At 66.2% G+C, this 112,768-nt stretch carries 106 protein-coding genes (1 of these 106 cut by a window edge); 61 read left to right on the forward strand and 45 right to left on the reverse strand.

The window, feature by feature from the left end; genetic code table 11:
- The 3 genes from QX132_RS26330 to hemA all read left to right on the forward strand — a co-directional run.
- A partial coding sequence (locus tag QX132_RS26330; RefSeq protein ID WP_410052891.1) for a hypothetical protein occupies positions 1–2,208 on the forward strand: 2,208 nt, incomplete at its 5' end.
- Between the two features lie 50 nt (positions 2,209–2,258).
- The gene (locus QX132_RS26335; protein ID WP_316163241.1) at positions 2,259–5,474 is read left to right on the forward strand and encodes a hypothetical protein; all 3,216 of its coding nucleotides are present in this window, start codon (positions 2,259–2,261) and stop codon (positions 5,472–5,474) included.
- 32 nt (positions 5,475–5,506) lie between these two features.
- Positions 5,507–6,772 (forward strand): 5-aminolevulinate synthase, encoded by a 1,266-nt coding sequence (hemA, locus tag QX132_RS26340; RefSeq protein WP_410052896.1) that lies wholly within the window; start codon positions 5,507–5,509, stop codon positions 6,770–6,772.
- Between the two features lie 71 nt (positions 6,773–6,843).
- Here the strand turns inward: hemA and QX132_RS26345 are convergent, their stop codons facing one another.
- Positions 6,844–7,128, reverse strand: coding sequence for a hypothetical protein (locus QX132_RS26345; protein ID WP_315784616.1), 285 nt, complete (start codon positions 7,126–7,128; stop codon positions 6,844–6,846).
- Positions 7,129–7,329: 201 nt separating this feature from the next.
- Here QX132_RS26345 and QX132_RS26350 point away from each other — a divergent pair, with 201 nt between their 5' ends.
- Positions 7,330–9,186 (forward strand): tetratricopeptide repeat protein, encoded by a 1,857-nt coding sequence (locus QX132_RS26350; protein ID WP_315784613.1) that lies wholly within the window; start codon positions 7,330–7,332, stop codon positions 9,184–9,186.
- A 12-nt stretch (positions 9,187–9,198) separates the two neighbouring features.
- On the opposite strand, the gene QX132_RS26355 is transcribed toward QX132_RS26350, so the two are convergent.
- The 3 genes from QX132_RS26355 to QX132_RS26365 are packed head-to-tail and all read right to left on the reverse strand — an operon-like array spanning position 9,199 to position 12,388.
- Positions 9,199–10,233: a class II aldolase/adducin family protein gene (locus QX132_RS26355; protein WP_315784611.1), complete on the reverse strand. Its 1,035-nt coding sequence runs from the start codon at positions 10,231–10,233 to the stop codon at positions 9,199–9,201.
- A gap of 14 nt (positions 10,234–10,247) precedes the next feature.
- On the reverse strand, positions 10,248–11,117 hold the full coding sequence (locus QX132_RS26360; RefSeq protein WP_315784609.1) for a TIGR01459 family HAD-type hydrolase: 870 nt from the start codon (positions 11,115–11,117) through the stop codon (positions 10,248–10,250).
- Positions 11,114–12,388 carry an FGGY-family carbohydrate kinase gene (locus tag QX132_RS26365; protein ID WP_315784607.1) on the reverse strand — a complete coding sequence of 425 codons (1,275 nt, stop codon included), beginning with the start codon at positions 12,386–12,388 and terminating at the stop codon, positions 11,114–11,116. The genes QX132_RS26360 and QX132_RS26365 overlap by 4 nt, the downstream gene beginning before the upstream one ends.
- Positions 12,389–12,568: 180 nt before the next feature.
- Between QX132_RS26365 and QX132_RS26370 the strand changes: the two genes are divergently transcribed.
- The 11 genes from QX132_RS26370 (at position 12,569) to QX132_RS26420 (ending at position 26,862) form a co-directional block, all read left to right on the forward strand.
- Complete coding sequence (locus tag QX132_RS26370) at positions 12,569–13,558, forward strand: sugar-binding transcriptional regulator (RefSeq protein ID WP_315784636.1); 990 nt, start codon at positions 12,569–12,571, stop codon at positions 13,556–13,558.
- Between the two features lie 38 nt (positions 13,559–13,596).
- Positions 13,597–15,036 carry an extracellular solute-binding protein gene (locus tag QX132_RS26375; protein ID WP_315741296.1) on the forward strand — a complete coding sequence of 480 codons (1,440 nt, stop codon included), beginning with the start codon at positions 13,597–13,599 and terminating at the stop codon, positions 15,034–15,036.
- A 99-nt stretch (positions 15,037–15,135) separates the two neighbouring features.
- Entirely contained in the window at positions 15,136–16,068 is a 933-nt protein-coding gene (locus QX132_RS26380; RefSeq protein WP_409999125.1) for a carbohydrate ABC transporter permease, read from the forward strand.
- 12 nt (positions 16,069–16,080) lie between these two features.
- Positions 16,081–16,938 (forward strand): carbohydrate ABC transporter permease, encoded by an 858-nt coding sequence (locus QX132_RS26385; RefSeq protein WP_315741294.1) that lies wholly within the window; start codon positions 16,081–16,083, stop codon positions 16,936–16,938.
- Positions 16,939–16,944: 6 nt separating this feature from the next.
- A complete protein-coding gene (locus QX132_RS26390; RefSeq protein ID WP_316163243.1) occupies positions 16,945–18,048 on the forward strand; it encodes an ABC transporter ATP-binding protein in 1,104 nt (367 codons plus the stop codon).
- A 15-nt stretch (positions 18,049–18,063) separates the two neighbouring features.
- Positions 18,064–19,173: an ABC transporter ATP-binding protein gene (locus tag QX132_RS26395; RefSeq protein WP_316163312.1), complete on the forward strand. Its 1,110-nt coding sequence runs from the start codon at positions 18,064–18,066 to the stop codon at positions 19,171–19,173.
- A gap of 2 nt (positions 19,174–19,175) precedes the next feature.
- A complete protein-coding gene (locus tag QX132_RS26400; protein ID WP_315775269.1) occupies positions 19,176–20,756 on the forward strand; it encodes an FGGY-family carbohydrate kinase in 1,581 nt (526 codons plus the stop codon).
- On the forward strand, positions 20,749–21,789 hold the full coding sequence (locus QX132_RS26405; protein WP_316163244.1) for a 2-hydroxyacid dehydrogenase: 1,041 nt from the start codon (positions 20,749–20,751) through the stop codon (positions 21,787–21,789). Before QX132_RS26400 ends, QX132_RS26405 begins: the two co-directional genes overlap by 8 nt.
- Before the next feature lie 18 nt (positions 21,790–21,807).
- Positions 21,808–22,554 carry a class II aldolase/adducin family protein gene (locus tag QX132_RS26410; RefSeq protein ID WP_316163245.1) on the forward strand — a complete coding sequence of 249 codons (747 nt, stop codon included), beginning with the start codon at positions 21,808–21,810 and terminating at the stop codon, positions 22,552–22,554.
- Entirely contained in the window at positions 22,551–24,059 is a 1,509-nt protein-coding gene (locus QX132_RS26415) for a glycerol-3-phosphate dehydrogenase (RefSeq protein ID WP_316163246.1), read from the forward strand. The genes QX132_RS26410 and QX132_RS26415 overlap by 4 nt, the downstream gene beginning before the upstream one ends.
- Before the next feature lie 310 nt (positions 24,060–24,369).
- The gene (locus QX132_RS26420) at positions 24,370–26,862 is read left to right on the forward strand and encodes an ATP-binding protein (protein ID WP_316163247.1); all 2,493 of its coding nucleotides are present in this window, start codon (positions 24,370–24,372) and stop codon (positions 26,860–26,862) included.
- A 748-nt stretch (positions 26,863–27,610) separates the two neighbouring features.
- On the opposite strand, the gene QX132_RS26425 is transcribed toward QX132_RS26420, so the two are convergent.
- The 3 genes from QX132_RS26425 to QX132_RS26435 form a co-directional block, all read right to left on the reverse strand.
- Positions 27,611–28,192: a DNA-binding protein gene (locus QX132_RS26425; RefSeq protein WP_316163248.1), complete on the reverse strand. Its 582-nt coding sequence runs from the start codon at positions 28,190–28,192 to the stop codon at positions 27,611–27,613.
- Between the two features lies 1 nt (position 28,193).
- On the reverse strand, positions 28,194–28,550 hold the full coding sequence (locus QX132_RS26430) for a hypothetical protein (RefSeq protein WP_315740353.1): 357 nt from the start codon (positions 28,548–28,550) through the stop codon (positions 28,194–28,196).
- 86 nt (positions 28,551–28,636) lie between these two features.
- Positions 28,637–29,302, reverse strand: coding sequence for an XRE family transcriptional regulator (locus QX132_RS26435; RefSeq protein ID WP_315740352.1), 666 nt, complete (start codon positions 29,300–29,302; stop codon positions 28,637–28,639).
- Between the two features lie 205 nt (positions 29,303–29,507).
- Between QX132_RS26435 and QX132_RS26440 the strand changes: the two genes are divergently transcribed.
- The 4 genes from QX132_RS26440 to QX132_RS26455 all read left to right on the forward strand — a co-directional run bounded on the left by QX132_RS26440 (position 29,508) and on the right by QX132_RS26455 (position 33,248).
- Complete coding sequence (locus QX132_RS26440) at positions 29,508–31,004, forward strand: amidase (RefSeq protein ID WP_316163249.1); 1,497 nt, start codon at positions 29,508–29,510, stop codon at positions 31,002–31,004.
- A gap of 40 nt (positions 31,005–31,044) precedes the next feature.
- On the forward strand, positions 31,045–31,395 hold the full coding sequence (locus tag QX132_RS26445) for a RidA family protein (RefSeq protein WP_315740350.1): 351 nt from the start codon (positions 31,045–31,047) through the stop codon (positions 31,393–31,395).
- A gap of 16 nt (positions 31,396–31,411) precedes the next feature.
- Positions 31,412–32,650, forward strand: a complete 1,239-nt coding sequence (locus tag QX132_RS26450) for an FAD-binding oxidoreductase (RefSeq protein ID WP_315740349.1) — start codon at positions 31,412–31,414, stop codon at positions 32,648–32,650.
- A 223-nt stretch (positions 32,651–32,873) separates the two neighbouring features.
- Positions 32,874–33,248, forward strand: a complete 375-nt coding sequence (locus QX132_RS26455; RefSeq protein WP_315740348.1) for a hypothetical protein — start codon at positions 32,874–32,876, stop codon at positions 33,246–33,248.
- Positions 33,249–33,364: 116 nt separating this feature from the next.
- Here the strand turns inward: QX132_RS26455 and QX132_RS26460 are convergent, their stop codons facing one another.
- Positions 33,365–34,558 carry a polysaccharide deacetylase family protein gene (locus tag QX132_RS26460; RefSeq protein ID WP_316163250.1) on the reverse strand — a complete coding sequence of 398 codons (1,194 nt, stop codon included), beginning with the start codon at positions 34,556–34,558 and terminating at the stop codon, positions 33,365–33,367.
- Between the two features lie 240 nt (positions 34,559–34,798).
- The gene (locus QX132_RS26465; protein WP_316163251.1) at positions 34,799–35,635 is read right to left on the reverse strand and encodes a polysaccharide deacetylase family protein; all 837 of its coding nucleotides are present in this window, start codon (positions 35,633–35,635) and stop codon (positions 34,799–34,801) included.
- Between the two features lie 110 nt (positions 35,636–35,745).
- Between QX132_RS26465 and mgtE the strand changes: the two genes are divergently transcribed.
- The 8 genes from mgtE (at position 35,746) to QX132_RS26505 (ending at position 42,445) form a co-directional block, all read left to right on the forward strand.
- Entirely contained in the window at positions 35,746–37,164 is a 1,419-nt protein-coding gene (gene mgtE, locus QX132_RS26470; protein ID WP_315740345.1) for a magnesium transporter, read from the forward strand.
- An 81-nt stretch (positions 37,165–37,245) separates the two neighbouring features.
- On the forward strand, positions 37,246–37,521 hold the full coding sequence (locus QX132_RS26475) for a helix-turn-helix domain-containing protein (protein ID WP_315740344.1): 276 nt from the start codon (positions 37,246–37,248) through the stop codon (positions 37,519–37,521).
- 76 nt (positions 37,522–37,597) lie between these two features.
- Complete coding sequence (locus tag QX132_RS26480; protein WP_315740343.1) at positions 37,598–38,416, forward strand: aldo/keto reductase; 819 nt, start codon at positions 37,598–37,600, stop codon at positions 38,414–38,416.
- 161 nt (positions 38,417–38,577) lie between these two features.
- Positions 38,578–39,450 (forward strand): hypothetical protein, encoded by an 873-nt coding sequence (locus QX132_RS26485; RefSeq protein ID WP_315740342.1) that lies wholly within the window; start codon positions 38,578–38,580, stop codon positions 39,448–39,450.
- Between the two features lie 143 nt (positions 39,451–39,593).
- Entirely contained in the window at positions 39,594–40,253 is a 660-nt protein-coding gene (locus QX132_RS26490) for a glutathione S-transferase family protein (RefSeq protein ID WP_316163252.1), read from the forward strand.
- 239 nt (positions 40,254–40,492) lie between these two features.
- Positions 40,493–40,684, forward strand: a complete 192-nt coding sequence (locus tag QX132_RS26495) for a hypothetical protein (protein WP_315740340.1) — start codon at positions 40,493–40,495, stop codon at positions 40,682–40,684.
- 298 nt (positions 40,685–40,982) lie between these two features.
- Positions 40,983–41,981, forward strand: coding sequence for a hypothetical protein (locus tag QX132_RS26500; RefSeq protein ID WP_315775253.1), 999 nt, complete (start codon positions 40,983–40,985; stop codon positions 41,979–41,981).
- Between the two features lie 23 nt (positions 41,982–42,004).
- Positions 42,005–42,445 carry a DUF1489 domain-containing protein gene (locus tag QX132_RS26505; RefSeq protein ID WP_315740338.1) on the forward strand — a complete coding sequence of 147 codons (441 nt, stop codon included), beginning with the start codon at positions 42,005–42,007 and terminating at the stop codon, positions 42,443–42,445.
- A 171-nt stretch (positions 42,446–42,616) separates the two neighbouring features.
- On the opposite strand, the gene panC is transcribed toward QX132_RS26505, so the two are convergent.
- Entirely contained in the window at positions 42,617–43,468 is an 852-nt protein-coding gene (gene panC, locus QX132_RS26510) for a pantoate--beta-alanine ligase (RefSeq protein ID WP_316163253.1), read from the reverse strand.
- A gap of 262 nt (positions 43,469–43,730) precedes the next feature.
- Between panC and QX132_RS26515 the strand changes: the two genes are divergently transcribed.
- The 4 genes from QX132_RS26515 (at position 43,731) to QX132_RS26530 (ending at position 47,684) form a co-directional block, all read left to right on the forward strand.
- The gene (locus QX132_RS26515) at positions 43,731–44,654 is read left to right on the forward strand and encodes a division plane positioning ATPase MipZ (protein WP_315740336.1); all 924 of its coding nucleotides are present in this window, start codon (positions 43,731–43,733) and stop codon (positions 44,652–44,654) included.
- Positions 44,655–45,057: 403 nt separating this feature from the next.
- Positions 45,058–45,945: an alpha/beta fold hydrolase gene (locus QX132_RS26520; protein ID WP_315740335.1), complete on the forward strand. Its 888-nt coding sequence runs from the start codon at positions 45,058–45,060 to the stop codon at positions 45,943–45,945.
- A gap of 153 nt (positions 45,946–46,098) precedes the next feature.
- Positions 46,099–46,857, forward strand: a complete 759-nt coding sequence (locus tag QX132_RS26525) for a VWA domain-containing protein (protein WP_410052893.1) — start codon at positions 46,099–46,101, stop codon at positions 46,855–46,857.
- A gap of 110 nt (positions 46,858–46,967) precedes the next feature.
- Positions 46,968–47,684 (forward strand): DnaJ domain-containing protein, encoded by a 717-nt coding sequence (locus QX132_RS26530; protein WP_315754567.1) that lies wholly within the window; start codon positions 46,968–46,970, stop codon positions 47,682–47,684.
- Between the two features lie 235 nt (positions 47,685–47,919).
- Here the strand turns inward: QX132_RS26530 and QX132_RS26535 are convergent, their stop codons facing one another.
- Complete coding sequence (locus tag QX132_RS26535; RefSeq protein WP_316163255.1) at positions 47,920–49,668, reverse strand: D-alanyl-D-alanine carboxypeptidase; 1,749 nt, start codon at positions 49,666–49,668, stop codon at positions 47,920–47,922.
- 429 nt (positions 49,669–50,097) lie between these two features.
- Between QX132_RS26535 and QX132_RS26540 the strand changes: the two genes are divergently transcribed.
- Complete coding sequence (locus QX132_RS26540; protein WP_315718372.1) at positions 50,098–50,439, forward strand: phasin family protein; 342 nt, start codon at positions 50,098–50,100, stop codon at positions 50,437–50,439.
- A 92-nt stretch (positions 50,440–50,531) separates the two neighbouring features.
- Here the strand turns inward: QX132_RS26540 and QX132_RS26545 are convergent, their stop codons facing one another.
- On the reverse strand, positions 50,532–52,307 hold the full coding sequence (locus QX132_RS26545) for a pilus assembly protein (RefSeq protein WP_315812844.1): 1,776 nt from the start codon (positions 52,305–52,307) through the stop codon (positions 50,532–50,534).
- A gap of 503 nt (positions 52,308–52,810) precedes the next feature.
- On the opposite strand from QX132_RS26545, the gene clpS reads away from it, so the two are divergent.
- Entirely contained in the window at positions 52,811–53,143 is a 333-nt protein-coding gene (gene clpS, locus QX132_RS26550; protein WP_006611275.1) for an ATP-dependent Clp protease adapter ClpS, read from the forward strand.
- A 417-nt stretch (positions 53,144–53,560) separates the two neighbouring features.
- On the forward strand, positions 53,561–55,948 hold the full coding sequence (clpA, locus tag QX132_RS26555; RefSeq protein WP_315740331.1) for an ATP-dependent Clp protease ATP-binding subunit ClpA: 2,388 nt from the start codon (positions 53,561–53,563) through the stop codon (positions 55,946–55,948).
- Between the two features lie 86 nt (positions 55,949–56,034).
- On the opposite strand, the gene QX132_RS26560 is transcribed toward clpA, so the two are convergent.
- The 5 genes from QX132_RS26560 to bla form a co-directional block, all read right to left on the reverse strand.
- Positions 56,035–56,781, reverse strand: a complete 747-nt coding sequence (locus QX132_RS26560) for a sulfite exporter TauE/SafE family protein (RefSeq protein WP_316163313.1) — start codon at positions 56,779–56,781, stop codon at positions 56,035–56,037.
- 20 nt (positions 56,782–56,801) lie between these two features.
- Positions 56,802–58,232 carry an MFS transporter gene (locus QX132_RS26565; protein ID WP_316163256.1) on the reverse strand — a complete coding sequence of 477 codons (1,431 nt, stop codon included), beginning with the start codon at positions 58,230–58,232 and terminating at the stop codon, positions 56,802–56,804.
- A 96-nt stretch (positions 58,233–58,328) separates the two neighbouring features.
- The gene (locus QX132_RS26570; RefSeq protein WP_316163257.1) at positions 58,329–58,667 is read right to left on the reverse strand and encodes a cytochrome c; all 339 of its coding nucleotides are present in this window, start codon (positions 58,665–58,667) and stop codon (positions 58,329–58,331) included.
- Positions 58,668–58,696: 29 nt separating this feature from the next.
- Complete coding sequence (locus QX132_RS26575; protein ID WP_315718376.1) at positions 58,697–58,858, reverse strand: hypothetical protein; 162 nt, start codon at positions 58,856–58,858, stop codon at positions 58,697–58,699.
- A gap of 141 nt (positions 58,859–58,999) precedes the next feature.
- Entirely contained in the window at positions 59,000–59,860 is an 861-nt protein-coding gene (bla, locus tag QX132_RS26580) for a class A beta-lactamase (RefSeq protein ID WP_410052897.1), read from the reverse strand.
- A 133-nt stretch (positions 59,861–59,993) separates the two neighbouring features.
- Here bla and QX132_RS26585 point away from each other — a divergent pair, with 133 nt between their 5' ends.
- Positions 59,994–60,878, forward strand: coding sequence for a LysR family transcriptional regulator (locus QX132_RS26585; RefSeq protein ID WP_315775246.1), 885 nt, complete (start codon positions 59,994–59,996; stop codon positions 60,876–60,878).
- Between the two features lie 77 nt (positions 60,879–60,955).
- On the opposite strand, the gene QX132_RS26590 is transcribed toward QX132_RS26585, so the two are convergent.
- Positions 60,956–61,912, reverse strand: coding sequence for a helix-turn-helix domain-containing protein (locus tag QX132_RS26590; protein WP_316163259.1), 957 nt, complete (start codon positions 61,910–61,912; stop codon positions 60,956–60,958).
- 194 nt (positions 61,913–62,106) lie between these two features.
- Here QX132_RS26590 and QX132_RS26595 point away from each other — a divergent pair, with 194 nt between their 5' ends.
- Positions 62,107–63,123, forward strand: a complete 1,017-nt coding sequence (locus QX132_RS26595) for a carbon-nitrogen hydrolase family protein (RefSeq protein WP_316163260.1) — start codon at positions 62,107–62,109, stop codon at positions 63,121–63,123.
- Positions 63,124–63,138: 15 nt separating this feature from the next.
- Here the strand turns inward: QX132_RS26595 and QX132_RS26600 are convergent, their stop codons facing one another.
- Both QX132_RS26600 and QX132_RS26605 read right to left on the reverse strand, forming a co-directional pair.
- Positions 63,139–63,600 (reverse strand): PEGA domain-containing protein, encoded by a 462-nt coding sequence (locus QX132_RS26600; RefSeq protein WP_315740324.1) that lies wholly within the window; start codon positions 63,598–63,600, stop codon positions 63,139–63,141.
- Between the two features lie 114 nt (positions 63,601–63,714).
- Positions 63,715–64,650, reverse strand: coding sequence for a glycine reductase (locus QX132_RS26605; RefSeq protein WP_316163261.1), 936 nt, complete (start codon positions 64,648–64,650; stop codon positions 63,715–63,717).
- A 142-nt stretch (positions 64,651–64,792) separates the two neighbouring features.
- On the opposite strand from QX132_RS26605, the gene QX132_RS26610 reads away from it, so the two are divergent.
- The 8 genes from QX132_RS26610 (at position 64,793) to nadC (ending at position 72,012) form a co-directional block, all read left to right on the forward strand.
- On the forward strand, positions 64,793–65,809 hold the full coding sequence (locus tag QX132_RS26610; RefSeq protein WP_410052894.1) for a transglycosylase SLT domain-containing protein: 1,017 nt from the start codon (positions 64,793–64,795) through the stop codon (positions 65,807–65,809).
- Between the two features lie 129 nt (positions 65,810–65,938).
- Entirely contained in the window at positions 65,939–66,685 is a 747-nt protein-coding gene (locus QX132_RS26615) for an AzlC family ABC transporter permease (RefSeq protein ID WP_315784549.1), read from the forward strand.
- Positions 66,682–67,026, forward strand: coding sequence for an AzlD domain-containing protein (locus QX132_RS26620; protein ID WP_315740320.1), 345 nt, complete (start codon positions 66,682–66,684; stop codon positions 67,024–67,026). Before QX132_RS26615 ends, QX132_RS26620 begins: the two co-directional genes overlap by 4 nt.
- Before the next feature lie 78 nt (positions 67,027–67,104).
- Entirely contained in the window at positions 67,105–67,587 is a 483-nt protein-coding gene (gene tsaA, locus QX132_RS26625) for a tRNA (N6-threonylcarbamoyladenosine(37)-N6)-methyltransferase TrmO (RefSeq protein ID WP_316163263.1), read from the forward strand.
- A 15-nt stretch (positions 67,588–67,602) separates the two neighbouring features.
- Entirely contained in the window at positions 67,603–68,562 is a 960-nt protein-coding gene (locus QX132_RS26630) for an NrtR DNA-binding winged helix domain-containing protein (RefSeq protein ID WP_315812834.1), read from the forward strand.
- A gap of 68 nt (positions 68,563–68,630) precedes the next feature.
- A complete protein-coding gene (nadA, locus tag QX132_RS26635) occupies positions 68,631–69,617 on the forward strand; it encodes a quinolinate synthase NadA (protein WP_316163264.1) in 987 nt (328 codons plus the stop codon).
- Positions 69,614–71,167 carry an L-aspartate oxidase gene (locus QX132_RS26640; RefSeq protein WP_316163265.1) on the forward strand — a complete coding sequence of 518 codons (1,554 nt, stop codon included), beginning with the start codon at positions 69,614–69,616 and terminating at the stop codon, positions 71,165–71,167. The genes nadA and QX132_RS26640 overlap by 4 nt, the downstream gene beginning before the upstream one ends.
- Positions 71,164–72,012, forward strand: coding sequence for a carboxylating nicotinate-nucleotide diphosphorylase (gene nadC / locus QX132_RS26645; RefSeq protein ID WP_316163266.1), 849 nt, complete (start codon positions 71,164–71,166; stop codon positions 72,010–72,012). Before QX132_RS26640 ends, nadC begins: the two co-directional genes overlap by 4 nt.
- Here the strand turns inward: nadC and QX132_RS26650 are convergent, their stop codons facing one another.
- The 4 genes from QX132_RS26650 to QX132_RS26665 all read right to left on the reverse strand — a co-directional run bounded on the left by QX132_RS26650 (position 72,013) and on the right by QX132_RS26665 (position 75,121).
- On the reverse strand, positions 72,013–72,438 hold the full coding sequence (locus QX132_RS26650) for an HIT family protein (RefSeq protein WP_315775233.1): 426 nt from the start codon (positions 72,436–72,438) through the stop codon (positions 72,013–72,015).
- Positions 72,439–72,498: 60 nt separating this feature from the next.
- Positions 72,499–73,707, reverse strand: coding sequence for a GNAT family N-acetyltransferase (locus QX132_RS26655; protein WP_316163267.1), 1,209 nt, complete (start codon positions 73,705–73,707; stop codon positions 72,499–72,501).
- Between the two features lie 118 nt (positions 73,708–73,825).
- Positions 73,826–74,578, reverse strand: coding sequence for a glycerophosphodiester phosphodiesterase (locus QX132_RS26660; RefSeq protein WP_315797993.1), 753 nt, complete (start codon positions 74,576–74,578; stop codon positions 73,826–73,828).
- 75 nt (positions 74,579–74,653) lie between these two features.
- The gene (locus tag QX132_RS26665; protein ID WP_315740311.1) at positions 74,654–75,121 is read right to left on the reverse strand and encodes a RidA family protein; all 468 of its coding nucleotides are present in this window, start codon (positions 75,119–75,121) and stop codon (positions 74,654–74,656) included.
- 205 nt (positions 75,122–75,326) lie between these two features.
- On the opposite strand from QX132_RS26665, the gene QX132_RS26670 reads away from it, so the two are divergent.
- Positions 75,327–76,184: a cell envelope integrity EipB family protein gene (locus QX132_RS26670; RefSeq protein ID WP_315740310.1), complete on the forward strand. Its 858-nt coding sequence runs from the start codon at positions 75,327–75,329 to the stop codon at positions 76,182–76,184.
- A gap of 8 nt (positions 76,185–76,192) precedes the next feature.
- Here the strand turns inward: QX132_RS26670 and QX132_RS26675 are convergent, their stop codons facing one another.
- Together QX132_RS26675 and QX132_RS26680 are read right to left on the reverse strand one after the other, a co-directional pair.
- A complete protein-coding gene (locus QX132_RS26675) occupies positions 76,193–77,500 on the reverse strand; it encodes a DNA polymerase IV (protein ID WP_316163268.1) in 1,308 nt (435 codons plus the stop codon).
- Positions 77,497–77,796: a DUF3572 domain-containing protein gene (locus QX132_RS26680; protein ID WP_315740308.1), complete on the reverse strand. Its 300-nt coding sequence runs from the start codon at positions 77,794–77,796 to the stop codon at positions 77,497–77,499. Before QX132_RS26680 ends, QX132_RS26675 begins: the two co-directional genes overlap by 4 nt.
- Positions 77,797–78,013: 217 nt before the next feature.
- Here QX132_RS26680 and QX132_RS26685 point away from each other — a divergent pair, with 217 nt between their 5' ends.
- From QX132_RS26685 to QX132_RS26715, 7 genes are all read left to right on the forward strand, one after another.
- Positions 78,014–78,379 carry a response regulator gene (locus QX132_RS26685; protein ID WP_008964019.1) on the forward strand — a complete coding sequence of 122 codons (366 nt, stop codon included), beginning with the start codon at positions 78,014–78,016 and terminating at the stop codon, positions 78,377–78,379.
- 12 nt (positions 78,380–78,391) lie between these two features.
- Positions 78,392–79,813, forward strand: a complete 1,422-nt coding sequence (locus QX132_RS26690) for a PleD family two-component system response regulator (RefSeq protein WP_316163269.1) — start codon at positions 78,392–78,394, stop codon at positions 79,811–79,813.
- Between the two features lie 1,238 nt (positions 79,814–81,051).
- Positions 81,052–81,483, forward strand: coding sequence for a hypothetical protein (locus QX132_RS26695; RefSeq protein ID WP_316163270.1), 432 nt, complete (start codon positions 81,052–81,054; stop codon positions 81,481–81,483).
- Positions 81,484–81,844: 361 nt separating this feature from the next.
- The gene (locus QX132_RS26700; RefSeq protein ID WP_315759657.1) at positions 81,845–82,255 is read left to right on the forward strand and encodes a DUF1127 domain-containing protein; all 411 of its coding nucleotides are present in this window, start codon (positions 81,845–81,847) and stop codon (positions 82,253–82,255) included.
- A gap of 467 nt (positions 82,256–82,722) precedes the next feature.
- On the forward strand, positions 82,723–83,133 hold the full coding sequence (locus tag QX132_RS26705; RefSeq protein WP_316163271.1) for a DUF1127 domain-containing protein: 411 nt from the start codon (positions 82,723–82,725) through the stop codon (positions 83,131–83,133).
- 262 nt (positions 83,134–83,395) lie between these two features.
- Positions 83,396–84,094 (forward strand): aspartate/glutamate racemase family protein, encoded by a 699-nt coding sequence (locus QX132_RS26710; RefSeq protein ID WP_315812826.1) that lies wholly within the window; start codon positions 83,396–83,398, stop codon positions 84,092–84,094.
- Positions 84,095–84,196: 102 nt separating this feature from the next.
- Positions 84,197–84,421, forward strand: a complete 225-nt coding sequence (locus QX132_RS26715) for a hypothetical protein (RefSeq protein ID WP_315812825.1) — start codon at positions 84,197–84,199, stop codon at positions 84,419–84,421.
- Between the two features lie 110 nt (positions 84,422–84,531).
- On the opposite strand, the gene QX132_RS26720 is transcribed toward QX132_RS26715, so the two are convergent.
- From QX132_RS26720 to QX132_RS26730, 3 genes are all read right to left on the reverse strand, one after another.
- Positions 84,532–85,884 (reverse strand): globin-coupled sensor protein, encoded by a 1,353-nt coding sequence (locus QX132_RS26720; protein ID WP_315773121.1) that lies wholly within the window; start codon positions 85,882–85,884, stop codon positions 84,532–84,534.
- Positions 85,885–86,116: 232 nt separating this feature from the next.
- Complete coding sequence (rpmG, locus tag QX132_RS26725) at positions 86,117–86,284, reverse strand: 50S ribosomal protein L33 (protein WP_015666342.1); 168 nt, start codon at positions 86,282–86,284, stop codon at positions 86,117–86,119.
- Positions 86,285–86,404: 120 nt separating this feature from the next.
- Positions 86,405–87,730, reverse strand: coding sequence for an LLM class flavin-dependent oxidoreductase (locus QX132_RS26730; protein WP_315775221.1), 1,326 nt, complete (start codon positions 87,728–87,730; stop codon positions 86,405–86,407).
- A 390-nt stretch (positions 87,731–88,120) separates the two neighbouring features.
- Between QX132_RS26730 and QX132_RS26735 the strand changes: the two genes are divergently transcribed.
- A complete protein-coding gene (locus QX132_RS26735) occupies positions 88,121–88,501 on the forward strand; it encodes a RidA family protein (protein ID WP_316163272.1) in 381 nt (126 codons plus the stop codon).
- A 31-nt stretch (positions 88,502–88,532) separates the two neighbouring features.
- On the opposite strand, the gene QX132_RS26740 is transcribed toward QX132_RS26735, so the two are convergent.
- The 4 genes from QX132_RS26740 to topA are packed head-to-tail and all read right to left on the reverse strand — an operon-like array spanning position 88,533 to position 94,906.
- Entirely contained in the window at positions 88,533–89,291 is a 759-nt protein-coding gene (locus tag QX132_RS26740; RefSeq protein ID WP_316163273.1) for an NUDIX domain-containing protein, read from the reverse strand.
- 41 nt (positions 89,292–89,332) lie between these two features.
- Positions 89,333–89,776, reverse strand: coding sequence for a DUF983 domain-containing protein (locus tag QX132_RS26745; protein ID WP_315740298.1), 444 nt, complete (start codon positions 89,774–89,776; stop codon positions 89,333–89,335).
- Positions 89,773–92,148, reverse strand: a complete 2,376-nt coding sequence (rnr, locus tag QX132_RS26750) for a ribonuclease R (protein WP_316163274.1) — start codon at positions 92,146–92,148, stop codon at positions 89,773–89,775. Before rnr ends, QX132_RS26745 begins: the two co-directional genes overlap by 4 nt.
- A gap of 4 nt (positions 92,149–92,152) precedes the next feature.
- On the reverse strand, positions 92,153–94,906 hold the full coding sequence (topA, locus tag QX132_RS26755) for a type I DNA topoisomerase (RefSeq protein WP_315812823.1): 2,754 nt from the start codon (positions 94,904–94,906) through the stop codon (positions 92,153–92,155).
- A gap of 225 nt (positions 94,907–95,131) precedes the next feature.
- Between topA and QX132_RS26760 the strand changes: the two genes are divergently transcribed.
- Positions 95,132–95,341 carry a hypothetical protein gene (locus QX132_RS26760; RefSeq protein WP_315740362.1) on the forward strand — a complete coding sequence of 70 codons (210 nt, stop codon included), beginning with the start codon at positions 95,132–95,134 and terminating at the stop codon, positions 95,339–95,341.
- Between the two features lie 13 nt (positions 95,342–95,354).
- Here the strand turns inward: QX132_RS26760 and QX132_RS26765 are convergent, their stop codons facing one another.
- Positions 95,355–95,798, reverse strand: coding sequence for a helix-turn-helix domain-containing protein (locus QX132_RS26765; protein WP_316163275.1), 444 nt, complete (start codon positions 95,796–95,798; stop codon positions 95,355–95,357).
- A gap of 144 nt (positions 95,799–95,942) precedes the next feature.
- On the opposite strand from QX132_RS26765, the gene QX132_RS26770 reads away from it, so the two are divergent.
- A complete protein-coding gene (locus tag QX132_RS26770; protein ID WP_315775218.1) occupies positions 95,943–96,716 on the forward strand; it encodes a glucose 1-dehydrogenase in 774 nt (257 codons plus the stop codon).
- A 75-nt stretch (positions 96,717–96,791) separates the two neighbouring features.
- On the opposite strand, the gene QX132_RS26775 is transcribed toward QX132_RS26770, so the two are convergent.
- On the reverse strand, positions 96,792–97,403 hold the full coding sequence (locus tag QX132_RS26775) for an FMN-dependent NADH-azoreductase (protein ID WP_316163276.1): 612 nt from the start codon (positions 97,401–97,403) through the stop codon (positions 96,792–96,794).
- A 98-nt stretch (positions 97,404–97,501) separates the two neighbouring features.
- Between QX132_RS26775 and QX132_RS26780 the strand changes: the two genes are divergently transcribed.
- Positions 97,502–97,900, forward strand: coding sequence for a helix-turn-helix domain-containing protein (locus tag QX132_RS26780; RefSeq protein ID WP_316163277.1), 399 nt, complete (start codon positions 97,502–97,504; stop codon positions 97,898–97,900).
- A 3-nt stretch (positions 97,901–97,903) separates the two neighbouring features.
- On the opposite strand, the gene dprA is transcribed toward QX132_RS26780, so the two are convergent.
- From dprA to QX132_RS26805, 5 genes are all read right to left on the reverse strand, one after another.
- A complete protein-coding gene (gene dprA, locus QX132_RS26785) occupies positions 97,904–99,022 on the reverse strand; it encodes a DNA-processing protein DprA (protein WP_315812820.1) in 1,119 nt (372 codons plus the stop codon).
- A 62-nt stretch (positions 99,023–99,084) separates the two neighbouring features.
- Positions 99,085–100,431, reverse strand: coding sequence for a patatin-like phospholipase family protein (locus QX132_RS26790; RefSeq protein WP_315812819.1), 1,347 nt, complete (start codon positions 100,429–100,431; stop codon positions 99,085–99,087).
- A 136-nt stretch (positions 100,432–100,567) separates the two neighbouring features.
- Complete coding sequence (gene plsY / locus QX132_RS26795; protein WP_316163278.1) at positions 100,568–101,164, reverse strand: glycerol-3-phosphate 1-O-acyltransferase PlsY; 597 nt, start codon at positions 101,162–101,164, stop codon at positions 100,568–100,570.
- Positions 101,165–101,194: 30 nt separating this feature from the next.
- A complete protein-coding gene (locus QX132_RS26800; protein WP_316163279.1) occupies positions 101,195–102,496 on the reverse strand; it encodes a dihydroorotase in 1,302 nt (433 codons plus the stop codon).
- Between the two features lie 23 nt (positions 102,497–102,519).
- Complete coding sequence (locus QX132_RS26805; protein WP_315740287.1) at positions 102,520–103,473, reverse strand: aspartate carbamoyltransferase catalytic subunit; 954 nt, start codon at positions 103,471–103,473, stop codon at positions 102,520–102,522.
- Positions 103,474–103,624: 151 nt separating this feature from the next.
- On the opposite strand from QX132_RS26805, the gene QX132_RS26810 reads away from it, so the two are divergent.
- From QX132_RS26810 to QX132_RS26820, 3 genes are read left to right on the forward strand one after another with little or no spacing between them, the layout of a single operon-like run.
- A complete protein-coding gene (locus tag QX132_RS26810) occupies positions 103,625–104,350 on the forward strand; it encodes a M15 family metallopeptidase (RefSeq protein WP_316163314.1) in 726 nt (241 codons plus the stop codon).
- Positions 104,351–104,373: 23 nt separating this feature from the next.
- Positions 104,374–106,017: an acyl-CoA dehydrogenase family protein gene (locus tag QX132_RS26815; protein WP_316163280.1), complete on the forward strand. Its 1,644-nt coding sequence runs from the start codon at positions 104,374–104,376 to the stop codon at positions 106,015–106,017.
- On the forward strand, positions 106,014–106,820 hold the full coding sequence (locus tag QX132_RS26820) for a CPBP family intramembrane glutamic endopeptidase (protein WP_315784495.1): 807 nt from the start codon (positions 106,014–106,016) through the stop codon (positions 106,818–106,820). Before QX132_RS26815 ends, QX132_RS26820 begins: the two co-directional genes overlap by 4 nt.
- Before the next feature lie 9 nt (positions 106,821–106,829).
- On the opposite strand, the gene QX132_RS26825 is transcribed toward QX132_RS26820, so the two are convergent.
- The 3 genes from QX132_RS26825 to QX132_RS26835 all read right to left on the reverse strand — a co-directional run bounded on the left by QX132_RS26825 (position 106,830) and on the right by QX132_RS26835 (position 109,233).
- Entirely contained in the window at positions 106,830–107,753 is a 924-nt protein-coding gene (locus tag QX132_RS26825) for an AEC family transporter (protein ID WP_316163281.1), read from the reverse strand.
- Between the two features lie 4 nt (positions 107,754–107,757).
- Entirely contained in the window at positions 107,758–108,243 is a 486-nt protein-coding gene (gene ruvX / locus QX132_RS26830) for a Holliday junction resolvase RuvX (RefSeq protein ID WP_316163282.1), read from the reverse strand.
- Between the two features lie 147 nt (positions 108,244–108,390).
- The gene (locus QX132_RS26835; RefSeq protein ID WP_315798007.1) at positions 108,391–109,233 is read right to left on the reverse strand and encodes an oxidoreductase; all 843 of its coding nucleotides are present in this window, start codon (positions 109,231–109,233) and stop codon (positions 108,391–108,393) included.
- A gap of 49 nt (positions 109,234–109,282) precedes the next feature.
- Between QX132_RS26835 and QX132_RS26840 the strand changes: the two genes are divergently transcribed.
- Positions 109,283–109,882, forward strand: coding sequence for a TetR/AcrR family transcriptional regulator (locus QX132_RS26840; protein WP_315784489.1), 600 nt, complete (start codon positions 109,283–109,285; stop codon positions 109,880–109,882).
- A 174-nt stretch (positions 109,883–110,056) separates the two neighbouring features.
- Here QX132_RS26840 and QX132_RS26845 read toward each other — a convergent pair whose 3' ends face one another.
- Together QX132_RS26845 and QX132_RS26850 are read right to left on the reverse strand one after the other, a co-directional pair.
- The gene (locus QX132_RS26845; RefSeq protein ID WP_315740280.1) at positions 110,057–111,004 is read right to left on the reverse strand and encodes a cyclase family protein; all 948 of its coding nucleotides are present in this window, start codon (positions 111,002–111,004) and stop codon (positions 110,057–110,059) included.
- A gap of 228 nt (positions 111,005–111,232) precedes the next feature.
- Positions 111,233–112,123 carry a LysR family transcriptional regulator gene (locus tag QX132_RS26850; protein WP_316163283.1) on the reverse strand — a complete coding sequence of 297 codons (891 nt, stop codon included), beginning with the start codon at positions 112,121–112,123 and terminating at the stop codon, positions 111,233–111,235.
- 104 nt (positions 112,124–112,227) lie between these two features.
- On the opposite strand from QX132_RS26850, the gene QX132_RS26855 reads away from it, so the two are divergent.
- Positions 112,228–112,768 carry the 5' portion of a nitronate monooxygenase gene (locus QX132_RS26855; protein ID WP_315740278.1) on the forward strand. The gene runs 446 nt beyond the window's last position, so the window shows 541 of its 987 coding nt (coding positions 1–541); it begins with the start codon at positions 112,228–112,230; its stop codon lies off the right edge, out of view.

Consider the following 112,768-nt stretch of genomic DNA (forward strand, 5'->3'; position numbering starts at 1 on the left):
GCGGTATCGACCGCGCGCTGCGACAGCTGTCACAACGGCAGCTACACCGGCCAGGGCACCAAGGGGGCCATGGGCACGGCGTCGTATCCGAACCACGTTGCGACAGGCGGCGCCGACTGCGTCAGCTGCCACGCCAAGGCAGCCTCGGGCGGCTTCACCAGCTGGGGCGGCGCGGCGTTCACCCACTCCGCGGCCAACACCAATTGCTCCGCCTGTCACAATGGCTCGAGCGCGAAGGGTTTGACCACGCCGCCGCACATTCCGGTGACCGGCGTCCAGTGCTCGAACTGCCACACCAACACCGCGGCGAGCTTCGCCACCTACACGATGAGCCATACCGCCGTGCATGCGACGCGCTGCGACAGCTGTCACAATGGCGCCTATCGCAGCCAGGGCCGCAGAGGCGCGCAGGGGCCGGATCACAGTGCCAAGTCACAGGATTGCGGCTGCTGCCACGTGCGCGCTGCCGCCAACTTCTCGACCTGGGACGACGACCCGCAGAAGCCGGCCGCGGGTTGCTCGACCACGGCCAGGTCGGTGGTCCCCGCTCAGGCGCCCGTCGCCAAGGCGGTGACGCCAGCCACGACCGCCAACCGGACGATGACGGCGGCCACGACTCCCGAGTCCGCATCGGGCACGAGCGCAGCGCCGGCCACGGCTGCGGCCGGCGCGGCTGCGAAGCCTGCCGCACCATCCAGTTCGACGCTCTTGTTCAGCAGCAAGCCGCTGGCGAATACAGCTGCGACGTCGGCGGCCGCGACGACCGATCCTCGAGCAGGGGCCCCGGCCGGTGCGCCTGCCGCCTCCAAACCCGACGGCGCGGCGAAAGCTGGTGACGCGGCGTCGGTGTCGCAGCCGCTGAGCACTCTCCCGCGGATGACATCCGCCCCTTCAGCGCCTGTGCCGAACGATCCGCGCAGCAAGCTCCTGCCTTCGATCGGTGCCGCCAATCCTGATGCAATGGAGTCGCAGAACGCAGGTCGGGTTCCATCGCTGCTGCCGACGGTCAATCCGAGGGCAGGGCTTGCCGGCTCGAGCGCCACGGAGGCCGGCTCGAGATTCAACCACATGACGGCGCAGGGACCGTGCGCATCCTGCCACAACGGCATGAGTGCGCCTGGCAAGCCGTCGAAGCACATTGCGACTGCGGCGCCGTGCGAGACCTGCCACAAGAGCACGACGACGTTCAGCGGAGCCCGCTTCAGCCACACCGGGACGACAGCGGCCTGCGCGAGCTGTCACAACGGCATGGCCGCGACCGGCAAGCCGCAGAAGCACGTCGCGACCAATGCGCCGTGCGAGACCTGCCACAAGAGCACGACGACGTTCAGCGGAGCCCGCTTCAGCCACACCGGGACGACGGCGGCCTGCGCGAGCTGCCACAACGGCATGGCCGCGACCGGCAAGCCGCAGAAGCACGTCGCGACCAATGCGCCGTGCGAGACCTGCCACAAGAGCACGACGACATTCGGTGGAGCCCGCTTCAGTCACACCGGCACGATGGCGGCCTGCGCGAGCTGCCACAACGGCATGGCCGCAACCGGCAAGCCGCAGAAGCACGTTGCGACCAATGCGCCGTGCGAGACCTGCCACAAGAGCACGACGACATTCAGCGGAGCCCGTTTCAGCCACACCGGGACGATGGCGGCCTGCGCGACCTGCCACAACGGATCATCAGCCGGCGGCAAGCCGCCGCGCCACGTGGTCACCAGCGCGCCATGCGAAAGCTGCCACAAGAACACCGTGTCGTTCTCGGGCGCACGGATGGATCACACCAGCCTCACTGCGCCGTGCGCCAGCTGTCACAATGGCTCCAATGCCACCGGCAAGTCGCCGAAGCACTTCGTGACCAACGTCCCCTGCGAGAGCTGCCATCGGACGGCCAGCTGGAGTTCGGTCAACTACCGGCACATGTCGGCAAGCTATCCGAACCATAGCGCCGCCATTGGCTGCACCGCCTGCCACAGCGGCAATTCGCAAGCCGTCGTGTTCAAGTTCGCGGCCTACAAGCCCGACTGCGCCGCCTGTCACGCGGGTGATTTCCGGCCGCAGCAGCATGCCAAGCTCGTGAAGCCGGCGCCGATGGACTACACCGTCGCCGAGCTCAAGGACTGCACCGGCGCGTGTCACATCTATGCTGACAAGTCGCAGACCGCCATCATCACCCGTCGCCAGCGGCAGCACCGGGTCAATGGAGGCGGCTGGTGATGAGCTGCCGCTTCAGTCAAGCAGCAGCAGCGAGGTCGACCCGATGGGCGATGACTCTGCTGTCCGGCCTGCTCGCAATCCTGCTCGATGGAGCCTTCGGCGTCGCACCGGCCCAGCCCGTCATCGATCAGTTCGTCGCCAGCGCAAACGCCACGACGATCGGCAACTGCAGCCTGCTGCGCGTCAACTTTCATGCTCGCGTGCGCTACACTGGGCATTTTCCGCTGGATAAGGGCAGCCAGCTCAGCGTCTCGCTACAATTGGTCGATCGGGACGCCGTCATCACGCGGCGTCTGGTCAGACGAGAGGGCGTGCGGGTCGACAATGCCCAGAGCTCCGGCATCCAGGACGTCTATTTGACGCTCGATCAGAACAGAGGACCGATCCTCGTCGCTCAGTTTGCTGGCGAGTTCACCTATCAGATCGTGCAATCCGGCAGCTTCGAGCAGGTCACGATCGTGATTGCCCGGAAGGGCCCGGTGTCGGCGTGCAAGGTGAAGGCCCTGGTGCCGAGCGTAGCCGCTCCGGATGCGCCGAAACCGGTTGCGATCCCCGGTGCGGCGGCGTCGGTCCGCAACGACAATCGCACGATGCAGCCGGCGTCCGCGGCGGACATCCGGTTTGCGGAGGCCTCGATGGACGAGGCGCGCGCATCGATCAAGAAAGGCAATTTCAACGCCGCGATCGACCTTCTGAAGAAGGTGCTGAAACTCCCTGAGACCGGCTCGAGCGCAGAGGCGCAGGAGCTGCTCGGCGTCGCGCGCCAGAAGGCCGGGCAGACCGCTGCAGCCCAGGCCGAATTCGAGGACTATCTGCGCCGTTATCCGAACGGCGAGGGCGCTGAGCGGGTGAGGCAGCGGCTCGCTGCGCTTCTGACCGCAACCAGCAGCGCGCCGGCGCGGCCGCGCGACATGTCTCCGGTCAACTCCGATGGCGGAGACATGGGGGCAGGGATGCCAACCAAGTCGGTAGGGCCGAACGGCGATACGCGCTGGTCGATGTCGGGCAGCCTCTCGACCACCTTCATCACCAATGACAGCACCAGTGCCGTCAAGGACAGGGCCATCGCGCCGAACCCGAATGCAGATCCCGATGCCCACCGGGTGCACCAGAACACGCTGCTGACCAATTTCGACTTCCTGGGCACCGCGGACAACGATCGCATCAGGACCAAGTTCAAGCTGGCGTTCACCCACGAGCGCCAATTCGATACGGGCAATGACAAGTATGGCGTCTCGACCGCGCAAGTCGATTACACGCTGAAGGAAGCCGACGTGACCTTGCGCGTCGGACGGCAATCCCGCAACACCGGCGGCGTGATCGGCCGTTTCGACGGCGCGGTGCTGAGTTGGCAGAAGAGCCCCGGGCTGCGCTTGAACGTGCTCGCGGGCTCGCCGAACTGGAGCCGTTTCGACGCACCGTTCAAGGATGGCAAGACGCTCTATGGCGCAAGCATCGATTTCGGCAAGATTCTCGGCGGGCTCGAGACCACCGTCTACCTGATCACGCAATACGACCGCAACATCGTCGACCGCCAGGCCATCGGCGCGGAATTCCGCTATTTCGACACCAACAAGTCGCTGCTCGGCCTGATCGACTACGACACGCATTTCCGCGCGCTCAATGCCGCCGTGTTCTCGGGAACGTATACGTTCGAGGACAAGTCGGTCATCAACGCCTCGTTCGATTACCGAAGAGTTCCATTTCTCTCGACCTGGAATGCGTTGCAGGGGCAGCCGTTCCTCACGCTCTACGACATGATGAAGTTCAATACCGCAGGCGAGATCAGGCAGCTCGCGATCGACCGCACGCCGACATTCCAGTCGGCGATGGTCAGCTATTCGCGGCCCCTGAACGAGACCTGGCAGGTCGCCGCCGATGCCACGGTGACCAATCTGACCGGCACGCTGCCGTCCGGCGGCGTCGACGGCACGCCGGCGAGCGGTCTCGAATATTATCTGTCGGCTCAGTTGACCGGGAACAGCATCATCAAGCCGGGCGATCTGTTCATGGGCGCGCTACGCTACGCGAGCCTGGCGGACTCGAAGTTCTATGTGCTGGATCTTGCCTCGCGCTACCCGATCACGCCCGATCTCGCCATCAGCCCGCGGCTGCGGATGGGCTATAGGTCCGGCACCCGGACCGACTTGAAGGAGTACACGATCCTGCCGTCGCTGCTGGTCAGCTATCTCTGGTCGAAGGAGATCAGCTTGGAAACAGAGATTGGCTACCGGTTCGTCGACAGCACGCTGGCCAACGTCAAGACGACGACAAAGGACCTGTTCGCGACGGTCACGTTGCGGCGCGATTTCAACGCCGACGGTGTCACGAAGTGCAACGCCTCGATCGTCAGCTGCGCCTGGGCCAGGCCTGCAGCGTTGCAAGGCGGCCAAGGCGCGGGCTCGGGCGATATGCCGCTGCGGTCGCGCGCGTCGATCCTGCCGTCCTATATGCTGGAGACCGGAGTGCGCTACTGGTTCAGCTCGGGGCAGAATCGCTACCGCTATTTCGCCGATCAGGCAGCGACGCTTCAGGTCTCCCGGCTGGCTTATGGCGGCATGACCGGGCACAGCGGCGAGATGTTCTTCAGGGTTGATGCGCTCGACGGCCCGTTCACCAACATGTTTCTGAAGGGCTATTTCGGGGCGGGCAAGATCAGCTCGGGCACTCTCGTCGATGAGGACTTTGCTCCTTTCGTCAATCCGTCATCCAAGACCGTCAGCAGCGTGGGCGGGCGGCTGCAATACGCAAATCTCGATGTCGGTTTCAATCTGCTGGAGACGGAGCGTTTCCGGCTTGGTGCCTTCGTCGGCTATCAATATTGGACAGAAACGGTCGACGCGCGGGGCTGCACCCAGGTGGGTGGCAATCCGACGATCTGCAGTCCGGCTCTTGGGGCAGGCGTCAAGGTGGTGACCGAGCAGGATCGCTGGCATAGCGGACGGGCCGGTGTCTCACTCGACACGCGGCTGTCTGACCGGCTGAGCTGGCAGGCGGAGGCCGCTTATGTCTGGACTTCGCAGAATGCGATCGACACGCACTATTTCACGTTCGGGCGCGATCCTGCCTCAGGACAAGGATCCGGATTCCAGGCCGAGACCGTGCTGAACTACCAGTTGACCGACAATTTCCGCATCGGCATCGGCGGACGCTGGTGGCATCTCAGCACCAATGCGGTCGATTCCTTCAATCAGGTCCTGAGATATACGACGGAGCGCTATGGCGTCTTCCTGCAGGGCTCCTACCAGTTCAATCGGGCAAAATAGTCGGCAGGAGTCGTCCAATCATGAACTACCAGATGCGGCCGTTGAGCCTCCTCCCTGAATATGACGCGATGTTCCGCGGTGCGTTGGATCGACTGCATCAGGAACGGCGCTATCGTGTCTTTGCGGATCTTGAACGCCAGGCGGGGCGCTATCCCTATGCGATCTGGCATTCGGGGGAGGGCAAGCGTGAGGTCGTGATCTGGTGCTCCAACGACTATCTGGGCATGAGCCAGCACCCGAAGGTCGTGGGAGCCATGATCGATGCCGCATCGCGTATGGGCACAGGGGCCGGCGGCACCCGCAACATCGCGGGGACGAACCATCCGCTCGTCGCGCTCGAGCAGGAGCTGGCCGATCTCCACGGTAAGGAGGCCGCGCTGGTGTTTACCTCCGGCTACGTTTCCAACGAGGCGGGGATATCGACGATCGCCAAGCTGTTGCCTGGGTGTTTGCTGCTTTCCGACGCGTTGAACCACAACTCCATGATCGAGGGTGTTCGCAAGGCCGGCGCTGAGAAGCAGATCTGGCAGCACAATGATCCTGAGCATCTCGAACGGCTGCTGCGGGCGGCAGATCCCGAAAGGCCAAAGCTCATCGTGTGCGAGAGCCTCTACTCGATGGACGGGGATATCGCGCCTCTGCATCGAATTTGCGACTTGGCCGAGCGCTACGGCGCACTGACCTATGTCGACGAGGTGCACGCGGTCGGGATGTATGGCCCGCGCGGCGGCGGCATAGCTGAGCGCGACGGGGTCATGGAAAGGATCGACATTGTTGAGGGCACGCTGGCAAAGGCCTATGGCTGTCTCGGCGGCTATCTTGCGGCTGGGGCGAACCTGATCGATGCGGTGCGTTCCTACGCCCCCGGTTTCATCTTCACGACGGCATTGCCGCCTCCGGTCTGCGCAGCCGCGACCGCTGCAATCCGGCATCTGAAAGCCTCGACAGCGGAGCGCGTCCGGCATCAGGATCGTGCAGCGCGGCTGAAGTCCGTCCTGACGGCAGCAGACCTGCCGGTGATGCCGAGCGAGAGCCATATCGTGCCGGTGCATGTCGGCGATCCCGAGAAGTGCAGGGCGGCTTCGGAGCTGCTGATGTCGGAGCATGGCATCTACATCCAGCCGATCAATTACCCCACTGTCCCGCGAGGAATGGAACGCCTGCGTCTTACACCTACGCCCTATCACGACGACGCGCTCATGGACCAACTGGTCCATGCGATGATGAAGGTGTGGGACAAACTCCATCTCTGTTACCGCCGGGAGAGCGGCTTCACACGTGGGCATGAAGCGCCATAGCGCTGCCGGCGGAAGATTGGATCAGAAATCGGCACGTCCGGCCGGTGTGCGGAAAGGCGGTCGTGCTTCAACTACTGAACGAACGCAGGTGTTCTCCCGCTCCGAGCGCACCATCCAGCCTCTCCTCCTTTCCAGTCTGTTTCCGGTTGTTTGCGGATGGCCGTGTCCGGCGACGAGTCCGAGCTGTCCGACGGCCCACGCCAGGCATCCGGCCGGATCAGCGCCAGGCCCGATTCCGGATCGTGAAACTTGCGCAGATGCGCCGGCGTTTCGGTGATGATGATCTCGAGGTCGGCCGGATGGCCCGACCTCGTATAGGCGTAGCCACCGAAGAAGTCCTCACCCTTGTCCTGCACGCCGATTTGATCATGCTCGCAATGGTTGCGCTGAGTTTGACTTCCACGAAGCGGTCATCGGATCGTTGTCTTCCGCGCTCTTATGCTAGGGAATGCGGGCAGAATCGGAGCGCTCCTCACCACAGCCGGAGATAGAATTGCGACTGTCAGCCTGAATGAGAATCAATTACCCTGAAATCGTAACCGGGACGAATTGCAGCAATGAACCGTCGCGAGCGCCGAGCTTCGCCCACCAAAGTGAAGCTCCAACCTGCCAAGCCCGATGGTGCCGCGAACTTCTATGACGCTGCCTTGCGTGACGTCGCCAATGGCCGACACGCGGACGCCGAGCGGTGTTGTCATATGGCGCTTGCGATCGATGGAGGGCATGCGCCGACCCTCAACTTGCTAGGGATCCTTGCACTGCAGGCACAGCAGTATGAAGCTGCACTGCGGTGGGTATCCCGCGCGATCCAGCAGGATGTTCAGCCGCAGTACTTCCTGAGTCTTGGCACGGTGCTGCAGGTCCAGGGACGCTCGGATGAGGTGATGAAGGTCGTCGAGAAGGCGAGGGCGCTCGGTCTCGAAAGCGCCGATCTGTGGATGCTGAGGGGCAATGCCCTTGTCAGCCTGCAGCAGCTCGCCGACGCTGTGTTGAGCTTCCAACGTGTGCTGGAACTGAATGCGAGGCATTGGGACGCGGCAAACCAGTGCGGCATCGCGCTTCAACGGTTGGGACGGATCGATGAAGCGCTCGCCTATCTCGATCTGAGCGACGCCTTGCGGCCCAACCATGTACCGACGTTGTTGATGCGTGGTGCACTTCTGAATGGCCTGAAGCGCTTCGACGAGGCCCTTGCCATCTGTCGGCGAGCCCACGAGATCGAGCCCGGCAACTCTGACATCTGCGTCAAGACGGGCATTGTCCTGCGGACGATGCGCCGAGACGAAGAAGCGTTGCAATGGTTCGAGCGAGCTCTGGCTTTGCAACCTGGCTCCAGGGATGCGCTGCACGACAAGGCCTCTGTGCTGACGAAGCTGCGTCGATTCGACGAAGCGTTCGAGGTCTACAGGCAGTTGAAGCGTGCCGACCCGAAAGACACGCTGGCCGATCTTGGAACGGCTCATTTGAACCTGTTGCTGGGGGATCTCGACGCGGGCTGGTCTGGTCGGGAGGCCCGTTGGAGCCTGCCGAGCTCTTATCCGCGCTTCCAGCAACCCATGTGGCTGGGCCAGGACGGCATCGCTGGAAAAACCATTGTCATCGCAGCCGACGAAGGACTGGGCGATACGATCCAGTTTGTCCGTTACGTGCCGATGGTCCTGGCGCTAGGCGCCCGCGTCATCCTCGCCGTTCAAAAGCCGTTGCTACCTCTGTTGTCGAATGTGCCGGGCATTTCGCAGTGCATTCCGGTCTCGGAGGCCGCCGACCTTGCGGGAGTGGATATCCATTGTCCAATCATGAGCTTGCCGTTTGCCTTTCGGACGACACTGGCCGCGATTCCAGCGCCGGTGTCGTATTTGCCGGCGCCTGATCCGGATCGGATTCAAATCTGGCAAGAGCGCCTTGGTGCGCCTGAGAAGTTGCGTGTCGGCCTGGTCTGGTCAGGCAACCCCAATCATCTCGACGACCACAATCGCTCCATCCCATTGCGCATGTTTTCCCGCCTGCTCGGCGAGGACGCGGCGTTCATCAGCCTGCAGAAAGAGCCGAAGGCCGAAGACAAAGCCGTGCTCCAGGAGACGAGCCGGATTGCGGACCTGACGGGTCAACTTGCCGATTTCGCGGACACGGCCGCGCTGATCTCATGTCTGGATCTCGTGATCACCGTCGATACCAGTGTCGCTCATCTCGCCGGCGCGCTCGGCCGTCCCACCTGGACGCTTCTGTCGTATACGCCGGACTATCGCTGGCTGCTCGATCGTGACGATAGCGTCTGGTACCCGAGCATGCGTCTGTTCCGTCAGCGCGAAGGGCGCGACTGGGGCGAAGTCATTGATCGGGTCGGAGATGCTCTTCACAAGCTGATTGTGGCGAGGGCGCCGTCCCTGCCGGTGTCGAGCGAGGAGATCGCGTGATCTGCCGCCGTTTCACTTCGACGACTGGCGGCTTGCCGTCAGCTGCTGTCGGTAACGTTCGGCGTCCCAGTTGAGCAGCAACTGCTCGTGCTGAGACGAGAGATAGCCGATATCGGCCGATAACGGCAGGCGGCTGGTCACGAGCGCGAGGCAGCTCAGCATGGCCTCGGCGCCCGGGCTGGCGTCGCTGCGGATGATGGCGCCGAGACCCGGCGCGAGGACCGCGACGGGCGCGGGCAGGCGGCTCGCGTCCGCCCGTGCGAGCAGCGTGGCGAGGCCGCCGGCGCTCTCGATCGTCGGCAGGCCCGGGCCGAGAAACACGACGTGATCCGGATACAATGATCCGCCGGTTGCGATGGCGCGGTTGAACGGATCGGTGGCGATGCCGTGGCTACCAGCGTCGTGCGGCAGGCGATAGGCGGTGCCGGCGCACACGCGGCGCAAGGCCGCGGCGTCGGCGGCGGGCGCCGGGCGCACCGGCAGCGCCAGCCGGCGCTCGACGTCATGGACCAGCGCCTCGGCCTGGTCGCAGCTTTCGGCACCGACGACGAGGCCGTGATTGCCGAGGATCAGCACGTCGATGCGCTCGCGCGCGACGATTGCACTCACCGCGCGCGCCAGCGGCAGCCCGGGATGAAAGTAGTCGAGATGGCGCCAGGAGAGCCCGACCAGTCGCGCCGAAAATTCATCGCGTGCGTCGCGCCGTGCCGCCCAGGCGATGGTGTTGACGGCATGCACGTGCAGCACGACCCGGTGCGGCAGCAGCGCATGCAGCGCGGTCTCGATCGAGGCGCGTAGCGGGCCGGGGGCTGCCAGCGGAATGCGCTCGTCATCAGCGGCGAGCGCATCGCGCGCCGCAGGCAGGAGGACAGGCACGAAGATGTCCTTCGCGTCGGCGTCGGCAAGCCAGGTGCCGGACGCCTTCACCCACAGCACATCATCCTGCTTGAGCGAGGAGTTGCCGCCGGCGCCTTGCACCAGCTCCACGTTGCGGCCGACCCGCGCCGACATCCGGCGCAAATCATCAAGCTCGGCAGGCTCGCGCATCTCGCGTCTCCTTCTCACCACACCAGGTGCTGCATCGTCCAATTCGGCATGCGGCCTGGCGAAGCCGCGAGCTTGCGCGTCGCGGCAGCCAGGTCGGGCGCACCGGCCAGCGTCGTGCGATGCACGCCATCGCCGAGCAGCAGGCTCTGCAGGCCTGCGGCGCGGGCGCCGGCGACGTCATGGTCGAGCGAGTCGCCGATCATCAGCACGCGATGCGGATGCGGATGGCCGAGCTGCTCCAGCGCAGCCGCGAAGATCGGCGCATGCGGCTTGCCGACGAAGCTCACCGGGCCGCCGAGCCACTCATAGGCGCGCGCCAGCGTGCCGGGCGCAGGCACGAGGCCGCTCGCGCCGAACATCATCAGGTCGGGATTGGCGCAGATCATCGGCAAGCCTCGCGCCGCCGCTCCGGTGAATTGATCGCGCCAGAGGTCCGGCTCGGCGAGGTCGTCATCAAGGCCGCCGAGCAGGATGAAATCGGCGTCGCGCATATCCGTCACGATGACGAGATCCAGCCCGTCGATCAACGAGCGGTCGCCGCCCCTGGTGATCAGGAAGCAGGCATTGCCACAATCGGTGAAGGGCGCGCGGGTTCTGTCGCGCAGGCCGGTCCAGGTCACCTCGCCCGAGGTGAGAATGCCGTCATAGGTCGAGCGCGGCAGGCCGAGCCGGGCGAGGCGCTCGGCATTGGCGCTCGCGCGCTTGCCGGAGTTCGACAGCACCAGGATATGCTTGCCGGCCTCGCGCAGCCGCAGGACGCAGTCATGCGCAGCGGTAAGCACCGTCCTTCCGTCATGCAACGTGCCCCATTGGTCGAGCAGCACGTGATCGAACCTGTCGGCGATGGCGGACAGGCCGCTGATCTCGCACGCCGCCGGCGTCATCGCGGCGGTCCCTGCAGCGCCAGCAGCGCCGTGCCGTAGCTCGCTTCGGTCTGCGCGGCGGCGCTGACGGGCACGCCGACGATGCGCCGGCGGATATCGGTCCAGGCTTCGTTCCGGGCACCGCCGCCGATGCTGATCACCCGCCGCAGCGCCGGCGCGCCGAGCGCGTGCAGGCGCCGATAGGCCAGCGCTTCTACGCCAGCAATTCCTTCGAGCAGCGCCTGGAAGAAGCGATGATCCTCGGCCGGCCGTGGCGTGATCCGCGGCGCCAGCGCGGGATCTGCGATCGGAAAGCGTTCGCCGGGTTTTTGCAGCGGATAGTAGTCGAGCCCGGTGGGCTCGTCCGGGCGCAGTAGTGGTGTCATGCGATCCATGGCGTCGGTGGTGAAATGCGCAAGCAGCGCGGCGCCGCCGGAATTCGATGCGCCGCCGGCGAGCCATTTGTCGCCGAGGCGGTGCGAGTACACGCCCTGATCGGCGGCGAAAATCGGCTGCGTCGCGACCAGCTTCACCACCAGCGTGGTGCCGAGCGAGGTCACCGCATCGCCCGGCGTATCAGCGCCGGTGGCGATGAAGGCGGCGACGCCGTCGGTCGTGCCGGCGACGATGCGCGTCGATGGGGACAGACCGAGCGAGCGCGCGATGGCTGGATCGATATCGGCGAACGGCGTGCCCGGCACCAGAATGCTCGGCAGCACGTCGCGTGGAACGCCGAGCTGATCGATCCACGGCGGCCATTCGCGCCTGACGGGGTCATAGCCGAGCTTCAGGGCGTTGTTCTCATCGCTGACGCCGTGATGGCCGGCGAGGCGTCCGGCGATCCAGTCGGCCTGGTGCACGGCACGCCGCGCGCCGCTGGTGGAGGCGAGCAGATGCAGCAGCTTGGCGAGCGGGCTGCTCGTGCCATGCGCACCGCTCTCGGGCGGTGCGACGGCTGCGATGCGCCTGGCCTCGTCGACCGCGCGGGCATCATTGTACATCAGGCCGAGCGAGCGGGGCCGCCCGTCGGCGTCGATCAGCAGCAAGGTGCCGGAGGTGCCGTCGACTGCGATGCGCGCGACGGCGCCGAGATCGACGATCCTGCCGAGCTTGTCGAGCGCCGCGACCGTCGCCTGCCACCACAGCTCGGGATCCTGGTCGATGGCGTTGCCGTCCTGATGCGGCGCGATGAGCGGAACAGCGGCTGCGCCCTTGATCTCGCCGCTGTTATCGACGGCGCAGGCGCGCACACCGCTCGTGCCCACGTCGATGCCGACAAACAACTCCGTCATGCGACCTCATCCCGTTGTGCGCCGACGAGCATGCCTGTGCTCGCCCGGCGCGTCGTCCCTGACGCGCTGCAGCACGTTTGGGGGATTGACGGCCGGATCGGCGTCTGCAATTTTTTGCAAGGTGTGAAGAATTTTGCAAGCAGGCATTCAGGCGTGACGACAGCTTCCGACAGGGCGCCCATGGTGGACGGCGAGGCCTCGCTCGCGACGCGCGCCGCGTGGCTGTATTTCGCGGCCGGGCTGACGCAGTCGGAGGTCGCCGACCGGCTCAACATCCAGAGCACCAAGGCGCACCGCCTGATCGCGCGCGCCAGCCGCGAGGGCATGATCCGCGTCTTCGTCGAGGGCCCCGTCGCCGAATGCGTCGCGCTGGAGAACGCGCTGGCCGAGCGCTACGGGCTCGCCTTCTGCCGCGTCGCGCCGGATCTCGGCGAGGGCGATCTGCCGCTGAAGGCGCTGGCGCTGGAGGGCGCCAGCTTCCTGCGCCAGGTGCTGGAGCGCGGCGACGACAAGATCATCGGTGTCGGCCATGGCCGCACGCTTGCGGCGGTGGTGGCGCAGCTGCCGCAGACCCCGGCGCGCGACGTGCAGTTCGTGTCTTTGCTCGGCGGCCTCACGCGCAAATTCGCCGCCAACCCGTTCGACGTGATCCATCGTCTCGCCGAGCGCACTGGTGCCGAAGCCTATCTGCTGCCGGTGCCCGTGTTCGCCAATTCGGTCGCGGACCGCCGCGTGCTGATGCAGCAGTTCGGCATTGCCGACGTGTTCGCGCTGGCGCAGCGGGCGTCGCTGCTGTTCGTCGGCATCGGCCAGATCCACGCTGACGGCTTCCTGGTGTCGAGCGGCATGATCAAGCCGGACGAGGTCGTCGAGCTGAAGCGCGCCGGCGCCTGCGCCGACCTGCTCGGGCATTTCTTCAACGCCCAGGGCGAGCTGCTCGATCTCGATCTTTCGGCGCGCGCCACCTCGATGGCCGCTGCCGATCTGAAGAAACACCGCATCGTCGCCATCGGCGGCGGCCAGGCGAAGATCACGGCCCTGCGCGCGGTGCTGCGCAGCGGCTTCCTGAACGGTCTCATCATCGATGAGGTAACCGCTCAGGCACTCGCTACCGACAAGCCGGAGAAAACATCCGGCCACGCCAAGAACAAGAGTCGGAAGGGCAGGTAACGCGAACACGTCTCTACAAAAAACAAAGGGAGGGTTGAATGTACGATCGTGAGAAGAATCTCTTTGCGTCCTATGCCGGCAAGCGCATCAGCCGGCGTGATCTGCTCGACGGCGCTGCCAAGCTCGGCATCGCCGGTGTCGCCGCCAATGCCGCCTTTGCCTCGGCGATGTCGAGGGCGATGGCCGCGGATTTCAACTGGAAGGCCCATAGCGGCAAGACCGTCAAGCTGCTCCTCAACAAGCATCCCTATGTCGATGCGATGATCGGCGACATCGAGGCGTTCAAGAGCCTGACCGGCATGAACGTCAGCTACGACATCTTCCCGGAGGACGTCTATTTCGACAAGGTGACGGCGGCGCTGTCGTCGAAGTCCGATCAATACGACGCCTTCATGACCGGCGCCTACATGACCTGGACCTATGGTCCGGCCGGCTGGATCGAGGACCTCAACACCTACATCAAGGATCCCGCCAAGACCAATCCGGCGTTCGCCTGGGACGACGTGCTGCCCGGCCTGCGCTCCTCGACCGCCTGGGACGGCGTCGCCGGCTCCGAGCTCGGCTCGGGCAAGGCCAAGCAATGGTGCATCCCGTGGGGCTACGAGCTCAACAACATCACCTATAACCGCAACATCTTCGACAAGGTCGGCGTCAAGCCGCCGAAGAACCTCGACGATATGCTCGACGTCGCCGCCAAGATCACCAAGGACGCCGGTGGTCCCTATGGCGTCGGCGTGCGCGGCTCGCGCTCCTGGGCCACCATCCATCCCGGCTTTCTGTCGGCCTACGCGAATTTCGGCCAGAAGGACTTCGTGATGGAGGGCGGCAAGCTCAAGGCCGCGATGAACACCAAGGCGTCGAAGGATTTCCACGAGAAGTGGGTCAAGATGATCCAGGGCTCGGGTCCGAAGAACTGGTCGACCTACACCTGGTACCAGGTCGGCACCGATCTCGGCGCCGGCGCTTCCGGCATGATCTTCGACGCCGACATTCTCGGCTACTTCATGAACGGCGGCGAGAACAAGGAGCGTGGCAATCTCGGCTACGCGCCATTCGCGGCCAATCCGGCCGCCAAGGCGCCGACGCCGAACGTCTGGATCTGGTCGCTGGCGATGTCGAGCTTCTCCAAGCAGAAGGATGCGGCGTGGACCTTCATGCAGTGGGCGGCTTCCGTCGAGCACGACCTGTTCGGCGCCCGCAAGATGGACTTCGTCAATCCAGTCCGCACCTCGGTGTGGAAGGACAGCGAGTTCCGCGATCGGATCGCCAAGTCCTATCCTGGCTATCTCGAGCAGCATGACCTCTCGGCGCCCGGTGCGAAGATCTACTTCACAGCGCAGCCGCTGTTCTTCGATCTCACGACGGAGTGGGCGGCCTCGCTGCAGAAGATGGTGGCCAAGGAGATCAGCGTCGACGAGGGCCTCGACAAGCTTGCCGAGAGCATCAACCGTCAGTTGAAGCAGGCCGGCCTTGGCTGAGGCCGGGCGACGCTCGTTCCATGACCACCCGCCGGTCCGGCCGCTCCCCCACGGGCGTCCGGACCGGCCCATCCCCGCGCTGATGCGATCCCGCTTGTCATGAGCATGGCTGAACTTATCGAGACCAATGCGGTGCCGCGCCGCGCCAAACGCTGGAGCGGGCGGCTGCTGCCGTATCTGTTGAGCCTGCCGGCCCTGCTGGTCTGCATCGCCATCCTGGTGCCGTTCGTCACCGCGGCCGTCTATTCTCTGCAGCGCTACCGGCTCAATCTGCCATATCTGCGCGGCTTCATCGGCATCGACAACTACATCGATTTCCTGTCCGATCCGGCGTTCTGGAACACGCTGCGGATCTCGCTCGTCTACACCGCGGTAACAGTCGTCGCCGAGCTGCTGCTCGGCCTGGGCATCGCGCTGCTGCTGCGGCGGCCGACGCGCTTCCACAACGCGGTCTCGATCGTGCTGCTGCTACCGCTGATGACGGCGCCGGCGATCGCCGCCTTGATGTGGAAGCTGATGACCAATCCGAGCTTCGGCATCCTGTCCTATCTGGTCGGCCTGTTCGGCGCACATGACTTCAAATGGGCCTCCGATCCGTCGACCGCGCTGTTCACGGTCGTCCTGGTCGACGTCTGGGTCTACACGCCCTTCATCATGATCCTGCTCTTGGCCGGTCTGCGCTCGCTGCCGCGTCAGCCGTTTGAGGCGGCCGCACTCGACGGTGTGCCGGCGAGTTTCGTGTTCTTCCGCATCACCCTGCCGATGCTCGCGCCCTACATCATCACCGCCTCGCTGTTCCGGCTGCTCGATTCGATCCAGCAGTTCGACATCGTCTATGCGATGACGCAAGGCGGCCCCGGCGACCGGCTGATGGTGTTCCAGGTCCAGGCCTATCTCGAGTTCTTCCAGTACACCAATGTCGGACGCTCGGCGGCGCTGCTGATGATCCTGTGGCTGATCACCAACATCCTCTCGAACATCTTCATCAAGAACTGGCTGCGGCTGCGCGCACGCGCCCACGGTCACGCCTGAGGGAGGGACGTCATGGATCACTCCAGCCTGGCTGGACGCATCTTTCGCGGCATTGCGCTCGCGCTGGTGCTCGTGTTCTTCATGTTTCCGATTGTCTGGATCCTGCTGATGTCGTTCCAGACCAACGAGCAGATCCTGCGGATCCCGCCGCGCATCTTGTTCGAGCCGACATTCGCCAATTACGAGGCGCTGATCTCGGGCCAGCTGCGCACCGCGGCCGGCAATCTGCAGATCTCGTTCATGCGCAACCTGATGAACAGCTTCGTGCTGTCGAGCGCCTCGGTGATCCTGGCCTTGCTGCTCGGCGTGCCCGCGGCCTATGCGTTCGCGCGCTTCAAGTTCAGGCTCGGCGAGACCATTGCGTTCACGCTTCTCTCGTTCCGCTTTGCGCCCCCGCTGCTGGTGCTGCTGCCGCTGTCGCTGTACTACCAGCAGCTCGGCCTGAACGACACGTATTTCGGCATCGTCTGGGTCTACCAGCTGATCGCGCTGCCGTTGATCCTGTGGATCGTGCGCGGCTATTTCGAGGACATCAGCCCGGATATCGAGCATGCCTACCGGCTCGCCGGCCATTCCTGGCGCGAGGCGTTCACACGCATCGCGGTGCCGCTGGCAGGGCCGGGGATCGCAGCGGCGGGGCTGTTGTCCTTCATTTTCTGCTGGAACAATTTCGTCTTCGCGCTGATCCTGGCCTCGGCCGACAAACAGCCGGTGACGGTGGGCGCGCTCGCCTTCGTGACGGCGTCCGGCATCCAGTACGGCCAGATCGCCGCCGCGATCGTGCTGTCGGTTACGCCGACATTGCTGCTGGCGCTCTACGCGCAGCGTTATCTCGTCGAAGGACTGTCGCTCGGTGCGGTCAAGGGTTGAGGATACATGGCGCGTCTCGAACTGAAAGCCGTCGACAAGACCTTTGGCGCCGCTTGCTGCGCGAAAGGCGTGTCGCTGACGGTCGAGCCCGGCGAGATCGTCGCAGTGTTCGGTCCGTCCGGCAGCGGCAAGACCGTGCTGCTGCGCATGATCGCCGGCATGTTCGAGCCTGACGATGGCGACATCCTGGTCGGCGGGCGCTCGATCGTCGATGCCCCGCCGGAGCAGCGCGGCATCGGCATGGCCTTCCAGAATTTTGCGCTGTTTCCGCATATGAGCGCGCGCGACAATATCGCCAGCGGCCTGCGCGCGACGGGGGCGGCCGACACCGCCGCGAAAGTGACGGCGATGAGCCGGCTGTTGAAGATCGAGCACGTGCTCGGCCACAAGCCTCGTGAACTGTCCAACGGCCAGAAGCAGCGCACCGCGCTGGCGCGCGCGCTGATCGGCAACCCCGAGGTGCTGCTGCTCGACGATCCCCTGCGCAACGTCGACGCCAAGCTGCGTTACGAGATGCGCCTCGAGCTGCCGAGCCTGCTGCGCCGCAGCTCGGCGGCGGTGCTCTATGTCACGCAGGACTATCGCGAGGCGATGGCAATCGCCGATCGCATCGCGGTGCTGATCAATGGCCGTCTGGTGCAGGTGGCGCGTCCCGAGGAAATCTACGCGCGGCCTGCCTCGGTCGCGGTGGCGCGGCTGTTCGGCGATCCCAGCATCAATCTTGCCGAGGTCACGCCGGTGGCGGAGCAGGGCCGACTGACCGCATCTGTCGCCGGGGCGCTGATCCGGCTCGATGCGGACGGCTTGCCGACCAATATGCGCGAGCGCTGCTGGCTTGGCGTCCGGCCGGACGATGTCGTGGTGACGCGTGATGGCGGCGAGGGTGCGATCCCGGCGCGGATCGTCGCGGTCACGCCGATCCACGAGCGCGCCGTGGTGCTGCTGCGCTTCGCCGACGGATCCGAGTGGCTGGCTGCGCTGGCGCCCGAGGCGCTGGAGGCGGATGCGGACGAGGACGTGTTCGTGCGGTTCGCGCCCGATGCGGCGCTGTTGTTCGACCACGCGACGGGAGACCGCATTGGCCTCTCGCCGCGGCGGCAGGCGGCGTGAGGACCTGACATGGGCATGCTCGAAATCCGCAACGTCGACAAAGTCTATCACAGCCGGGGCAAGCCGCCGGTCCATGCCGTGCGCGCGCTCGATATGGAGGTGAAAGCAGGCGAGATCGTTGCGCTGCTCGGCTCTTCCGGCTGCGGCAAGACCTCGACTTTGCGCATGATCGCCGGGTTCGAGAGCGTCAGCTCGGGTTCGATCGCGCTGGCACAGCGGCCGATCCATGATCTGGCGCCGGCGAAGCGCAAGGTGGCGATGGCGTTCGAAGGCTATTCGCTGTATCCGCCGCTCACCGTGCGCGAGAACATCGGCTTCGCGCTGAAGGCGCAGCAGCTGTCGCGCGCCGAGATCGCGCATCGGGTCGATAGCATCGCCCGCCTGGTCGAGATCGAGGATATCCTCGACAGCCATCCGCGCGCGCTTTCCGGCGGGCAGCAGCAGCGCGTCTCGCTGGCGCGCGCGTTGGTGCGCGACGCCGACCTCTATCTGCTGGACGAGCCGATGGGGCAGTTGGAGCCGCAGCTCCGCGCCGTGGTGCGCGGCCGCATCAAGGGCCTGCTCGCCGAACGTGGCATGACGGCGATCTTCGTCACCCATGACCAGACCGAGGCGAGCGCGCTCGCCGATCGCATCGCTGTCATGGAAGACGGCGTGCTGCAGCAGTTCGCGAGCGAGCGCGAGCTGAAGAACCGCCCGGCCAATCAGTTCGTCGCGAGCTTCATCGGTGAGCCGCCGATGAACCTGATGGAGACCGCGGTGACACAGGAGGAAGGCGGCTTCCGTCTGTCCGTGGGCTCCGATGTTGCCTTTCACATTCCCGCGCAGACGTTGGACGTGACGGGACAACAGGCGCTGGTGCAGGCCGATCGGATCAAGGTCGGCATCCGGCCGCAGCGGATCGCGATCGGCAGCGGTGGAACGCGGCTGCGCGTCGTCTCCAACCAGTGGCTCGGCGATCAGTCGCACATTGCGGGCGAGTGCGCCGGTCATCTGCTGGTCGCCGTGATGTCGAGCAGGGTCGTGGCGCGGCCGGGCGACGTCGTGCCGTGCGCGCTGGAGTCACGCCATCTCCACGTTTTCGGCGCCGACGGAGTCTGCGTCCGCCACGCGGAGGCGCGTTGAATATGACCTCCGGAGCGATTCGCGACGTGATCATCGGCATCGACGCCGGGACGTCGGTGATCAAGGCGGTGGCCTTTTCGCGGGATGGCCGCCAGCTCGGGGATTTCGCGATTCCCAACAGCTACACCACCTTGCCGGGCGGCCGAGTCGAGCAGGACATGGAGCGGACCTGGACCGACACCGTTGCGGCCTTGCGCGGCCTCAGCGGCGCGCTGCCGAATCTGGCTCACCGGGTCGCCGCGATCGCTGTGACCGGGCAGGGCGATGGCACCTGGCTGATCGATGCGGATGGCCATCCCGTCGCGCCCGCGCTGCTGTGGCTCGACTCGCGTGCGGCAGGTTTCGTTGAAGCCTTCCGCGGCGGCGAGCGCAATGTCGCGCACTATCAGCGCACCGGATCAGGGCTCAACGCTTGCCAGCAGGGGGCGCAACTGGCCTGGCTGCAGGCCCATGACGAAGAGTTGCTGGGACGCGCGGGCACGGCGTTCCACTGCAAGGACTGGCTCTACTTCAAGCTGACCGGCGAGCGGGTCACAGATCCCTCCGAGGCGACGTTCTCCTGCGGTGATTTTCGCAAGCGCGGCTTCGACGGCGATGCCGCGCGTCTCATCGGCATCGCCGATGCCGCGCGCCTGTTTCCAGATGTCGTCGATGGTGTCGCGACGACGCATGGCTTGACGGCAACGGCTGCGGCCGAGACGGGCTTGCCCGAGGGCGTGCCGGTGTCGCTCGGCTATGTCGACGTGATCTGCAATGCGCTCGGCGGTGGGCTGTATGACCCCACGCCGGAGGTCGGCTGCACCATCATCGGCTCGACCGGCATGCACATGCGGCTGGTGAACGGCGCCGATGCAGTCAGGCTGAATGCCGAGGCGACCGGTTATACGATGCCGTTCCCGGTGCCGGGCCACTATGCGCAGATGCAGTCGACCATGGCCGCGACCTTGAACATCGACTGGCTGCTCGATGTCGCGCGCGGGGTGCTCGCCATGGAAGGCATCGCGCGGTCGCGCAACGATCTGATCCGGCGGCTGGACGAGCGCGTGCTTGCGGCGAAATCGGGCGAGCTGCTGTATCATCCGTTCATTTCCGATGCCGGCGAACGCGGCCCCTTCGTGTCCCATGAAGCTTCTGCGCAACTGATCGGCCTGCGCATCCGTCACGGCTACTGGGATCTGATGCGTGCCGTGATGGAGGGACTGGCCTTCGCCGCACGTGACTGCTACGCGGCGATGGGACCGCTGCCGACGGAAATTCGCCTGACGGGGGGCGCGGCGCGCAGCCGCGCGCTTGGTGCCATTCTCGGCGCGGCACTCGGCAGCACAATTCGAGTCTGCCGTCGCGAGGAGGCCGGCGCGTCGGGGGCGGCGATGATCGCCGCGGTCGCGACCGGGCTCTACTCGGACATGATGATCTGCGCGGAGGAGTGGGTGAGACCGTATCTGGATGAGCCGCAAGCGCCGGATGCGGCGCTGGCGGAACGCTATGCGCAGCTGTTCCCGGCCTATGTCGAGGCCCGCCTCGCGGCGCGGCCGGTCTGGAAGCAGCTCGCCGCACAACGCGCAGGTGCCGATCATGTCTAGCTCCATCGCCATCATCGGCGACCGCTTCATGCTGCCGTCGGTGTTCGCCGAGCGCATCACCGCCGTCTGCGGTGATGGCATCGACATCCGCATGCTCGAGCAGCCCTGGCCGGATGAGCCGATGGAGCACGGCTATGCCGGCTCCAAGCTCGACGGGCTGAAGGAGTTCATGGGCGACCCGGACGAACTGGCCGAGTTCATCGGCGAGGCGTCCCTGCTGGTGACGCATCTGGCTCCGATCTCGCGGGCGATGCTGCAGCGGTTGCCGAGCCTGAAATTCATCGCCGTGTCGCGCGGCGGCCCCGTCAACGTCGACATGCAGGCCGCGCGCGATCACGGCGTGTTGGTCGTCAACACGCCCGGCCGCAACGCGAGCGCGGTGGCCGAATTCACCATCGGCGCGATGCTCGCCGAGACCCGGTTGATCCGTAGCGGCCACGAGTCGATGCGGGGCGGGCAATGGCGCGGCGATCTCTACCGCGCCGACCGCACGGGACGCGAACTCGGCGAAATGACGGTCGGCATCGTCGGCTATGGCGCGATCGGCACTCGCGTGGTCAAGCTCTTGAAGGCGTTCGGCTGCAAGATCCTGGTGACCGACCCCTACGTCCAGCTCAGCGCTGAGGACCGCAACGACGGCGTCGAGCACGTCGCGCTCGCCGGCCTCTTGGCGCGCGCCGACGTCGTCAGCCTGCATGCCCGCGTGACGCCGGAAACCACCGGCTTCATCGATCGCGATGCGCTGGCCCGGATCAAGCCCGGCGCGATCCTGATCAACACGGCGCGCGGGCCGCTGGTCGACTATCACGCGCTGCATGACGCGCTCAGCTCGCAGCGACTGGCCGGTGCGGTGCTCGATACGTTCGCCGTCGAGCCGGCGCCGCCGGACTGGCCGCTGTTGCAGCTTCCCAACGTCACGCTGACGCCGCACATCGCCGGCGCGTCCGTGCGCACCGTCACCTTTGCCGCCGACCAGGCGGCCGAAGAGGTTCGCCGCTATCTCGCCGGCGAGCCGCCGCTCAATCCCTGCTGACGACGAAAGGTTTTCGACATGAATCGCGAGGAACGGCTGATCCGCGAGAACATCATCGCCAAATGCCGATGGATGAATGCGTCGGGCTTGAACCAAGGCACCTCGGGCAACATCTCCGCCCGCTACAAGGACCGCATGCTGATCACGCCGTCGGCGACACCTTACGACTCGATGAAGCCGGAGATGATCGCATCGATGCCGCTCGAGGGTGAATACGGATCTTGGGAAGGGCCGCTGAAGCCTTCGACGGAATGGCGCTTTCATCTCGACATCATGCGCGGCCGTCCGGATGTCGGCGGCGTCGTTCACACGCATTCCACCTATGCCACCGTGCTCGCCATCGCGCGCAAGCCGATACCGGCCTGTCACTACATGATGGCGGCGTTCGGCGGCACCGACATCCGCTGCGCCGGCTATGCGCGTTTCGGCACGGCCGAATTGTCCGAACTCGCGCTCGCGGCGCTCGAGGGACGCAACGGCTGCCTGCTCGCCAATCACGGCATGATCGCGGTCGGTGCCAATCTCGAGAAGGCGATGTGGCTCGCGGTCGAGCTCGAGACCATCGCCCGGCAATATTATCTGTCGCTCGCGCTCGGCCAGCCGCACATCCTGGGCGACGCCGAGATCGCCGAGACGTCGCAGGGGTTTTCGACCTACGGGCTGCAGGAGCCGAAGGCGAAAGCGGCGAAGCCGGCCAAGGCGACGGCAAAGGCGCGCGCCGCCGCGCGCAGCAAGCCAGAGAAGAAGCGCAGTAGCAAGCGATGAATGCGACGGTCTCACGCAGCGGAACCGATCACGGTCTGTTGGACCTCGCCGTGATCGGCGGCGGCATCAATGGCGCTGGTATCGCCCGTGATGCCGCCGGCCGCGGCCTGAAGGTGCTGTTGTGCGAGAAGGACGATTTCGCCGAGGGCACCTCGTCGCGATCGGGCAAGCTGATTCATGGCGGCTTGCGCTATCTGGAGTACTACGAATTCCGCCTGGTGCGCGAGGCCCTGATCGAGCGCGAGGTGCTGCTGGCCTCGGCGCCGCACATCATCTGGCCGATGCGCTTCGTGCTGCCGCACTCGCCGGAGCAGCGTCCCGCCTGGCTGGTGCGCGCCGGGCTGTTCCTCTACGACCATCTCGGCGGCCGCAAGCAGCTGCCAGCGAGCCGCAACGTCGATCTCGCGCATGAGCCGGAGGGCGCGCCGCTGCGCCCCGAATTCCGGCGCGGCTTCGAATATTCGGACTGCTGGGTCGACGATGCCAGGCTGGTGATCCTCAATCTCGTCGATGCCGCACGCAAGGGCGCGACGATCCTGCCGCGCACCCGCGCCGTGAGCGCACGGCGAGAGAATGGCGTCTGGCGGCTGGAGATGTGCTCCGAGAGCGGCGAGCTGCAGACCGTCAGCGCGCGGGCGCTGGTCAACGCCGCAGGTCCCTGGGTGCAGGACGTGGTGCAGGGCGTCGCCGGGCTCAACTCGGCGCACAATGTGCGGCTCGTGAAAGGCAGCCATCTCGTGGTGCCAAAATTCTGGAGCGGATCGCAGGCCTATCTGCTGCAGAACACAGATCGCCGCGTCATTTTCGTCAATCCTTATGAGACCGATCTGGCGCTGATCGGGACCACTGACATCGTGCATGACGGCCGCGCGGAAGACGTTGCGATCGACGGTGCCGAAGTCGACTATCTGCTCGCCGTGCTCGACCGCTATTTCCGGGCTGCGCCCGGCAAAGGGGATATCATTCACGCCTTCTCGGGGGTGCGGCCGCTCTATGACGACAACGCCGACAATCCGTCGGCGGTGACGCGCGACTACGCGTTCGAGGTACATGGTGCACCCGGGCAGCCGCCGCTGCTGTCGATCTTCGGCGGCAAGATCACGACGTTTCGCCGGCTTGCCGAACAAGCGATGGAGCGCCTCGCGCCATGGTTTCCGCAGCTGGCGTCGGCATGGACGGCGGGCGCGTGTCTTCCGGGCGGCGATCTCGGTGCGCCGTTCGATCAGTTCCTTGCTGATCTCGCCGGCGAGTATCCGGGATTGCCGCCGGCGGTGCTGGCACATTATGCGCGGCTCTACGGCACCCGGGCGCGCGACCTGCTCGGAGCATCCCGCAACGTCGGCGATCTCGGCCGCCATTTCGGTTCCTCCTTTTATGAGCGCGAGCTCGTTTTTCTGCGCGAGCAGGAGTGGGCCGTCACGGCCGCCGACGTCCTCGACCGGCGCACCAAGCATGGCTTGCATCTGAGCCGTGCCGAGCGCGAGGCGTTCGAGCATCAGCTCTGATCGCGTCTTGACGCCTCGAGCCCTTCCGCGACCACCGCAGCGCTTGGCGGGTGCCGATGACACGCCCCGGCAAACCGTGCTATCGAGCGCCCGCGATATGGATCGCGACGCGCCTGGAGACGCGGAATTCGGCACAATCCGGACCTTTCGCCGATGCTTGACGCGCCGATCGCTTCACAATCAAACCGCCCGACGACCTCCTGAATTCGACGCCATGCGGGACCAGATCAAAGCGAGAGCCGACCATCGGCGCGGTCCGCGGCAGGCAGGCATTGTCGACGCCTGGACCAGGGCCGCGTCCGGATCCTGGATGGATCGGCGCTGGACCCCCTGGATCATCGTGCTGAGCGGCCTCGTGCTGGCTCTGCTGTGTGATGCCTTCGTGGCGCACATGCTTTCCGTCAACTATCGGGAGACCTATCGGGCCACCGAGGCCGCCAACGGCGATCTTGCCCGCGCGCTCGAAGAATACATGTTGCGCAACATCCAGGGCGTCGACGTGCTCTTGAACACGACGATCGACAGTCTCAAGCAGGACCCATCGCTGCTCACCGCCGGCAATCCGGCCCTGATCGACGAGCTGAAGCGCAGGGTGGCGCCGTATCCCGCCGCGGGCGGCATCGTCGTGATTGATGCGGACGGCAACCTGCTCGGCGACAGCGCCGGCAACGGAGTTCCCGGCCGCGAGAACAATTTCGCCGATCGGGCCTATTACAAGGTCCAGCGCGATGACCCCGGCCGCGGCCTGTTCATCGACGTGCCGGTGGCCTCGCGTGTGAACAAGGGTCTGTTCATCGCGGTGAGCCGCGCCTTGATGATGCCGGGCGGACGTTTCGCCGGCGTGATCGTCGTGGCCGTCGACTACGAGAATCTGCGGCAGTTCTTTCTGTCGCTGAACGTCGGGCAGCGCGGAACGGTGACGCTCTATCGAGACGATGGCACGATCCTGCTGCGCTCGCCGAACGCCGACGATTTTGCCGGCCGCAACGTTCGGTCCAATCGTCTGTTCAGCCAATATCTCCCGCAGGCGCCTCACGGCAACTTCGAGGGCAGCGGCATGACGGATGGCACGTCGCGGAGCATCAGCTATCGACGCGTCGCCGGCCTGCCGCTGGTGGTGACCGTGGCGCGCGATCCGGTCGAGTATCTGGCCGGCTGGAAACACAACGCGCTGTACTACAGCGCCATCGCCGCCGGGCTCAATCTGCTGATCTCGGGATTCGGCCTCGTCCTGGCGCGGCAATGGCGGCTGCGCGCGGCATCCGAGCAGGCGCTGCGCGACAATTTCGAGCAGCATCTGCTGGTCACGGAGAACGTGCCCGCGTTGATCGTCCAGGTCGGCGCCGACGGCGACATCCGCTACGCCAATCGCGTCGCACGCGAATGGTACGCGCAGCCGCCCACCGGAGCCGGCCGCAGCCGCAGGATCGACGACTACATCGATCCCGGGCGACGTGGCGAGGTGAGGCCGAAGATCGAGGCCGCGCTGGCCGGCCGCACCGCGGGCGGCGAGGAGAAGATCGCGTTTCCCGACGGCCGTGAACGCTGGTGCCAGACCATTCGGGTGCCGGATCGCAGCCAGGATGGCACGGTGCGCGGCTATTTCGTGCTGTCGGTCGACATCACCGAGCGCAAGCGCATCGAGGACGAATTGCGCCAGGCCCAGAAGATGGAGGCCGTCGGCCAGCTGGCCGGCGGCATCGCGCACGATTCCAACAACATGCTGGCGGCGACGCTCGGCAATCTGGATCTGCTGCTCGACGCCTTGCCGCCCGCCGATGTCTCCTGCCGCAGCATGGTCGAGCGGGCGATCGAGGCGGCGGAGCGGGTCGCCGATCTCAACCGGCGGCTGCTGGCCTTCGCCCGCAAGCAGGCGCTGCAGCCGCAGATCACCGACGTAAATCAGTTGGTCAGCGGGATGACGACGATCCTGCAGCGGACGCTCGGCGAGAACATCGAGATCGAATTGGCGCAGGATCCGATGCTGTGGCACTGCCTGATCGACCCGACGCAATTGCAGAACGCGCTGCTCAATTTGGCGCTCAACGCGCGCGATGCGATGGATGGCGGCGGTCGACTGACGATCACGACGACGAATGCCGTGCTCGACCAGCCGCTCGATGACGGCGACGAGCGCATCATGCCCGGGGACTACGTGACGATCGCGGTGTCGGACATGGGGGCCGGCATGCCGCCCGAGATCGCGCGCCGCGCCTTCGAGCCGTTCTTCACCACCAAGGAGTTCGGCAAGGGCAGCGGCCTCGGCCTCAGCATGGTCTATGGCTTTGCGCGGCAATCGGGCGGCACGGTGCTGATCGACAGCCGGGTGGCGGAGGGCACGTGCGTCACGCTGTATCTGCCGAGCGCGGGGCCGGGCGTCACCGGTCGCGCGCGCGCCGGCGCGGCGCGGCTGGCGCGGCCGCAGACCGGCGAACGGATCCTGGTCGTGGAGGACAATCCGCTGGTGGGCGCGATGGCATCGACCATGCTGACATCGATGGGCTACAGCCCGGTCGTCGTCATCAATGCGACCGCTGCGATCGCCGAGCTGGAGCGGCCGGATCCGATCGCGCTGCTGCTGACCGACATTCTGCTGCCGGATGCCATGACCGGCATCGACCTGGCGCGCGAGGTGCGCCGCAGATGGCCCGAGCTGCCCATCGTCTTCATGTCCGGCTTCGCCGACCCCTCGCTGGTGCCGGAGGAATTCCGGGCGACGACCAGGCTTCTCGCCAAGCCGTTCCGGCTGAGCCAATTGTCGGAGGCGATCGTGTCGGCCTTGGCCGGCAGGACAGCGACGTGAGTCCGCAGCGATCATGCGGTGAGGGATCCCTCGTTCGCCCCGATCCACAGCGCCGTCCGGGCGAGCCGTCTCCGCCTCGCGGCGCGTGATGCGTCCGAGCTCTGCCGGTGGTTTCGCCCTCTCGACAACGAGGGGGCGGGGAATGCCGGGCGCTGGCCGCACCCATGGCCCGCCTGCGAAAAAAGTGCAGGCGGCAGGAACCACAGGTTCAGCCGAGACATCCCGGCATTCCCCGCGCGATGGTTGGGCGGCTTATACGTCCTCTCCCCGGGGACCGGCTGTCTTGCCCCCGTCACCCGCGCAACGCGAACGCGTTGTCACGAGCTTGGCCTCAGCACCGGGAGGCCAGGACCCTACGATTTCGCCGGCGCATCGGATTCGTTCGTCCGCATGTCGAGCATGCTGCGACTCGCTACGCCCACCGCATCCCACCCCGCGTGTCGTGACGATCGCGATACGCCCCTCGTGCCGAGGCGGGATGGTGGTAGAAAATCATGATTTTCGGAAAAACGAAAGAGGAATATTTTTCACGGAACGACTGGACAGGGGTGATGTGGTTGAGGGGGCAGACGAAAACAGAGTTTTGGCGCAACCGGGTTTTCTCCCGCGCTGCTCGGGACGGCGTTGAACCATGAGAGCGAGGAGACGTCGTTGCAGCCATGGCGCAACGTCCGACATGAAGAAGCCAAGACGGTTGTGCGGACACGAAGCCTCAGCGCGGCGACCGAGACTGGCTTAGTGCACAGCTCTAAGCCTGATCAGGTTCGGCTCCTCGATAGAAGAGTGCTCGTCCCTTCGGTATGAGCTGAAGCAATATGTCGTAGTCGGTGACATTTGCCGTCAGGACCACCAAGCCGAGCTTCTGCGCCTGAAGGAACAGCGCGCAATCGCGGAGAGCGCGGAACTTGCCATCTTTGTCATAACCCTGGGTTCGGCAAAGGGTGCCTGACAGGAGTGCTGCGCGTCCTAGAGTTTCGGCGTCTGGGGTGAAGATGCGATGCGATGGCGTCGCCTTGATCTGTCGTCCAACCACCGCGATGACGGACGCAGTGCGCGAGTCGGCTGGGTTCAAGGCGCCAACCGTGTGCATCAACTCCTGCACCGCAATGATCGAGTGGTTGACCTGACGACGCGCGATGACTTCGTCCAGAATGGGAGGCGAGCAGCTCTGCATCTGGTCGATATAGACACAAGTGTCGAGCAAAAGTCCTTGTCCGGCAATCAGGCCGGGTCCGACAAATGGCAGCTCGTCATCGCTCCGCCGTGCCAGCGTTCCCCGTGGATCGAAACGCGCCCAGCGCCGCGCGCTCTCGTAGTCGAATGCCGCCACGTCAATAGCCGAGCTTCAGTTTCGGATCGACCGTCCCGCGCGATTCCTTGAAGACTTGCGCGAAATTATCCTCGAGCGCGATGGTCGCGAGAGCAAACTCGATAAGGTCGGTATCCGTTTCGATTCCCGTTTGCCGTTTGGCCTGCCGGACCAGCGCGGAGCTCACGCGTCCGCCAATCCGTCCCGCCTTGTCCTTGAGGAGTCCGGACCGTTCGGCTGCCCGCATGACTGCCTGGACGCGCGTCTCGCTCGGGACGACGCGTCCAATCGTCGCCTCATCACGAGGCCGACGCGACATGCCGTGAGCGGTTTGCTTGCCCCGGCGGGAGGGGGATTTGCCGGCAGGTGCCTTGGCCATGATGATCCGGGTTCTGTTGGACAAAAACCTTCTTTGTTCAACATAGCGCGTCTCGCCTCTGCTTCAACGTGCCGCCGACGCGCCCCTCACTCCACCGCATCCTTCTTCGCGATCCGGTGCAACTGCTCGAACAGATCGGCCTGCTCACTCGTGCACAGACACACGCCCTGCGCGGAGTCCGTCTCGCCGGCGTTGAGGTAAGCGTGGCCCATGGTGCTGTCGAGATACATGCCGTCGCCTTCGTGCAGGGTCTCGGGCGCGTAGAACTCGGTGTGCACGGCGATGGTGCCGCGGGTCACCAGGAAGTATTCCTCGCCGCTGTGGCGGAGCAGGGGGCCGAACTCCTCGAGCGTGCGGGCGCGCACCTCGGCGATCATCGGCACCATGCGCTTTCCGATCAGGTCGGTGCATTGATAGGTGTAGGTGTAGAACCTGGTGTTGACGATCTGGCCCTGGCCGGCGCGGCTGACGCTGCGGCGGGCGGTCACCGGGCGACCCGCCTCGGGACGCGGCGAAGCAGGGCTGAACAGCTCGGCAATGTCCATCTGCAGGCCCGAGGTGAGCTGCAGCAGCTTGTCATAGGTCAGCGACATCAGGCCGTTCTCGACCTTGGACAGCGTCGACAGCGCCATGCCGGTCTTTTCGGCGACCTGCTTCAGGGTCAGCCCGCGCGCCTGCCGGGCCGCCTTCAGGCACTGGCCGAGCTGGGAGTGGGGGCCTTCGGTCGACGCGCTGATGGCAGTGTCTGTCAAAGCGATCTCCGGAAAATCCGTTAGCGGATCAGGCGTGCCGATGGCCGGGGCAGGCCGACAATCTCGCCCCAAAGAACAACATATTCAATTGGGTGCCCCAATGTCCGAAGGTCATGCGTGGACAGCGGTGGAACAATGCGTTTTCGGGTCGTGCATTCGATTTCCTATATGCTAAATAGTTTTCCGAAACGGAAAAGAGAAGCCCGTGGAATCGATTTGCGACAAGACCGCCGTCGAGCTGGTCAACCTCCTGAAAACAAAGGCGATCTCGCCGGTTGCGCTGCTCGAATCGTGTCTGGACCGGATTGCGGCGGTGAATCCGGCCGTCAACGCGGTGGTGACCCTGGACGAGCCGGCTGCCCGCGCGGCGGCCAAGGCCGCCGAGGCCGAGATCGTGAGGGGCGAGGACAGGGGGCCGCTGCACGGCCTGCCGGTCCTGATCAAGGATACCCAGGACACCGCCGGGATTCGCTCCACCTATGGCAGCCCGATCCTGGCCGACAATGTTCCGGCCGTCGACCAGGCCTCGGTGGGCCGGCTGCGCGCCGCCGGCGCGATCATCTTCGGCAAGACCAATACGCCGGAATGGGCGGCGGGCGGCAACACCCGCAATCCGGTGTTCGGCGCCACCGGCAATCCGTTCGATCCGATGCGCTCGGCGGCCGGCTCCTCCGGCGGCTCGGCGGTCGCGCTCGCCTGCGGCATGGCCCCGCTGGCCTCCGGCTCGGACACCGGCGGCTCCCTTCGCAATCCGGCCGGCTTCTCCGGCATCGTCGGCATGCGGCCGTCGTACGGCCTCGTCGCCAGCGAGAAGCGCGCCCATGGCTGGTCGTGCCTGTCGACCGATGGGCCGATGGCGCGCGATGTCGGCGATACCGCGCTGATGCTGTCGGTGATGGCGAGCGACGATGCGCGCGATCCGCTCGCCTACACCTTGCCGGGCGAAGCCGTGCGCGGCGCGCCATCGCGCTGGGTGGTGCCGCCGGTGGTCGAACTCAAGACGCTCAGGCTCGCCTTCACCGAGGATTTCGGCTTTGCCCCGACAGAAGCGCTGATCCGCCGCGCCTTCCGCGCGCGCGTGTCGCGCATCGCGCCGCTGTTTGCTGACGCGCACGAGAGCGCGCCCGATTGCAGCGGTGCCGACGAGACCTTCGCGGTGCTGCGCGCCTCGCTGTTCCTCACCCAGCACGGCAAGAATTTTCGCGAGCGGCCCGACATGCTGGGGCCGAACGTGCGCGCCAATGTCGAGGAGGGGCTCGGCTACAGCCTCGACGATTTTTCGCGCGCGAGCGCCAACCAGACCCGCATCTACCGCGCCTATCAGGGCTTCTTCGCAAGCCACGACGTGCTGATCAGTCCGACCATCACCTTGAGCCCGCGGCCGTGGGTCGAGCTGTATCCGGCCGAGATCGACGGCGTGCCGACACGCTCCTACTTCCACTGGCTGGCGCTTGCTTATGCGGTGACGCTCGCCGGCCATCCCGCGCTCAGCCTGCCGCTCGGCCTCGACGACAACGGCCTGCCGTTCGGTCTGCAGATCGTAGGTCCCCGCGGCGGCGATGCGCTGGTGCTCGGCGTCGCCGCGGCGCTGGAGGCCGCCTTTGCCGATGACTCCGAGCTGCGCCGTCCCCGGCCGGACCTCGCCAGGCTCGCGTCGCTGCCGCCGCTGGCGCAGACGCCGGGCTTCATGGCGTGGGATTGAGGCCGGCCATCATGATCAATACATCCTGGAGCGACTAACGATGTCCGACGCCCCCTCATGGCCGTTTTCGCTGGTGCGCCGCGCCGGCGGCCTGGTGTTCCTGTCCGGCGAAATCCCGGTTGCGGATGACGGCAGCATTCCCGAAGGCATCGCGGCGCAGACCGATCTCGTCTTCAAGCACATCTCGGAGACGCTTGCCGGCGAAGGCCTGACGCTCGACGACGTCGTGTCCTGCATGGTGCACCTCGCCGACAAGGCGGACTTCGCCGCCTACAACGAGGCCTATCGCAGGCACTTCAAGGACCCGCTGCCGGTGCGCACCACGGTGCAGGCGCAGATGATGGCGGATGTGAAGATCGAGGTCACCGTCGTCGCGGCGGCGCGGACCTGAGATAGGAGTGATGACGATGCAAAGCGCGATCGTTCTCGGTGGCGGTATGGTCGGTGTCGGCACGGCGCTGCACCTGCAGAGCCGCGGCTGGTCAGTGGCGCTGGTCGACCGCAGGGAGCCAGGCCGCGAGACCAGCTACGGCAATGCCGGCATCATCCAGAGCGAGGCCGTCAGGCCCTACGCGATGCCCTATGATCTCGCCGGCGTGCTCGACATTGCGCTCGCGCGCACCAACGACGTGCACTACAGCCTCGCGGCGCTGCCCTATCACGTGCGCCCGCTGCTGCAATACTGGTGGAATTCGTTCCCCGCCCGGCACGAGGTGCTGACGCGGACCTATGCGCAACTGATCGCACGCGCCGCGCCCGAGCACGAGCCGCTGATTCTCGCGGCCGGGGCCGGCAATCTCGTGCGCCGCGACGGCTTTCGCGTGCTGCACCGGACGCAGGCGCAGTTCGACAAGGAGGCCAGGGAGGCCGAGGCGGTCGGCAAGGCGTTCGGCGTCAAGTTCAAGCTGCTCAGCGCGCAGCAGCTCAAGCAGGCCGAGCCCGGGCTGATCGACAGCGGCATCGGCGGCCTGCACTGGCAGGAGCCGTGGACCGTGTCGGATCCCGGCAGCCTCGTCGGCTCCTATGCCGAGCTGTTCACGCGGCGCGGCGGCAAGCTGCTGCGCGGCGATGCGACCACGCTCGCACAGGCGGGCAGCGGCTGGGCCGTCACCACGGCGGAGGGACGCATCGAGGCCGAGGCCGTGGTGGTCGCGCTCGGACCGTGGTCGCCGGAGTTCCTGAAGCGGTTCGGCTACGACATCCCGATGGTGCGCAAGCGCGGCTATCACCGTCATTACACCGGCGGCGCCCCGCTCGATCTGCCGTTGCGCGATGCGGCGCGCGGCTATCTGATGAACCCGATGGCGCTCGGCGTGCGCATCACCACCGGCGCCGAGCTGTCATCGCCGAATGCGAAGGCGACCCCGGTTCAGCTCGGCAAGGCCGAGGCTGCCGCGCGCCAGCTCATCGATCTCGGCAAGCCGGTCGAGCCCGAGCCGTGGATCGGCACGCGGCCGTGCATGCCCGACATGCTGCCGGTCGTCGGCCAGGCGGCGCGTCACAAGGGCCTGTGGCTGCATTTCGGCCACGGCCACCAGGGCTTCACGCTGGGGCCCGCGACGGGACGCATCCTCGCCGAGCTGATGAGCGGCGAAGCGCCGAGCGTCGACGTCGCCGCCTGCGCGCCGGCGCGATTCGGCGCATAGCTGCGAGAGCTGCTGCAGCCCTGCAATTGCAGGCTGCAGCGGCGCTCTCCGGGCAGTCCCTTGTTTACCAAGCGGGCCTGTTCTGGCGCTGCAAAATTTCCACTTCACGAATTCGCAAGCCCGCTCTCCTAGGGTGACGCCGGTTGAACCAGGACGCGGGGGCGAAACGCGTTTCGTGAGTTCTGTCGTCGGCCAGTGATCCGAACATCATGTGGGGGAGCAGATGAACTTCACGGGCCTCGTGTACCGTTTCATCTCGAATTTCGTATTTCTCGCGGCCGTCTATCTCAGCCTGAACTACATCGAGAAGTACCAGAACCGCGCCGTCCTGGCGCTCGTGGTGCTGATCTATGCCGGCATGCGCGCCGTCACGGTGGTGCGCACCTTCCATTTCTTCGGACGGATCGAGAAGATGGAATCGGACGTCCGCCGGCTGGCCGGCATGCTCGGCGACGGGCCGGTGGGGCAGGTGGTCAGCAGGCAGGTGGTGTCCGACGTCGGATCGCTGCGCAAGGACGGCGAGAAGAAATCCTACATCGACCTGTTCTTCCTGGCCGCCGCCGTCATCCTCTGCGTCAGCAAGCTGGTCTCGAACTGACCGGTCGCACCGCGAGCGGTGTGCATCAGGCCGATCGCCGCGATATCTAGCTCGAGCAGCCGAAGGCGAGGGCGAGCGAATCGTGCCGCATCCCCGCGTGCAACATCTGCGAATGTTCAGCGTCGCCTGAGGCTGGCGAGGCGCAGCGGACGCGGCGCCGGCTTGGCAGTCGCCGCCTTCGGGGCCGGGCTCTCGAGCCGGGCGAGCTGATGCCGCTGCGCCGACAGCGGCGCGACAGGCGGCCATGCGAACAGATTGGGCGCCGGCGCTGCCAAGGCCGGCGCTGCAAGGCGCGGCGCGAGCGGCGGACGCGGCCATGCCGGCTTCTGCGCGCCGTGCGTGACGGCCGCGGGCACGTCGAGAATGCCGAAATCGTCCAGCCTGGCGCGGGCGCGTGTTTCGGCGCCGGCGAGATCGACGGGCGCGATCCTGGGCCAATGCGCCACCGGGGTCTCGTCCGACGGACGATGCACCAGCCAATCCTCGGGCTCGGTCGGCGTCGCCGGCCGGTCCGGCGTTGCCGCCACGACGTGCACGATCTTGTAGTTCTTGGCCTTGAGATCGGCGAGGATCTTCGGCAGCGCCGTGACGGTGCGGGCCTGGATGTCGTGCAGCAGCAGGATGCCCTTGCCGCGCGCCTCCAGCCGCTTCATCGCGAGCTCGTAGACCTTGGCGCCGGAAATGCTTCGCCAGTCGTCGGCCAGGAAATCGGCGCTCCAGACCTGCAGGCCGAGCGAGGCGGCGTAGCTCTCCACGGCGTCGCCGCGCAGCAGGCCGGGCACGCGGAAGAACGGCGACAGCGCGGAGGGATCGGTGAGCGCGGCCTTCGTCCAGGCGACGCCCTGATCGACCTCCGGCTGGACCTGTTCGAGCGTCATCTTGTTGAAGCTCAGCGGATGGTTCTGGCTGTGGGTGCCGATGGTGTGGCCGGCGGCCGCGAGCTTCCTCACGCCCTCGGGATCGGCCTTGGCCTGGCGGCCGATGGTGAAGAACGTCGCCTTGACGCATTGGTCGGCGAGAATCTGCAGCACCCGATTGCTGTATTTCGGCAGCGGCCCGTCGTCGAAGGTGATGACGACCTCGTGATCCTTGAGCGGCAGCGTCTCCTTGTACTGCATCGCGCCCAGGCGCGGATGCTCGCGCGGATCGACCACCAGGACGCGCGACGTGCCGAGCGCGTTCGGGTGTCCGGGACAATCGGCCGCCGATGCGGCTGACGATCCGACACTGGAGGCGACGCAGGCGACGGTGCCCAACAGCACTGCGAGCCATGTTGGCCGTCCGACGCAAGCCCACCGACGATCACGCATCACGCTGCTCACATTCCCTTCACCGTCCCGGCCCCTTCGGCCAGGGTCTTCGACGCTCGATGATGTGTCGCAGCCGCGCGGGACGGGCAAGCGACCGTCAAGACATAGCAGGGATGTTCGGCTGTCGCGAGCTGACATCGTTCCGGGTTCCGGTTTGCACGCGGCTGTTGCCGGATTGCAAGCGGCGGAAATCGCCGTGATCACGGCAGTCGAGCGTAGACAGGGGTCCTGAACGACGGATTAACCACCGTCGTTCGGCGTCGTCGGCGCGGGTGAAGGGCGCTCGCTATGCTGCTCGTGATGCACATCCGCCGGCTGCTTCGGAACCACATGGACCACGCGATAGCCGTGGTTCTTCAGGTAGCGCAGGAACGCGGGCAGCATGGCGACCGTGCGCGGCTGCGGATCGTGCAGCAGGATGATGCCCTTGCGCGCCTGGCTCAGCCGGGTGGTCAGCAGCTTCAGCGTCTGCTGCGGTGACATCGGGTTCCAGTCGCTGGCCCAGAGATCGGCGCCGAACACGACGATGCCGCGCGACTGCAGCAGGTCGAGCGTCGCCGGTGTCGATTCGAAATAGGGAAAGCGGAAGAATGGCGTCGACGGCGTGGTCGTCTCCGCGCCGTTGAGCGCCTTCTCGTCGGCGCCGATGCCGCGATCGATCTCATCGACGGCCTGTCCCGGCGTGATGTGCGCGAGATTCGCATGCGTGAAGGTGTGATGGCCTATGGTGTGGCCTTCGGCCGCGATCTTCCGCACCAGCGCGGCGCGGCGCGACGCAGGCTCGCCGACCAGGAAGAAGGTCGCGCGCACGCATTCCCTGGCGAGGGCGGCGAGCACCTTGTCGGTCATCGGCGGCGACGGGCCGTCGTCGAAGGTCAGCACCACCTCGCCGTCATGCAGCGGCAGCGTGTCCGGGAAGCTCTTCAGGCCGACGCGCGGATGTGTCGCGGCATCGACGGTGAGAATGCGCGACGTGCCGAGCGTACCTTCGCGCGGGCATGCGGCGGGCGCGGCTGCGGCGACGTCAGCCGCAAGCAGCGCCACCACGACGCCGGCCGCGTTTACCCATCCCGTCATCGGTCGCCAAAGCCGCATCTTTTCCCGTTGCGCTCGCTGTTGCCGATTATGTAATGCGTGAAAGCACAAATCAGACCATTTGCTCTGAAATCAAGCGCGTGAGGCACGTCATGAACGAGACATCGGACGTTGCCCATGCTGATGCTACTCTACGCGATCGCGCGCCGATGCGCACCGAATCCGGCGAGATTCGCGCCGAATTCATCGCGGCCATCACGGCGGCGATCGCCGCCGAGGACGAGGCGTTTCTGCGCGCCGAGGTCGCCGAGCTGCACGAGGCCGATCTCGGCGACCTGATCGCTGCGCTCGCGCCGGACGACCGTGTCCGGCTGGTCGAGCTGACCGGCACCGATTTCGACTTCTCCGCGCTGAACGAGGTCGACGACGCGGTCCGCGAGGAGATCCTCGAGGAGCTCGAGCCTGCGACCGTCGCCGAGGGCGTGCGCGAGCTCGAATCCGACGATGCGGTCGAGCTGTTGGAAAGCCTCGACGAGGAGGACAAGGAGGAGATCCTCGAACGCCTGCCGCCGTCGGAGCGCGACGCGCTGGCGCGCAGCCTCGACTATCCCGAAGGCTCGGCCGGCCGCCGCATGCAGAGCGAGTTCATCGCGGTTCCACTGGGCTGGACGGTCGGCGAGGCCATCGACTACATGCGCGAGACGCCGGATCTGCCCGAGCGGTTCTACGAGATCTATGCGGTCGACGACGCACGGCATTGGCAGGGCGCGGTGTCGCTCGATGCGCTGCTGCGCGCCCGCCGTCCGGTTCCGCTGGCCGATCTGATCGACGAGGACCGCCGTCGCGTCACCGTCACCGACGATCTCGCCGAAGTGGCGCGGCTGTTCGGCAAGTACAATCTGGTCGCGGCCCCCGTGGTCGATGCCGACAACCGGCTGGCCGGCGTCATCACCATCGACGACGTGGTCGACGTCATCGAGGAGGAGGCCGACGAGGATTTCAAGGCGCTCGGCGGCGTGTCGGGCGACGAGGAATTGTCCGACAGCGTCTGGACCATCGCCAAGGGCCGCTTCAACTGGCTGCTGATCAATCTCGCCACCGCGTTCCTGGCGTCATCGGTGCTCGGCCTGTTCGAGGGCCAGTTGCAGCAGATGGTGGCGCTCGCCGTGCTCGCGCCGATCGTCGCCAGCCAGGGCGGCAATGCCGCGACCCAGACCATGACGGTCGCGGTGCGCGCGCTGGCGACGCGCGAGCTCGGGCCGAACAATGCGATGCGGGTCGTGATCCGCGAGGGGCTGGTCGGGCTCGTCAATGGTCTGGCCTTCGCGCTCGTCACCGGCATCGCCGCCGTGGCGTGGTTCAAGATGCCCGGGCTCGGCATCGTGATCGGGCTTGCGATGATCTCGAATCTCGTCGCGGGTGCGCTCGGCGGCATCCTGATTCCGATGGTGCTCGAACGCGTCCGCGCCGACCCGGCCGTCGCCTCGGGAACCTTCGTCACGACGGTGACCGACGTCGTCGGTTTCTTCTCGTTTCTCGGCATCGCCACGCTGTGGTTCGGCTTGAAATAAGCGCAATCCCTGAACGACTTATATCGTTAATCCGGCCTTAACGCGGTTCGGCGAGACTGTCGCTTGAGACGGAGTCGGACGATGCAACGCTTGCGGCTGAAGGCAGATGGACGGATCGTGGAGCTGCGTGACGGCGAGGAGATTCCGCTGGCGCCCGCGGCTCCGCTCGAAGTGCGCGACCTCAGGCGGCGGGTGCAGCTGACCCAGCAGGAATTCGCCGCCAAGCTCGGCGTGCCCGTCGAGACCATCCGCAACTGGGAGCAAGGCAAGCGCATGCCGCGCGGCCCGGCGCGCGCGCTGCTCACCGTCATCGCGCACGCGCCCGAGACGGTGTTTGCCGCCTTAGCCAAGACTTAAGCCAAACACGGGTCGTGCGTTGGCAACGCCCAGCGTGTGCCTACATAATGTTGCACGCGCTCTGGAGTGCACGGCCATGCTGATGATCGAGGCCAATGGTGCCGGAATTCCCGCTTTGGGTCTCGGAACCTGGGAGCTGCGCGGGCGCGCCTGCAGCCGTATCGTCGAGCAGGCGCTCACGCTCGGCTACCGGCACATCGACACCGCGCAGGTCTATGAGAACGAGCACGAGGTCGGCGAGGGCCTGCGTGCGTCCCGCGTCCGGCGCAGCGAGGTGTTCCTGACAACCAAGGTGTGGACCACGCATTTCGCGCCGCACGACCTCGAGCGCTCGGCCAAGGAGAGCCTGGTCCGGCTGCGCGTCTCCGAGGTCGACCTGTTGCTGCTGCACTGGCCCAACCCGCACGTGCCGCTGGCCGAGACGCTCGGCGCGCTGGCGCATGCCAAGACGCTCGGGCTCGCACGCCACGTCGGCGTCTCCAATTTCACGGTTGCCTTGCTCGACGAGGCGGTGGCGGCATCGCCCGAGCCGCTGGTGTGCAACCAGGTCGAGTATCATCCCTATCTCGATCAGACCAAGGTCCGCGATGCCTGCGCGCGCCATGGCATCGCGCTTGTCGCCTACAGCCCGATCGCCAAGGGCAAGATCAAGAACGATCCGACCTTGACGCGGATCGGCCGCGCCCATGGCAAGAGCCCGGCGCAGATCTGCCTGCGCTGGCTGGTGCAGCAGAACGTGGTGGCGATTCCGCGCACCTCGAAGATCGAACGGCTGTCCGAGAACCTCGACGTGTTCGATTTCGAGCTGTCCGAGCAGGACATGGCCGACATCTTCGCGATGGGCAGTCCCGAAGGACGGATGACCAACTTCGCCTTTGCGCCGAAATGGGATTGAGGGCGGCGCCCGCGCCGCTATGCTAGACACCGACATGGCAGGCGCGGCCGGCGGGCCGGATGGCGGCTGGCGCTGCAATCCCTGCCAATGATCGGCGAGACCGCGCGCAGCCCAGGCAATCGGTCCGGCGTTCGGTCAGGCGCGGGCGCAAGTGAAGCAGCATGGAACGTTGGCAGTTCATCCGTTGGGGCATCGCCGCATCGGTGCTCGCGCATCTCCTGATCGCCGGTGGGGTCGTGGTCTCGACCACGGTACGTCCCTACGAGATTGCCAGGACTGACGAGGTTGCCGTCGACATCGTCGATGCCGACGACCCGCAGAAGACGCCGGAGCCGGTGCCGTCGCCATCGCCCGAGCTGACGCTGCCGCAGCCGGCGCCGAGCCCGTCGCCGGCGGCCGCCGCGCCGCCTCCGGCGCCTGAGCCGGCGCAGCCACCGGTGCAGGAGGCGAAGGAGATGCCGAAGCCGCCGTCTCCCTCACCGGCGCTGCCGCAGCCTTCGCCGATGCCGCCGTCCAAGGCCGTGAAGACGGCCGCCAAGGCGGAGGCGAAGTCGGCCGCCAAGCCTTTGCCGCCGCCTGTGCCGGCTCCGGCGCCGAGCTATGTACCGCCCGAGCCCGACATCACGGTGAAATACGGCGTCATGCTGGGCCTGCCGGAGCCGCTTTCGCCGCTGCCGCCGGCAATCGGCCCGGACGATGCCAAGGACGCCGGGCCGGCCGCGACGACCAACCTCGCGGCCAATCTGGAGACGGCGCTGCGTCAGCGGGTCAGGAGCTGCGCCCGTCTTTCGGCTTCGATGTCACCGTCCGACCGGGTCATGGTCAGGCTGCGCTTCGCAATGACGCCCGACGGGCGGCTGGCGACGGAGCCGGAGGTGAGGGAGGTGATCGCACCGCTGAAGGCTGCGCAGCTGAAGGAAAGCGCCGTCGAGGCATTGAACGCCTGCCAGCCTTATTCGATGCTGCCGCGGGATCGCTATGACGAGTGGAAGGTGATCGAGATGTCGTTCACGCCGCAGGACTTCACGCGCTGATCGTGTTGCGCGCAAGGGGACGCAAATCGGAGCAAGTCGCTGTCGACGCGGCCGCCGCCGATCCTGTATGCGTCCTGGAAGGCAAGGCTCCCATGGCCGACACGGCGCGGCCCATGCACGCCTGAACACGGAGACGGCTGGACATGACGCTGAAGCTGGTGATCGGCAACAAGAACTATTCCTCATGGTCGATGCGGCCGTGGCTGGCGCTGCGCGGCTGCGACATCGCCTTCGAGGAGATCGTGATCCCGCTCTACACCACCGATCCCGCCGACAAGGCGCGCATCCTTAATCATTCCCCGGCCGGCAAGGTGCCGATCCTGATCGATGGCGCGATCAGCGTGTGGGATTCGCTCGCGATCATCGAATATCTCGCAGAGCGTTTCCCGCAAGCGGGGCTGTGGCCCGCCGATGCCGCTGCCCGCGCCCACGCGCGATCGGTCTGCGCGGAGATGCACTCCGGCTTCCCGGCCTTGCGCAACGAATGCCCGATGAACCTGCACCGGCCGGTGCGGCCGGTGGAGCTGTCCGCCGATGCCAAGGCCAATATCGCCCGGATCGAGGACATCTGGCGCGACTGCCGTGCCCGCTATGGCAATGGCGGGCCGTTCCTGTTCGGCCGCTTCGGCGCGGCCGACGCCATGTTCGCGCCGGTGGTCACGCGCTTCCACAGCTTCGCCATTCCGGTCGCCGCCGAGACCCGTGCCTACATGGACACGATGATGGCGATGCCGGAGTTCGCGGCGTGGGTGAAGGACGGACTTGCAGAGAGCTGGATCATCGACCGGGTCGAGAAAGTCTGAACGGCGCCGCCTGTTCACGATATGGTCTGCGGTGGACGAGCGAGCCCCGACGCGCTCGTCCAGAAATACCGCCTACGGCGTCATCCCGTTGAAGACTCTCGCAATCTCCGTGTTTGCCATGTCGTGAGGTCGCTGGTCAGGGCGGGCGGCGGCGTGATATAAGCGCGATATTTATAAAGACACGCCGGCCCGGGCAGCGGGACAAGGGGCTCTTGCCGGCACGCGAGCAGGAGAGGGCGTTGAAACACAAGTTCCCCATTGGATCGACCGTCTATTTTACCGCGAGCAACGTCTCGCGTCCGGCCGCCACCGGCACCTACGAGATCATCCGCCAGCTTCCGACGGAAGACGACGACTGCCAGTATCGGATCAAAAGCTCGACGGAAGCCTTTGAGCGGGTTGCCAGAGAGAGCCAATTGGCCTTGTCTTGAGGATGACGTGCCGCGTCGGCGGAGGCGGCCGCCGGAGACGTAGCCGAAGCGAGAGGGGGAGTTGCCACGCGTTCGGGAGCCGTGGCGCGAGACGCTGACGATTGCTGCGCGATCCCTTTGGGGATAGCGGGTAGCTCCACACCATCCGGCGCCCGCAGGCGCATGGAATCGTCCTATTGTCGTGGTGGGGCCGCAATCGATCGGGTGATCATTTGAATTTGATGATCGTTTCACGGCCGTCCCATGTAGGGACGCCATCGGGCCCGCTCTCGCTGGCCCACGTCAGGAACAAGCGCGCATGAACTCGACCTGGCCTTCCTCGTTGGATCAGCTCTTGAACTCACCGGCGTTCCCGATGTGGCTCACCGTTGCCGCGGCGGGTTTCTTTGCACTGATCGTCCTGATTACCCTGCTCAGGGCCGAGAAATCGGTCGCCAACGGCGCGCTGACGGTGATCACGCTGCTGGCGGTCGGGATTGCGGTGGCGTCGATGATGCGGAGCCAGGATGCGAGCCCGCGCGGCGCCAATGGCGATCCTGCGGCGACCGCCACCGTCAGCTTCTCGCCGCCCGCTCTGGCCTGCGTGGATGATCTCGCCGGCGACCTGGTGCTCGCGAATTGCGAGAAGAGCCTGTTCGGATCGGCCGAGATGACGGCCGCGGCCGTCAGTTATGCGGCGGGCATGCTGAGCCGGCTGTCCCAGGCGGGCGACGTCGCCAGCGCCAACAAGGTGATGACCGCCGAGCTGCTGGCGCTGCGCCGCGCCGTGGAGCGCGATCGTTATGGCCTGATGGCCTATGTGCTGCTGACGCGCGACCGCTGCACGCCGAGCGATTGCGTGATGTTCCGTGCCGTGGGCGATCGCCAGCAACTGATGAACAACATGGAAGGGCGGACCTATGAGGGGCTGGTGACGCGCTACGCCTCGCAGTGGAATGCGGCGCCGGGCCAGCCCGTCGCTGGAACCTTTGCGGGACTGGCGCCTCCAGGGCAGGCGCCGTCGGCGCCGAGCGGCAAGCCGACGACCGCGGAATTTCCCAGCTCGGCCAATACCCCGCCGGTCAGCATCATGAATCCCGAGCCGACGGCCTCGACGCGTTCGGTCGCACCGGCAGCCGCTGCGCCGAAGCCGCCGACGCAGCTTGCGCCGTCGCCGGCAGCGCCGCCGACCGTGGCTGCCAGCCACGCCCAGGCGCCGCCGGCGGCCAAGAAGGCCGCACCGAAGCCGAAGCCGCCGGCTGCCGCGGCGCCTCAGGCGGCGCCTGACGCTGCCGAGCCGGCCGCCAACAACGAATAGATCCCGCTGGTCGAACCGCCATCATGCCTCTGCACCTGATCAAGCTCGCCGTCGGCTGCGAGTCCGTGAAAGAGCTGAAGGAGTGGATCGCCGAGCGCATGCTCGCGGCCAAGAAGAAGGGCCTGCCGCAGCAGCACGTCCATGTCACGCGGATGACGCCGAAACGAGTCGAGGACATCCTCGCCGGCGGCTCGCTGTACTGGGTGATCCGCGGTGAGGTCGCCGCGCGCGAGAAGATCGTCGGCATCGAGCCGTTCCGCGACGGCGACGGCATCGGGCGGTGCCGCATCATCATGCAGCCGAAGGTGATCGCGGTGTCGCCGCGGCCGATGCGTCCGTTCCAGGGGTGGCGCTATCTGACGACCGAGGATGCGCCGGCCGATCTCGGCAAGTCCAGTGCGGCGGGGGTCGAAGCCATGCCCGAGCCGCTGCGCCGCGAGCTGCGCGATCTCGGCCTGCTGTAGCCGCTCGACGAGTTGCCGGTGTTGCACGTGAGCATCTCACGCCGGGGCGGAAGTTCAGACTCGATCGCAAGGGCAGAGCGTACGCTCTACCCGGCGTCAGTTGCCGCTGCCTCTGCCCTTGCGGGCGAAGGAGCACTCGCGGTCTTGGCGAGCCGCTGATTTCCCGGCGGCTCAGCCGGCGATATTGTCGATCAGTCGCGTGGTTCCGATCTTGGCCGCGACCAGGATGCGTATCGGTCCTGACTCGTTCGGGGCGATGGGGGCCAGCGTCTCGGCGTGGCGGACCTCGAGATAGTCCAAGGCGAAGCCGGCTTGGGTGATCGCGGCGGCGCCGTCCCCAAGCGCCGGCTGCATGTCGTCGCCGGCGCGCAGCCGGGCCGCCAGCTCCTTCAGGACACGGTGCAGCGTCGGCGCCGCCCGCCGCTCGTCTGCAGTGAGGTAGACATTGCGCGACGACATCGCGAGCCCGTCGCGTTCGCGCACCGTACGGGATCCGACGACGCGGACGCCGAGATCGAGGTCGCGCGCCATCCGGGCGACGACGCGGAGCTGCTGATAGTCCTTCTCGCCGAAGATCGCGACGTCCGGCCGGCATTGCGTGAACAGCTTGGCGACCACGGTCGCGACCCCGCCGAAGAAATGCGGACGGAAGCGATCCTCCAGCCCGGCCAATGCCGCGCCTTCCGGCACGACCCGCGTCGCGAACCCGTCCGGATACATCGCCTTCGCGTCGGGATGCCAGATCAGATCGACGCGCTCGGCCGCAAGTTTCGCAACATCCTCCTTCCAGGTCCGGGGGTAGGAACCGAAATCCTCCGTCGGCGCGAACTGAGTCGGGTTGACGAAGATCGAGACGACCACCTTGTCGGCGCGGCGCTTCGCCAGCCTGACCAGCGAGATGTGGCCTTCATGCAGCGCGCCCATGGTCGGCACGAGCGCGATGCTGGCCTTTCTCGCGCGCAAGCTGTCGAGCTCGCGGCGGAGGGCGGAAACGGTGCGGGCGATGCGAGGGCTTCGTGACATTTTTGCTCGATCTCACAGCGAAAAATTGCGGTTGCTCTGTTCGGTCTTGACGCTCGGGCGACCGCCCTTAACAAGGACGCGACACGCCGCTCAGCATACTTGAATACGCCTGTTAGCACGTCTCCGCGTCCGATGCGGAGTTGGTAAACGCGCGCGTCAAGTAGTAGCGGAGGATGCGTCCCCCGTGGGATTCACGATGACGATGCATTTCACTTGACCGCAGACGACCGTGACTCGAAGATGATCGTAAGAGGTCGACAACATGCTGGTGCAGACTAGCCAAGGACAATCGGGCTCGGCCCACGTGGTTGTGCTTGGAAACGAGAAGGGCGGGTCGGGCAAGTCGACCACCGCCCTGCACATCGCCGTGGCACTCCTGAAGGCCGGCCAGCGCGTCGCCACGATCGATCTCGACTGTCGCCAGCAGAGCTTCACCCACTACATCAACAACCGCAGCGCCTGGGCGCGCCGCACCGGCCTGCGCCTCGAGCTGCCCACGCACTACTGCATCCAGCTCGGCCGGACGCTGCAGATCGACGAGAACGAGAACGCCGAGTTCCAGCAGTTCATGGAGGCCGTGAGCGCCGTCGAACGCTCGTTCGATTTCATCGTCATCGATACGCCCGGCAACGACAGCTACCTGATGCGCCTGGCGCATTCGATGGCGGATACGCTGGTCACGCCGATCAACGACAGCTTCCTCGACTTCGACGTGCTGGGAACGGTCGATCCGGCGACCTATGCCGTGACCGGCGAGAGCCACTATGCGGAGATGGTGCGTGACGTCCGGCGCAAGCGCCGCCAGGTGGACGGTGCGATGACCGACTGGATCGTGGTCCGCAACCGGCTGTCGATGCTCGGCTCCCGCAACAAGCAACTGGTCGCCGACGGCCTCAAAGACCTGTCGCTGCGGCTCGGCTTTCGCGCCATCGACGGCTTTGCCGAACGCGTCGTCTATCGCGAGTTCTTCCCGCGCGGACTGACCGCGCTCGACGACATCGACGAAGCGACCCTGGGCACCCGCCCCAATCTCGGCCACGTCACGGCCCGGGAGGAGGTCACCAGCCTGCTGCGGCAGCTCAAGCTGCCGCTGGACGAGCGCGGCCGCCGCCGCGCCGCAAACCGCGCCGAATGGTTCGCCCAGGTCGACAAGCCGCTCGACCTGCACGACATCATCAGCGCCTGAATACCGTCCGCAGTCCGGCGAAGCCGCGCCTGAGACATTGTGCGCGTTGAACGTGCGCCCGCCGCTTGGTTAACAATCCGCGTGACAGGGGGGACGGCGCGTTCAGCCTGCTTGGGGCGGACGAGGAAGATTTGTCTCAGGTCAACGCCGCGGCCGCCAACTTCGCTAGATTACCGTCAAATTCATGACTGATTTGAACCTGACGTTCAGGGCTCAAGTTACAGAGACGGGCGACGGAACCCGCTATGCTGCACAGCAACTAGGTGCGGCGCACAACGAACGGGCGACCGATACACAACATTTGGTCTTCCTGTCACAGCGCCGTTACATATATTAAACAGAACGGGTCGCGAGAGTCTTACAGGTTCAAAACTACCTTTGATTGTGCTCCCGAGGGACGAACATGAAGCGTGGAATAACCGTTCTTGTGTCTGTCAGCGTGCTGGCGGCCGTCGGCTACTTCACCGCGAGCAAGTGGGCGATCCGGCACGAGACCATCAGATTCTATGACGCCTCGCGCGACAACCGTCTGGTCGAAGTCGCCGTGGCCGTCCGCCGCGACAAGGAGATGCAGGCCGAAGCCGGCATGGTCAAGCTGCCGGTCGCGATCCTCAATCACGGCAACACCGTCAAGTTCACCGAGTACTCGTTCCTGGCCAACGTATTTGCTGCGCGCGGCTACATGGCGGTCAGTATCCAGCACGACCTGCCGACCGATGCGCCGATGGTGACGAAGGTCGGCGAGCCCTATGTCGGCCGCCTGCCGCAGATCCAGCGCGGCGTCGCCAACATCCGGTTCGCCGTCGAGCAGATGCACCAAGTGCAGCCGAACGCCGACTATGATCATCTGACGATGGTTGGTCATTCGATGGGCGGCGACATCTCGATGTATTTCGCCAAGCAGTATCCCGAAGACGTCCGGAAGGTCGTCACGCTCGACAACCTCCGCGTCCCGTTCGTCACCGACGGCAAGTTCAAGATCCTGTCGTTCCGTTCGAAGGACCCGCAATTCAAGACCGATCCCGGCGTGATCCCGAGCGACGACATCTGCGAGAAGGAAGGCATCACGGTCGTCAACACGGACTTCCAGCACAACGACATGCGCGACACCGGACCCGACGACGCCAAGTCGTCGATCCAGGCCATGCTGGACAAGTTCCTCGCCGACAGCGACAGCAGCAGCGACATCGGGCCGGTCAAGACCAAGACACCATTGCTCGATCCGGGGCCCGTCGCGCCCTATGCGCCGGTCGGCAAGACCGCGACGCCGGCCAAGCCGCTGACGCATTGAGCGCGCAAGCCGGGATGCACGCCAGCCTCGCCTGACCCTTGCCGCCCACCACGACGGGCGGAACGAACGACGTATGCGGCAGATGGGTCGCTGCCGTCATTGAAGCTGTTCGTCCGGCTGCCCACATGATGCGCGTCCGAGCAAGGTGCGCGTATGGTCGATCGTCGTACGAAGCCAGGTTCTGCGCCGATGACCACGGCCGACGATGGCTCGCGCCAGCAACGGTTGCCGGGCGATGCGCGCTCCACGGCAGACGCCGTTGCGGCGTTTGTGGCGCAGGCCAAGGCCATGGCTCCTGCAGCTCAGGGAACCAGAGGTCGTCTCGTCTTTGCGCTTGATGCGACCCTGAGCCGCCAGCCGACCTGGGACATGGCCTGTGCCCTGCAGGCCGACATGTTTCGCGAGGCCGCCGCACTCGGCAGCCTGGATATCCGGTTGGTGTACTATCGGGGCTTCGATGAATGCCGCGCCACTGGCTGGATCTCCGACAGCGCTGAGCTCGCCCGACTGATGGGCAAGATCGATTGCCGCGGCGGCCAGACCCAGATCGGCAAGGTTCTTGCCGAGGCGCGACGCCATGCGACAGCGTCTGGAATCCGCGCCGTCGTGTTCGTTGGCGACGCGATGGAGGAGAATGTCGACGTGCTCTGCGCAAAGGCCGGCGAGCTCGGGCTGTTGAAGGTCCCGCTGTTCATGTTCCAGGAGGGCAATGAGCCCGCGGCCGAGCAGGCTTTTCGCGAGATGGCGCGGCTGTCGGGGGGAGCATGGTGCCGCTTCGATCCGGGCGCATCCGCGCAGTTGCGCGATCTTCTGCGCGCCGCCGCGGCCTATGCTGCCGGTGGTCGCGCGGCGCTGCTCCGGCTCGCCGGCTCCGAAGCGGGCGCGGCACGCCTGATCGGGCAGATGAAGTAGAGATCGATCTCGGCCGCCACCAATATCAAGCCCGGCGCACCGGCTCGAGCCTGCCGGTCGCGTACGCAGCCGATCATGCTTTTTGTCTCGACACGCCCTATATTCGGATCATGACACTGATCGCTGGCGCCGTCGCCGTCATCACCCTTTATCTGTTGCTGCAGATGTTCCGGAACGCGAATCCGGCGGCACTGGCGCGCGCGCTCAAGTTTGCCGGCGGCATCGGCTGCCTTGCGGTGGCAGCCTTCACCGGCCTCCGCGGCGAGCTGGTGGTGGCGATCCCGATCGGGCTGTTCGGGGCGGGATTGCTCGGCTGGTCACCGGGTGGGCTCGGCAATGTCGGCAGCATGTTCGGGCTGGGCGGGCAGCGCTCGTCCGGTCAGAACTCGCGGGTGCGCTCGCAATTCATCGAGATGGTGCTCGATCACGACAGCGGGCAGATGCAGGGCCGTTTCGTCGCCGGTGTCCATGCCGGCCGGTCGCTGGACGAGTTCGATCTGCCGCAGCTCGCCGCGATGACGCCGAGCCTTGATGCCGACAGCGTCGCTCTACTTGAAACTTATCTGGACCGCCGGTTTCCCGCTTGGCGTCAGCACGCGGAGCGCGATGCGGCAGGGCGGCAGGGACGCGCGGCGTCGAGCTCCAAAATGACGGAAGAGGAGGCCTATCAGATCCTTGGCCTGCAGCCGGGCGCGGGGCGAGACGAGATCGGTCGGGCCCACCGTGCGCTCATGAAGAAACTGCATCCCGACCAAGGGGGGTCGACGTACCTCGCCGCCCGGGTGAACGAGGCCAAGGATACTCTGCTTCGTACGCATCACGGCTAACTCCGGCAACGCCACTAACGCCACAACACCGAACCCGCTTTCAACGCAACTTTGTCGACGCCTGCGGCTCTCGCCCTTGCCAGGCACGATCGTTCGTCATGGTGAAAAAGTTCTAGCGGCAAATCCTTGACGAGTGGTTTGCAGCCGTGCGTCCCGTCATCGATCGCATGGTCCGCAAACGAAAAGGCCCGCGCTGTGTCGCGCGGGCCTCATCGGAACAGGATCGGTGCCGGCGTTAGTTGTGCACGGTCATGCAGGAGATGTCGGCGCGCTTCAGCTTCTTGCAGACGGCCTCGGCCTGATCACGATCGAGTCCTGCGAAGCGGGCGCGGATCAGGGTCTTGTCGCCCTTCGCGACCGTCTCGGTGAAGGGATCGGCCTTGCTGAGGAGGCCTTGCGCCGAGCTGCGGGCCGCCTCGATCCGCTTCTGGGCCTCGGCCTCGTTGTCCAGCGCACCGACCTGGATGATCCAGCCGCTCCGCGTCACGGAAGGCTTGCTCGGAAGCTCCGGCGCAGCGCTCGCGGAGGCGATCTGCGTCGGTGCCGGCTGGGCCGGAGGCGCCGCATAGGCCATGGCCTGCGACGAGCCTGCCGGCAGGCTGGAGGCAGGCAGCACGCCGAGAATGCCGTTGCCGGTGCCATGGCCCGGCGGCTGCGGCGGCATGTCGGGACGGGGGGCCTCGGCGCGGGTGATCGGCGGCGCCGGCTCGATGGCCTCGACGCGCTGAGCGAAGGGCGCGGGAGCAGGGGCGGCCGGCTGCGGCGCGGCGGTCGCGAGCTTGACCGCGCCGGCCTTGACCTGGACCGTCCTGACCTTGACCGGCTTCATCGGCTCGGTCGAGCCGGGAACGATCGACATCGGCTGGCTCTGGATCACACCGGAGGTCATCGGCGCCGGCTCGACCTTGGCCTCTCGCGGTGCCGCCGGCGGCAGGGCCGCGGTGGCTTCCGAGAGGGTCGAGATGATCTTGGAGGCGCGGCTCGGGGCCGGCGTCTCCGGCGCCGCGGAGGCGAGCTGCACCGTGCCCTGGTTCGGATCGCCGCCGTCGGAGCCGCCGCGCTCGCCGATCGCCGCCACGGTGCGCCGGGTCGCGCCCTTGTCGAGGTTTTCGGCAAGCAGGTTGCGCATGATGGCGTCGCGCGAGCCGCCGCTGCGGCCGCCGAGCACGACACCGACCAGGTGGCGGTTGCCGCGGCGCAGCGAGGTCACGATGTTGAAGCCGGAGGCGCGGGTATAGCCGGTCTTGATGCCGTCGATGCCCTCGACATTGCCGAGAAGATGGTTGTGGTTGCGGATCGACTGGCCGCGATAATTGAACACCACCGTCGAGAAATAGCGATAGTAGCGCGGGAAGCGGTCTTGGATCGCGCGGCCCAGGATCGACTGGTCGCGCGCCGTCGTGATCTGCGCGTCAGCGGGGAGGCCGGAGGCATTCACATAGGTGGTGCGGCTCATGCCGAGCGAGCGCGCCTTGCGCGTCATCATCTTGGCGAACTCGTCCTCGTCGCCGCCGATCGCCTCCGCGATGACCACGGCGGCGTCGTTGGCCGACCGCGTCACCAGGCCCTTGATCGCGTCCTCGACGCGGATCGTCTGACCGGGGCGCAGGCCGAGCTTGGTCGGCGACTGCTCGGAGGCATGCTCGGACACCGGCATCTCGGTATCGAGCTTCATCTTGCCGGAATCGAGCCGCTCGAACAGCAAATAGAGCGTCATGATCTTGGTGAGCGAGGCGGGGTGCCGTGAGGCGTCGGGATTGGTCGCCGTCAGCGTCGCGCCGGAATTGCCGTCGACGACGATCGACGCGAACGCCGGGCTGTAGCTGCCCTCGTCATTATGGGGCGAGTGCCGCGCGTGATGCTGCCGATGGCGCCGACGCGCCTCCGCGCTGTCGACCGTGACCACTGCTGCCGTCGCGAGGGTGATCAGTCCGTAGACGCCCACTCGCAACAGGCGCGAGGAAGCCATTTGTTTGCGAAGCATGAAATCCCCGTCCAATTTCTGACGTGATCACCGGCTCGTAAGGCGAAATTGTGCCGAACGCCCCCGTAACCGTGCCTGTCGGACCTCCCGATCGCGCCATGACGCTGCCAAGCATCGAAGGGCTCGAACTGAGGTTTTGTTAAGACACTGTTTTAGAACAGCTTTACGGTTCGGCCGACGCTGGCCGGGACCACCGGAGAGGTTAGGACGGTCGAGTTGCCAAAGGATTAAAGAAACCTTGCGCCGACGGTCGGTATTTCCGCCGAACTGGCCCGGGTTGGGGCGCCTGACGGTGCATCGAGACCGCAATGCCCGTGATGGTGCATTGCACAAGATTCTTGATTTTTTTGTGCGCTGCACTATATTGTGGATGCGTCAGGGAGCCGGGGCTTCCCTGAGGGCGCTCAAAATCAGGGAAAGGAATGCCACATGTTTAAGGTTGAAGACTTTCAGAACTACGGCAAAGAGCAGTTCGAGACCGTCGTGAACTCTGCGACCACCGTGCAGAACGGGCTCCAAGCCATCGCCACCGCGTATGGCGACTACACCAAGAAGTCGTTCGAGGACACCAAGTCGTTCGTCGAGAAGCTCCAGGGCGTGAAGTCGCTCGACAAGGTGCTCGAGGTGCAGACCGAGTTCGCCAAGTCGGCCTACGAGACCTTCGTCGCCGATTCGCAGAAGATCGCCGGGCTGTATTCGGATCTCGCCAAGCAGGCGTTCAAGCCGCTGGAAGGCATCGCCGCCAAGTTCACCCCGCCGGCCGCGCACTGACCGTTCGCGCCCTGTAGGGAGCACAAAGCCCGGCTTGCGCCGGGCTTTTTTGTTGGCTGAAGGCGGAGCGCTGTCGGTGCCCGGCGCTTCTGTTATTTGGCAACCCGCAGCTTCGACAATGCGGTGCCGATCGAGTTGAACGTGGTCACGATCTGGCTCGAACTCGTCAGCATGTAGAACTTGTCGGGACTGCTGGCGCAGTTCTGCAGCACGGCCGAGGTCGGATCGGCGGGCGAGCTCGTGTTCACCTGGATCGTGTAGATCGTGTACATCGCGTTGCCCTTCGAATCCTTGGTGTTCTTCAGGTTCGAGCAGAGCAGGGCCTGGCGCGCGTCGATCGGGTTGCCCGAGGCTTGCGACGAGCCGTTGCCGTATTCGGGCCAGCGGTCCTCGGTGTTCAGGCCGTCCGACAGCAGGATGATGACGCGATTATAGGTGGTGTTGACGTCCTCCGCCGGCGCGGCCAGCACGCCGTTCGGAATCAGCGACTGTACGGCCCAGGCAAGTCCGATCGCCTGATTGGTGCCGCCGGTGGGCTGCATGGCGTTGACGGCGCTCTTCAGCGAGCTCCAATTGTAGCTGAGCGGCACGATCTCCGCGAGCTTGGTCGAGGCCGTGCTGTTGCAGTACTGGGTGCTGTTCTCCATGTGCTGGTTGGCCGGGAACAGCGTCGTCACGTCTGAGGTCGCGGGCGACACGGCATTCGCGTCGTTGGGCTGGGTGCGGTCGGCGACGCAGCCGGTCCAGGTGCTCTTGGTGTTGGCGATCCAGGTGTGCGTGAAGGTGTTGACCTTGCACACCGTGCTGGATCCGCTTCCCGTGCAACTGCACGTGTTGTTCGGAAGATTGCTGCCGCTGGTCGGGCAGCTGCAGTAGCTGCCGGTGCACCAGTTCACCCGCGTGCTGGTCTGCACGCTGTCCCAGCAGCCGTTGTAGTAGCTGTGCGAGGCGGAGTCGTAGCCCGGGCAGATGTACCCGTTGTAGGTCCCGCTCGACGGGATCTTGGAGGCGCTGGAGCTGCCGGTCGCCGGGCCGCTGGTGCAGGAGAAGTAGGGGAAGCCGTTGCCGGACCTGAACGGACAGGAAGATCCCGGTCCCACCATGTCCCATTGGGATTGCGTGAAACTGCCGTTCGGGATTGCGGCCTGATAGGAGCCGTTGGCGGGCTGGATCGTGGGCGGATTCTGCCAGTCGGTCCAGTCGATCCAGTCCTTGGCGTAGTTGCTGGCGCCGACGTTCACGACCTTGGCGAATGGAACGACCGAGATGTAGACGTCGCCCGGGGTCTTGGCGAGGGCGCTGAGCTGGTCGATCAGCCCGCCGCTGCCGGCCACGGCGTTCTGCAGCGCGGACATCTTGCCGCTGGACGCCATCGAGCCGGTATTGTCGAGCGCGAGCGCCACCCGCATCTTCACGTCGCCCCAGGTCGATGTCGTTTTGACGCCGAAGTCCATGGTCGGAAAGCCGGCGATCTTCATGAACTGGGTGACGATCTGACCGGAGGCCGACAATTGGATGTTGGAGGCCGATGAGCTGGTCGAGGAGGTATAGCTGGCCGTCACGGTGACGTTCTGCGCGTCCGTGCTGGTGTAGAGCGCCTTGAAATAGGCGCTTGCCTTGGTTCCGACGTCGGCTGCGCTGATGGTGCCCTGCGCCAGGTCGCGCGACAGCATCAGCGAGGTGGAGTCGAGCGCGGCCTGCATCGACGACCGCGCGGCGTTCAGCCGGCTGTAGTCGACGCCTGCGCCGACGAAGGCCAGGATAGGGACGAGCGAGATGGCGAACAGCACGGAGATGTTGCCACCGCGGTCGCAGGCGAACCGTCGGGCGGCGCGGCGGCAGAGTCGAATGAAGGAGACATCGGTCATGTCGCTCACCAATTATGGTTTTCTGCAGGTGTTTTCGGTTCGGCTTCGTCAAGGACGGGTAAATCGAAACCGCGAAACACCGGGCCAATGCCCGCAGCGTGGCGCCGCGCCCGCAACCGAGCTGGTTCCCTGTCAATGCCCGCTGAATGGGCTTTGTAAAATGCGGCCGGTTTGATTAACCTTGCACCTCATCGCCGGGGCAGGGAATCGGTCCTGCCGGAGCGTCGGTCCGTCCTGGGCCTGCGCTTGCGGCAAACCGGTCGCTGACCCATATTCCTGGCGTCGGTCCGACCGGACCGGTCGGCTGGGACAGGCGATCTGGAAAGCAGGACCGGGTGGCGGAAAGCGGCCCGACAGGGGACAGGTCGGGGCAACCCTTATTGAGCAACCCTCCAAGTTGAGCGACCCTCCAAGGGAAACTCTTTATTGGGGGCCTCGCAGCCATATCTAACGCGTGCAAGATGTCGCAGCCAACTTCCAGATTGAACCGATCCGCGCCCAGGATGAGCAATAACGACAACAAGTCCGGTGGCACCGGTGGCCCGGCAACGTCCGTGATCACCAAGGTCAAGCCGAAGACCAAGCGCCCCAACCTCTACCGCGTCCTGATCCTGAACGACGATTACACGCCGATGGAGTTCGTCGTTCACGTCCTGGAGAAGTTCTTCAACAAGGACGTCGAGGCCGCGACCAAGATCATGCTCCACGTGCACCACCACGGCATCGGGGAGTGCGGCGTCTTCACCTACGAGATCGCCGAGACCAAGGTGACGCAGGTGATGGACTTCGCCCGCAAGCACCAGCATCCGTTGCAGTGTGTGATGGAGAAGAAATAGCCGGCTCCCTCCGCGAAGAGAGCCGCCGACGCGTGCAATAGCGAGCCAGAGGCCGGGGGCTCCGGCTGCTCGGGCGCGCCGGAGAAGTGGCGGTGGCGAATCGGAATCGCAAGTCGCCGCAGATGCAAATTGCTGCAGACGAGGTCGGCGCAATCCGGGCAGGTTTCACGTTTCGCCCGAGGAATTACGGCCGCTCCGGTCCCTATCGCTCCGCGCTGGGCCGCCTGCGCCGTTCGGTTGTCGCAAGCCCGATTTGCCGCAATCGGAACGGGTTTTGCATTGACGATCCGGTGAACCCGTAATCGAGCGGCTCGGCCGGTCTTTTGTCGCACTCGGTTATAACTATATTTGACGAAGGTTGTTGTTGCCTGACCGGGCGGCGGCGATCATGATGGCAAGGGGCCACAGAGGACGCGCATGCCGACTTTTTCTCAAAGCCTTGAACAATCCCTGCATCGTGCGCTGGCAATCGCCAACGAGCGTCATCATCAATACGCGACACTGGAACACCTCCTTCTGTCCTTGATCGATGACTCCGATGCAGCGGCCGTGATGCGCGCATGCAGCGTCGACCTCGACAAGCTGCGCGGCAGTCTCGTGAACTACCTCGAAACCGAGTTCGAAAATCTGGTCACGGACGGCAGCGACGACGCCAAGCCGACCGCAGGTTTCCAGCGCGTGATCCAGCGCGCCGTGATCCACGTTCAGTCGTCGGGCCGCGAAGAGGTGACCGGCGCCAACGTGCTGATCGCGATCTTCGCCGAGCGTGAGAGCCACGCCGCGTATTTCCTGCAGGAGCAGGACATGACGCGTTACGACGCCGTCAACTACATCAGCCACGGCATCGCCAAGCGGCCCGGCGTGTCCGAGGCCCGCCCCGTGCGCGGCGTCGACGAAGAGACCGAGACCAAGGGCAGTGAGGACTCCAAGAAAAAGGGCGAGGCGCTGGAAACCTATTGCGTCAATCTCAACAAGAAAGCGCGGGACGGCAAGATCGATCCGGTGATCGGCCGCAACTCCGAGATCAACCGCGCCATCCAGGTGCTGTGCCGGCGCCAGAAGAACAACCCGCTGTTCGTCGGCGAAGCCGGCGTCGGCAAGACCGCGATCGCCGAAGGCTTGGCCAAGCGCATCGTCGACAGCGAAGTGCCCGAGGTGCTGGCGGCGGCGACCGTGTTCTCGCTCGACATGGGCACCTTGCTCGCGGGCACGCGTTATCGCGGCGACTTCGAGGAGCGCCTGAAGCAGGTCCTCAAGGAGCTTGAGGCGCATCCGAACGCGATCCTGTTCATCGACGAGATCCACACCGTGATCGGTGCGGGTGCGACGTCGGGCGGCGCCATGGATGCGTCCAACCTGCTCAAGCCGGCGCTGGCCTCGGGCTCGATCCGCTGCATGGGCTCGACGACCTACAAGGAGTACCGCCAGCACTTCGAGAAGGACCGCGCGCTGGTGCGCCGGTTCCAGAAGATCGACGTCAACGAGCCGTCGGTCGAAGATGCGATCGCGATCCTGAAGGGCCTGAAGCCGTATTTCGAGGACTATCACCGGCTGAAATACACCAACGAGGCCATCGAGGCCGCGGTGCAGCTGTCGTCGCGCTACATCCATGACCGCAAGCTGCCGGACAAGGCGATCGACGTGATCGACGAATCCGGCGCGGCGCAGATGCTGCTGGCCGAGAACAAGCGCAAGAAGACGATCGGCATCAAGGAGATCGAGACCACGATCGCCACGATGGCGCGGATCCCGCCGAAGAGCGTGTCGAAGGACGATGCCGAGGTGCTCAAGCATCTCGAGCAGACCCTGAAGCGCGTGGTGTTCGGCCAGGACAAGGCGATCGATTCACTGTCGGCCTCGATCAAGCTGGCCCGTGCCGGCCTGCGCGAGCCGGAGAAGCCGATCGGCTGCTATCTGTTCTCGGGTCCGACCGGCGTCGGCAAGACCGAGGTCGCCAAGCAGCTGGCGTCGACCCTGGGCGTCGAGCTGCTGCGCTTCGACATGTCGGAGTACATGGAGCGGCACACGGTGTCGCGCCTGATCGGCGCGCCTCCCGGCTATGTCGGCTTCGACCAGGGCGGCCTCTTGACCGACGGCGTCGACCAGCATCCGCATTGCGTGGTGCTGCTGGACGAGATCGAGAAGGCGCATCCGGATCTCTACAATGTGCTGCTGCAGATCATGGATCACGGCCGGCTCACTGACCACAACGGCAAGCAGGTCAACTTCCGCAACGTGATCCTGATCATGACCACGAATGCAGGTGCGGCCGACATGGCCAAGCAGGCGTTCGGCTTCCATCGCTCGAAGCGGGAAGGTGACGACCACGAGGCGATCAACCGGCAGTTCGCGCCGGAATTCCGCAACCGGCTCGACTCCATCGTCTCGTTCGCGCACCTCAACGTCGAGGTGATCGGCATGGTGGTCGAGAAGTTCGTGCTGCAGCTCGAGGCCCAGCTCGCCGACCGCGACGTCACGATCGAGCTGTCGGAGCCGGCCAAGAGCTGGTTGATCCAGCACGGCTATGACGAGCAGATGGGCGCACGGCCGATGGGCCGCGTGATCCAGGAGCACATCAAGAAGCCGCTGGCCGACGAGGTGCTGTTCGGCAAGCTGAAGGGCGGCGGGCACGTCCGTGTCGTCCTCGTCAAGGACGAATCCGGCGTCGAGGAGAAGATCGGCTTCGAGTTCGTCGAGGGCCCGGTCACGCCGAAGTCCGAAGTTCCGGCCGCGCGCAAGCGCAAGCCGAAGTCCGGCGGTGGCTCGAAGGGGCCGGCGCCGAAGGGACCGCTGGTCAAGGCGTAAGCCTGACGCTACGAGATGACTACGAAAGGCCGGCCATCGCGCCGGCTTTTTTCCTTGACGCAAGGTTCTTTGATGCGACTTGCGGCTCAGGCCGGCTTGACGAAGAAATACACCGTCAGGCCGCAGCCGACGGCGATGATGAAGCGGCGCACATGGGCCGGCGGGATGATCTGGCCAAGCCGCGCGCCGACGAAGCCGCCGACCATGGCAGCCCCCATCATCGTCAGCGTCTCCAGCCAATGCACGCGGCCCGAGAACGCAAAGATGGCGGAGGCCGTCATATTCATGAGCGCAGCGAGCAGCACCTTCATGCCGTTCATGGCGCGGATGTCGCGCATGCCGTAGAACACCAGCGCCGCCAGCATCAGGATGCCGATGCCGCCGCCGAAATAGCCGCCATAGATCGCGATCACGAACTGCACCGCCTGGATGGTCAGCGGCCCGAACCAGCGCGTGCCGTCCTTCGGCGTGAAGCGCATGCCGAATGCGAACACGCTCGTGGCGAACAGCAACAGCCAGGGCACCAGCCGGCTGAAGGCGGCCGACGGTGTGACCAGGAGCAGCACGGCGCCGAGCGTGCCGCCGATCAGGCTGATGATCGACAGTCGCACGAGGTCGTGGCGCCAGGGCGCCTTTGCGTCGTTCAAGATCTCACGGGAGGCCCAAGCGCTGACGAACTGCCCGGGGCAGAGCGCGACGGTGCTGGAGGCGTTGGCGTCAATCGCGGGAATGCCGGCGGCGAGCAAGGTCGGGAAGGTCAGGAACGCGCCGCCGCCGGCCAGCGCATTGACGATGCCCGAGCCGAAGGCGGCGAGGGCGAGCAGGGCCAGCATCGTCCAGTCCGTCGCCGCTGTCACTGCTCGCCCTTCAACCGCTGGCCGTCTTGGACGCGGACGCGCTCGGCGCCGCGGGCGCCGGCCGGCGACAGCCTGAGCATGCTCAGGAACGCGCCGACCAGCGCGAAACCGACCCCGGTCAAGAGCGACAGCCGCGTGCCGTCGGTCGAATCGATCGCGAGAAACATCGCGACCAGCGCCGCACCCGTGGTCTGGCCGAGCAGGCGCGCCGTGCCGAGCATGCCGCTGGCGCCGCCGGCGCGCTCGCGTGGCGCAGCGGCGATCATGGTACGGTTGTTCGGCGTCTGGAACAGGCCGAAGCCGCAGCCGGCCAGCGCCATGCGCCAGACGATATCCCATGCCGACGGCTCGCGCGGCAGCAGGCCGAGCGCACCGAGCCCGCACGCGAAGATGACGAGACCGATGCCGCCGAGCAGCCCGGCTGGCACGCGCTCGACCAGACGCCCCGCAATCGGTGCCGTCAGGCCGACCGCGATCGGCCACGGTGTGATCAGCAGGCCCATCTGCACCGGCGAATAGCCGAAATGGCTTTCGAGATAGAAGGGGATCGCGACGAAGGCGAGCATCTGTCCGCAGAACGACGAGATCGAGGTCGCGATCGACAGCGCGAACACTGGAATGCGCAGCAGGTCGAGCGGCAGCAGCGGCGAGGCCATGTGGGTCTGGCGCCAGACCAGCCACACGCCGGCCGTGATGGCGACGACGAACTCGATCGCGCAGGTCACCAGCGCCTCGCCATGGCCGAGGCTGTCCACGGCGGCGATCAGGAAGCCGAAAGCGACCGCGCTCAGCGCCGCGCTCTGCCAATCGAACATGTGCGGCGCGCGCGGCGTATGCGGCAGGTAGCGGAAGCCGAAGACGAAGGTGACGATGCCGAGCGGCACGTTGATCGCGAACAGCCACGGCCAGTTGCCGACGGCGAGGATGCCGGCGGCGATGGTCGGACCGAGCGCGGCGGAGACCGCGACCACCATCGCATTGATGCCGATGCCGCGGCCGAGCAGAGCGTGCGGATAGGTGAAACGCACCAGCGCCGAGTTGACGCTGAGGATGCCGGCGGCGCCAAAGCCCTGCAGGATGCGCGCGAGCGTCAGCAGCAGCAGGCTGTCGGCCAGCGCACAGAAGGCGGAGGCAGCCGTGAACAGCACGAGGCCGGCGAGATAGACCCGCCGATAGCCGATGATCTCGCCGAGCGAGGCCAGCGGCAGCAGCGAGATCGTGACCGCGAGCTGATAGCCGTTGACGATCCAGATCGAAAAAGCAGGGCTCGCATTGAGGTCGCGGGCGATCGTCGGCAGCGCCACATTGGCGATCGCGCCGTCGATCACGGCCAGCACGATGCCGAGGGCGATCGTCACGATCGCCCAGGTGCGCTGCGGCAGCGGCAGTCCGTCGGCGTGCAGACCCGTGGTCGTCGGCGTGTTCATGCGGGCTCCGGCCGCAGCCGGGCCGCGGGCAATGGACGGGAACGGGCAACCGCGCCGCACAAGCCCCGTTCCACGCCGGCGGACCGCGCCGCCGCGTCACCGCCGTTTGGGGCGGGCCTGAATGGTCCTGAGATAATTGACCGCGGCTTCCGCCTCGGGCCGCTCGAACTGGAAGCTCGGCATGTCCTTGTGAATGGTCGACAGGCCGGTCTGCAGCCGCTGGGCAAAATCCTCGTCGTAGAGCTTGCTGTCACCGAAGGTCCTGAACGGGGGCGCGTCGGGGTGCCGGCTGGCGCCTGTGAGACCTACCGCATGGCATCGGCTGCAAAGGCTTTGCAAGAGCGCTTTTCCACGCTTCTGCTCGCTGTCCAGCGCATGGCTGGCGGTCGACGCGAACGCCAGCAGCAGGCAGGCGAACCCCATTCGTCGTCTCATGAACTCGTTCTCGCGTGTCTTGCGCCCGGCTACCAGCGGCCCTCGGCCTTGCTATAGGCATATAGGGCGATCAGCCCGATCGTCACCAGGGTCGAGCCGATCAGGACGATCCGGTCCCAGCGCAGCTGTGTCTCGTCGTCCCGCTGCAAGGTCAGCAGGGAGAACAGGGCCTTCATGGCAAAGCGGCGCATCGGATCGATCCCGGCAGCGGCCGCACATTCCGATGACGTGGGCCGGCCGCAGCTTAGCCTGCCCAATCGTTGCGCCGCCATGGCGAACATCTTGGGTCTGATGTCCGGCTTCCGGAGGGGCTCGGAAGCCGGATGCTCGAACTACCCAGCCTGTCCCATCACGACGTCTGCAACCGCCCGCGCGACTTTCGCGATCGTTGCGTTGCGATCCTCGGGAGACGCCTGTGAACCAGTCAGATAGGCCGTGACCAGAACCGGTTTGCGGCCCGGGGGCCAGAGAATGCCGACGTCGTTGGTCGTGCCGCGGTCCCCAGCGCCCGTTTTGTCGGCGACGCGCCAGTCACGCGGCACACCGGCGCGAAGCCGAGTGTCGCCGGTCTTGTTGGCGATCATCCAGTCCGTCAATCGCTGGCGCATATTCGTCGACAAGACCTCGCCAAGGAGCACGCGGCGCAGGTTCTGTAGCATGGCGGCCGGACTGGTCGTGTCGCGAGGGTCGTCGGCCAGCGCCTCGTTGAGCTCAACTTCCCAGCGGTCCAGGCGGCTGATCTCGTCGCCGATCGATCGGGCAAAACGCGTCAGACCCGCAGGACCGCCGATCTGCCGCAACAGGAGATTTCCCGCGGTGTTGTCGCTCTGGGTGAGCGCAGCTTCGCAGAGCTCGGCGAGTGTCATGCCGCGGCCGACGTGCTCCTTGGTCACCGGCGAATATGTTACGAGATCCTTCGCCTCGAACGGGACGCGCGTGTCGAGATGCAGTTCGCCGGCGTCGACGCGCTTCAGGACAGCCGCGGAAGCCAGACACTTGAACGTGCTGCACATCGGAAAGCGCTCGGCCGAGCGCAGGCCCGCCTCGAACCCGCTTTCGGAGTCGAGGACGGCGATGCCGAGCCGTCCGAGGCTCTCGCGCTCGATGCGGGCGAGTTCCCCTTCCAGATGCGCCCTTCGGTCGGCCGCCGCCTTCGCCGCAGGTGATGGCAGCCCGCTCGCCGCAGCCACCATCCCGAGGATTCCAAGACTCAGATGCCGTCTCGTCAGCATGTTCATTCTCCAGTGACTGCGCGAACCTGCCGAACGAGGTGACGACTGACAAACGATCATTTATTCGTCGAGCCATGAGCAGAACTTGGCCATCATGCCCATCCGCAGCCATCTCCCTTTGAACGCCTTGCGGGCCTTCGAAGCATCCGCCCGGCATCTGAGCTTCACCAAGGCAGGCTTGGAGCTCAGGGTCACGCAGACCGCGATCAGTCACCAGGTGAAACAGCTTGAGCAGATGTTGGGCGCTCACCTGTTCCGGCGCCTGCCGCGTGGCCTCACGTTGACCGACGAAGCCCTGGCTCTGTTTCCCGTCCTCAACGATGCGTTCAGTCGCATCAGCGGCGCGATCGATCGCATCGAAGCGAAGGGAACCCGCGAGGTCGTGACCGTCGGCTGTGTCGGCACCTTTGCAACGGGATGGCTGTTGCAACGCCTCGACGGCTTTCGAGATACGCACCCCCATATCGACCTGCGCCTCCTCACCAACAACAACCGCATCGATATCGCCGGAGACGGGCTCGACATCGCGCTTCGCTTCGGCGACGGCTCCTGGCACGGCACTGAGGCCATCCATCTGATGTCTGCCCCGCTGTCGCCCGTCTGTCATCCCGATGTCGCGAGTCGTCTGCGCGCGCCGTCGGACCTCGCGGGCGAAAATCTCCTGCGGTCGTATCGCGCCGAGGAATGGCCATTATGGTTTGCAGTCGCGGGCGCTCCATGCCCGATGATCCAGGGGCCGATCTTCGACAGCTCCGTCGCGATGGCCGAAGCGGCCGCGCGCGGCGTCGGCGTTGGCCTGGTTCCGATCGCCATGTTCAACTGCGAGCTCGAGACGGGTCGGCTGGTCAGGCCGTTTGCGGCTGAGGTCGCCGCCGGTTCTTATTGGCTGACCTGGTTGAAGTCGAAAGAACCGACGTCCGGCATGCGTGCCTTTCGTGACTGGCTGGTTGATGCCTTGCGCGCTGATCCGCCGCGCTGACGGCCGATCGCCACCGCGCACAAGCCGAGGGCGCGAACAGCGCCACGAGCGCGTGAGGCGGGCGCGTTGCGGCCAGCTCAGCGCTTTACGGCGCTGCGCCGCCACTCGCGCGGCGACAGGCCGAACTGCTCGCGGAACACGCGGCCGAAATGCGAGAGATCGTTGAAGCCCCAGGACAAGGCGATTTCGCTGATCTGACGATGCGCCAGCATCGGCGAGCCGAGATCGCGCCGGCACTGCTTGAGCCGCTCAGCCAGCACGAAGCGCTGGAACGACGTCTCCTCGTCCGAGAACAGATCGTTGACGTAGCGCGCCGATAGCCCGAGCTCGCGTGCGATCTCCGGCAGTGAGAGGTCGGCGTCGGGCAGCCGGGTGCGGATGTGCGCCTTGATGCGATAAAGCAGCGCTGCGCGATGGCTCGAGGCGGGCAGGGGCTGTGCGCGAAGCCGCTCGGCCAAGGTCATGGCGAGCAGGTCGGCAGCCTGGTCGGCCAGAGGTTCGGCATGCTCGGGGCCGATGTGCTCGGCGCGTTCGCAGAGCCTGACGATGAAATCATGGGCGAGCGGCTGGAGCGGGCTATCGGGGCCGAAGCTGATGGCCGTCACGGTTTCCGTCGGGCCGATCCGGCGCTGCAGCATCTCGCGCGGGAGCTTGAACACGATCTGCTTGAACGCGGCGTCGAACTGCAGCTCATAGGGCCGGGTCGGGTCGTAGATCGCGAACTCGCCGGGCCGGATCACGGTGTCGCGGCCATCCTGAACGACGCCGCCGATTCCCTCTCGCCCGAGCGCGACGAGGACGAAGTCGGCATCCGCCCGAGAGATTCGCTGCGAGGTCCGGTGCACGCGCTGCCGGTTCGAGGCGACCTCGGAGCAGACGGCCCGTCCCAACGCGGTGTGGGTCACCGAGCCCCGAAATGCGCTGCCGAGATCGGACGTGCAGTCGAGGCCGACATAGACGTCGCAGACGATGTCCTGCCACAGCGCCAGCCGGCGGTGGCCCGGGCTTCCGTCCGTGGTGAACAGGACCGGCATCGCTCCGTCTCCCTCCGCCTCTGTGTCGCGTGGATCGTCGGAAATGCAGCAAGTTCTGGGCCGGCTGGTCTCTCCCTGGCGGCCGCAGTCGAGTTTTCGTTCCCTCCAAGACGAGCGCGAATGATCGCCGAGGTCAATACTCCCCTGCGAATGCGGCGCGCGGCGCCGCCGATCCGGAAGAGGGGAGACGCGAGATGGGACTGGCACATCCGAAATACAAGGTTGCGGTGGTGCAGGCAGCGCCGGCCTGGCTCGACCTGGACGCCTCGATCGAGAAGACCATCGGCCTGATCGAGGAGGCGGCCGACAAAGGTGCCAAGCTGATCGCATTTCCGGAGGTCTTCATCCCCGGCTATCCCTGGCACATCTGGATGGACTCGCCGGCCTGGTGCATCGGCCGTGGCTTCGTGCAGCGCTATTTCGACAATTCGCTGGCCTATGACAGCCCGCAGGCCGAGGCGCTGCGCGCCGCCGTGCGCAAGGCCAGGCTCACGGCCGTGCTGGGACTGTCCGAGCGCGACGGCGGCAGCCTCTACATCGCGCAATGGCTGATCGGCCCGGACGGCGAGACCATCGCCCGGCGCCGCAAGCTGCGGCCGACCCATGCCGAGCGCACCGTCTATGGCGAGGGCGATGGCAGCGATCTCGCCGTGCACGACCGGCCTGACATTGGCCGGATCGGTGCGCTGTGCTGCTGGGAGCATCTGCAGCCGCTATCGAAATACGCGATGTATGCCCAGAACGAGCAGGTGCATGTCGCGGCCTGGCCGAGCTTCTCGCTGTACGATCCGTTCGCGCCGGCGCTCGGCGCCGAGGTCAACAACGCCGCCTCGCGCGTCTATGCCGTCGAGGGCTCGTGCTTCGTGCTGGCGCCGTGCGCCACCGTCTCGCAGGCGATGATCGACGAACTGTGTGACCGACCCGACAAGCACGCGCTGCTGCATGTCGGCGGCGGCCACGCCGCGATCTTCGGTCCAGACGGCTCTTCGCTTGCGGAGAAGCTGCCGCCGGAGCAGGAGGGGTTGCTGATCGCCGAGATCGATCTCGGCATGATCGGCATCGCCAAGAACGCCGCCGATCCGGCGGGACACTATTCTCGCCCCGACGTGACCCGGCTGCTGCTCAACAAGAAGCCGCTCAACCGGGTCGAGGCCTTCGCGCTGCCGGTCGACGCGGTCACGCCCGGCGAGGCGCAATCGGCGGCTGGCTGACAGGCTTGGCGAGCGCTAGGTCCCGGCCTCCGGTTGTGCCGGCGGCGGGGCCGACCGCCGCGGCGGCCGCTGCGCACGGCCTGCCGGCGCCGCCATGCGCGGCTGCAAGGTGACGATCACCGGGTTTGGCTTGTGGTCGGTCGCCGCGCCAGTCGCGGCGTCCACACCCATGCCGATCAGGCCGCCCGCTAAGATGTTGCCGGCGAAGCCGGCCGCGCCGGTCGCCGGGATGTCCTTGGTCAACGGGATGATCTGGGTCTCGTAGCCCGGTTTTTCGATGGTGACGGAGATGTCGGCATTGCGCTTGGCGACGAACGAGCAGGGCGTCGTGCAGGTCATCGGCGCTTCGAGACCGGCGATCGTGGCCTCAGCCCCGGACGGCGTCGACGCGACGCTGATCGTCTCGGTTGTACCCCGCGTTACGGACGCGCAACCTCCCAGCGCGGCGCACAGCGCTACGAACGCTACAACTCTCATTTGGTACTGCCCCCTTGAAACCCGAGGGAACTCAAGCGCAACTGGAGCGGGACGGCAAGCGCAATCAGCATTATCCGAAGAAATTCCCGGGCGAGTTTCACGCGAGTGTGGCTTTCACACCTGCTTTCCACGAACCTGCCGCGCGATCGCCTTCTGCGCATCGAATTCGGCGCGCCGCCGCGCCAGCTCTTCCGGCGCGAGCATGGCCGGATTGCTGTAGTCGCGCTTCCAGCCGTGATCGTCGCTCCACTGCAAAGGCGATTGCACGGTCGTCCGTGCGGCTGGTGAACTCTCGATGACACGCAAGGCGAGCTCGAGCGTGAAGGCCTGTGAGGCCGCGTCGTGCGGCTTGCCGGCGGAATTGCCGAGCGGAAAATCCGAGAACAGGAAGCGCGGTGCTGCGGCGTGCTCGACGATGTCCTTGGCGCAGCCCATGACGACGGTCGCGATGCCGTTCGCTTCGAGATGCCGGGCCACCAGGCTCACGGTCTGGTGGCACACCGGACAGTTCGGCACCAGCACGACGGCGTCGATCTCGTCGGTGCGGCAGCGCGCAAGAATCTCCGGCGCATCGGTCTCGATCGTCACGCGCTGGCTGCGATTGGTCGGCGCGCCGAAGAAGCGCGGTCCGACCGCGCCGATGCGGCCCTCACGCGCCAGCCTGATGAGCTGTGGAAGCGGAAACCAGGTGCCGGGATCCTCGGCGCTGGTGTGCGCGCGATCATAGGCAATGTGGGAAATGCGCAGGTCGTGCTGCGCCGACGTATCGCCGTCATAGACGGAGTAGAACTTGGCGCCGCCATTGTAGGGCGCGCCGGGGCCTTGATCGCCTTTGGCGGGATCGAACGGCGCGGCCGTGGTGACAACGGTGACGCGCGACTGCGCGAGCGGCTTGCGCAAGGGATGGAACGGCGCCGACGTGTAGTGAGCCCAGCGATAGGGCGTGTCATAGCCGATCGCGAGATAGTAGTCGCGCGTGCGCGCCATGTAGGACAAGGGCGCATCGCTTTCGGGCGCGAAGCCGAGTCTGTCGTCGGTCGGTGCGGTCATCCGTCGCGCTCCCTGCAGGATTTTCGGATTGCTAGCCGGCTCATTCGCTGTGTCAAGGCGCCGCGCGGTGGAACCCCGCATGGTCCTGGGCTTTGTCTGTCGACAGAATTCCAACCATTGCACCGCGCTCACGATGCCTTCCATGTTTTCGGTTGCTCGCATTGCCTGTCTCGGCCTTGCCCTGATCCTGACCGGGCCGTTGTCCGGCGTGGCGGCGGAGCAGGGCTCAGACCGTGACGTTGCCGTGCCGGCTGATCCGAAGGACGGCGCGCAGCAGGACGCGCCGCACGAGACTGCGAAGCCGGCAGACGCGGCGGCAGAGGGCCCGGAGATCAAGGCCGAGGAGTCCAAGGAAAGCGGCACCCGCGAGGCGATCTGCCTGATGATCGAATCCGCAGCCAAGGCGAATGATCTGCCGCTCGAATTCTTCGCTCGCGTGATCTGGCAGGAGAGCCGCTTTCAGAGCGATGCAGTCGGGCCGGTCACGCGCAACGGGCAGCGGGCGCAGGGAATTGCGCAGTTCATGCCGGGCACGGCGAACCAGCGCCAGTTGCTCGATCCGTTCGATCCGGTTCAGGCGCTGCCGAAGTCGGCGCAGTTCCTGGCCGAGCTGCGCGATCAGTTCGGCAATCTCGGGCTCGCGGCGGCGGCCTACAATGCGGGGCCGCGCCGGGTGCAGGACTGGCTCACCGGCAAGGGGCAGATGCCCTGGGAGACCCGCAACTACGTTTCGGCCATCACGGGCGCCACGATCGACGAGTGGGCGGCCGCCGGCAGCGGCGGCAAGACGCCGCCGAGCCCGCCGCCGACCTCGTGTCGTCAGCTGATGGCGATGTTGAAGCGCGCGCCGAATCCGTTCGTCACGGAGCTCGAGCAGCATGTGGCGCTGTCGGCCGCGAAACCATGGGGCGTCCAACTGGCTGCAGGCTTCGACCGCAACAAGGCGCTCGCGATGTATTCGCGGGCGATCAAGAGGCTTGGCCCGGTCATCGGCGACCGCGACCCGAGCCTGCTGTCGTCGGTGATGCGCTCGCGCGGCAACCACGCCTTCTACCAGGTGCGAATCGGCGCCGAGACTCGGGCCGAGGCCGACGCGCTCTGCAGCCGGATCCGCGGAGCCGGTGGCGCCTGCTTCGTGCTGCGCAATCGCTCCGGATAGAGCTCGTGCGGCGCCGCGCGTGGGGATGGTGGGAATGGCTGCGCCGGACGCAGACCCGCGCGCGCCTGATGGCGGTTGACGCGAGCGGCTTTCGCCAGCCTTATCGCGGTTCGTTCCGCTGGGCCGCCCGTGACACTTCCTCCGCTCGATTCGCCGCAATGGCATGGTTCACTGCGCGCCTTCGGCTGGGGGCTGCGCGCGACGTCAGCGACCATCCTGTCAGTGGTGCTGTTCGTCACCTTCATCGGCATCGGCGCGCTCGCCCACGATACCCGTTTCAGCATGCTCTGGGCGATCCTGAGCACGGTACTGGTTTGGGCCGGGCCGGCGCAGATCATCCTGGTCTCCACGCTCGGCTCCGGCCAGACCATTCTGCAATCGGCGATCGCGGTCACGATGAGCGCGATCCGGCTGTTTCCGATGGTGGTGGCGGTGCTGCCGCTGATCCGCTCGCCGCAGACCAAGCGGCGGCACCTGGTGCTGATCGCGCATTTCACCGCCGTGACCCTGTGGGTCGAATGCTATCGCTTCCTGCCGCATGTGCCGCGCGAGCGCCGCATCGCCTTCGTGCATGGGCTCGGTACCGGCCTGATGGGGATTGCGCTGATCGCGACCATCATCGGCTATCTTCTCGCCGCCAACCTGTCGCAGACCTTCGGCGCCGCGGTGCTCTTGCTGACGCCGCTGGCGTTCCTGTTCTCGACCCTGCGCAACGCCAGGGAGCTGGCCGACGTGCTCGCGCTCGGCCTTGGCCTCGTGCTGTATCCCGTGGCGGCCCAGCTCAACAGCGGCGTCGATATCCTGGTCAGCGGCGTCGTCGCCGGAACGCTCGCGTTCGGCGCGCACAAATGGCGCGAGCGGCGGGGGCCGGCATGAGCGACTTCATCGGCGATTGGCATGCGCTCGTGGTGCTGCTGGTGGCGGGCGTGATCCCCAACCAGATCTGGCGCCTGCTCGGGCTGTGGTTCGGCAGCGGGCTCGACGAGGGCTCGGACCTGCTGATGTGGGTCAAGGCGGTCGCGACCGCCATCTTGGCTGGGGTCATCGCCCAGATCCTGGTGCAGCCGCCGGGCGCGCTCGCCAGCGTGCCATGGGGCCTGCGCTACGGCGCGGTCGTTGCCGGCCTTGCGGCCTTCATGGCGAGCCGCCGCTCGATCTTTGCCGGTGTCGTCTGCGGCGAGGCCGTCATGCTGGCCGGCAAATGGTGGCTCGGCTGAGTTGCGCGATCTTGCGCAACCGCAATTGCGGTGAGCCGAGGTTCGGATAGATTGCCGGGAAGACCCAAGGACTCCGCAATGACCACTGATACCGATCTCCGCCCGGGAGAAGTCGCCGTCGACGCGCCCCAGCCGCGCGACGCCACGCTGTATTTCATCGGCCGCATCCGCACGCCCTGGACCTCGCGGCTCGAGACGCCGCGGCAGGGCAGCTTCGAGGGGCCGGTATGCCGGCTCGAGATTTTCGAGCCCTGGGTCCCGGCGCTGCAGGGCATCGACGCCTTCAGCCATCTCCAGGTGCTGTACTGGCTCAACCGGGCGCGCCGGAATCTCGTGAAGCAGAGCCCGCGCCATCATGACGGCGAGACCCGGGGCACCTTCGCGCTGCGCTCGCCGGTGCGTCCCAATCCGATCGGCGTGTCGACCGTCCGCTTCGTCGCGTTGGAAGGCAGCACCGTGCTGGTGCGCGGTCTCGACTGCCTCGACGAGACGCCGCTGATCGACCTGAAGCCGGATCATTGTGTGTTCACGCCGGCGGCGGCGGGTGAGGATGACAAATAGGACCGACAGATCCGGATGTCGAAGGTGAACAAGCGGCCGCAGAAGACGGTGACGGCTCTGGATGCGATCACGGCGGACCTCGTCGCCGTGCTGGTGGCGGTGACCGACGGCCATCCGAAGATCATGACGATCGAGCACGCTGCGGCGCTGCCGAGCGGACCGTTTCAGTTCGCGCACCGCTCGCTGCAGATGGGCCTGCGCGCCTGGGTCAAGGCGCAGACCGGCCATCCGCTCGGCTATGTCGAGCAGCTCTACACCTTCGCCGACCGCGGTCGCGGCGGCGATCCCGACGCGCCGCATCGTATCTCCATCAGCTATCTCGGCCTGACACGCGAGGAAGAGGGGCGCGAGGGCGCGGATGCGCAATGGTCGTCATGGTACGACTACTTCCCGTGGGAGGATCATCGCGACGGACCGCCGACGATCCTGGCCAAGATCATCGCGCCGAAGCTGAAGGCCTGGGCGCGAGCCGCCGACCAGCCGGCGCTGCAGAAGACAAGGTGGCAGCGCGCAGCGATCACTTTCGGTCTCGATGGCCGCGAGTGGAACGAGGAATTGGCGCTGCAGCGGTATGAGCTGCTGTACGAGGCTGCGCTGATTCCCGAGAGTACGCGCGAGAAGGAGGCCAGCCAAGCGGAGGTGCCCGGCCGCGCCATGATCGGTGATCACCGTCGGATTCTCGCCACCGGAATTGCCCGCCTGCGCGCCAAGATCAAATACCGGCCGGTCGTGTTCGAGTTGATGCCGGAAGAATTTACACTGCTGCAATTGCAGCGCAGCGTCGAGGCACTGGCCGGCCGGCTCGTGCACAAGCAGAACTTCCGCCGCCTCATCGAGCAGCAGGAACTGGTTGAAGAGACAGGCGCAATCGCTGCCGACACGATCGGTCGGCCGGCCAAGCTGTTTCGCTTCAGGCAGGGCGTTCTGGCCGAGCGGGCGGTGGTCGGAACCAAGCTGCCGCTCTCGCGGTCTTGATCTCCCGCTCTTGACAAGGCTTATGCTCAGGATAAGTATAAGGCATCTTATGCTCACGGAGAGTATAAATGGCCGAGCTTGTCCTGCCTGCCGTCGCGCCGAATGCACCGCTTGCTGAGCGTCTGAGGCGGGTGATCCCGCCGCCGGAATGGGCCGTCTTCGAGGACGACGTCGCAGCCATTCTGGCGCTGAAGCGCCAGCGCAATGCCGTGGTGCTGGCGCACAACTATCAGACGCCCGAGATCTATCACGGCGTCGCCGACATCGTCGGCGACAGCCTGCTGCTGGCGCGCGAAGCGACCAAGGTCGATGCCGAGGTGATCGTGCTCGCCGGCGTCCACTTCATGGCCGAGACCGCCAAGCTGCTCAATCCTGACAAGACGGTGTTGATCCCCGACGTAAAGGCGGGCTGCTCATTGGCGGAATCGATCACCGCCGACGACGTGCGGCTGATGCGCGCGCGCCACCCCGGCGTGCCCGTGGTCGCATATGTCAACACGTCGGTGGCGGTGAAGGCCGAGTCCGACGTCTGCTGCACGTCCGGCAACGCACGCGCGGTGGTCGAGTCGCTCGGCGTCGATCACGTCATCATGCTGCCGGATGAATATCTCGCGCGGAACGTCGCCGCACAGACAAAGGTCAGGATCACGGCCTGGAAGGGGCATTGCGAGGTGCACGAGCGCTTCAGCGCCGCCGACGTCCGCGCGCTGCGCGACAACCATCCCGGTGTCACCGTGCTTGCGCATCCGGAGTGTCCGCCGGAGGTCGTGGCGGAGGCCGACTTCGCCGGCTCGACCGCGGCGATGTCGGACTTCGTCGGAGCAAGAAGGCCGGCCCGGGTGGTGCTGCTGACGGAATGCTCGATGAGCGACAATGTCGCCGTGCTCCATCCCGACATCGAGTTCATCCGTCCCTGCAATCTGTGCCCGCACATGAAGCGGATCACCCTGAAGAACATCCGCCATGCGCTCGAGACCAACATGCACGAGGTCACGATCGATCCCGCGATGGCCGAGCGCGCGCGGCGCTCGGTGGAAAGGATGCTGGCGTCATGAGCATCGATGTTTCGGCGTTGATCGGCCGTCCCGTGATCATCGGCGGCGGTGCCGCAGGTCTGATGACGGCGCTTGCGCTTGCGCCCGAGCCGGTCGTGCTGTTGTCGAAATCGCCGCTCGGCGCGGAGGCGTCGAGCATGTGGGCGCAGGGTGGACTGGCCGCGGCGGTTGGCGATGACGATGATCCGGGGCTGCATCTGAAGGACACGCTCGCCGCCGGAGCGGGATTGTGCGACGAGGCCGCTGCGCGCCGCATCATCGAAGCAGCTCCGGCCGCGGTCGAGCGCCTCGCGCAGCTTGGCGTTGCGTTCGACCGAGGTGCGGATGGACGTTGGCGTCTGGGCCTGGAGGCCGCACACAGCCGCAACCGGATCGTGCATGCGACCGGCGACGGCACGGGACGCGAGATCATGCGCGCACTGATCGTGGCTGTGCGGCGTTGTGCTTCGGTGACCTTGCTCGAAGGCGTCGAGGCGCGCCGGCTGATTGTCAATGACAACGCGATCCAGGGCGTGGCTGCGGCGCGCGGCGGTGAGGCTCTGATCCTCGGCACGACACGCGTCGTGATCGCAACCGGCGGCATCGGCGGCCTGTTCCTCGACAGCACCAATCCGGCCGGCTGTTTCGGCCAGGGCCTCGCGCTCGCGGCGCGGGCTGGTGCGGTGCTGTCCGACCTCGAATTCGTGCAGTTTCACCCGACGGCGTTCGACGGGCCGTCGCGGCCGCTGCCGCTGCTCACCGAGGCGATCCGCGGCGATGGCGCCGTCCTGATCGACGACACTGGCACGCGCTTCATGGCCGACGAGCCCGGCGCTGAGCTGGCGCCGCGCGACGTGGTGGCGCGGGCGGTATGGCGCCGCCGTGCGCAAGGCCACCGCGTGTTCCTCGATGCGCGCGAGAAGCCTGGCAAGGATTTCGCTGCGCGCTATCCCGTGATCAGCGCCTTCTGCCGCATGGCGGGCATCGATCCCGCGCGCGATCCGATCCCCGTGCGGCCGGCCGTGCACTATCATATGGGCGGCATCGCTGTTGACGCGATGGGACGCAGCACGGTCGAGGGCTTGTGGGCCTGTGGCGAGGCCAGCCGCACCGGCCTGAACGGCGCCAACAGGCTCGCCAGCAACTCGCTGATGGAAGCGATCGTCTGCGCGCAATGGGTGGCCGAAAGCGTGGCCGGCGCGCCGCAGCGTGCAGGCAAGCCGTGCGAGGTGGCGGCAATTCCGCCGGCGTCCGATCCGTCGGCCGTACGGCCGCTGCTGTCGCATGCGCTCGGCGTGATGCGCGAGCGTCGCACGATCGCGGCTGCCGTCAGCAGCCTGCTTCCGCTGGCAGAGCAGGCCGGGCCCGCGGCTGATCCTGCGCTGGTCGGCCTGATGCTTGCGGTCGCGGCCCATGCCCGTGAGGAGAGCCGCGGCGCGCATTTCCGCAGCGATCGTCCGGACACGCTGCGCGTCGCGCAGCCGTCCAGCTTCACTCTGTCCGAGGCGGTCGCCGTTGCACGCGACATTGTCGAGGCGGAGCAGACGCCGTTCAGGAGCGCAGTGCCATGACTCTCAATCCTCTCTCGCCCTTGCTCTACGAGCCGCTGGTGCGCATGGCTCTGCTCGAGGATCTCGGCCGCGCCGGCGACATCACCACCGATGCCATCGTCCCCGCCGAGCAGCGCGCCTCGCTGAAGCTGAGGGCGCGCCAGCACGGGGTGATCGCAGGTCTCGATGTGGCGCGCTGCGCCTTCCAGACCGTCTCGCCGGACGTGCGCATGGAGATCGTGCGACCGGACGGCAGCGTCGTGACGCCGGGAGACGCGATCGCGACCATCAGCGGCCCGGCACGGGCGCTGCTGACCGGCGAGCGCGTCGCGCTCAACTTCCTCTGCCGTTTGAGCGGGGTCGCCAGCGCGACGGCGTCCCTGGTCGCCGCGGTGATAGGGACCAAGGCGCAGATCGTCTGCACCCGGAAGACCACGCCGGGCCTGCGCGCGCTGGAGAAATATGCGGTGCGCGCGGGTGGCGGCGGCAATCACCGCTTCGGGCTCGATGACGCGGTGCTGATCAAGGACAACCACATCGCCATCGCCGGCGGCATCAAGGCTGCCATCACGCGCGCGAAGGCCCATGCCGGCCATCTCGTCAAGATCGAGGTCGAGGTCGACACTCTGGCGCAGCTCGAGCAGGCGCTGACGCTGGGCGTCGATGCGGTGCTGCTCGACAACATGACGCCGGCGGAGCTCGAAGCCGCCGTCGGCATGATCAGCGGCAAGGCCATCGCGGAAGCCTCGGGCCGGATCACGGTGGAGACCGTACCCGCGATCGCCGCGGCCGGCGTCGACCTGATCTCGGTCGGCTGGATCACGCATTCGTCGGCCGCGCTGGACATCGGGCTCGACGAGGCGTGATCAGCCCTTGAGCACGGCGATCAGCTTCGCGGCATTCTCCTCCAGCACCTTCGGATCTTCCTTGCGGCTCGCGGGCGGCAGCAGGGAATCGCCGTTGTGGCGCGGCATGATGTGGACGTGGAGGTGGAACACCATCTGCCCGCCGGCATGCTCGTTGAACTGTTGCACGGTGATGCCGTCGGCGGCGAACGCGGTCTTGGCGGCGCGGGCGATGGTGCGCACGGCACGGCCGACGTGGAGATAGTCCTCCTCGGTGATGTCGAGGATGTTGCGTGCAGCGGCCTTCGGGATCACCAGGGTGTGGCCGGGCACGCGCGGCATGATGTCGAGGAACGCCAGCACGTGGTCGTTCTCATAGACCTTGGTGCAGGGGAATTCGCCGCGCAGGATCTTCGCGAACGGATTGTTGGGATCGTAGGCGGTCATGGGCAGTCCCTTAAGCGGTTCCTCTTGGTGCGCCTTACTCTCACCGGCACGTGTCGCCGGTCAAGACGGCTCGTCCATCCCTTTCCGGAACGGTCCGGATTCGGCGAGCTCGCGGCCGGCCTCCTCGACATAGGCGCGCTCGCGCTTGAGATAGTCGTCGATGGCCCGGCGCAGGCCGCGATCGGCGATGTAGTGCGCGGAGTAGGTGGTCTGCGGCAGGTAGCCGCGCGCGATCTTGTGCTCGCCCTGGGCGCCGGCCTCGACCACCCCCAGCTTGTGCTGGATCGCGAAATCGATCGCCTGGTAGTAGCAGACCTCGAAATGCAGGAACGGGTGATGCTCGATGGCGCCCCAGTTGCGGCCGAACAGCGTGTCCGAGCCGATGAAGTTGATGGCGCCGGCGATCCAGCGTCCGTCGCGCTTGGCCATCACCAGCAGCACGTCTTCGGCCATGCTCTCGCCGATCAGCGCGAAGAACTTGCGGGTCAGATACGGCCGGCCCCATTTGCGTGAGCCGGTCTCCATGTAGAAATCGAAGAAGGCGTCCCAGGCATCCTCGGTGATGTCCTTGCCGGTCAGCCAATGGATGCTGATGCCGGCGCCGAGCGCATCGCGGCGCTCGCGCTTGATCGCCTTGCGGTGGCGCGAATTCATCGTCGCCAGGAAATCGTCGAAGCTGGAAAAACCCTGGTTGTGCCAGTGGAACTGCTGGTCGGTGCGTTGCAGGAAACCCTGCGCTGCGAGCAGCTGCCATTCGGATTCACGGGCGAAGGTGACGTGCACCGACGACGCCTCGCTGATCCCGCACAACGCCTTCAGGCCCTGGGCGAGGGCGTTGCCTATCAACTCCCGGTCCTGGTCGGCGCGGATCAGCAGCCGCGGCCCACTGGCAGGCGTGAATGGGACGGAGACCTGGAGCTTCGGATAATAGCGCCCGCCGGCGCGCTCATAGGCATCAGCCCAGCCGCGGTCGAAGACATATTCGCCCTGCGAGTGGGACTTGAGATAGCAGGGCACGACGCCGAGGACCTCGTCACCCATTTTCGCCACCAGATGGCGCGGCGCCCAGCCGGTGCGCAGGGTGGCCGAGCCGGAGGCTTCGAGCGCCGAGAAAAATGCGTGTGAGATGAACGGATTGTAGCCGCGGCCGCAGGCGGGAGATGAGCCGGGACTCACGCGACCGTCCGGATTGGCACAGGCGTCCCATGCTGCAGCCGGGATTTCGCCGACCCCGGGGACGGCTTCGAGCGTGATCTCAGGTGATGCCATCGAGTCCTTGAAAGTCGAGTCCTTAAGAGAACCTAACGAGCGGCGTCCCGGCGGCGGCGACGCTCGAATGGCCGGTCCCTCAAGATCGTGCATCGCAGCAGCGAGTTCAAGGCCGGCGTCACGTCTCCGGCGTAAACCCTTCGAAGATCATCTGATCCGCATAGCGGGCTGCGGCGGCGCGCTGCTCGGGGGTGCGGACGGTCCAGGTCAGCAGCGGGCAGCCGAACACGTTGCGCGCGATCCAGGGGGCAGGCGCAGGCAGCTGCTCGACCCAATAGGCGACGAAATGCGGCTGGCTGCTGAAGCCATGCTTGAGATGCAGCATGCTGTCGCGTTGCGCCTGGGTCAGCTTGGCCCAGTAGCCGTCCTCGTAGCTGCGCTGGGCGACGATGCCGCGCGTCAGCTCCGGCATGGTTTCGCGCAGCGCCAGCACCTGGTCCGGATCGAACGACATGCCGACCACCGGCCCGGAATAGGACGCCAGCACCTCGGCCATGCGCCGGACCAGCCGGTGATCGCCCTGGAACGTGCTCTTGACCTCGACGACCAGCGGCACGCGCCCGGCGATCAGGTTGCAGAGGTCGCCGAGCGTCATCATCTGCTCGTCGGTCTGCTTGAACTTGATCGCTTTCAGCTCAGCCGCGGTCTTCTCGATCAGCGGGCCGGTGCCCTCGGTGAGGCGTCCGAGATCATAGTCGTGATGCACCATGGCCTCGCCATCGGCCGACAGCTGGATGTCGCATTCGATGGCGAAGTTGCCGGCCACGGCGCCGCGCGCGGCGGCCGGCATGTTCTCGATGATGCCGCTGACAGCATCATGCAGGCCGCGATGGGCGACGGGGCGGGCCGTCAGCCAGTCAGGTGCGCGCATTCGCCCCGTCCATTTTGCTGGCGCATGATCTCGTCGGAAAACCGTTTCGCACTTTTCCGGATCATGCGCTCTCTCTCACTCAACCTCGAACACGCCTTCGACTTCCACCGCCGCATCGGACGGCAGGGCCGAGACGCCGACGGTGGTGCGGGCGTGGCGGCCCTTGTCGCCGAAAGCGGCGACCATCAGGTCGGAGGCGCCGTTGAGGACCTTCGGCCCGTCGAGGAAGTCCGGCGCCGAATTGACGAAGCCGCCGAGACGGACGACGCGCACGACCTTGTCGAGGTCGCCGATCGCCGCCTTGACCTGCGCCAGCAGGTTGACGCCGCAGCCCTTCGCGGCCGCATAGCCGTCCTCGATCGACACGCCGCCGCCGAGCTTGCCGGATGCGATCATCTTGCCATCGGCGCCGAGGCAGACCTGGCCCGACACGAACAGCAGGTTGCCGGTGCGCACGAACGGGACGTAGTTGGCCACCGGCGCCTTTGGTGCCGGCAACGTGATGCCCTGTGCCGTCAGATTCTGTTCAACCGTACCCGCCATCTGAAATCCCCGTTCTGTCGTCTGAAAGCCGATCCCGTGCCGGACCGCGGTCCTGTTTGGCGCAGTTGCTAGTGACATGCAAGCAGCCAGCGCCGACGCCAATCCGCCGCTTTGACCGCACGTTTCCGTGAGCCAGCCGCAGTTGCGACGTAATGCAGCGGTCTTTAATGTGACGGTTTAGCGATACGTCCTCCGAGGAAAACTCATGGCTCATTCGTTTCGACTGTCGATGGGAGCGCTCGCCGTGGCGGCGATCACATTCGGTCCGGCGCCGGCCGGGGCGGCCGTGCCGTTCCTGCCGCATCAGGCGCTCTATGACCTGAGCCTGGTCAAGTCGCGCGGGTCGAGCCCCGTCAATAGCGCGCGCGGCCGCATCCTCTACAATTTCTCCGGCAATGCCTGCAACGGCTACACCTCGGAATTCCGCCAAGTGTCGGAGCTCGATCTCGGCGAGGGCAAGGTGACCCTGAGCGACCTGCGCTCGACTGCCTGGGAGGACGGCGCCGGCAAGAGCTATCGCTTCAAGATCGACTCGCGCATGAACGATCAGGCCTCCAGCCCGGTCGACGGCATCGCCGAGCGCACCGGCGATCACATCACCGTCAAGCTCAAGCAGCCGGAGGCGAAGACCTTCACGCTCGACGGCTCGACCGTGTTTCCGACCGAGCAGATCCATCGCATCATCGCCGCCGCGCGCGAGGGCAAGTCGCTGCTTGAGCTGACGGTCTACGACGGCTCGGACAATGGCGAGAAGGTCTACAACACGCTGACCGTGATCGGAGCAGCCGTGTCGGCCGACAAGGCGGCCGCCAAGCCCGATGCCTCGACCGACAACGACGAGATGAAGAAGATGACGCGCTGGCCGGTGACGGTCAGCTATTATGACCGCGACGCCAAGCGGGCCGAGGGCGAGCAGACGCCGGTCTACGCGATGTCGTTCGAGCTGTACGAGAACGGCGTCTCGCGCGCGCTCGTGCTCGACTACAATGATTTCGTCATCGCCGGCGCGCTCGGCAAGTTCGACGTCAAGGACGCGAAGGACGGCAAACCCTGCGGCAATTGATCGGGGCGTCATTCCGTCTGCTCCGGGCCGTCATAGGCGATGCCGCGGATCACCGCGGCCTGGCCGAACTTCTTGCGTAGCGCATCGATCGCGCGCTCGGCCGAGGCCGAACGGCGATCGAGCATGTCGGTGTCGGAGGCCTCCGAGCCCGGGCGCAGCGCGCTGACGCCGGCGCCCATCAGCCGGAACGCCGTGCCGTCGGTCTCGCGCGCCAGCATCTCCTTGCAGATTGCGAAGATCTTGCCGGCGAGCTGCGTCGGCGCCGCGATCGATTGCGAGCGGGTGCGCTGGCGGAAGTCCGCGGTCTTCAGCTTCAAGGTGACGGTCGAGCCGGCCAGCTGGCTCGCCTTCAGCCGCGACGAGACCTTCTCCGACAGCCGCCACAGCATCTTTTCCAGGGTTGCGTAGTCGCGGATGTCGGTGTCGAAGGTGGTCTCGCTGGAAATCGTCTTGGCGCCGCGGTCGGCCACCACCTTGCGGTCGTCGATGCCGCGCGCCAGCCGCCACAGCCTGCGGCCGTCGCCGCCGAACTGCTTCATCAGCTCGATCTCGTCGGCGCGCTGCAGGTCGGCGATGATGCGGAAGCCGCAATTCGCCAGCCGCTGCTGGGTGGCGGGACCGACGCCGAAGATGAAGCCGACCGGCTTGTCGGCCAGCATGTTGCGCGCTTCCTCCTGGTCGAGTGCGGCGAAGCCGCGGGGCTTGTCGAGGTCGGAGGCGATCTTGGCGAGGAACTTGTTGCAGGACAGGCCGACCGAGACGGTGATGCCGATGGTCTGCTCGACCTCACGGGCGAAGCGCGCCAGCACCTTTGCGGGGACCATGCCGTGGACGCGCTCGGTTCCGGAGAGGTCGAGGAACGCCTCGTCGATCGAGAGCGGTTCGACCAGCGGCGTCAGCGCCTGCATCGCCTGGCGGACCTCGCGGCCGACCCGGACGTATTTCGCCATGTCCGGAGGAATGACGACCGCCGAGGGACACAGCTCCAGCGCCTTGAACATCGGCATCGCCGAGCGCACGCCATAGGTGCGGGCGATGTAGCAGGCCGCCGACACCACTCCGCGCTTGCCGCCGCCGATGATGACGGGCCGGTCGGCGACCTCGGGATTGTCGCGTTTCTCGACGGTCGCATAGAACGCGTCGCAATCGATATGGGCCAGCGTCAGCGCGGGCAGGGCGCGATGGCGGACGAGGCGCGGCGAGCCGCAGGCCGTGCAGCGGCGCGCGTTGTCATCCAGATCCGTCAGGCAGTCGCGGCAGAAGCAGGTCGGCCCGCTGACCGCGCGCGACGCTCCTTCTGGCGCGGAAGCGGTCACGGCACGTCGCGCTCCCACTGCCGGTCGCCCAATACCTGCCGCGCCGCCATGATATTGGTCGGATGTAACTTGGAGCTGGCGGCAAAAGCCTTTACCGTCTCGTCGTCGCGCAGCACGAAATCGAGCACGCTGACCAGGAAATTGGGGTCGGCGGCCGAGGATCGCAGCGTCTCCGGCCCAATCCCGGTCTCGGCCAGGAACCGGCCCAGCCGCTCCGGTTCGCCGGCCAGGAAGCCGAGGGCCTGAACTGCAACGATTTCAGCGACTTCGCGCGGATTTCGAACGGGCTTTTTCAACGGCGGATTTGCCTTTCCGTTAACTTGTCGGCTCTACTTTGCGTCCATCATGCCCGAGTCTTCGGAATGGGTTCAAGCAAGTGGAAACCATCTCGGGGAAAGATCGAATACCGACTTAACGGGTTAGAACGAATCTGGGGCTAGTTTGAATTAGATGAGTAGCGGTGGACAGGCGTCCGCCAGAGGGCATGCCGGTGTCAGTGATTCGGAGGGGCGGATGGGCAAGACCGTCCTGATCGTGGAGGACAACGAGCTCAACATGAAGCTCTTCCGCGATCTGTTGGAAGCCCACGGGTACCAGACGTCCGGGACGTCCAGCGGCGTGGAGGCGCTCGACATCGTGCGCCGGACCCGCCCCGATCTGATCCTGATGGACATCCAGCTGCCGCAGGTCTCGGGCCTGGAAGTGACGAAATGGATCAAGGACGATCCGGATTTGCGTGCCATCCCGGTGGTGGCAGTGACGGCCTTTGCCATGAAGGGCGACGAGGAGCGCATCCGCGAGGGTGGCTGCGAAGCCTATCTTTCCAAGCCGATCTCGGTCGGAAAATTCATTGAAACGGTACGCCGCTTTATCGGCTAAGGAGTTTCTGCAGTGTCCGCGCGTATCCTTGTGGTCGACGACGTCCCGGCCAACGTCAAGCTGTTGGAGGCGCGGCTGTCGGCCGAGTATTTCGACGTGCTGACCGCCGCGAACGGCGCCGAGGCGCTGCAGATATGCCAGCGCGCCGAATGCGACATCATCCTGCTCGACGTCATGATGCCAGACATGGACGGCTTCGAGGTCTGCCGCCGGCTGAAGTCGAATCCGGCCACGCATTTCATTCCGGTTGTCATGGTGACGGCGCTCGACAGCCCGTCCGACCGCGTGCGCGGCCTGGAGGCCGGCGCCGACGACTTCCTGACCAAGCCCGTCTCCGACGTCGTGCTGATCGCGCGCGTGCGCTCGCTGACGCGGCTGAAGATGATGACGGACGAGCTGCGCATGCGCGCGCTGACCTCGCTCGAGATCGGCGTGCAGGCGCCCGAGCGCAACGCCGTCGCCGACGGCGGCAGGGGCGGCAAGGTGCTGCTGGTCGATGACCGGCCGTCGTCCTACGAGCGGCTCGGGCCGATGCTGGCGACCGAGCATGCCGTCGATGTCGAGACCAATCCCGCCGAGGCCGTGTTCAACGCCGCCGAAGGCAATTATGACCTCGTCATCGTCTCGCTCGACCTGAACGACTACGACGGCCTGCGGCTGTGCAGCCAGCTGCGCTCGCTGGAGCGCACCCGGCACGTGCCGATCCTCGCCATCGCCGAGGCGGAGAACAATTCGCGGTTGCTGCGCGGCCTGGAGATCGGCGTCAACGACTATCTGCTGCGCCCCGTCGACAAGAACGAACTGCTGGCGCGCGCCCGCACCCAGATCCGCAAGCGCCGCTACACCGATCACCTGCGCGACAACGTGCAGAACTCGATCGAGATGGCGATCACCGACGCGCTGACCGGCCTGCATAATCGCCGCTACATGGAGACGCATCTGGCGACCTTGGCCGACCAGGCGGCGAGCCGCGGCAAGCCGCTGGCGCTGATGATGCTCGATATCGACTACTTCAAGTCGATCAACGACAATTACGGCCACGATGCCGGCGACGACGTGCTGCGCGAGTTCGCCATGCGGGTGCGCAAGTCGATCCGCGGCATCGATCTCGCCTGCCGCTATGGCGGCGAGGAGTTCGTGATCGTGATGCCCGAGACCGATTTGCACGTCGCTGGCATGGTCGCCGAGCGGCTGCGGCGGTCGGTCGCCAACGAGCCGTTCTCGGTGCACAAGGGCGAGAAGCGCATCGAGGTCACGACCTCGATCGGGCTGTCGACCCTGGAGCAGAAGGGCGAGCCGATCGCCGACGTCATGAAGCGCGCCGACAATGCGCTCTACCGCGCCAAGAACGAGGGCCGCAACCGCGCGGTGGCGATCGCCCCCGTGCATCAGCCGGCGCCGTTCCTGCCGCAAGCCGCCGGCCGCGGCCGCTGAGGGGCAGGGCGGCTCCGATCTTTCTGTCCTCGGCTGAAGCTGCGGCGCATCTGTCCAACGGCCTCCATCTGCCATCGAGCCGCTCCGGGCCTCGTGCTTCGAGACGCGCCGCAAGCGGCGCTCCTCAGCATGAGGGTTGAGAGCTTCGCCAAGATCTCTCAAAGACCGCGCCAAGACCACGGATCTCGTCCTGAGGAGCACGCCGCAGGCCTGCGTCTCGAAGGACGGCCACGCGCGCTGCAGGTTATCGGGCGTGCGTACGACGTCGTTGCGCCAAAGTAACGGCGGGGTCGGACGGCAGGCTTCCGTACATGACATGTCGTCCTCGCCACGCATCCGCGCCCGAGCTTTGCCATTCAAAGCCCTCGTCGAGAACAGAGGGCGCAGGGAAGGCCGGGTGCTGGTCGCACCCATGGTCCGCGTGCAGAAAAAAGCACGCGGCAGAACCACAGGTACGAGCCGGACATCCGGCCCTCCCTGCGCGATGGCTTTACGGCTTACTCCGCGCTCTCCCCGGGGACCGGCGTTCTTGCCCCCGTCGCGAGCGCGCTTCGTCGCAGCGCCCGCTTGGCCTCAGCACCGGGAGGCCAGGACCACACGGCTTCACCGTGCGCATCAGGATGTTCGTCCGCGCGGCCAAGCCACGCTGCACCCCGACACGCCCACCGCAGCCCACCTCACGCTCGTGACGATCGCGATGCGCCCCTCGTGGCGAGGTGGGATGGGCGACGTGTAGCATGTATTCTGAAAAAAAGAAAGTGAGAAATGCGGGTCGGAGAGCGGCCACGGCGATCACGTTGAGATTATTTGAGAAGTTCGTATTTCGGAGCAGGACAGTCCCGGAGACCGCCGAGGACAGGATCGACTTCCGATCGCGCGAAGCTCCAGGATGACCAATGATTTTCACGCTGGCGTTGATAGGCTTACGAGCTTCAGTTATCTCGTGCTAACATGCGTTACCAAGGTCATCCGCGATCTCAGGGGAAACAGATGAGGCCGCTTCGTATTGGCGCTCTGACTGGTGGGTTGATGGTGTGCGGACTCCCGATCCTTCACGTCTTCGGCGTCGAGGCCAACCCCTTTGTGATGGGACTGTTGGGAGGTGTTGCCGCCTGGTTGGCTGGCTTCATCGAGGATCGTTTCATAGCCACTCGGGCAGTGCCGTAGGGTGGATCTGCGCGGCGTGATCCGCTGGAACACCTGCGAGGCGATATCGGGCCAGTTGGAACAGCATCACGATGCTTGACCATATCTCCCGGGCAATCAACGAAACACAGGTCGTCGCTGCTTTGCTCGATGATGAGCAGCGACGTGCGATGGCGATGCTGCTACGCGATCGTCTCGGTGTGAATGTTCTTGGTCACGTGCCCTGGGACAATTCCGAGGCGCCCCAGGGCCTGCACAGGACGGACGGATGGCAACTGATCCCAACGTATGTCGGCAGGCGCGAATGTGTGATGATTGTGGCGGGGGCGAGCGCGTGTTGGACATTCCGTAACGGGGCGGATCTGCTACGTGTCCTGGAGGAGTGCCCGCCAATGGAATTTTACGTCTTCGACAAGGACGCCAGTTACCTCCTCTGCTGTAATTACCACGACGTCGTCATCGGTTGGGGCGATGCTGCGGGGTGGGTTGCAAGGGGATGCCCCGAACGTCGGCTGGGCGGATAAACTGCGTAGGGCGGATTAGCGCAGCGTAATCCGCCGCTTGTCCGCCCGTGTAATGGCGGATTACGCTGCGCTAATCCGCCCTACGACACGTCGCAAACTCATCGGTTCGAAATACTCGCCTCAGAGATGTGCCATCATACGGAACAGCTCTTGATTTTATCCGATATTGGTGGTATCCAGGTCCCATGAGCACATCGATCCGCATCGTCAACTTCGATCACATGACCGGCTTCGGCCGGGCCATGGAAGGAGTCGCGCGCTAGGAGATCGACGACGCGATGTTCTCACCAGGCCCCGCCGGCATCGGACGGGGCCTTTTGTTTGGCCACGCTCCCTGCCGGCATAACAGCAGGAGCACAGGATGCCACCCCATCAGACCAACGCGACGATCGACGCTGCGCACGTGTCAGGGCTCAACGTCGATCTCTCGATCGCATCAGTCACCGGCGCGATCAGCAGCGTGCAGCCATCGACGCAGTCCGAAGCGTCGATCGCAGCCTTGCGAGAGGTGTTGTCGGAAAAGGACGCGGCCGGTCCGCCGGCCACGCCGACTTGGCTGGTCATCCGCCTGATCGGCTGGTGCTGGCGCGCCCTTCAAGAACGGCAGCGCCGCAAGACTGTGCGAGACAGCCTGTATGAGCTGAGCGAACGCGAACTCACGGATATCGGCATCACGCGTGCCGAGATCGAGCACATCGCCGCGCTGCGGATGCTCGAGAGCCTGAGGGACGACCCACGATATCTGGGCGGCGTCTCGCGGAGGGGAATGTAGTCGGTCGCAGGCCGTGGCGATGCAGGGACAGTCGACCAACAGCGCGAGATGGTCGCCGCGACGTCATTGCGAGCGTCAGCGAAGCAATCCAGGGTCCCGCACACGACGCTGGATTGCTTCGCTGCGCTCGCAGTGACGGAGGTGAGATCGCGCTTCCTTCTGGACACTTTCTGCCGGAGACGTCGTGTGCGCGGAGTTCGGCAGAACACAAGCCTCGCATAGGTGCTCATCTGCGAGCGCAGGAACTACATGCCTTGATCTGGCGCAATCATCGTGGTAGCTACAAACCATGATCAACGTCGTGCGCAACTCCAACCGCAAACATACGACCCGCCGTAGCCGGGCCGTGGGAGGAGTCGTGCGCTAGGTTTTCGACGACACGATCATTCCACCAGGCCCCGCCGGCATCGGACGGGGCCTTTTGTTTGGCCACGCTCCCTGCCGGCACCACACAGCAGGAGCATCCGATGCCGCCCCAGACCAACCTCACCGCCGAGATCGCGCGCGACGGCGCACGTCTCGGTCTGGATCACGCCAAGACCGCTGCGACGAACGCCGCGCGTGGCGTGCCAGCCGCGTCGCGTCCCGATGCAGCGATCACGGTGCTGCGCAACGCCGTGCCCGAGAAGAACGCCGCCGGGCCGCCGGGAGGCGCAGCGACGCCACGGCCGCTCGGGCTGCTCGCGCACTATTGGCGGGCGTTTCAGGACGGCCGCCGGTTGCGGAGGATGCGCATCCATCTGCGCGACCTGAGCGAGGCGCAGCTGATGGATATCGGTTTGCCCCGAAGTGACATCGAGCACATTGCCGCTCATCGCGCTCTCGAAAGGCTCAAGGACAGCACGACGCATCTGATGATGTCCCGCGGCGTGATGTAGCTGCGCGCGAGCCGGCGCTGGACATCGCGGTGGTCGTCGACAGGGCGGATCTGCGTGATCCGCCCTCGCGATGTCACGGCTTGTTCCAGCGCGCGGGCTTGCCTGCTCGGCGAGCCGTTGCCACAACGTCGTTGCGCGCGCAGCGCCGCAATCCAGAGTCCGTCCGCGGGACAAGCCTGGATTGCTGCGCTCGCAAGCAGGGAGGAGAGATCGCGCGTCTCTCGACCATCATCCGCGAGGAAGCAGGAGAAGGGGACGACGCATGACGCAGCACATCGGGATCGTCGGCTGCTCCGCCGAGGGCGCCGCGCTTTGCTATCGCACCATCTGCAAGGAGGGAGCCGGCGTCCTCGGGCCGCATGCGCATCCCGAGGTGTCGATGCACACGCCGTCGCTCGCCGACTACGTGACATGTCTCGATCGCGGCGATCTCGCAGGCGTGGCCGAGCTGATGCTGGCCTCGGCCCGCAAGCTCGCGGCGGCCGGCGCGGATTTCCTGATCTGCCCGGACAACACCATCCACCAGGCGCTGCCGCTCGTGCTGCCGCGCTCGCCGCTGCCGTGGCTGCACATCGCGGACGAGGTCGCCAAGGAGGCGGCCAGGAGAGGCTACAGCCGTGTCGGCATCACCGGTACGAAGTGGCTGGTCGATAGCAATGTCTATCCCGACAGCCTGGCCGCGAACGGCCTCGCCTTCGAGCGCCCGGACGAGGCCGACCGTATCACGGCGAACCGCATCATCATGGATGAGCTCGTCTGCGGCCGCTTCGAGCCGTCATCCATCGCCGCGTTTCAGGCGATCATCGTGCGGCTGAAGGCGCGGGGCTGCGACGCGGTCGTGCTCGGCTGTACCGAAATTCCGCTCATCATCGACGACACCAACTCGTCCTTGCCGACGTTGGACTCGACGCGGCTGCTCGCCCGCGCCGCGCTGTCGCGCGCGTGTCCGGTTGCGGTCTGAGGAGCGGACCAGCGCAGGGCGATGCGCGGCCGTTCTGCATCGAACGTCGTCGGAACCGCCCGCCGCCGCAGGCGTTTGTCTGGGCCCCAAGGAGGAGCCCCGATGAAGAAGCTGATATTTGCGGTTGCCGTGTCGCTGTCCGTTCTGCCGTCATTCGCGCTGGCCCATATGGGCACGCCGCAGGAGCAGAAGGCGTGCGCACCCGACGCCAAGCGCTTCTGCCGCACTCAGCTCGGCGACGACTTCGGGGTCCAGAATTGTCTGACGCAGAATCGGGCCAAGCTGAGCAAGCGCTGCGCGGCGGTGTTCCAGAGCCACGGGATGTAGCACGCCTGGTGCGTCCGGCGGATCAGCCCAGCGTGATCCGCCGATCTTACGGCGCGGAAGAGTGGCTATGACGCTCGCGCTGATGCGCTCGACGGTTCAGCTGAACACGGCTACGCCGCGCGCACCTTGCGCAGGAACTTGTCCAGCTCGTCCTTGAGGTGATCGCTCTCCCGCGACAGCGAGTGCGCGGAGGACAGCACCTGGGACGAGGCGGTGCCGGTGGCGCTGGCCCCCTTGCTGACGTCGTCGATGTTGCCGGCGACTCGCGCGGTGCCGCCGGCGACCTCCTGGACGTTGCGCGAGATCTGCCCCGTCGCCGCGCCCTGCTGCTCGACGGCGGCGGCGATGCCGGCGGCGATCTCCGAGATCTGCTGGATGGTGCCGCCGATCTGCTTGATCGAGGCGACCGAGGACTGCGTCGCGTTCTGGATGCCTTCGATCTGCTGGCCGATCTCCTCGGTGGCCTTGGCGGTCTGCGACGCCAGCGCCTTGACCTCGGAGGCAACCACCGCGAAGCCGCGGCCGGCGTCGCCGGCGCGCGCCGCCTCGATGGTGGCGTTCAGCGCCAGCAGGTTGGTCTGGGCGGCGATCGAGGTGATCAGCTTGAGCACGTCGCCGATACGCTCGGCGGTGCGTGACAGCTCGCTGATGCCGACGTCCGTCTGCTCGATCTGGCGCACGGCCTCCTTGGCGATGGTGGTCGATTCCCTGACCTGGCGGCCGATCTCATGGACCGAGGAGGTCATTTCCTCCGCGGCCGAGGCGACCGATTGCACGTTGGTCGAGACCTGGCCCGAGGCGGAAGCGGCGCTGGACGACAGCTGCTGGGTCTGCTCGGCGGTCTTGGTCAGCGTGTTGGCCGAGACCTCGAGCGTGCGCGCGTCGGCATGAACCTTGTTGATGATCTGGCCGACGGTGGCTTCGAACTCGTCGGCCATGCGCTGCATCGCGACGTGCTGCTCCGTCTTGGCCGCATCGAGATAGACCGAGATGGCGAGATCCATGTCGATCATCGCCGCCTTGGTGATCGCAGCCTGCAGTGCGGCCTTCTTCTCGCGGGCCGACTGGCCCCCGAACCAGCCGTCCGCGATCTCCGTCTCGATCGCCTTCTGCAGCCCGGTGACGATCAGCGAATAGCCGGCGATGTACCAGCGCGGCTCCAGCCCCATCCGGTTGTGGGCCATCCCGATCCGGGTCACCGACTTCACATAGGCATCGTCGAACTTCGCGGTCGCCAGCGACATCCAATGATCGTGCTGGGCCTGCTTGGCGTGCCGCATGGCGGCCGGGGTGGAGAACATCTTGGCGAGATGCGGGTACTTGCCGACATGGGCGTAGAACTGCTCCAGCAGCCCAGGCAGCACCTTGCCGATCAGCGGCCGCAGCTCCCGCAGCGCCTCTCTGGTCGCATTGTCGATGCCGATAAAATCGAGACGGGATTGCAAAGTCTGAAGATCGGTCATCGCTGGTCTGCCGGTAAGATAAGGAGGGAGACGCTGCGAGACTCGCGGGTGCGTCGCTACCCCAAAATCGCACAGGTTTGGTTGATGGCTCCTTAAGTCGGGAACGGAGATTCGACCGCGGCGAGTGGACCGATCCGATGCGGGACGGCTCCGGCCGCATCCAGTGGCTGCATCGCGCGCAATAAAAAACGGGGCCGAAACGGCCCCGTTGAAGTCGCAGCAGACCGCGATCTTACTTGATCTTGGCTTCGCGGAATTCGACGTGCTTGCGCGCAACCGGGTCATACTTCTTCTTGACCATCTTGTCGGTCATGGTGCGCGAGTTCTTCTTGGCAACGTAATAGAAGCCGGTGTCGGCCGTCGACACGAGCTTGACCTTGATGGTGACCGCTTTGGCCATGTCTTGAACCTCTGGAATCGGGATCGGGGGTGGGCACCGGCCAAAGAGGGGGCGCCGTTGGCCGGCAACCTACCCAGCCAGCCCCCAAAGTCAAGGTTTGAGGGCCAGATTCTGGGGGCCCTAGGCCGCGAAGAAGCGGTTTTTCGGTCTGGGCAGGCCGAGATTGTCCCGCAAGGTCGGCCCCTCATACGCCGTCCGGAAGATCCCGCGGCGCTGCAGCTCGGGAATCACCTTGTCGACGAAGTCGTCGAGCCCGGCCGGCAGGAACGGGAACATGATGTTGAAACCGTCCGACCCACGGCTTTCCAGCCACTCCTGCATCTGGTCGGCGATCGTCCTCGCGGTGCCGACGAAGGACAGACCGCCATAGCCGCCGACCCGCAGCGCCAGTTGCCGCACCGTGAGCTTGTCGCGCGCGGCGACATCGACCAGGCGCTGGCGGCCGCTCTTGGAGGCGTTGGTCTCGGGGATATCAGGCAGCGGGCCGTCGGGATCGAAGCCGGAGGCGTCGGTGCCGAGGATGACCGAGAGCGAGGCGATGGCGCTGTCGTAATGCACCTTGCTGTCGAGCAGAGCGCGCTTCTCCCTGGCCTCGTCGACGCTGTCGCCGACCACGACGAAGGCGCCGGGCAGGATCTTCAGATGCTCCGGATCGCGGCCGACCTTTTCCATGCGGCCCTTGATGTCGGCATAGAGCTTTTGTCCGTCGGCGAGGCTACCGCCGCCGGTGAACACGGCCTCCGCCGTCTCGGCCGCGAGCTGCTTGCCGTCCTCCGAGGCGCCCGCCTGCACGATGACGGGCCAGCCCTGCACGGGACGGGCGATGTTCAGCGGGCCGCGGACTTTCAGATATTTGCCCTTGTGATCGAGCACATGCATCTTGTCGGGATCGAAGAACAGACCCTGCTCGACGTCGTGCACGAAGGCATCGTCGGCGAACGAGTCCCACAGGCCGGTGACGACGTCGTAGAACTCGCGGGCGCGCTTGTAGCGCTCGGCGTGCTCCATGTGATCGTCGAGGCCGAAATTCAGCGCGGCGTCCGGATTGGACGTCGTGACGATATTCCATCCGGCGCGGCCGCCGGAGATGTGATCGAGCGAGGCGAAGCGGCGGGCGACGTGATAGGGCTCGTCGAAGGTGGTGGATCCCGTCGCGATCAGCCCGATATGCTCGGTGACCGCCGACAGCGCCGAGAGCAGCGTGAACGGCTCGAACGAGGTCACGGTGTGGCTGCGCTTCAGCGCATTGATCGGCATGTTCAGCACGGCCAGGTGATCGGCCATGAAGAAGGCGTCGAACTTGCCGGCCTCGAGCTTGCGGATCAGCTGCTTCAGATGCGCGAAGTTGAAATTGGCGTCCGGCCAGGCGCCGGGATAGCGCCACGCGCCGGTGTGGATGGAGACCGGGCGCATGAAAGCGCCGAGCTTGAGTTGACGTGGGGCCATGAAGGGTCGTCCGCGGATGGTTGCTGTCTTGGGCAGATAGGAACTCGGCCCATGCGTGTCAGCAATCGGCGGCAGAACACGATTTCGTTTTTGGTGGCGGACGTAGCACGCTCATTCCAATGACGTGCCGAGCAAGCGATCCAAACAACGGTGTCATCCCGGCGAACGCCGGGATCCATACTCCGTGAAGGGAATGTGAGGCACAGTCTCGACCATCCGGGCCGATCGAAAGATTCCGCGGTATGGGTCCCGGCGTTCGCTGGGACGACACTTTGTTGTGGGGGGGGGCCGCCCACTCGCCGCGACCAGCATCCACCGAGTATCCTGCCCCTCTGGCAGGGACGAACGGCAACAGTGCCTTTCGGACTCATTCACAAGGGAGCCATCGGCGTGTCAGACCGGCTGAACATCTCCTCAGGCTATCCGTTCGAGGACGTCTATGGCTATGCGCGCGCGGTCCGCGTTGGCGAGCAAATCTTCGTCTCCGGAACGACTGCGCGCGGTCCTGATTTGGATCGCGACGTCTACGCACAGGCGCAAAGCGCAATCGGCCTTATCGCCGAAGCGCTGCAGAAGGCGGGAGCGGAGCTCCGTCACGTGGTGCGTACGGTCGTGTACTTGACCGACATGGCGGATACCGATGCGGTGGCCCTTGCGCATAGCGAAGCGTTCGGGACGATTCGGCCTGCGAGCACGCTCGTGAAGGTCGCAGGTCTCACGCCTGCGACGGCGCGCGTCGAGATCGAGGTGACCGCGATCATTCGCGACTGAGCATCGTAGCGGCGCTATACTGAGGATTGCCTCAACCGCCCAGCACGTCCTTCTGCATCTTGCCGCCATGGAAATGGAAGAACGGCACCGGCGCGTCGTGGCGGAGTGGGCCGGTGGCGAGGCGGCGGTCGAGCTCGTGGAGAACGTTCCTGGTCATCGGATGCAGGTCGGCGAGCGGCTTGGAGCCGAGCTCGACCCAGACCAGCTCGACCAGCTCGGCATCGGCGTGGATCACGCCCTCGACGCGGTGGGTGATGGTGGAGGCATCGGCGGTGAAGAAGCGGGTGTCGAAGCGTTTGATGCGGCCGGGCGGGGTGATGGCGCGGGCGATCAGGAACAGGCCGGAGGGATCGGGCAGGAGGCCGGCCTGCGCGAATGGCGCCCAAGGACCTTCAAGCTTCGGTGCGGGGCCGTCGACCCTGCGTCCCAGGCAGAGACCGGTTTCCTCGCAGGCCTCGCGGATCGCGGCGACGGCCAGCGACTTCGCGCGCGACGCCGTCGTCTGCGGCTTGCCCTTGAACAGATTGGCTTCGAGCTCGGCCGGCATGGGCGCTGCGACCGGGATGCGGTGATCCGTCTTGTCGACGCGGCCGCCGGGGAAGACGAACTTGCCCGGCATGAACACGACCTTGTCGTGGCGTTTGCCGACCAGCACCTTCGGCACAGTGCTGCTGCGATCGACCAGGATCAGCGTCGCCGCATCCCTTGGCTTGGTGTAGGGATGGTGGTCCGCTTCCTTCTCGGCGGGCTTGCCCGCCGGCGCGCCGGTCGCCTGTGCCGTCTCGCTCATGTCCTCCCCGCCTTTTTCTTGCTCGTCGATCGGTCGAATGCTCACACCGGCGGAATGCCCTCCACCGGATTGTCGTCGAAGCCGTGCATGCGGAACGCCCATTGCAGCCCGACGACGGCGCCCTTGACCGGCTGAATCAAGGCGAGCGCGGCGACCAAGGTCACCGGCAGATAGATCGCGAGTTGCAGCGCCACCGGCGGCGCGTAGTTGGTCTCGATCGAGAGCACCAGCGGCACGATGATGTGGCCGACGATGACGATCACGAGATAGGCGGGAAGATCGTCGGCGCGATGGCCGGAAAAATCCTGGCCGCAGCGGTCGCAGTTGTCGGCGACTTTCAGGAAGGCGCGGAACAGCTTGCCCTCACCGCAGCGCGGGCAGCGGCAGCGCAGGCCGCGCTTCATCGCCGTCCAGACGTCGCGCTTCTCGGCCAGGCCGGTGTCACGTGTCCAGGTTTGCGGCATTGCGTGGGGCGTTGAACTCATGGCGTCCATGATCTGCCTTTCTTCGATGTGCCGGGCTTGCGTTTTGCCCCTGCCTTTTGGCTTTTCTTGCGGCTTTTTTCTTCGTGCTTCGGACGAGCCTCGGATTTGGCCCGCTTGGTCGCCTTGCTCTTCGCCTTGACGGTCGTCTTGCTCTTCGACCGGTCGCGGCGGCCATGCCGCGAAACGAGGACATCCGCCTGGGTCAGGAGCTCGAAGCGCAGCGCGCCGGCCACCGGCTGAGCTTCTACCAGACGCACGTCGACGACGTCACCCAGCCGGTGCATGGCACCGCTGCGCTGGCCGATCAACGCGTGCCGCGTCTCGTCATAGTCGAAATATTCCGTGCCGAGGGTCCTGATCGGAACCAGGCCGTCGGCGCCGGTCTCGTCGAGCTTGATGAACAGGCCCGCGCGGGTGACGCCGGAGATGCGGCCCTGGAAGGTAGCGCCGATGCGGTCGGCCAAGTGATGGGCGATCAGCCGGTCGGCGGTCTCGCGCTCGGCCTTCATCGCGCGCCGCTCGGTGACCGAGATCTGCGCCGCGACCTCGGCGAGATGATCCGGCGTCTCGCTGTCGGGCAGGGCGCCGTCGCCGAGGCCCAGCGCGCGCAGCAGGCCGCGGTGCACGACGAGGTCGGCATAGCGGCGGATCGGCGAGGTGAAATGCGCATAGCGGCGCAGGTTCAGGCCGAAATGTCCGTAATTGTCCGTCGAATATTCCGCCTGCGCCTGCGAGCGCAGCACGACCTCGTTGACGAGATGCTCGTAGTCCTGGCCGGCGACCAGGGTCAGCACGCGGTTGAACAGCGAGGGCCTGAGCGCGCCGCTCTTGGCGAAGGGCACGTCGAGGGTCTTCAGGAACTCCTGCAGCGCATGGATCTTCTCCACCGTCGGCTCGTCATGCACGCGGTAGATCAGGGGCAGCGCCTTCTTCTCCAGCAGTTCGGCCGCGGCGACGTTGGCCGAGATCATGAACTCCTCGATCAGCCTGTGGGCGTCGAGGCGCTCCGGCACGACGACGCGATCGACGGTGCCGTCGGTCTTGAGCAGGATCTTGCGCTCGGGGATGTCGAGGTCGAGCGGATCGCGCGCGTCGCGGCCGCGCTTGGCGACCTCATAGGCCGCATAAAGCGGCGTGAGGATCGGCTCGAGCAGGGGACCGGTGACGTCGTCCGGCTTGCCATCGATCGCGGCCTGCGCCTGCGCATAGGAAAGCTTCGCGGCCGAGCGCATCAGCACGCGGTGGAACGAGTGCGACCGCTTGCGGCCGTCGGCGCCGATCACCATGCGCACGGCGAGCGCGCCGCGCGCCTCGCCCGGCACCAGCGAGCACAGATTGTTGGAGATGCGCTCCGGCAGCATGGGCACCACGCGGTCGGGGAAGTAGACCGAGTTGCCGCGGATCAGCGCGTCGCGATCGAGCGCCGAGCCCGGCCGCACGTAGTAGGCGACGTCGGCGATGGCGACGTGGACAATGAAGCCGCCGACATTGTTCGGATCGGGGTCGGGCGCGGCATGAACGGCGTCGTCGTGGTCCTTGGCATCGGGCGGATCGATCGTGACCAGCGGCAGCTCGCGCCAGTCCTCCCGGCCCTTCAAGGTCGCGGGCAGCGCGGCTTCGGCTTCGGCCACCGCCGCGGCCGAGAAGTCCATCGGGATCTCGTGGGCATGGATCGCGATCAGGCTGATCGCCTTCTCGGTGGCGACCGAGCCGTAGCGCTCCTTCACGCGTCCTGCGGGCAGGCCATAGCCACGGCCACGCAGCAGGTCGACGCTGATGAGATCGCCGTCCTTGGCGTCCTTGGTGTTGGCGGGCGCGATGGAGAGCTCGCGGCCGGCCTGCTTCTTGTCGACCGGAATGAGGCGGCCGCCGCCGCCGGGATTGCTGCGGAAAATGCCGAGCACGCGCGGCCGCGCCTGATCGAGCACCTTGAGCACGCGGCCGCGATAGGCCACGCCTTCGGCATCCTTGATCGGCTCGACCCGCAGCAGCGCGCGGTCACCGACGCCGGCGGCCGAGCCCGGCCCGGCATGACGCGGCGTGTGGATGCGGATGCGCGGCGGCTCGGACTGTTCGGCCTCGTCCCATTCGGCCGGCTTGGCGATCAATTCGCCGTCGCTGTCGCGCCCGGTGATGTCGGCGACCAGCGTGGCCGGCAGGGTCGCGGTCTCGACGACCTTCTTGCGGCCGCTCTTCTTCACCGTGCCGTCGGCGACGAGCTCGCGCAGCAACTGCTTGAGCGCGACGCGATCGGCGTTCTTCAGGCCGAATGCGCGGGCGATGTCCTTGGTGCCAACCTTGCCCGGATTGGCGCGGATGAAGGCGACGATGGCCTCCCGCGAAGGGAAGCCGATGTCGCGCTTTTGGGTCATTTTCTCATCCGCGGGCCTTGCCGGCGCTTTTCTTGGGCGTCGCCTTGGTCGCAGGCTTGGCCGAGGTCTTGGCGGCCTTGGCGACGGGCGCACGCGCCTTGCTGGTGGAGTCTGATTTCGGTTTGGCGGCCGCCTTCTTCGCCACGGCCTTTTTCGCCGGCTTCGGCGTGTCGTCGTCACCGCCGGTCTTCGGCTTGGCCTTGCCGGCAGCCTTGGCCGGCTTCGCAGCCTTGCCCTTGGCCTTCTTGCCGCCGCCCTTGGCGGCGCGCTCGTCGAGCAGCGCAATCGCCTCCGCCAGCGTGATCGTGTCCTTCTCCTTGTCGCCGGGAATGGTGGCGTTGACGCCGCCGGCGGTGACATAGGCGCCGTAGCGGCCGGCCTTGACGGCGACGGGGCCGAGCGACGGATGGTCGCCGAGCGCCTTGCCGGGATCGGCGCCGAAGCGCTTGCTCGGGCCCTTGGCGATCTTCTCGGCAATCAGCGTGACCGCGCGGTTGAGGCCGATGTCGAACACCTCGTCGCCCGCCTCCAGGCTCGCATAGGTCTTGTCGTGTTTCACGAACGGCCCGAAGCGGCCGAGATTGGCGATGATCGGCAGGCCCGTCTCCGGATGGATGCCCACCTCGCGCGGCAGCGACAGCAGCTTCAGCGCATAGTCGAGCTCGAGGCTGGCGGGCGATGTTCCCTTCGGGATGCCGGCGCGCTTCGGCTTCTCGCCTTCGGCGTAATCCTTCTGCTCGCCGAGCTGGATGTAGGGCCCGAAGCGGCCGGCCTTGACGACGACGTCGAGGCCGGTGTCCGGATCCTGGCCGAGCACGCGATCGGCCGTCGCCTCGCTGTCGGCGGCGAGCGGGCGGGTGTAGCGGCATTCCGGATAGTTCGAGCAGCCGACGAAGGCGCCGAACTTGCCGGCCTTGAGGTTGAGCCGTCCGGTGCCGCAGGTCGGGCACTGCCGGACATCGCCACCGTCGTCGCGCGGCGGATAGATGTGGGGCCCGAGCATCTCGTCGAGCGCGTCGAGCACCTGCGCCACGCGCAGGTCCTTGATGTCGTCGACGGCGCCGATGAAGCCGGTCCAGAAATCCTTCAGGACCTGCTGCCAGGCGATCTCGTTGTTGGAGATGCGGTCGAGCTGCTCCTCGAGATCCGCCGTGAAATCATACTCGACGTAGCGGCGGAAGAAGTTCTCCAGGAACGCGACGACGACGCGGCCCTTGTCCTCGCCGTGCAGCCGCTTCTTCTCGAGCTTCACATAGCCGCGGTCCTTCAGCACCTGTAGGATCGAGGCATAGGTCGAGGGTCGGCCGATGCCGAGCTCCTCCATGCGCTTGACCAGCGAGGCCTCGGAGAAGCGCGGCGGCGGCTCGGTGAAATGCTGGGTGACCGCGAGATTCTGTCGCTTGAGCGGCTCGTTCGGGCTCATCTGCGGCAGGCGGCGGCCGTCCTCGTCCTCCTCGTCGTCGCGGCCTTCCTGATAGAGGGCGAGGAAGCCGTCGAACTTGATGACCTGGCCAGTCGCGCGCAGCTCCAGGGTGCGGGCGCCCGCCTTGGCGATGATGTCGACGGTGGTGCGCTCCAGCTCGGCGGATTCCATCTGGCTCGCGATCGTACGGGTCCAGATCAGCTCATAGAGCTTGGCCTGGTCGTCATCGAGCCGCTTACGCAGGTCGGCCGGCTTGCGCGACAGGTCGGTTGGGCGGATCGCTTCATGCGCTTCCTGGGCGTTCTTGGCCTTGGCCTGGTACTGGCGCGGGCTCTCCGGCACATATTTGTTGCCGTAGATCTCGCCGATCACCTTGCGGGCCTGGGTGATCGCCGAGCCGTCGATCTGTACGCCGTCGGTTCGCATATAGGTGATGAGACCGGTGGTCTCGCCGCCGATGTCGATGCCTTCATAGAGACGCTGCGCGATGCGCATCGTGTGCGCCGGCGCGAAGCCGAGCTTGCGGCTCGCCTCCTGCTGCAGGGTCGAGGTGGTGAAGGGGGCCTGCGGGTTGCGCCGCGCGGGCTTGGCGTCGACGGTCGCGACCGTGTAGCTCGCCGCATTGAGCGCGTTCTTGAAATCCTCGGCTTCGGCGCCGGTGCCGATGTCGAGCCGCTGGATCTTCTTGCCGTCGGCGCCGACGAGGCGCGCCTCGAAGGTGTCACCGCGCGGCGTCGCCAAGGTCGCGATCAGCGACCAGTATTCGCGCGGGACGAACTTCTCGATCTCGAGCTCGCGATCGCAGACGAGGCGCAGCGCGACCGACTGCACGCGCCCGGCCGAGCGGGCGCCCGGCAGCTTGCGCCACAGCACGGGAGAGAGAGTGAAGCCCACGAGGTAATCGAGTGCGCGGCGCGCCATGTAGGCGTCGACCAGCGCGCCGTCGATCTGGCGCGGATGCTTCATCGCCTCCGAGACGGCCTGCTTGGTGATGGCGTTGAAGACGACGCGCTCGATCTTCTGATCCTTGAGCGCACGCTTCTCCTTCAACACCTCCAGCACATGCCAGGAAATCGCTTCGCCCTCGCGATCAGGGTCGGTGGCGAGAATCAGCCGGTCAGCGCCCTTCAGCGATTTGGCGATATCGTTGAGTCGGCCGGCCGCCTTGGGATCGATCTCCCAGATCATGCGGAAATTCTCGTCCGGATCGACGGAACCGTTCTTGGCCGGAAGGTCGCGGACATGACCGAAAGAGGCCAGAACCTCGTAGGAGGAGCCCAGATACTTATTGATCGTCTTGGCCTTGGCAGGCGACTCCACGATGACGATATTCATGTATTTCCAATGGCTTAGTGGAAGGATTGAAGCTGGCTTCGCGGGATTCGCGCCGGCTGCGTTGACCCGAACATGGGTGGTGAGGGGGTTCCTGTCAAATCGAGGGATGTTGAAAGGCGATTGCGTTCGACCGGCGAAGTACCTATCAGGTTGTACGGAGCACGATGAGAATCGTGCTCTTTTGAGGTTGTTTTTCGTCAAATTCCTTATGCTGGGTGACGGTTGTTGGCCAAGGCAGTGGACAAAAGCGACCCGGACGTCGAGGTGACGGTGGAGGATCCCGACGCCGCGGCGGCGCTGATCGCCGAGGTGACGGCCAGCCTGTCGCATCTGGCGCAGCGTCATCACCTCGACATGCTCGACTACCTGCTGCGCATGGCGAACCTGGAGGCCGAGGAGCACCTCAGGCTGCGCAGCCGCCACAGGCTCTGCTGACGGCCAGCCGCGCTCAGCGCGGGGCGAGAGCGGTTTCCTCCGGCGCCAGCGTCCGGCCGTCCTCCGCAGTCAGCATCAGCTTGCGAACCGGCCTGCGGTTCGCGCGGTCGACGAGCGCGGTGGCGATCTCGTCCGGGTGCTCGTCGAATTCCTCGCTCCACTGTCGCAGTGCGACCAGGATCGGAAACAGGCCGCGGCCTTTCGGCGTCAGCACGTAGTCGCGATAGGAGCTGCCATCCGCGGCCGGCTCGGTGGTCAGGATGCCACGATCGACCAGCGCCCGCAGTCGCACCGTAAGGATGTTCTTCGCCATGCCGAGGCTGCGCTGAAATGCGCTGAAGCGGCGCACGCCGAGAAAGGCATCGCGGATGATCAGCAGCGACCACCAGTCGCCGATCGCATCCAGCGACCGCGCGATCGGGCAGGCGTCGCCTTCCAGGCTGGTGCGCTTGACCATCACGTCATCCTTGTCCTGTCACCCGCGGGACGGCTGGTACCCTGGCCGCACCAGCGTCTGGTCACGCGCTTGTGTGGTTGCATTATAAAACCGATCGGCCTATGTCGTCTATCGGTTTAATAATGCAACCATATGGAGGCGGGCGTGAGGCTTGCAAACAAGACGGCACTGATTACCGGCGGCAGTAGCGGCATCGGGCTTGCGACCGCCCGCCGTTTTGTCGCGGAAGGCGCCAGGATCGCGATCACCGGGCGCGATGCCGGGCGGCTGGAGGCTGCGGCGCGCGAGCTCGGGCCGAACGCGCTGGCGCTGGTGGCCGATGCCACCGACATCGCTGCGACCGAGGCCGCGGCCGCCCGCGCCGCAGAGCGCTTCGGCAAGCTCGACATCCTGTTCGCCAATGCCGGCATCCCCGGCGCGACCCCGGCCGGAGCAACCAGGCCCGAGGTGTTCGAGCAGGTGATCCGCACCAATCTGACGGGCGTGTTCTTCACCGTTCAGGCGGCGCTGCCTCATCTCAAGGACGGCGCCTCGATCATCCTCAATGGCTCCGTGATCTCGGTGCTGGGCAATCCCGGCTATTCGGCCTACGCCGCCAGCAAGGCTGGGGTGCGCGCGATGGCCCGGGTGCTGGCGTCGGAGCTGTCGCCGCGCGGCATCCGCGTCAACGTGGTTGCGCCGGGCGCGATCCGGACGCCGATCTGGGGCGCCGCGGTCGCGACGCCCGAGGCTGAGAAGATGTTCGAGGCAAGGATCGCGGCGACCACGCCGCTCGGCCATATCGGCGAGCCGGAGAATATCGCCAGCACCGTGCTGTTCCTGGCGTCGGACGATGCCGCGCACATCCAGGGGCAGGAGCTGTTCGTCGATGGCGGCGCCACGAGCTCGCCGGCCGGTGCGCCGATCTATCGGGGATAGGCGCCAGAGAGCAGCCTGTGGCGAGGCCTCGTCACGGTGAGAGACGGTGGCTGCCGGCGGCAGCCACCGTCTCGATCAGGCAGCGAGATCGCCGGCCGTGTGAAGCGCCGTCGCGAGCGCCTGCTCGCGCTGCTCCGGCCCGATCTGGACACCATCGGCCGCGATGAATGTGAGATCCTTGACGCCGATGAAGCTGAAGACCCCGCGCAAATAGGTCTCCAGATGTTCGAAGGCGGCCATCGGCGTATCCGCGCCATAACGGCCGCCGCGCGAGATCGCGATGATCACGCGCTTGTCGCCGGCGAGCCCTTCCGGGCCGTTCGGGCCATATTTGAAGGTCTTGCCCGCGACCGCGATGCGGTCGATCCATGCCTTGAGCTGGCTCGGGATGGAGAAATTGTACATCGGAGCCCCGATCACGACGGTATCGGCGCGGAGAAACTCCTCAAGGACCGCCTGACCGGACGTGATGTCCGCCTCGATGGCTGGATCCGCTGCCGCTCCTCCGCGCATGGTCGCGACATGCGCGCCAGACAGATGCAACAGCGGTTCTGCGGCGACATCCCGATAGGTGACCTCGAGGTCCGGCGTCAGCTGGCGGAGCCGCGCGACGATTGCGGCGGACACCTGACGGCTGACGGAGTGGGGGCCGAGCACGCTGGAGTCGACATGAAGGAGTTGGGTCATCGGGTCAGTCACCTTGGTATTGGTTTGTAACTGGCGCACTATGAGTGACTGTGCTGTAACCCCACAAGAACGCACATTTTTGAAACTCGGGCACAGCCATGACACCTGCGAACAGCCCTGATCCTGGCCTGCCGGCGGAGCCGGAGCACAATGATTGCCGGGGCGTCGCCTCGATCCTGGCGCGCGTCGGCGACAAATGGAGCGTGTTCGTCATCATGATGCTGCAGGACGGGCCGAAGCGCTTCAACGAGCTCAAGCGCCTCGTGGGCGGCATTTCCCAGCGCATGCTGACCCTGACGCTGCGCGGCCTCGAACGCGACGGGCTGGTGACGCGCACGGTTTTTCCGACCATCCCGCCGCGGGTCGACTATGAATTGACCGATCTCGGCCGCGGCCTGTCGCAGCCCGTGCAGGCGCTCGGGCACTGGGCCATCCAGCACCAGGAGCAGATCGAGCGGGCACGAACGCACTTCGACGCACGCAAGGATGCCGACTGAGCGCTAGGTGAGTGACACCATCCCGCCGCCGTGGCGCTCCAGGCGGCCGGCCAGCTCCAGCTCGAGCAGCACCATGCGCAGCACGGCGGGTGACAGACCGCTGATCCGGATCAGGTCGTCGATCGAGACGGGCGTCGGGCCGAGCAGGGCTGTGATCTGCGCGCGGTCGTGGCTTTCGGGATCGGGGGCGAACAACTCCTCGTCCGGCTCGCGCAGCGAAAAGGGCAGCGGCCGCTCCATGATCGGGCCGACGGCCTGGATGATGTCGGCGGCTTCGGTGACGAGCGCGGCGCCCTGCTTGATGAGATCGTTGGTGCCCGCGCAGCGGGGATCGAGCGGCGAGCCCGGGACGGCGAAGACCTCGCGGCCCTGTTCGCCGGCCATGCGCGCCGTGATCAGCGAGCCCGAGCGATGCGCGGCCTCGACGACGACGACGCCAAGCGAGGCGCCGGAGATCAGCCGGTTGCGGCGGGGAAAGTCGCGGGCGCGCGGCTCGTGTCCGAGCGGCATCTCGGAGATCGCGGCGCCGCTGCCACTGATGATGGCGCCGAGCAGGTCGACGTGCTCCGGCGGATAGATCCGGTCATGGCCGCCGGCGAGCACCGCGACCGTGCCGCTGCCGAGGCTCGCGCGATGGGCGGCCTGGTCGATGCCACGGGCGAGGCCGGAGATGATGACGAAGCCGGCCTGACCGAGCTCATGGGCGATCTGGCCGGCGAATTTGAGTCCGGCGGCGGAAGCGTTGCGCGAGCCGACGATGGCGATCATCGGGCGCATCAACGTCTCGCGGGCGCCGCGCACCGCGAGCAGCGGAGGCGCATCCTCGCAGGTGGCGAGGCGGGGCGGATAGCCGTCCTCGTTCGGCGCCCGCAGTTCGACGCCTTGCCGTTTGCAGGCTTCGAGTTCGGCCTCGGCTTCGCCGACCGTGCAGATCCGGCCGGCTCCGGCCGCGCCGCCGCGGCGTGCCAGATCGGGCAGCCGGTCGAGCGCTACGCGCGCGGTGCCGAAATGGTCGAGCAGCGAGCGGAAGGTGCGCGGGCCGACATTGTCGGACCGGATCAGGCGCAGCCGGTCGCGCCGCTCGGTGTCGCTCAGCTCGATCGTCGTGTTGATGGCATCCACGCAAAGCCCCCTTTACCGGGGACTAGAATGGAGCAACCCGAGGACGCAGGGAAGAGGGCGCGCTACGCCGGCGCGACGTCGCGCACATCCTCGGACGCGGATATCGGAGACGACAGCGCCGGCTGATCGCCCTGGATGGCCGGCGTGGTGCCGACCGGAGCCTCGCGCAGCCAGCGCTCGGCGGCGTCGCGTCCGCGCTGGTACAGCAGCTCGATGAAGCTGCTGCCGAGATCGGTCGCATCGCGCTGAGCCAGGGCCTCGATCTCGTCCTCGGCGGCAAGCCGATGAACGCGCGGCGGATGCAGGCCGTCGCTGCGCGCCCATTCGAGCGCCGCGAGCTCGGCGTTCAGGACCGCATTGCCGGCGATCTGGTCGAGACGGCGATCGATCGCGGCCGAGGTCATCGGGACATTGCCGTCGCGCGCGGGCGTGACCTGAACGACCAGCAGGTCGGCGGCGCTGGACTCATGCGCGATCTGGATCAGCGGCGGATTGGTGAGGTAACTGCCGTCCCAATACGCCTCGCCCTCGATGTCGACAGCGGCGTGCAGTTGCGCGGGACAGGTGGAGGCGAGCAGCGCATCCGGCGTGATGCCGGCATTGCGGAAGATCTGCGGCAGGCCGTCACGGGCCCGGGTCGCCGCGATCAGCAGGCGGGGCGCGGCCGGGCCCTGCACGGCGTCGAAGTCGATGGTCTCGAGGAGGATGTCGCGGAGCGGGTCGAGATCGAGCGGGTCGGCGCGTCCGCCGCGCAGCCCCGCGCCGAACGACACCGAGCTGCTCGCCGGCGAGTACGCGCCGATCACCAACAGCGATCGGAACGACGCCTCCTCCATCAGCCGGGTCCAGAACAAAGCGAGCCGGTTGCGGGCTTCGTCGCGGCCGCCCTTGGCGAGCCCGCTCGCGAGCAGCGCGGCGTTGACCGCGCCGGCGCTGGCGCCGCTGATGGTGTCGAAATCGCAACCGGGCTCCTCGAGCAGGCGATCCAGCACGCCCCAGGTGAAGGCCGAGAACGTTCCGCCGCCCTGCAGGGCCAGCGACAGCTTGCGCGGCGGCCACGTCCGGGGTGGTGGCGGCAGCGTGACCGTTGCGATCGTCTCCGCCAGCGTTCGCTCGGGCGTCTCCGCGGCCTTGGTCTCGCTGATCACGGGTGCGCTCGTGGCCGCCATGATCATCTCGGCAACGGCCGGCGCGACATCCGACATGATCGTCGCGGCAGGCGCGACTGCCTCAGGCGTCGGCGCTGGTTCTGCAGCGGCCGTGATGCCGGTCGACCAGATCTCGGCGGCCGAGAGCAGCAGGCTGGCATTCGATCGGGCCGGGGCCGCCTTCTGCTGCGCCGGAGCCTGATCAGTACGGTCATCGTGCGTGGCCGACGAACCGCTGGAATTGGTCTTGCGTAACCACATGCAGGAATCATGACAGGCAATCATGATTCACGCCAGAGTCCCGCGTTAACTTATTAGCTGATGAATCGCCGGTGTTGCTGTGCAGCCGCTGTGAAATCAGGGTGCAACACAGGTTTTCCGTATTTGTCCGGAGTGATTACTTCTTCGCCCCGATCTTGCTCTCGGTGCCCGACTGCAATCGCTTGATGTTTTCGCGATGCATGTAAACGAGCAACAGTGTGAGCAAGGTGAACAAGGCGGCCAGCGCGGTGTGACCGAAAGCCCACAGCACGATGGGCGTCAGCACGCTCGCGACGAGTGCCGCGAGCGATGAGTAGCGGAGCGCGAACGCGGTGGTGAGCCACACCAGGCAGAAGAAGATGGCGCCGGGCCAGAACAGGCCAAGCAGAATACCGATGTAGACCGCCACGCCCTTACCGCCGCGGAACTTCAGCCACACCGGGAACAAGTGGCCGAGGAAGGCGCCGAGGCCCGCGATCATCGCGGCATTCGGGCCGCCGAGATAGCCGGAGATGATGACCGCGGCCGTGCCCTTCAGCGCGTCGCCGAGCAGGGTTGCTGCCGCGAGCCCCTTGCGTCCGGTGCGCAGCACGTTGGTGGCGCCGATATTGCCGGAGCCGATGCTGCGCAGATCCTGCGTGCCGGCCAGCCTGGTCAGGATCAGGCCGAACGGGATGGACCCCAGGAGATAGCCGATGATGAGAGCGAGGGGCAGGAAGGCTTCGGAACCCATCATACCGCTCCTTCCGAGCTTGGCCTTGCGTCAGACATGTTCGAACACGGTGCGGCCGCCGACGATGGTGCGGACCACGCGGCCGGTGAAGCGGGCTTCGTCGAACGGCGTGTTCTTGCACAGCGATTTGAGGTCGGCCGGATCGAGGATCCAGGGCACGTCGGGATCGATCACGATGACGTCTGCCGGCGCGCCCGCCCGCAAGGTGCCGCCGGGCAGGCCGAGCAGCTCGGCGGGCCGGGTCGACATCGCGCGGATCAGGGGCGTCCAGCTCAGCTCGCCATTGTGTACGAGCCGCAGCGCCGCCGGCAGCATGGTCTCAAGGCCGACCGCGCCGCTCGCAGCCTCCGCGAACGGCAGCCGCTTGACCTCGACGTCCTGCGGCGTGTGGTCCGACATGATGACGTCGATCAGGCCCGAGGCCAGCGCCTCGACCAGCGCGCGGCGGTCGACCTCGGTGCGCAGCGGCGGCGTCAGTTTCAGGAAGGTGCGGTAGGGGCCGATGTCGTTCTCGTTCAGGGTGACGTGGTTGATCGAGACCGACGCGCTCACCGTGAGGCCTGCCTCGCGGGCGCGCCTGAGGATGTCGAGCGAGTCGATCGAGCTCAGCGCGGCCGCGTGATAGCGTCCCTTGCTGAGCGCCACCAGGCGCATGTCGCGTTCGAGCACGACGGCTTCCGCTGCGGGCGGAATGCCGTAGAGGCCGAGCCGCGAGGCGAACTCGCCTTCGTTCATGACGCCTTCGCCGACGAGATTGGGATCTTCGGTGTGGTGCACGATCAGGGCGTCGAAATCCCGCGCGTAGGTCAGCGTGCGGCGCATCACCTGAGCGTTCATCACGCTGGTGTGGCCGTTGGAGAAGGCGACGGCGCCGGCAGCGCGCAAGAGGCCGATCTCGGTCATCTCCTCGCCGCGCAGGCCCTTGGTCAGCGCCGCCATTGGCTGGATGTTGACGATGGCGGTGTCGCGCGCGCGGCGCAGCACGAAGTCGACGGTCGCCGAGTTGTCGATGACCGGCTCGGTGCCGGGCTGGCAGATGATGGTGGTGATGCCGCCGGTCGCAGCGGCCTGGCTGGCGCTGGCGAAGGTCTCGCGATGGCCCAGACCCGGCTCGCCGACGAAGGCGCACATGTCGATCAGGCCGGGGGCGACGATCTTGCCGGCGCAGTTGATGACGTCGGTGCCCTCGGGCACGCCGGCCGCGCCGATGCCGCGCTTGAGGTCGCGGATGACGCCGTCGGCGATCAGCACGTCGCCGGGGCCGTCGAAGTCGCGGGAGGGATCGATCACGCGCGCATTGGCGAGCAGGATCGGACGGCGGTCGGTCAGCATGGCGTTTTGTCCCGACTTCTGTATCACGCGTTGGGCAGGTTGCGGGCCAGTGCTTCGAGCACGGCCATGCGCACGGCAACCCCCATTTCGACCTGTTCCCGGATCAGCGATTGTGCGCCATCGGCAACGATGGACTCGATCTCGACGCCGCGGTTCATCGGTCCCGGATGCATGACCAGCGCGTCTGGCTTGGCGTAAGCGAGCTTCTTCTGATCGAGCCCGAAATACTGGAAATATTCCGACGACGACGGCACGAACGAGCCGTTCATGCGCTCGCGCTGCAGCCGCAGCATCATGACGATGTCGGCGCCGTTGAGGCCCTCGCGCATGTCGCGCGCGACCTCGACGCCCATCCGCTCGATACCGGGCGGCAGCAGCGTGGAGGGCGCGACGATGCGGACGCGGGCGCCCATGGTGTTGAGCAGCAGGATGTTGGAGCGCGCGACGCGCGAATGCAGCACGTCGCCGCAGATCGCGATCACCAGCCCCTCGATGCGGCCCTTGTTGCGGCGGATCGTCAGCGCATCGAGCAGCGCCTGGGTCGGATGCTCATGCGCGCCGTCGCCGGCATTGATCACGGAGCCGTCGACCTTGCGAGCCAAGAGCTCCACCGCGCCGGAGGCGTGGTGACGGACCACCAGGATGTCTGGATGCATCGCGTTGAGCGTGACCGCGGTGTCCATCAGGGTCTCGCCCTTGCGCATGGACGAGGACGACACCGACATGTTCATGACGTCGGCGCCGAGCCGCTTGCCCGCGATCTCGAACGAGGACTGCGTCCGCGTCGACGCCTCGAAGAACAGGTTGACCTGGGTCCGGCCGCGCAGCACGGTGCGCTTCTTGTCGACCTGACGATTCAGTTCGACATACTCCTCGGACAGATCGAGGAGACCGGTGATGTCGTGGGCGGAAAGGCCCTCGATTCCCAGCAAATGCCGGTGCCCGAGGACGAAAGTCGATTTCGGAGAGGTTGCCATTAAAGCCAGAGCTATAGGCGCGGTTTCCGCAGGGGGCAAGGCCGAAAGCCGGTGTTCCGAGTTATCCCCCGTTCCGTCTTTCGAGCCTCTCAGGGCGCTCCAAACCGGCGGCTGGCGAGCCATCGCCAGACGAGGTCCGCTCCGATATGCCCTGATCCTGCTGTCGGCGATCGTGCCGGCCTGTGCGAGCGCGTTGCCGTTCGATTTCGTCTATCTCCGCGACATCGACCCGACGATCCTCCAGGACATCCGTTATGCCGGCAGCAACAATTTCGTCGGCCGCCCTTTGCCGGGCTACGGGGCGGCCGAATGCGTCGTGACGCGTGACGTGGCGCGGCGGCTGCAGGCCATCCAAGCCGAGCTGCGGCCGCGCGGCCTGTCGCTGAAGATGCTCGACTGCTACCGGCCGGTGCGTGCCGTGGCGGAGATGCTGGCCTGGTCGCAGGACGGCGTCGAGACCACGGCCGGTCGCCGTTACACTCCGCGCATTGCCAAGCAGGACCTGTTCCGTCTCGGCTACATCGCCGTGCGTTCGAGCCATTCGACGGGTGCGGCGCTCGATCTCACGCTGGTCGAGCTCGCGGCGGATAATTCGGCGGTGTTCGACCCGGCCAAGGACTACGCGGACTGCACCGCGCCCGCAGCGCTACGCGCGCCCGAGGGCAGCGTCGACATGGGAACCGGCTACGACTGTCTAGATCCCAAGGCGCATACCGCCGCGCAAGGATTGACGTCCGAGCAGCGGCGCTGGCGCGATGAGCTGCTCTCGGCCATGGCGCGGCAAGGTTTTGTGAACTATGCCAAGGAGTGGTGGCACTTTTCGCTGCCGGGCGCTGGCGCGACCACTTATGTTTTTCCCATTCGGCCGCGCCGATGATCGATCTGTAGCAGGGCACGGCCATGACGCAGTCTTCCTTCGCGACCCATGAGGTCTTCAACCAGTCGCCGTCATTCGAGGACGTCAACCTGTTCACGGCAGACCAGCCGCTGGTCGACGCGGTGAAGGCCAATGGCGGTGCTGGCGCCGAGCAGGAGCTGTCTGCGTTCGGTGCGCTGTGGGGCTCGGCCGAGATGGCCGAGCAGGGCCGGCTCGCCAACGAGAACACGCCGAAGCTGCGCAGCTTCGACGCCAAGGGCTTTCGGCGAGACGTCGTCGAATTTCATCCGGCCTACCATGCGATGATGTCGCGCTCGGCCGCGGCCGGCCTGCACAATTCGACATGGACGGCAGAAGGCCAGCCCGTCGGCGGCTGCTCGGAGGTGGTGCGCGCCGCGAAGTTCTACATCGCCTCGCAGGTCGAGAGCGGGCATCTGTGTCCGATCACGATGACGCGGGCCTCGGTGGCGGCGCTGGCCGCCCAGCCGGATCTGCTGGCAAGAGCGATGCCGGTCATCGCGACTGATGACTACGATCCGGCGTTTGCGCCGTGGTGGCAGAAGCGCGGCATGACGCTCGGCATGGGCATGACCGAGAAGCAGGGCGGGACCGACGTGCGCGCCAACATGACGCGCGCTGAGCGCACGACCGATGGCTATCGCATCACGGGGCACAAATGGTTCATGTCGGCGCCGATGTGCGACGCCTTCCTGGTGCTGGCGCAGGCCGAAGGTGGCCTGACCTGTTTCTTCATGCCGCGCTTCAAGCCGGATGGCTCGGTGAACGCGATCCAGTTTCAACGCTTGAAGGACAAGCTCGGCAACCGCTCCAATGCCTCGTCGGAGGTGGAGTTCGTCGGCGCCTATGCGGAGCGGGTCGGCGACGAGGGCAGGGGCATCAGCACCATCATCCAGATGGTGCAATTGACGCGGCAGGATTGCGCGATCTCGTCGGCCGGCCTGATGCGCTCGGGGCTCGCGCACGCGCTGCATCACGCGCGCCACCGCATCGTGTTCCAGAAGCATCTCGCCGACCAGCCGCTCATGCAGGCGGTGCTCGCCGACATGGCCGTCCATGTCGAGGCGACGGTGGCGCTGGTGATGCGGCTGTGCCGTGCGTTCGATCGCGCGCATGATGATGCGACGGAGGCCGCCTACATGCGGCTGCTGACGCCCGCGATCAAATACTGGGTGTGCAAGAGCGCGCCGCCGTTCCTGTATGAGGCGATGGAATGCCTCGGCGGCAACGGCTATGTCGAGGACGGCATTCTCGCGCGCCATTTCCGGGAGTCGCCGGTCAATGCGATCTGGGAGGGCTCGGGCAACGTGATGTGCCTCGACGTGCTGCGGGCGCTGGCGCGCGAGGCGGAGGCGGCCGCGCACGTGCTGATGCAACTGAAGGCAGAGACCAGCGGGCTTCCCGGCGCGGCGGAGGCGCTCGCTTTCATCGAGAACAGCTTCCGCCGGCCGGATTCCGAGCGCGTTGCCCGGCTTGCGGTCGAGAAGCTGGCGCTGCTGGCAGCCGCGGCCGCACTCAATTCTGTCACGCCCGCTCACGCCGAACTGTTCGCCGCCACGCGGCTCGCCGCCGTGCATCCGAGCATGTATGGCGCGGTCGATCTCGATCCCGCCGATATCCGTGCCTTGCTGGAGCGCGCCCTGCCTTGACCGATTCTCCTGAAGCCGCCGTCGCGGACTCGCTCGATCCGGCCAATCCACCACAACAGGTCGCGCCTGCGAAACACCAGCCGCGCACGCTCGGCTTCTGGTGGACCGCGCTGTGGGGCTTCGTGATCTTCATCGCGCTGTTCGCCGGCCAGGCTGCGGTGGTCGGCTACTTTCTGCTGATGCGGGACGGGCCGACCGACGCCGCTGCGCTGGTTCACATCGCCAGCCGCGGGCTGACCTTGTCGCTGTCGGTGATCATGGGCCTGCCGGCCGTGCTGCTGGCGGTCTATTTCGCCGTCCGTCACACCCGCACGCCCTTCGCCGAATATCTCGGCCTGCGCTGGACGTCGTGGAAGTATGTCGGCATCGGCATCGTGGGCATGGTGGTGATCGTCGTCGCCTGGGACCTGATGTCACGAGCGACGGGGCGCGAGGTCTCGCCGGGCTTCATGTTGGACGTCCTGAAGACGGCCAAGGGCGACGGCACGGTCTGGCTGATGGTGCTCGCCTTCTGCGTCGCGGCGCCGCTGTCCGAGGAATTGTTCGCGCGCGGCTTCCTCTATCGCGGCTGGTCGGATTCGTTTCTGCGGGTGCCGGGCGCGATCGTCCTGTCGTCGCTGGTCTGGACCGCGATGCATCTGCAGTACGACTGGTACTTCTTTCTCGAGGTGCTCGCGCTCGGCCTGTGGTTCGGCTATCTGCGCTCGGTCAGCCATTCGACCTGGCTGACCGTCGTGCTGCATGGCCTCAACAACCTCGCCGCCACCGTGCAGACCATGTGGCTCGCCAGCGGCCACTCCTGAGCGCGGTGTTCAGCCGGCCCAGGCGATCGCGAGCGGCATGGTCAGCGCCGCCAGCACGGTCTGCAGTGAGATGATCTGCGCCAGCAGCGGCGCGTCGCCGCCCATCTGCTTGGCCAGCACATAGGCGCTCGGCGAGGTCGGCACCGCCGCGCAGATCGCGACCACGACGAGGCTCGGGCCGGTGACGCCGAACCATCCGGCGAGCCCGATCGCGAGGAGGGGCATCAAGACCAGCTTGAGCACGACGCCGAGCGCGGCGGCCGGGCCGGCGCGACGCAAGCCTTCGAAGTGCAGGCCGGCGCCGGTCACCAGGAGGCCGATCGGCAGCGACGCCTGGCCGAGCGCGTCGGCGGCATCATGCCAGAGTTTAGGCAGTGGCACCCGCGCGACGTTGAGCGCGAGGCCGAGGACGCAGGCCCAGATCAGCGGATTGCGCACGATGGTGGCGAGGATCTCGCGGAGCGAGCGGCGGTTCGGCGAGGCATAATGGGCGAGCACCGCGACGCTGAACACGTTGACCATCGGGATGATCGCGATCATCGCGACCGACGCCACCGCAAGGCCGGTGGGGCCGAACAGGCTGCCCGATACGCTAAGCGCGACGTAGGTCTGCCAGCGCGTCGCGCCCTGGAAGATCGAGGTGAAGGCCGGTCCGTCGACGCCGGCGCGCGCGAGCAGCGGCCGCAGGGCGAGGCAGAGCGCGGACATCGCCAGCATCGCCAGGAACAGCGCACCGCCGATGCCGGCCACCGGCACCTTGCTGAGATCCGCCTTGACGAGGCTCTGCAGCAGCAGGGCGGGGAACAGCACGTAGTAGGTCAACCGCTCCAGCCCGTGCCACTGGGTATCGAGCCGCATCAGGCTGCGCCGCAGGCCAAAGCCGATCACGATCAGCAGGAACACCGGCGCCAGCGCCGCGATGACGGGGCCCATGCGACTACTGACCCGAGCGGCGCAGCGTCGTCAGCCGGTCGAGCGCACCCTGCAGGATGAAGATCGCCGCATGCGTATCGATCACCTCGGCGCGTTTGGCGCGGCTGACATCCATGCCGATCAACTCGCGCTCGACCGCCGCCGTCGACAGCCGCTCGTCCCACAGGCCGATCGGCAGGTCGGTAAGGCCGGCGAGATTGCGCGCGAACGCCCGGGTCGATTGCGCCCGCGGCCCCTCGCTGCCATCCATGTTGATGGGAAGGCCGAGCACGAAGCCGACCACCTTGCGCTCGGCGCAAATGGCAAGCAGCCTGATGGCATCGGCCTTGAAGGCCTTGCGCTGGATCGTCTCGACGCCGGTGGCGAGCCGGCGATCGGGATCGGACACGGCGACGCCGATGGTCTTGGTGCCGAGATCGAGGCCGATGAGCGCGCCGCGCTCGGGCCAGCGGCCGGCGGCTTCGACAAGGGGGAGAATGGGGGCGGGCATGGCAATGCGCTTAACACGCAGGCGCGTGGCGAGCCAGCAGGTGAGGGCGTGCATCGCTTCGCCGCCCCGACGAAGCTCGCGCACGCGAGTCGACCGGCCCAGATGTCGAGCGTTGCAGTCTTTCCCGGATGCGCCGGCTTCGGATCATCAAGCGAAGCTGGTGGAGCGCGAGAGCTTGTTCCAGGCACTCACTTCGGCTTTCATGCCCTCGATCTTCTGCTCGACCAGGGCCAGCGCGTCCTCACCGAGGAACAGCCGTACAGGCGGTCTTTCGGCTTCCACGAGGGCAAGCAATGCCTGTGCGGCCTTCGCGGGATCGCCGGGTTGGTTTCCGCTCTTGGCCAATCGGGCGGCGCGAATCGGATCCATGACGGCGTCGTAGTCGGAAATGCTGCGCGGCGTGCGATCCATGGACCGTCCCGCCCAATCGGTCCGAAACTGACCGGGCGCAAGCGCAATGACGCGAATGCCGAAGGCGGCCACTTCCTTGCCGAGCGACTCCGAGATGCCCTCCAGCGCGAACTTGCTGCCGCAATAGAAGCTGATCCCGGGCATGGTGATGAAGCCGCCCATGGAGGTCACATTGACGATATGGCCGCGCCGCCTCGCGCGCATCCCCGGCAACACGGCCTTCATCATCGCGACAGGGCCGAACACGTTGGCGGCGAACTGCCGCTGCAGATCGTCGAGCGAGGACTCCTCCAGCGTGCCCTCGTGACCGTAGCCGGCATTGTTCACCAGTACGTCGATCGCGCCAATCTGCTTCTCGGCCTCTGCCACAGCAGCCGGGATTGCATCGAAATCCGTAACGTCGATCACGAGAGGATGAGCCTTGCCCGCTGCAAGCGCGGCAAAAGCCTCGGCATCGCCGACCCTTCGCACGGTCCCGATCACCCGATGGCCGGCGGCCAGCGCGCCCTTTGCGAACGCTCGGCCCAAGCCCGAGCTGACGCCAGTGATGAGGAAAATCTTCGAATCGGCAGCCGCCATCGTACAACTCCGCATGACAAGGTTATCTATATCATGATATAGATACTGCATGGCACGTGGCAAGACCGAACATTCATCCAGTGGCATGAGAGGCGAGCCGCTTCGTCGGCACGTCCTCGATGCCGCAGAGCGGCTTCTCCGTCAGGGCAGGGCCGATTTCTCGATGCGGGACCTTGCCGCTGAGGCGGGGGTCAGCTTCGCGACGCCGTTCAATCAGTTCGGCAACAAGGCCGCGATCATGCAGGCTCTCTCCATACGTCGGATCGACACCATGGAGGTGCGGTACGCCGCCGCGCCACCATCGAGAGATGCAAATGCCCGCGTGCTATTGGCTATTGATACGGCGGTGGCAGTGATGTTGGAGAATCCAGACGTGAACCGGACCGTGATGGGATGGCTGGGTGCCGCCCAGGCTTCGCCCGGTCAGACGCTGTCCCGATCCACTGCCTTCTGGGCACTGGCCTTGGGGAAGGGAGAGGGACTGAGGGCCGGCCGGCGAGAACAAGCCCTGCGCTGCCTTCCAGAGCAACTCGCCTTCAGTTTCCGCGGCGTGTTGTCCTTCTGGACTGCGGGCGAATTGTCGGATGCGGCGCTCGCCCCGCGTGCGCGAGACATGGCGAGCGCCTTGTTGCTCGGCTACCTAAATTGACGTCCGATAGGGGCGGCTTGATCGACTGACCCGCCGATCCCGGGTCTCTGTCGGCCAGCTTCAGGCGCGCCTGCGGCGGGCTCCTTGTCCAAGGTTTGCTTTCGCAGGACGATTCCCGACTCCTCGTGAGGACGCGGCGCTCCCGGGATGCCCTCACGAGGAGATCGGCGGAGCTTAACGGATCGCGATCGGGTTGATCATGCCCTGGACGCCGCCGCGCCAGCGTGGCTGGCCGAGCACAAACAGGAACTCGTAGCCCTTGTCCTTGGCCAGTTCCGCCGTGTCCATGTTCTCCAGGATGTAGGTCCCGTTCATGGCGAGCAGGATCTGGTGCACCTCGAACAGGTTCGACGACTCGAACGGGATCGCCTCCACCGCCCAGTTGTCGGCGCCGACTGCGACCACACCCTTCGAGGTCAGGTATTTGGCGCCTTCGACGCCGAGACCGGGTTCGCCGGCGCCGTAACGCTTGTCGTCCTTGCCGATCAAACCAAGCCAGCCGGTGTGGAAGATCACGATGTCGCCCTGGCGGATCTCGACGCCCTGCTTCTTGGCAGCTTCCTCGATCTCCTTGACGTTGAACGCCGTGCCTTCCTTGACCACGTCGGTGTTGTAATAGGCGGCCATGTCGAGCAGCACGCCGCGCGCCACCAATGGCGGCACCTTCTCGATGCCGAGCTTCTTCAGGCCGGTCGGATCGGCGAAGTCGAGCAGCTTGTTGCCGTTGTAATAGACGTGCTCGATGCCGAGATGGCCGAGCCCGTCGATCTGGCTGCCGACGCCGACCCAGCCTTCGACGATGTCGTCATTGTAGGTCGCCTTGTTCGGGCCGAGGCCGGGAATTCCGGCCTGGCCCGGCTGCACCACGGTGATCTTGAACGAACGCGGCGGATAGGCCGGCGTCTTGGAATCGACGATCATGCCGAGTGGGTAGGTCTTGCCGGTCTTCACCAGCGAGGCGGCTTTGACCACGAGCTCCGGCGTGATGTAGTTGGCCGCGCCGATCTCGTCCTGTGGGCCCCATTTCGATTTCGTCCAATCCGGGGTCTTGTCCTGGGCATTGGCCGTCCCGATCGCACCCATCATGGCAATCGAGCAGCACAACACGAACGCGTTGCGCATCGCATTTCCTCCGACATGTTGACGTTTGTTGTGTTTCGCGCTGGCCAGCGCCACATCCTAACGTAGTAGAGGATGGCGCGACAAAATTATTTTCGCGCGCGTGCGCTGCACAGCGCCCGAAAGTCGCATCGGTCGAAATGGCCGCGTTTCATGGTCGAGAACGTCATTTCGCGCAATGGAATGTGACGCTCGCCGGCAACGTTCAGTACAATCTCCGGGTGAATCCGCTCAAGCCGCGATGTCGTGATCCCGGCCGGCGAGGCCGGCCATGAAGGCCGAGAGCGCGCTGCTGCGATGCGCCGCGCGGCGATGGATGAACAGTGTTTCGACCTTTGCATGAACTGCATCGAGCGTGTGCAGGCTGACGCTGCCGATCATCTCGTTGCGCGTCAATACGGCGCGTGGCAACAGCGCGACGCCCATGCCGGCGGTGACGCAGCCGATCATGCCGTCGAGCGTGCCGAGCTCGATGCGCGCTGCCGCGGGCCAGCCGAAATCGTTGAAGACCTGCTCCAGCCGCTGCCGGTAGGTGCAGCCGGCCCTGAACACCAGCGCCGTCGGACCGGACGCCGTTGTCGCCGCACGCAGAGCCGGCAGGCTTTCGAAGTGCCGGGCCGTCACCAGCACCAGCTCTTCCTCGAAGGCGATGATGCCCGAGAGATCGGGATGGTCGATCGGGCCGGCCACGAAGGCACCCTCGAGCGTCCCGTCGAGCACTGCGGCCACCAGCTCGGCAGTTGGCGCCGTGCGCAGGCCGAGGGCGACCGCCGGGAAGCGTCGATGAAAATCCGCGAGCAGCGTCGGCAGCCGCACGGCGGCGGTCGTTTCCATCGAGCCGATCATCAGCGGTCCCTTGGGATCGCCGTCGTCGCGCGCCGCGAGCAGCGCTTCGCGCGACAGCGCCGCGATCCGGTCGGCATAAGGCAGCAGGCGCAGTCCGGCATTGGTCAGGGTCATGCCGCGGCTGTGCCGCTCGAACAATGCGGTGCCGACCTCGGCCTCCAGCGCCTTGATCCGCTGGGTCACGTTGGACTGCACCGTGTTGAGGGCTTCCGCCGCGCGCGTGATACCGCCGGTGCGCGCAACAGCCGCGAAAGTCTGGAGGTCGCTCAGCTCCACGGCCAATCTCCGTTTTGAATCTGCGATGGCAGAGTTCTCAAGTATTCATTTTGAGAGAATGTTAGCCGCGCCTAAACTCGCCGTCCAGAGATGAGGAGACTGTGATGCCGCTACGGACGGCGCTGACAGAAGGGCTCGGCATCAGCCATCCGATCCTGCTGGCGCCGATGGATGGGATTGCCGATGCGCGGCTGGTGCGCTCGGTCAGCGGCGCCGGCGGCTTTGGCATTCTGGGCGGCGGCTACGGCAATCGGACGTGGCTCGCGCATGAAATTGCGGAGCTCGAAGGCCTGCGCGCGCCGTTCGGCATCGGCTTCATCACCTGGTCGCTGGCCAAGCAGCCCGATCTGCTCGACATCGCGCTCGCCGCGCGGCCTGCGGCGATCATGCTGTCGTTCGGCGATCCCGCGCGCTTTGCGCCTGATATCAAGTGTGCCGGTGCGCTGCTGATCTGCCAGGTGCAGAGTGAGGTGATGGCGGAGCAGGCGATTGCGGCCGGGGCTGACATCCTGATCGCGCAAGGAACCGAGGCGGGTGGTCATGGCGCGTCGCGGACCACGCTCGATCTCGTGCCGGCGATCGTCGACCTCGCGGCCGGCCGCTTGCCTGTGGTGGCTGCGGGCGGTCTCGCCGATGGCCGCGGCC

The sequence above is a fragment of the Bradyrhizobium sp. SZCCHNRI20481 genome (assembly GCF_032485055.1).
In the GTDB taxonomy this organism is placed as follows: Bacteria; Pseudomonadota; Alphaproteobacteria; order Rhizobiales; family Xanthobacteraceae; genus Bradyrhizobium.

Excerpts from the sequence above, each read along its gene's own strand:
- QX132_RS26335 (WP_316163241.1), top strand. The coding sequence starts at position 2,259 with ATGACTCTGCTGTCCGGCCTGCTCGCAATCCTGCTCGATGGAGCCTTC.
- hemA (WP_410052896.1), top strand. The coding sequence starts at position 5,507 with ATGCGGCCGTTGAGCCTCCTCCCTGAATATGACGCGATGTTCCGCGGT.
- QX132_RS26350 (WP_315784613.1), top strand. The coding sequence starts at position 7,330 with ATGAACCGTCGCGAGCGCCGAGCTTCGCCCACCAAAGTGAAGCTCCAA.
- QX132_RS26355 (WP_315784611.1), bottom strand. The coding sequence starts at position 10,233 with ATGCGCGAGCCTGCCGAGCTTGATGATTTGCGCCGGATGTCGGCGCGG.
- QX132_RS26360 (WP_315784609.1), bottom strand. The coding sequence starts at position 11,117 with ATGACGCCGGCGGCGTGCGAGATCAGCGGCCTGTCCGCCATCGCCGAC.
- QX132_RS26365 (WP_315784607.1), bottom strand. The coding sequence starts at position 12,388 with ATGACGGAGTTGTTTGTCGGCATCGACGTGGGCACGAGCGGTGTGCGC.
- QX132_RS26370 (WP_315784636.1), top strand. The coding sequence starts at position 12,569 with ATGGTGGACGGCGAGGCCTCGCTCGCGACGCGCGCCGCGTGGCTGTAT.
- QX132_RS26375 (WP_315741296.1), top strand. The coding sequence starts at position 13,597 with ATGTACGATCGTGAGAAGAATCTCTTTGCGTCCTATGCCGGCAAGCGC.
- QX132_RS26380 (WP_409999125.1), top strand. The coding sequence starts at position 15,136 with ATGAGCATGGCTGAACTTATCGAGACCAATGCGGTGCCGCGCCGCGCC.
- QX132_RS26385 (WP_315741294.1), top strand. The coding sequence starts at position 16,081 with ATGGATCACTCCAGCCTGGCTGGACGCATCTTTCGCGGCATTGCGCTC.
- QX132_RS26390 (WP_316163243.1), top strand. The coding sequence starts at position 16,945 with ATGGCGCGTCTCGAACTGAAAGCCGTCGACAAGACCTTTGGCGCCGCT.
- QX132_RS26395 (WP_316163312.1), top strand. The coding sequence starts at position 18,064 with ATGCTCGAAATCCGCAACGTCGACAAAGTCTATCACAGCCGGGGCAAG.
- QX132_RS26400 (WP_315775269.1), top strand. The coding sequence starts at position 19,176 with ATGACCTCCGGAGCGATTCGCGACGTGATCATCGGCATCGACGCCGGG.
- QX132_RS26405 (WP_316163244.1), top strand. The coding sequence starts at position 20,749 with ATGTCTAGCTCCATCGCCATCATCGGCGACCGCTTCATGCTGCCGTCG.
- QX132_RS26410 (WP_316163245.1), top strand. The coding sequence starts at position 21,808 with ATGAATCGCGAGGAACGGCTGATCCGCGAGAACATCATCGCCAAATGC.
- QX132_RS26415 (WP_316163246.1), top strand. The coding sequence starts at position 22,551 with ATGAATGCGACGGTCTCACGCAGCGGAACCGATCACGGTCTGTTGGAC.
- QX132_RS26420 (WP_316163247.1), top strand. The coding sequence starts at position 24,370 with ATGGATCGGCGCTGGACCCCCTGGATCATCGTGCTGAGCGGCCTCGTG.
- QX132_RS26430 (WP_315740353.1), bottom strand. The coding sequence starts at position 28,550 with ATGGCCAAGGCACCTGCCGGCAAATCCCCCTCCCGCCGGGGCAAGCAA.
- QX132_RS26445 (WP_315740350.1), top strand. The coding sequence starts at position 31,045 with ATGTCCGACGCCCCCTCATGGCCGTTTTCGCTGGTGCGCCGCGCCGGC.
- QX132_RS26450 (WP_315740349.1), top strand. The coding sequence starts at position 31,412 with ATGCAAAGCGCGATCGTTCTCGGTGGCGGTATGGTCGGTGTCGGCACG.
- QX132_RS26455 (WP_315740348.1), top strand. The coding sequence starts at position 32,874 with ATGAACTTCACGGGCCTCGTGTACCGTTTCATCTCGAATTTCGTATTT.
- QX132_RS26460 (WP_316163250.1), bottom strand. The coding sequence starts at position 34,558 with ATGCGTGATCGTCGGTGGGCTTGCGTCGGACGGCCAACATGGCTCGCA.
- QX132_RS26465 (WP_316163251.1), bottom strand. The coding sequence starts at position 35,635 with ATGACGGGATGGGTAAACGCGGCCGGCGTCGTGGTGGCGCTGCTTGCG.
- mgtE (WP_315740345.1), top strand. The coding sequence starts at position 35,746 with ATGAACGAGACATCGGACGTTGCCCATGCTGATGCTACTCTACGCGAT.
- QX132_RS26475 (WP_315740344.1), top strand. The coding sequence starts at position 37,246 with ATGCAACGCTTGCGGCTGAAGGCAGATGGACGGATCGTGGAGCTGCGT.
- QX132_RS26480 (WP_315740343.1), top strand. The coding sequence starts at position 37,598 with ATGCTGATGATCGAGGCCAATGGTGCCGGAATTCCCGCTTTGGGTCTC.
- QX132_RS26485 (WP_315740342.1), top strand. The coding sequence starts at position 38,578 with ATGGAACGTTGGCAGTTCATCCGTTGGGGCATCGCCGCATCGGTGCTC.
- QX132_RS26490 (WP_316163252.1), top strand. The coding sequence starts at position 39,594 with ATGACGCTGAAGCTGGTGATCGGCAACAAGAACTATTCCTCATGGTCG.
- QX132_RS26500 (WP_315775253.1), top strand. The coding sequence starts at position 40,983 with ATGAACTCGACCTGGCCTTCCTCGTTGGATCAGCTCTTGAACTCACCG.
- QX132_RS26505 (WP_315740338.1), top strand. The coding sequence starts at position 42,005 with ATGCCTCTGCACCTGATCAAGCTCGCCGTCGGCTGCGAGTCCGTGAAA.
- panC (WP_316163253.1), bottom strand. The coding sequence starts at position 43,468 with ATGTCACGAAGCCCTCGCATCGCCCGCACCGTTTCCGCCCTCCGCCGC.
- QX132_RS26515 (WP_315740336.1), top strand. The coding sequence starts at position 43,731 with ATGCTGGTGCAGACTAGCCAAGGACAATCGGGCTCGGCCCACGTGGTT.
- QX132_RS26520 (WP_315740335.1), top strand. The coding sequence starts at position 45,058 with ATGAAGCGTGGAATAACCGTTCTTGTGTCTGTCAGCGTGCTGGCGGCC.
- QX132_RS26525 (WP_410052893.1), top strand. The coding sequence starts at position 46,099 with ATGGTCGATCGTCGTACGAAGCCAGGTTCTGCGCCGATGACCACGGCC.
- QX132_RS26530 (WP_315754567.1), top strand. The coding sequence starts at position 46,968 with ATGACACTGATCGCTGGCGCCGTCGCCGTCATCACCCTTTATCTGTTG.
- QX132_RS26535 (WP_316163255.1), bottom strand. The coding sequence starts at position 49,668 with ATGCTTCGCAAACAAATGGCTTCCTCGCGCCTGTTGCGAGTGGGCGTC.
- QX132_RS26540 (WP_315718372.1), top strand. The coding sequence starts at position 50,098 with ATGTTTAAGGTTGAAGACTTTCAGAACTACGGCAAAGAGCAGTTCGAG.
- QX132_RS26545 (WP_315812844.1), bottom strand. The coding sequence starts at position 52,307 with ATGACCGATGTCTCCTTCATTCGACTCTGCCGCCGCGCCGCCCGACGG.
- clpS (WP_006611275.1), top strand. The coding sequence starts at position 52,811 with ATGAGCAATAACGACAACAAGTCCGGTGGCACCGGTGGCCCGGCAACG.
- clpA (WP_315740331.1), top strand. The coding sequence starts at position 53,561 with ATGCCGACTTTTTCTCAAAGCCTTGAACAATCCCTGCATCGTGCGCTG.
- QX132_RS26560 (WP_316163313.1), bottom strand. The coding sequence starts at position 56,781 with ATGCTGGCCCTGCTCGCCCTCGCCGCCTTCGGCTCGGGCATCGTCAAT.
- QX132_RS26565 (WP_316163256.1), bottom strand. The coding sequence starts at position 58,232 with ATGAACACGCCGACGACCACGGGTCTGCACGCCGACGGACTGCCGCTG.
- QX132_RS26570 (WP_316163257.1), bottom strand. The coding sequence starts at position 58,667 with ATGAGACGACGAATGGGGTTCGCCTGCCTGCTGCTGGCGTTCGCGTCG.
- QX132_RS26575 (WP_315718376.1), bottom strand. The coding sequence starts at position 58,858 with ATGCGCCGCTTTGCCATGAAGGCCCTGTTCTCCCTGCTGACCTTGCAG.
- bla (WP_410052897.1), bottom strand. The coding sequence starts at position 59,860 with ATGGTGGCTGCGGCGAGCGGGCTGCCATCACCTGCGGCGAAGGCGGCG.
- QX132_RS26585 (WP_315775246.1), top strand. The coding sequence starts at position 59,994 with ATGCCCATCCGCAGCCATCTCCCTTTGAACGCCTTGCGGGCCTTCGAA.
- QX132_RS26590 (WP_316163259.1), bottom strand. The coding sequence starts at position 61,912 with ATGCCGGTCCTGTTCACCACGGACGGAAGCCCGGGCCACCGCCGGCTG.
- QX132_RS26595 (WP_316163260.1), top strand. The coding sequence starts at position 62,107 with ATGGGACTGGCACATCCGAAATACAAGGTTGCGGTGGTGCAGGCAGCG.
- QX132_RS26600 (WP_315740324.1), bottom strand. The coding sequence starts at position 63,600 with ATGAGAGTTGTAGCGTTCGTAGCGCTGTGCGCCGCGCTGGGAGGTTGC.
- QX132_RS26605 (WP_316163261.1), bottom strand. The coding sequence starts at position 64,650 with ATGACCGCACCGACCGACGACAGACTCGGCTTCGCGCCCGAAAGCGAT.
- QX132_RS26610 (WP_410052894.1), top strand. The coding sequence starts at position 64,793 with ATGTTTTCGGTTGCTCGCATTGCCTGTCTCGGCCTTGCCCTGATCCTG.
- QX132_RS26620 (WP_315740320.1), top strand. The coding sequence starts at position 66,682 with ATGAGCGACTTCATCGGCGATTGGCATGCGCTCGTGGTGCTGCTGGTG.
- tsaA (WP_316163263.1), top strand. The coding sequence starts at position 67,105 with ATGACCACTGATACCGATCTCCGCCCGGGAGAAGTCGCCGTCGACGCG.
- QX132_RS26630 (WP_315812834.1), top strand. The coding sequence starts at position 67,603 with ATGTCGAAGGTGAACAAGCGGCCGCAGAAGACGGTGACGGCTCTGGAT.
- nadA (WP_316163264.1), top strand. The coding sequence starts at position 68,631 with ATGGCCGAGCTTGTCCTGCCTGCCGTCGCGCCGAATGCACCGCTTGCT.
- QX132_RS26640 (WP_316163265.1), top strand. The coding sequence starts at position 69,614 with ATGAGCATCGATGTTTCGGCGTTGATCGGCCGTCCCGTGATCATCGGC.
- nadC (WP_316163266.1), top strand. The coding sequence starts at position 71,164 with ATGACTCTCAATCCTCTCTCGCCCTTGCTCTACGAGCCGCTGGTGCGC.
- QX132_RS26650 (WP_315775233.1), bottom strand. The coding sequence starts at position 72,438 with ATGACCGCCTACGATCCCAACAATCCGTTCGCGAAGATCCTGCGCGGC.
- QX132_RS26655 (WP_316163267.1), bottom strand. The coding sequence starts at position 73,707 with ATGGCATCACCTGAGATCACGCTCGAAGCCGTCCCCGGGGTCGGCGAA.
- QX132_RS26660 (WP_315797993.1), bottom strand. The coding sequence starts at position 74,578 with ATGCGCGCACCTGACTGGCTGACGGCCCGCCCCGTCGCCCATCGCGGC.
- QX132_RS26665 (WP_315740311.1), bottom strand. The coding sequence starts at position 75,121 with ATGGCGGGTACGGTTGAACAGAATCTGACGGCACAGGGCATCACGTTG.
- QX132_RS26670 (WP_315740310.1), top strand. The coding sequence starts at position 75,327 with ATGGCTCATTCGTTTCGACTGTCGATGGGAGCGCTCGCCGTGGCGGCG.
- QX132_RS26685 (WP_008964019.1), top strand. The coding sequence starts at position 78,014 with ATGGGCAAGACCGTCCTGATCGTGGAGGACAACGAGCTCAACATGAAG.
- QX132_RS26695 (WP_316163270.1), top strand. The coding sequence starts at position 81,052 with ATGCTTGACCATATCTCCCGGGCAATCAACGAAACACAGGTCGTCGCT.
- QX132_RS26700 (WP_315759657.1), top strand. The coding sequence starts at position 81,845 with ATGCCACCCCATCAGACCAACGCGACGATCGACGCTGCGCACGTGTCA.
- QX132_RS26705 (WP_316163271.1), top strand. The coding sequence starts at position 82,723 with ATGCCGCCCCAGACCAACCTCACCGCCGAGATCGCGCGCGACGGCGCA.
- QX132_RS26710 (WP_315812826.1), top strand. The coding sequence starts at position 83,396 with ATGACGCAGCACATCGGGATCGTCGGCTGCTCCGCCGAGGGCGCCGCG.
- QX132_RS26715 (WP_315812825.1), top strand. The coding sequence starts at position 84,197 with ATGAAGAAGCTGATATTTGCGGTTGCCGTGTCGCTGTCCGTTCTGCCG.
- QX132_RS26720 (WP_315773121.1), bottom strand. The coding sequence starts at position 85,884 with ATGACCGATCTTCAGACTTTGCAATCCCGTCTCGATTTTATCGGCATC.
- rpmG (WP_015666342.1), bottom strand. The coding sequence starts at position 86,284 with ATGGCCAAAGCGGTCACCATCAAGGTCAAGCTCGTGTCGACGGCCGAC.
- QX132_RS26730 (WP_315775221.1), bottom strand. The coding sequence starts at position 87,730 with ATGGCCCCACGTCAACTCAAGCTCGGCGCTTTCATGCGCCCGGTCTCC.
- QX132_RS26740 (WP_316163273.1), bottom strand. The coding sequence starts at position 89,291 with ATGAGCGAGACGGCACAGGCGACCGGCGCGCCGGCGGGCAAGCCCGCC.
- QX132_RS26745 (WP_315740298.1), bottom strand. The coding sequence starts at position 89,776 with ATGAGTTCAACGCCCCACGCAATGCCGCAAACCTGGACACGTGACACC.
- rnr (WP_316163274.1), bottom strand. The coding sequence starts at position 92,148 with ATGACCCAAAAGCGCGACATCGGCTTCCCTTCGCGGGAGGCCATCGTC.
- topA (WP_315812823.1), bottom strand. The coding sequence starts at position 94,906 with ATGAATATCGTCATCGTGGAGTCGCCTGCCAAGGCCAAGACGATCAAT.
- QX132_RS26765 (WP_316163275.1), bottom strand. The coding sequence starts at position 95,798 with ATGGTCAAGCGCACCAGCCTGGAAGGCGACGCCTGCCCGATCGCGCGG.
- QX132_RS26775 (WP_316163276.1), bottom strand. The coding sequence starts at position 97,403 with ATGACCCAACTCCTTCATGTCGACTCCAGCGTGCTCGGCCCCCACTCC.
- QX132_RS26780 (WP_316163277.1), top strand. The coding sequence starts at position 97,502 with ATGACACCTGCGAACAGCCCTGATCCTGGCCTGCCGGCGGAGCCGGAG.
- QX132_RS26790 (WP_315812819.1), bottom strand. The coding sequence starts at position 100,431 with ATGTGGTTACGCAAGACCAATTCCAGCGGTTCGTCGGCCACGCACGAT.
- plsY (WP_316163278.1), bottom strand. The coding sequence starts at position 101,164 with ATGGGTTCCGAAGCCTTCCTGCCCCTCGCTCTCATCATCGGCTATCTC.
- QX132_RS26800 (WP_316163279.1), bottom strand. The coding sequence starts at position 102,496 with ATGCTGACCGACCGCCGTCCGATCCTGCTCGCCAATGCGCGCGTGATC.
- QX132_RS26805 (WP_315740287.1), bottom strand. The coding sequence starts at position 103,473 with ATGGCAACCTCTCCGAAATCGACTTTCGTCCTCGGGCACCGGCATTTG.
- QX132_RS26815 (WP_316163280.1), top strand. The coding sequence starts at position 104,374 with ATGACGCAGTCTTCCTTCGCGACCCATGAGGTCTTCAACCAGTCGCCG.
- QX132_RS26825 (WP_316163281.1), bottom strand. The coding sequence starts at position 107,753 with ATGGGCCCCGTCATCGCGGCGCTGGCGCCGGTGTTCCTGCTGATCGTG.
- ruvX (WP_316163282.1), bottom strand. The coding sequence starts at position 108,243 with ATGCCCGCCCCCATTCTCCCCCTTGTCGAAGCCGCCGGCCGCTGGCCC.
- QX132_RS26835 (WP_315798007.1), bottom strand. The coding sequence starts at position 109,233 with ATGGCGGCTGCCGATTCGAAGATTTTCCTCATCACTGGCGTCAGCTCG.
- QX132_RS26840 (WP_315784489.1), top strand. The coding sequence starts at position 109,283 with ATGGCACGTGGCAAGACCGAACATTCATCCAGTGGCATGAGAGGCGAG.
- QX132_RS26845 (WP_315740280.1), bottom strand. The coding sequence starts at position 111,004 with ATGCGCAACGCGTTCGTGTTGTGCTGCTCGATTGCCATGATGGGTGCG.